This window comes from Rhodoblastus acidophilus, from assembly GCF_900187365.1.
In the GTDB taxonomy this organism is placed as follows: Bacteria; Pseudomonadota; Alphaproteobacteria; order Rhizobiales; family Beijerinckiaceae; genus Rhodoblastus; species Rhodoblastus acidophilus.
This window is the reverse complement of the sequence record NZ_FYDG01000001.1, coordinates 914,152-1,029,494: the sequence shown is the minus strand read 5'-3', so window position 1 is coordinate 1,029,494 and position 115,343 is coordinate 914,152. Positions and strand designations below refer to the sequence as shown.

The 115,343-nt window shown below is 66.3% G+C and carries 95 protein-coding genes and 1 tRNA gene (2 of these 96 only partly in view); 54 read left to right on the top strand and 42 right to left on the bottom strand.

The features are described 5' to 3' along the window. The 3 genes from cimA to CFB24_RS04355 all read left to right on the top strand — a co-directional run. A protein-coding gene (gene cimA / locus CFB24_RS04365) for a citramalate synthase (protein WP_088519304.1) crosses the window boundary here: on the top strand, positions 1–751 show its 3' end. It extends 842 nt beyond the left edge of the window; only the last 751 of its 1,593 coding nucleotides appear in the window; the start codon falls outside the window, past its left edge; its stop codon occupies positions 749–751. 298 nt (positions 752–1,049) lie between these two features. After that, positions 1,050–2,147, top strand: coding sequence for a polyphosphate kinase 2 (gene ppk2 / locus CFB24_RS04360; protein WP_425332113.1), 1,098 nt, complete (start codon positions 1,050–1,052; stop codon positions 2,145–2,147). A 136-nt stretch (positions 2,148–2,283) separates the two neighbouring features. After that, entirely contained in the window at positions 2,284–2,661 is a 378-nt protein-coding gene (locus CFB24_RS04355; RefSeq protein WP_141098348.1) for a hypothetical protein, read from the top strand. 84 nt (positions 2,662–2,745) lie between these two features. Here CFB24_RS04355 and ilvN read toward each other — a convergent pair whose 3' ends face one another. From ilvN to CFB24_RS04340, 3 genes are all read right to left on the bottom strand, one after another. Next, positions 2,746–3,297: an acetolactate synthase small subunit gene (gene ilvN / locus CFB24_RS04350; protein ID WP_088519302.1), complete on the bottom strand. Its 552-nt coding sequence runs from the start codon at positions 3,295–3,297 to the stop codon at positions 2,746–2,748. Between the two features lie 189 nt (positions 3,298–3,486). Beyond that, on the bottom strand, positions 3,487–5,247 hold the full coding sequence (locus CFB24_RS04345) for an acetolactate synthase 3 large subunit (RefSeq protein WP_088519301.1): 1,761 nt from the start codon (positions 5,245–5,247) through the stop codon (positions 3,487–3,489). 399 nt (positions 5,248–5,646) lie between these two features. Beyond that, positions 5,647–5,853, bottom strand: coding sequence for a hypothetical protein (locus CFB24_RS04340; protein ID WP_088519300.1), 207 nt, complete (start codon positions 5,851–5,853; stop codon positions 5,647–5,649). A 130-nt stretch (positions 5,854–5,983) separates the two neighbouring features. Between CFB24_RS04340 and CFB24_RS04335 the strand changes: the two genes are divergently transcribed. The 6 genes from CFB24_RS04335 (at position 5,984) to CFB24_RS04310 (ending at position 17,784) form a co-directional block, all read left to right on the top strand. Beyond that, positions 5,984–6,325, top strand: a complete 342-nt coding sequence (locus CFB24_RS04335) for a DUF4214 domain-containing protein (protein WP_088519299.1) — start codon at positions 5,984–5,986, stop codon at positions 6,323–6,325. A gap of 2 nt (positions 6,326–6,327) precedes the next feature. Next, a complete protein-coding gene (locus CFB24_RS04330; protein WP_088519298.1) occupies positions 6,328–10,458 on the top strand; it encodes a glycosyltransferase family 4 protein in 4,131 nt (1,376 codons plus the stop codon). A 228-nt stretch (positions 10,459–10,686) separates the two neighbouring features. After that, a complete protein-coding gene (locus tag CFB24_RS04325; protein WP_088519297.1) occupies positions 10,687–12,975 on the top strand; it encodes a peptidase domain-containing ABC transporter in 2,289 nt (762 codons plus the stop codon). Continuing rightward, positions 12,968–14,311: an HlyD family type I secretion periplasmic adaptor subunit gene (locus CFB24_RS04320; protein WP_244593168.1), complete on the top strand. Its 1,344-nt coding sequence runs from the start codon at positions 12,968–12,970 to the stop codon at positions 14,309–14,311. The genes CFB24_RS04325 and CFB24_RS04320 overlap by 8 nt, the downstream gene beginning before the upstream one ends. Next, positions 14,308–16,305: a tetratricopeptide repeat protein gene (locus tag CFB24_RS04315; protein WP_088519296.1), complete on the top strand. Its 1,998-nt coding sequence runs from the start codon at positions 14,308–14,310 to the stop codon at positions 16,303–16,305. Before CFB24_RS04320 ends, CFB24_RS04315 begins: the two co-directional genes overlap by 4 nt. A gap of 33 nt (positions 16,306–16,338) precedes the next feature. Then, the gene (locus tag CFB24_RS04310) at positions 16,339–17,784 is read left to right on the top strand and encodes a glycosyltransferase family protein (RefSeq protein ID WP_141098347.1); all 1,446 of its coding nucleotides are present in this window, start codon (positions 16,339–16,341) and stop codon (positions 17,782–17,784) included. A gap of 158 nt (positions 17,785–17,942) precedes the next feature. On the opposite strand, the gene CFB24_RS04305 is transcribed toward CFB24_RS04310, so the two are convergent. After that, entirely contained in the window at positions 17,943–18,362 is a 420-nt protein-coding gene (locus CFB24_RS04305; protein WP_088519294.1) for a MerR family transcriptional regulator, read from the bottom strand. A 254-nt stretch (positions 18,363–18,616) separates the two neighbouring features. On the opposite strand from CFB24_RS04305, the gene CFB24_RS04300 reads away from it, so the two are divergent. Further along, positions 18,617–23,620, top strand: coding sequence for an SEL1-like repeat protein (locus tag CFB24_RS04300; RefSeq protein WP_088519293.1), 5,004 nt, complete (start codon positions 18,617–18,619; stop codon positions 23,618–23,620). Positions 23,621–23,684: 64 nt separating this feature from the next. Here CFB24_RS04300 and murA read toward each other — a convergent pair whose 3' ends face one another. Both murA and CFB24_RS22990 read right to left on the bottom strand, forming a co-directional pair. Next, positions 23,685–24,980: a UDP-N-acetylglucosamine 1-carboxyvinyltransferase gene (gene murA / locus CFB24_RS04295; protein ID WP_088519292.1), complete on the bottom strand. Its 1,296-nt coding sequence runs from the start codon at positions 24,978–24,980 to the stop codon at positions 23,685–23,687. 56 nt (positions 24,981–25,036) lie between these two features. Next, positions 25,037–25,210 (bottom strand): hypothetical protein, encoded by a 174-nt coding sequence (locus CFB24_RS22990; RefSeq protein WP_158255195.1) that lies wholly within the window; start codon positions 25,208–25,210, stop codon positions 25,037–25,039. A 171-nt stretch (positions 25,211–25,381) separates the two neighbouring features. On the opposite strand from CFB24_RS22990, the gene CFB24_RS04285 reads away from it, so the two are divergent. Beyond that, positions 25,382–25,456, top strand: a tRNA-Thr gene (locus CFB24_RS04285). 192 nt (positions 25,457–25,648) lie between these two features. Here the strand turns inward: CFB24_RS04285 and CFB24_RS23555 are convergent. Further along, positions 25,649–25,930, bottom strand: coding sequence for a helix-turn-helix transcriptional regulator (locus CFB24_RS23555; protein WP_275936870.1), 282 nt, complete (start codon positions 25,928–25,930; stop codon positions 25,649–25,651). A 278-nt stretch (positions 25,931–26,208) separates the two neighbouring features. Here CFB24_RS23555 and CFB24_RS04275 point away from each other — a divergent pair, with 278 nt between their 5' ends. The 3 genes from CFB24_RS04275 (at position 26,209) to CFB24_RS04265 (ending at position 31,408) form a co-directional block, all read left to right on the top strand. Beyond that, a complete protein-coding gene (locus CFB24_RS04275; RefSeq protein WP_088519289.1) occupies positions 26,209–27,609 on the top strand; it encodes a class II fumarate hydratase in 1,401 nt (466 codons plus the stop codon). Between the two features lie 17 nt (positions 27,610–27,626). Then, positions 27,627–28,736: an NADH:flavin oxidoreductase/NADH oxidase gene (locus tag CFB24_RS04270; protein WP_088519288.1), complete on the top strand. Its 1,110-nt coding sequence runs from the start codon at positions 27,627–27,629 to the stop codon at positions 28,734–28,736. 137 nt (positions 28,737–28,873) lie between these two features. After that, a complete protein-coding gene (locus tag CFB24_RS04265) occupies positions 28,874–31,408 on the top strand; it encodes a sensor domain-containing protein (protein WP_158255194.1) in 2,535 nt (844 codons plus the stop codon). 168 nt (positions 31,409–31,576) lie between these two features. Here the strand turns inward: CFB24_RS04265 and CFB24_RS04260 are convergent, their stop codons facing one another. The 3 genes from CFB24_RS04260 to CFB24_RS04250 form a co-directional block, all read right to left on the bottom strand. Next, positions 31,577–32,797 carry an HNH endonuclease gene (locus CFB24_RS04260; protein ID WP_088519286.1) on the bottom strand — a complete coding sequence of 407 codons (1,221 nt, stop codon included), beginning with the start codon at positions 32,795–32,797 and terminating at the stop codon, positions 31,577–31,579. Positions 32,798–32,926: 129 nt separating this feature from the next. Further along, the gene (locus CFB24_RS04255) at positions 32,927–33,823 is read right to left on the bottom strand and encodes a LysR family transcriptional regulator (protein ID WP_088519285.1); all 897 of its coding nucleotides are present in this window, start codon (positions 33,821–33,823) and stop codon (positions 32,927–32,929) included. A gap of 30 nt (positions 33,824–33,853) precedes the next feature. Continuing rightward, positions 33,854–34,822, bottom strand: a complete 969-nt coding sequence (locus CFB24_RS04250; protein WP_088519284.1) for an L-threonylcarbamoyladenylate synthase — start codon at positions 34,820–34,822, stop codon at positions 33,854–33,856. Positions 34,823–34,944: 122 nt separating this feature from the next. On the opposite strand from CFB24_RS04250, the gene CFB24_RS04245 reads away from it, so the two are divergent. From CFB24_RS04245 to rnhA, 4 genes are all read left to right on the top strand, one after another. Further along, a complete protein-coding gene (locus CFB24_RS04245) occupies positions 34,945–35,685 on the top strand; it encodes an enoyl-CoA hydratase (RefSeq protein WP_088519283.1) in 741 nt (246 codons plus the stop codon). A gap of 8 nt (positions 35,686–35,693) precedes the next feature. Beyond that, positions 35,694–36,563, top strand: coding sequence for an SDR family oxidoreductase (locus CFB24_RS04240; protein WP_088519282.1), 870 nt, complete (start codon positions 35,694–35,696; stop codon positions 36,561–36,563). 259 nt (positions 36,564–36,822) lie between these two features. After that, positions 36,823–37,788: a homoserine kinase gene (gene thrB, locus CFB24_RS04235; RefSeq protein WP_088519281.1), complete on the top strand. Its 966-nt coding sequence runs from the start codon at positions 36,823–36,825 to the stop codon at positions 37,786–37,788. After that, positions 37,785–38,231 (top strand): ribonuclease HI, encoded by a 447-nt coding sequence (gene rnhA / locus CFB24_RS04230; protein WP_088519280.1) that lies wholly within the window; start codon positions 37,785–37,787, stop codon positions 38,229–38,231. Before thrB ends, rnhA begins: the two co-directional genes overlap by 4 nt. Positions 38,232–38,280: 49 nt before the next feature. Here the strand turns inward: rnhA and CFB24_RS04225 are convergent, their stop codons facing one another. The 3 genes from CFB24_RS04225 to CFB24_RS04215 all read right to left on the bottom strand — a co-directional run bounded on the left by CFB24_RS04225 (position 38,281) and on the right by CFB24_RS04215 (position 40,820). Then, complete coding sequence (locus CFB24_RS04225) at positions 38,281–38,859, bottom strand: hypothetical protein (protein WP_141098345.1); 579 nt, start codon at positions 38,857–38,859, stop codon at positions 38,281–38,283. A 117-nt stretch (positions 38,860–38,976) separates the two neighbouring features. Further along, entirely contained in the window at positions 38,977–40,365 is a 1,389-nt protein-coding gene (locus CFB24_RS04220) for a DEAD/DEAH box helicase (protein WP_088519278.1), read from the bottom strand. Between the two features lie 245 nt (positions 40,366–40,610). Further along, complete coding sequence (locus tag CFB24_RS04215; RefSeq protein ID WP_088519277.1) at positions 40,611–40,820, bottom strand: cold-shock protein; 210 nt, start codon at positions 40,818–40,820, stop codon at positions 40,611–40,613. 323 nt (positions 40,821–41,143) lie between these two features. On the opposite strand from CFB24_RS04215, the gene rpsU reads away from it, so the two are divergent. From rpsU to ubiA, 4 genes are all read left to right on the top strand, one after another. After that, positions 41,144–41,410 carry a 30S ribosomal protein S21 gene (rpsU, locus tag CFB24_RS04210; protein ID WP_088519276.1) on the top strand — a complete coding sequence of 89 codons (267 nt, stop codon included), beginning with the start codon at positions 41,144–41,146 and terminating at the stop codon, positions 41,408–41,410. 18 nt (positions 41,411–41,428) lie between these two features. Continuing rightward, positions 41,429–41,662: a hypothetical protein gene (locus CFB24_RS04205; RefSeq protein ID WP_088519275.1), complete on the top strand. Its 234-nt coding sequence runs from the start codon at positions 41,429–41,431 to the stop codon at positions 41,660–41,662. A gap of 119 nt (positions 41,663–41,781) precedes the next feature. Further along, positions 41,782–42,219, top strand: coding sequence for a hypothetical protein (locus CFB24_RS04200; protein ID WP_088519274.1), 438 nt, complete (start codon positions 41,782–41,784; stop codon positions 42,217–42,219). A 55-nt stretch (positions 42,220–42,274) separates the two neighbouring features. Further along, entirely contained in the window at positions 42,275–43,150 is an 876-nt protein-coding gene (gene ubiA, locus CFB24_RS04195; protein ID WP_244593166.1) for a 4-hydroxybenzoate octaprenyltransferase, read from the top strand. Positions 43,151–43,162: 12 nt separating this feature from the next. Here the strand turns inward: ubiA and CFB24_RS04190 are convergent, their stop codons facing one another. Further along, positions 43,163–43,681 (bottom strand): DUF6101 family protein, encoded by a 519-nt coding sequence (locus CFB24_RS04190; RefSeq protein ID WP_088519272.1) that lies wholly within the window; start codon positions 43,679–43,681, stop codon positions 43,163–43,165. A gap of 244 nt (positions 43,682–43,925) precedes the next feature. Here CFB24_RS04190 and CFB24_RS04185 point away from each other — a divergent pair, with 244 nt between their 5' ends. The 8 genes from CFB24_RS04185 (at position 43,926) to CFB24_RS04150 (ending at position 55,366) form a co-directional block, all read left to right on the top strand. Beyond that, entirely contained in the window at positions 43,926–44,753 is an 828-nt protein-coding gene (locus CFB24_RS04185) for a 3'(2'),5'-bisphosphate nucleotidase CysQ (protein ID WP_244593165.1), read from the top strand. Between the two features lie 23 nt (positions 44,754–44,776). Beyond that, the gene (locus CFB24_RS04180; protein ID WP_088519270.1) at positions 44,777–45,013 is read left to right on the top strand and encodes a DUF4170 domain-containing protein; all 237 of its coding nucleotides are present in this window, start codon (positions 44,777–44,779) and stop codon (positions 45,011–45,013) included. A gap of 182 nt (positions 45,014–45,195) precedes the next feature. After that, positions 45,196–46,482 carry a 3-deoxy-D-manno-octulosonic acid transferase gene (locus CFB24_RS04175; RefSeq protein WP_088519528.1) on the top strand — a complete coding sequence of 429 codons (1,287 nt, stop codon included), beginning with the start codon at positions 45,196–45,198 and terminating at the stop codon, positions 46,480–46,482. 127 nt (positions 46,483–46,609) lie between these two features. Then, positions 46,610–47,674: a tetraacyldisaccharide 4'-kinase gene (gene lpxK / locus CFB24_RS04170; RefSeq protein WP_088519269.1), complete on the top strand. Its 1,065-nt coding sequence runs from the start codon at positions 46,610–46,612 to the stop codon at positions 47,672–47,674. Between the two features lie 44 nt (positions 47,675–47,718). After that, positions 47,719–48,030 carry a TraR/DksA family transcriptional regulator gene (locus CFB24_RS04165; protein WP_088519268.1) on the top strand — a complete coding sequence of 104 codons (312 nt, stop codon included), beginning with the start codon at positions 47,719–47,721 and terminating at the stop codon, positions 48,028–48,030. 283 nt (positions 48,031–48,313) lie between these two features. Further along, positions 48,314–50,002 (top strand): methyl-accepting chemotaxis protein, encoded by a 1,689-nt coding sequence (locus CFB24_RS04160; RefSeq protein WP_088519267.1) that lies wholly within the window; start codon positions 48,314–48,316, stop codon positions 50,000–50,002. 89 nt (positions 50,003–50,091) lie between these two features. After that, positions 50,092–53,544 (top strand): chromosome segregation SMC family protein, encoded by a 3,453-nt coding sequence (locus CFB24_RS04155; RefSeq protein ID WP_088519266.1) that lies wholly within the window; start codon positions 50,092–50,094, stop codon positions 53,542–53,544. Between the two features lie 139 nt (positions 53,545–53,683). Next, on the top strand, positions 53,684–55,366 hold the full coding sequence (locus CFB24_RS04150; RefSeq protein ID WP_088519265.1) for a methyl-accepting chemotaxis protein: 1,683 nt from the start codon (positions 53,684–53,686) through the stop codon (positions 55,364–55,366). A gap of 79 nt (positions 55,367–55,445) precedes the next feature. Here CFB24_RS04150 and CFB24_RS04145 read toward each other — a convergent pair whose 3' ends face one another. The 3 genes from CFB24_RS04145 to CFB24_RS04135 all read right to left on the bottom strand — a co-directional run bounded on the left by CFB24_RS04145 (position 55,446) and on the right by CFB24_RS04135 (position 58,230). Then, entirely contained in the window at positions 55,446–56,309 is an 864-nt protein-coding gene (locus tag CFB24_RS04145) for a class I SAM-dependent methyltransferase (protein ID WP_111390724.1), read from the bottom strand. A 104-nt stretch (positions 56,310–56,413) separates the two neighbouring features. After that, positions 56,414–57,859, bottom strand: coding sequence for a metal-dependent hydrolase family protein (locus CFB24_RS04140; protein ID WP_210190736.1), 1,446 nt, complete (start codon positions 57,857–57,859; stop codon positions 56,414–56,416). Positions 57,860–57,942: 83 nt separating this feature from the next. Continuing rightward, on the bottom strand, positions 57,943–58,230 hold the full coding sequence (locus CFB24_RS04135; RefSeq protein ID WP_088519526.1) for an HNH endonuclease signature motif containing protein: 288 nt from the start codon (positions 58,228–58,230) through the stop codon (positions 57,943–57,945). A 76-nt stretch (positions 58,231–58,306) separates the two neighbouring features. Between CFB24_RS04135 and CFB24_RS04130 the strand changes: the two genes are divergently transcribed. After that, the gene (locus CFB24_RS04130; protein WP_088519263.1) at positions 58,307–58,702 is read left to right on the top strand and encodes a NifB/NifX family molybdenum-iron cluster-binding protein; all 396 of its coding nucleotides are present in this window, start codon (positions 58,307–58,309) and stop codon (positions 58,700–58,702) included. Here the strand turns inward: CFB24_RS04130 and CFB24_RS04125 are convergent. Together CFB24_RS04125 and CFB24_RS04120 are read right to left on the bottom strand one after the other, a co-directional pair. Further along, positions 58,699–59,271 carry a TMEM175 family protein gene (locus CFB24_RS04125; RefSeq protein WP_088519262.1) on the bottom strand — a complete coding sequence of 191 codons (573 nt, stop codon included), beginning with the start codon at positions 59,269–59,271 and terminating at the stop codon, positions 58,699–58,701. The genes CFB24_RS04130 and CFB24_RS04125 overlap by 4 nt on opposite strands. A 114-nt stretch (positions 59,272–59,385) precedes the next feature. After that, positions 59,386–59,814, bottom strand: a complete 429-nt coding sequence (locus CFB24_RS04120; protein ID WP_088519261.1) for a nuclear transport factor 2 family protein — start codon at positions 59,812–59,814, stop codon at positions 59,386–59,388. 363 nt (positions 59,815–60,177) lie between these two features. On the opposite strand from CFB24_RS04120, the gene CFB24_RS04115 reads away from it, so the two are divergent. From CFB24_RS04115 to CFB24_RS04095, 5 genes are all read left to right on the top strand, one after another. Beyond that, the gene (locus tag CFB24_RS04115; protein WP_088519260.1) at positions 60,178–60,558 is read left to right on the top strand and encodes an AtpZ/AtpI family protein; all 381 of its coding nucleotides are present in this window, start codon (positions 60,178–60,180) and stop codon (positions 60,556–60,558) included. A 44-nt stretch (positions 60,559–60,602) separates the two neighbouring features. Next, positions 60,603–61,364: a F0F1 ATP synthase subunit A gene (locus CFB24_RS04110; protein ID WP_088519259.1), complete on the top strand. Its 762-nt coding sequence runs from the start codon at positions 60,603–60,605 to the stop codon at positions 61,362–61,364. Between the two features lie 53 nt (positions 61,365–61,417). After that, the gene (locus CFB24_RS04105) at positions 61,418–61,648 is read left to right on the top strand and encodes a F0F1 ATP synthase subunit C (RefSeq protein ID WP_088519258.1); all 231 of its coding nucleotides are present in this window, start codon (positions 61,418–61,420) and stop codon (positions 61,646–61,648) included. Positions 61,649–61,794: 146 nt separating this feature from the next. After that, a complete protein-coding gene (locus tag CFB24_RS04100) occupies positions 61,795–62,349 on the top strand; it encodes a F0F1 ATP synthase subunit B family protein (RefSeq protein WP_088519257.1) in 555 nt (184 codons plus the stop codon). Between the two features lie 10 nt (positions 62,350–62,359). After that, complete coding sequence (locus CFB24_RS04095; protein WP_088519256.1) at positions 62,360–62,836, top strand: F0F1 ATP synthase subunit B family protein; 477 nt, start codon at positions 62,360–62,362, stop codon at positions 62,834–62,836. A gap of 58 nt (positions 62,837–62,894) precedes the next feature. Here the strand turns inward: CFB24_RS04095 and CFB24_RS04090 are convergent, their stop codons facing one another. Then, a complete protein-coding gene (locus tag CFB24_RS04090; RefSeq protein ID WP_088519255.1) occupies positions 62,895–63,131 on the bottom strand; it encodes a hypothetical protein in 237 nt (78 codons plus the stop codon). Positions 63,132–63,422: 291 nt separating this feature from the next. Here CFB24_RS04090 and CFB24_RS04085 point away from each other — a divergent pair, with 291 nt between their 5' ends. Further along, positions 63,423–65,138 (top strand): methyl-accepting chemotaxis protein, encoded by a 1,716-nt coding sequence (locus tag CFB24_RS04085; RefSeq protein ID WP_088519254.1) that lies wholly within the window; start codon positions 63,423–63,425, stop codon positions 65,136–65,138. Positions 65,139–65,255: 117 nt separating this feature from the next. Here the strand turns inward: CFB24_RS04085 and CFB24_RS04080 are convergent, their stop codons facing one another. The 3 genes from CFB24_RS04080 to CFB24_RS04070 all read right to left on the bottom strand — a co-directional run bounded on the left by CFB24_RS04080 (position 65,256) and on the right by CFB24_RS04070 (position 69,743). After that, positions 65,256–66,224 carry a sulfotransferase gene (locus tag CFB24_RS04080; protein ID WP_244593313.1) on the bottom strand — a complete coding sequence of 323 codons (969 nt, stop codon included), beginning with the start codon at positions 66,222–66,224 and terminating at the stop codon, positions 65,256–65,258. A 161-nt stretch (positions 66,225–66,385) separates the two neighbouring features. Beyond that, positions 66,386–69,142, bottom strand: coding sequence for a phosphoenolpyruvate carboxylase (gene ppc, locus CFB24_RS04075; protein WP_088519252.1), 2,757 nt, complete (start codon positions 69,140–69,142; stop codon positions 66,386–66,388). Between the two features lie 73 nt (positions 69,143–69,215). Next, positions 69,216–69,743 (bottom strand): NUDIX domain-containing protein, encoded by a 528-nt coding sequence (locus CFB24_RS04070; RefSeq protein WP_244593312.1) that lies wholly within the window; start codon positions 69,741–69,743, stop codon positions 69,216–69,218. A gap of 112 nt (positions 69,744–69,855) precedes the next feature. On the opposite strand from CFB24_RS04070, the gene mbfA reads away from it, so the two are divergent. The 4 genes from mbfA to CFB24_RS04050 all read left to right on the top strand — a co-directional run bounded on the left by mbfA (position 69,856) and on the right by CFB24_RS04050 (position 73,237). Further along, a complete protein-coding gene (gene mbfA / locus CFB24_RS04065) occupies positions 69,856–70,827 on the top strand; it encodes an iron exporter MbfA (protein ID WP_088519525.1) in 972 nt (323 codons plus the stop codon). Next, on the top strand, positions 70,827–71,741 hold the full coding sequence (locus CFB24_RS04060) for a metallophosphoesterase family protein (RefSeq protein WP_088519250.1): 915 nt from the start codon (positions 70,827–70,829) through the stop codon (positions 71,739–71,741). Before mbfA ends, CFB24_RS04060 begins: the two co-directional genes overlap by 1 nt. A gap of 109 nt (positions 71,742–71,850) precedes the next feature. Then, a complete protein-coding gene (locus CFB24_RS04055) occupies positions 71,851–72,138 on the top strand; it encodes a YARHG domain-containing protein (RefSeq protein WP_244593311.1) in 288 nt (95 codons plus the stop codon). A 283-nt stretch (positions 72,139–72,421) separates the two neighbouring features. Further along, positions 72,422–73,237, top strand: coding sequence for a ferredoxin--NADP reductase (locus tag CFB24_RS04050; protein WP_088519524.1), 816 nt, complete (start codon positions 72,422–72,424; stop codon positions 73,235–73,237). A gap of 38 nt (positions 73,238–73,275) precedes the next feature. On the opposite strand, the gene CFB24_RS04045 is transcribed toward CFB24_RS04050, so the two are convergent. After that, positions 73,276–73,683, bottom strand: a complete 408-nt coding sequence (locus tag CFB24_RS04045) for a thioredoxin domain-containing protein (protein WP_088519248.1) — start codon at positions 73,681–73,683, stop codon at positions 73,276–73,278. Positions 73,684–73,896: 213 nt separating this feature from the next. Further along, entirely contained in the window at positions 73,897–74,379 is a 483-nt protein-coding gene (locus CFB24_RS04040) for a Dps family protein (RefSeq protein WP_088519247.1), read from the bottom strand. 162 nt (positions 74,380–74,541) lie between these two features. Here CFB24_RS04040 and CFB24_RS04035 point away from each other — a divergent pair, with 162 nt between their 5' ends. The 3 genes from CFB24_RS04035 to CFB24_RS04025 all read left to right on the top strand — a co-directional run bounded on the left by CFB24_RS04035 (position 74,542) and on the right by CFB24_RS04025 (position 79,694). Then, positions 74,542–76,599, top strand: coding sequence for an ATP-dependent helicase (locus CFB24_RS04035; RefSeq protein ID WP_088519523.1), 2,058 nt, complete (start codon positions 74,542–74,544; stop codon positions 76,597–76,599). After that, positions 76,596–77,690 (top strand): DNA polymerase IV, encoded by a 1,095-nt coding sequence (gene dinB, locus CFB24_RS04030; protein ID WP_088519246.1) that lies wholly within the window; start codon positions 76,596–76,598, stop codon positions 77,688–77,690. Before CFB24_RS04035 ends, dinB begins: the two co-directional genes overlap by 4 nt. A 129-nt stretch (positions 77,691–77,819) precedes the next feature. Beyond that, on the top strand, positions 77,820–79,694 hold the full coding sequence (locus CFB24_RS04025; RefSeq protein ID WP_088519245.1) for an arylsulfatase: 1,875 nt from the start codon (positions 77,820–77,822) through the stop codon (positions 79,692–79,694). A 417-nt stretch (positions 79,695–80,111) separates the two neighbouring features. On the opposite strand, the gene cysG is transcribed toward CFB24_RS04025, so the two are convergent. Next, entirely contained in the window at positions 80,112–81,530 is a 1,419-nt protein-coding gene (gene cysG, locus CFB24_RS04020; protein WP_088519244.1) for a siroheme synthase CysG, read from the bottom strand. Position 81,531: 1 nt separating this feature from the next. Then, positions 81,532–82,569, bottom strand: a complete 1,038-nt coding sequence (locus CFB24_RS04015; protein ID WP_088519243.1) for a glycosyl transferase family protein — start codon at positions 82,567–82,569, stop codon at positions 81,532–81,534. 139 nt (positions 82,570–82,708) lie between these two features. Between CFB24_RS04015 and CFB24_RS04010 the strand changes: the two genes are divergently transcribed. Then, positions 82,709–83,632: a heme o synthase gene (locus CFB24_RS04010; RefSeq protein WP_088519522.1), complete on the top strand. Its 924-nt coding sequence runs from the start codon at positions 82,709–82,711 to the stop codon at positions 83,630–83,632. A gap of 11 nt (positions 83,633–83,643) precedes the next feature. On the opposite strand, the gene CFB24_RS04005 is transcribed toward CFB24_RS04010, so the two are convergent. The 9 genes from CFB24_RS04005 to carB form a co-directional block, all read right to left on the bottom strand. Further along, positions 83,644–84,411, bottom strand: a complete 768-nt coding sequence (locus tag CFB24_RS04005) for a GntR family transcriptional regulator (protein WP_088519521.1) — start codon at positions 84,409–84,411, stop codon at positions 83,644–83,646. Between the two features lie 121 nt (positions 84,412–84,532). Then, on the bottom strand, positions 84,533–86,905 hold the full coding sequence (locus tag CFB24_RS04000) for a glycosyltransferase family 2 protein (RefSeq protein WP_088519242.1): 2,373 nt from the start codon (positions 86,903–86,905) through the stop codon (positions 84,533–84,535). After that, complete coding sequence (locus CFB24_RS03995) at positions 86,902–89,430, bottom strand: glycosyltransferase family 2 protein (RefSeq protein WP_141098344.1); 2,529 nt, start codon at positions 89,428–89,430, stop codon at positions 86,902–86,904. Before CFB24_RS03995 ends, CFB24_RS04000 begins: the two co-directional genes overlap by 4 nt. Before the next feature lie 38 nt (positions 89,431–89,468). After that, a complete protein-coding gene (locus CFB24_RS03990; RefSeq protein WP_088519240.1) occupies positions 89,469–90,152 on the bottom strand; it encodes a class I SAM-dependent methyltransferase in 684 nt (227 codons plus the stop codon). After that, positions 90,149–91,489 (bottom strand): glycosyltransferase, encoded by a 1,341-nt coding sequence (locus CFB24_RS03985; protein WP_088519239.1) that lies wholly within the window; start codon positions 91,487–91,489, stop codon positions 90,149–90,151. Before CFB24_RS03985 ends, CFB24_RS03990 begins: the two co-directional genes overlap by 4 nt. Before the next feature lie 168 nt (positions 91,490–91,657). Beyond that, positions 91,658–92,860 carry a calcium-binding protein gene (locus CFB24_RS03980; protein WP_141098343.1) on the bottom strand — a complete coding sequence of 401 codons (1,203 nt, stop codon included), beginning with the start codon at positions 92,858–92,860 and terminating at the stop codon, positions 91,658–91,660. Positions 92,861–93,122: 262 nt separating this feature from the next. Further along, positions 93,123–93,980, bottom strand: a complete 858-nt coding sequence (locus CFB24_RS03975) for a hypothetical protein (protein ID WP_088519237.1) — start codon at positions 93,978–93,980, stop codon at positions 93,123–93,125. Positions 93,981–94,766: 786 nt separating this feature from the next. Continuing rightward, a complete protein-coding gene (gene greA, locus CFB24_RS03970) occupies positions 94,767–95,240 on the bottom strand; it encodes a transcription elongation factor GreA (RefSeq protein ID WP_088519236.1) in 474 nt (157 codons plus the stop codon). A gap of 143 nt (positions 95,241–95,383) precedes the next feature. Beyond that, positions 95,384–98,707 (bottom strand): carbamoyl-phosphate synthase large subunit, encoded by a 3,324-nt coding sequence (gene carB / locus CFB24_RS03965; protein WP_088519235.1) that lies wholly within the window; start codon positions 98,705–98,707, stop codon positions 95,384–95,386. Between the two features lie 442 nt (positions 98,708–99,149). On the opposite strand from carB, the gene CFB24_RS03960 reads away from it, so the two are divergent. Both CFB24_RS03960 and CFB24_RS03955 read left to right on the top strand, forming a co-directional pair. Beyond that, positions 99,150–99,557, top strand: a complete 408-nt coding sequence (locus tag CFB24_RS03960) for a GtrA family protein (RefSeq protein ID WP_088519234.1) — start codon at positions 99,150–99,152, stop codon at positions 99,555–99,557. Continuing rightward, positions 99,554–100,069: a TspO/MBR family protein gene (locus CFB24_RS03955; RefSeq protein WP_244593309.1), complete on the top strand. Its 516-nt coding sequence runs from the start codon at positions 99,554–99,556 to the stop codon at positions 100,067–100,069. The genes CFB24_RS03960 and CFB24_RS03955 overlap by 4 nt, the downstream gene beginning before the upstream one ends. Before the next feature lie 49 nt (positions 100,070–100,118). On the opposite strand, the gene CFB24_RS03950 is transcribed toward CFB24_RS03955, so the two are convergent. Both CFB24_RS03950 and CFB24_RS03945 read right to left on the bottom strand, forming a co-directional pair. After that, complete coding sequence (locus tag CFB24_RS03950; RefSeq protein WP_088519519.1) at positions 100,119–101,426, bottom strand: dicarboxylate/amino acid:cation symporter; 1,308 nt, start codon at positions 101,424–101,426, stop codon at positions 100,119–100,121. 95 nt (positions 101,427–101,521) lie between these two features. After that, complete coding sequence (locus CFB24_RS03945) at positions 101,522–102,118, bottom strand: TetR/AcrR family transcriptional regulator (protein WP_088519233.1); 597 nt, start codon at positions 102,116–102,118, stop codon at positions 101,522–101,524. A 109-nt stretch (positions 102,119–102,227) separates the two neighbouring features. Between CFB24_RS03945 and CFB24_RS03940 the strand changes: the two genes are divergently transcribed. The 3 genes from CFB24_RS03940 (at position 102,228) to CFB24_RS22985 (ending at position 107,139) form a co-directional block, all read left to right on the top strand. Then, positions 102,228–102,914, top strand: a complete 687-nt coding sequence (locus tag CFB24_RS03940; RefSeq protein WP_158255321.1) for a PspA/IM30 family protein — start codon at positions 102,228–102,230, stop codon at positions 102,912–102,914. A 306-nt stretch (positions 102,915–103,220) separates the two neighbouring features. Continuing rightward, positions 103,221–106,613, top strand: a complete 3,393-nt coding sequence (locus CFB24_RS03935; RefSeq protein WP_088519231.1) for an acyl-[ACP]--phospholipid O-acyltransferase — start codon at positions 103,221–103,223, stop codon at positions 106,611–106,613. A gap of 73 nt (positions 106,614–106,686) precedes the next feature. After that, positions 106,687–107,139 carry a hypothetical protein gene (locus CFB24_RS22985; protein WP_170133745.1) on the top strand — a complete coding sequence of 151 codons (453 nt, stop codon included), beginning with the start codon at positions 106,687–106,689 and terminating at the stop codon, positions 107,137–107,139. Between the two features lie 21 nt (positions 107,140–107,160). On the opposite strand, the gene CFB24_RS03925 is transcribed toward CFB24_RS22985, so the two are convergent. From CFB24_RS03925 to CFB24_RS03915, 3 genes are all read right to left on the bottom strand, one after another. After that, positions 107,161–108,177 carry a CBS domain-containing protein gene (locus CFB24_RS03925; protein WP_158255137.1) on the bottom strand — a complete coding sequence of 339 codons (1,017 nt, stop codon included), beginning with the start codon at positions 108,175–108,177 and terminating at the stop codon, positions 107,161–107,163. Positions 108,178–108,268: 91 nt separating this feature from the next. Next, a complete protein-coding gene (locus tag CFB24_RS03920) occupies positions 108,269–109,234 on the bottom strand; it encodes a nickel/cobalt transporter (protein ID WP_244593107.1) in 966 nt (321 codons plus the stop codon). After that, a complete protein-coding gene (locus CFB24_RS03915) occupies positions 109,231–109,881 on the bottom strand; it encodes a DUF1007 family protein (protein WP_338064168.1) in 651 nt (216 codons plus the stop codon). Before CFB24_RS03915 ends, CFB24_RS03920 begins: the two co-directional genes overlap by 4 nt. Positions 109,882–110,020: 139 nt before the next feature. Here CFB24_RS03915 and CFB24_RS03910 point away from each other — a divergent pair, with 139 nt between their 5' ends. The 3 genes from CFB24_RS03910 to CFB24_RS03900 all read left to right on the top strand — a co-directional run bounded on the left by CFB24_RS03910 (position 110,021) and on the right by CFB24_RS03900 (position 114,801). After that, entirely contained in the window at positions 110,021–111,148 is a 1,128-nt protein-coding gene (locus CFB24_RS03910; protein WP_088519517.1) for an efflux RND transporter periplasmic adaptor subunit, read from the top strand. 13 nt (positions 111,149–111,161) lie between these two features. After that, positions 111,162–114,230, top strand: coding sequence for a multidrug efflux RND transporter permease subunit (locus CFB24_RS03905; RefSeq protein ID WP_088519228.1), 3,069 nt, complete (start codon positions 111,162–111,164; stop codon positions 114,228–114,230). 97 nt (positions 114,231–114,327) lie between these two features. After that, positions 114,328–114,801 (top strand): ferritin-like domain-containing protein, encoded by a 474-nt coding sequence (locus tag CFB24_RS03900; protein WP_088519227.1) that lies wholly within the window; start codon positions 114,328–114,330, stop codon positions 114,799–114,801. A 36-nt stretch (positions 114,802–114,837) separates the two neighbouring features. Here CFB24_RS03900 and CFB24_RS03895 read toward each other — a convergent pair whose 3' ends face one another. Continuing rightward, positions 114,838–115,143, bottom strand: a complete 306-nt coding sequence (locus tag CFB24_RS03895; protein WP_141098342.1) for a hypothetical protein — start codon at positions 115,141–115,143, stop codon at positions 114,838–114,840. 158 nt (positions 115,144–115,301) lie between these two features. Between CFB24_RS03895 and CFB24_RS03890 the strand changes: the two genes are divergently transcribed. Then, positions 115,302–115,343, top strand: the start of a protein-coding gene (locus CFB24_RS03890; protein WP_088519225.1) for a peptide chain release factor 3. It continues 1,539 nt past the right edge of the window; 42 of the gene's 1,581 nt are visible here — the first part of the coding sequence; the start codon lies at positions 115,302–115,304; its stop codon lies beyond the right edge, outside the window.

Here is a 115,343-nt window from a genome sequence, read left to right as displayed (position 1 = left end):
TGAGCTGCTGAACCGCTCGCCGGATCGCCACGCGCCTTACGTGGGCGCGTCCGCCTTCGCCACCAAGGCGGGCATCCACGCCTCCGCCGTGTTGAAGGACCCGCGCACCTACGAGCATGTCACGCCGGAAAGCGTCGGCAACCAGCGCCGCGTGCTGGTGTCGGACCAGGCCGGCAAGTCCAACATTCTGGCCGAGCTGGAGCGTCTGGGCGTGACGGTGGCGCGCGACGACCCCAGGGTCAACCGGCTGCTCGCCACCGTGAAGGAGAAGGAGGCGCAGGGCTACGCCTATGAAGGCGCCGACGCTTCGTTCGAACTGCTGGCGCGCCGGGTTCTCGGCCATGTGCCCGCCTATTTCGAGATCGAGCGTTTCCGCGTCGATGTCGAGCGCCGCCACAATGCGCAAGGCGAACTCGAAACCTTTTCGGAAGCGACGGTGCGGGTCAATGTCGATGGCCAGAGCCTGATTTCCGCCGCCGAGGGCAACGGCCCCGTGCACGCGCTGTACCTCGCGTTGTGCAAGGATCTCGGCAAGTATCAGAAATTCATCGAGGATATCGAACTGCTGGATTTCCGCGTGCGCGTGTTCCAGGGCGGCGCCGACGCCGTCACCCGCGTGCTGGTGGAGTTCGGCGACCGCGACGGCGAGCGCTGGTCCACGGTGGGCGTCTCCGCCAATCTGATCGACGCCTCGTTCCAAGCGCTGCTCGACGCCGTCGCCTACAAATTGCTCAAGTCGGGCGCCGCCTGAGGCGGCCGGCTTAACGCGATCTTAAATGCGGCTCATGCAAGTGGAGGTTGTGGAAAAGGGATCGGGCCGCGCTCATGCGCTTACGCGAATTTTCTTTGCCGAAGAAACTGTTGCCGCGCCCAAGTCGTCGCCCGCGCCCGTCGCGGCGCGAAATCCGCGGGCGAAAATCGCCGCCGGCCCCCGCCGGACTGTAGCTGGACAGGCTTGCGCCTGATCATGGCCGGCGCAGCTTTATCACAATAATATCAGGCCATGTGAGGTCCGGGCGAGGCCCGGAGAGAGGAAACGCGTGAACGATATCGTCCCGCCGTCCGAAGCCGACCGAGACTCCACGGTCCCCGCCGACTCCGCGCCTTCGCCAACCTTTGCGCCGCCCCCCGCGCCAGCGAAAGCCGCGCCGGCCAAAGCCGCGCCGCCGGAGGCCAAATCCGCGCCCCGCGCTGGCAAGTCGGCCGAGGGCAAAAAGCACGCGCCCGAGGGCAAGGCGCCGGCCGCCGCCGCGTCCGAAGCCGCCGAGGCGCATCACCGGCTCGCGCAAATGCGCCACGATCCCGTCGCCATCCGCCGCGTCTTCGAAACCGGCGAATATCCCTACGCGCAGCACATGCGCACGGCGCCCTATGAAGAGCACATGCTGAAATTGCAGCAGGAATTGCTCAAGGCGCAGCGCTGGGTCGAGCAGGTCGGCGAGAAGATCGTCATGCTGTTCGAGGGGCGCGACGCCGCCGGCAAGGGCGGCACCATCAAGCGTTTCATGGAGCACATGAATCCGCGCACCGCCCGCGTCGTCGCGCTGCAGAAGCCGACCGAGCGCGAGCGCACGCAATGGTTCTTTCAGCGCTATATCTCGCAATTGCCGGCGGGCGGCGAACTCGTGCTGTTCGACCGCTCCTGGTACAATCGCGCCGGGGTCGAGCGCGTGATGGGCTTCTGCACCCCCACCGAATATCTCGAATTCATGCGGCAATGCCCCGAGTTCGAGCAGATGCTGGCGCGCTCCGGCGTGCGGCTGTTCAAATATTGGTTTTCGGTGTCGCGCGAGGAACAGCGCCGCCGCTTCGAGGCGCGCAAGGACGATCCGCTGAAACAGTGGAAGCTGTCGCCGATCGACCTGGCCTCGCTCGGCAAGTGGGATGAGTACACCGAGGCCAAGGAGGCGATGTTCTTCTATACGGACACCGCCGACGCGCCCTGGACGATCATAAAATCCGACGACAAGAAGCGGGCGCGGCTCAATTGCATGACGCATTTCCTGTGGTCGCTGCCTTATCCGAACAAGGATCTGTCCATTGTCCACGCCCCGGACCCGCTGATCGTCGGTTCGACCGAGCATGTCATCGGCCGCGACATGAACATCATCGACAAGACCGTTCATCCGAACTTGAAGAGGGGGTAGCCGGCATCGCATCGTGACGCTTGCGCTTTGCTGCGCTTGCGTTGAAACTGTCAAAGTTCCGTAACGTCGCCGAAACAGTCGGCGCTGACGCGATTCGCTTGCGCGGACCGACGTCCTCTAGGCAATGGAGATTCGCATGGTCAAAGTCCTCGTCAAGTTCAACGACCGGCACGTCAACGAGAACGAGATTCATTGGTTGGCCGAAAAGCTGCCGACCATCGTCGCGCCTATGTTCGACGATCCCGCCGATCCCGAAGCCCGCATTTTCGAGACCGACGTCGTGCTGCAGGTCGCGGAGGAAAAGCCCAGCGACTCGCACGCCCATGTCGAGATTCGCATCAGCGCGCAGCCGAGCGAAGCGCGCAAGCAGCGCGCCGGCCATATCGTCTACGCTTTGCGCCACGGCATCCGCCTGCTCGCGCATAGCGAGGGCCACGCGCCGAGTTTGCATGTGCTGGACGACCGCCGCCTGCTGATGGGCGTGGAATTCGTCGAACCCACGCTCGCCGCCTGAAGCGTTCCATCTCTGGGAATTCACAAGCGCAGCCGCTTCGGCTGCGCTTCTATTTTGCGCGCCCGTTTTTCGCCGGGGCGCCCGTCACATCTCCAGCGGGCCGCGCGTGATGGCGGCGACGCCGGTGCGCGAGACTTCCACCAGCCCGATCGGGCGCATCAGCTCGACGAAATCGTCGATCTTCTTCGGCGCGCCCGTCAGTTCGAAAATGAAGCTTTCGGTGGTGGCGTCGATGACGCGGGCGCGAAACGCTTCGGACAGGCGCAGCGCCTCGGTGCGGTTCTCGCCCTTGCCGCGCACCTTGATCATCGCCAGTTCGCGCTGGACGAAGGCGTTGTCGAGGGTGAGATCGGTGACGGTGTGGATCGGCACGATGCGTTCGAGTTGATGCGAGATCTGCTCGATGGTTTCGGGCGCGCCGGAGGTGACGACGGTGATGCGCGACAGTCCCTGGGCGTGGGCGACTTCGGCTACGGTCAGGCTTTCGATATTGTAGCCGCGGCCGGAAAACAGGCCGACGACGCGGGCGAGCACGCCGGGCTCGTTATCGACGAGCACCGAGAGGACGTGGGTTTCGTGGCGCTCGGTCTTGCCGGCGGAGGAGGAGTAGGGCGAAAGGGCGGCCTGGGCGTTCATGATGGGCGTTCCGTTTCTGAAATCAAAATCCTGGGCGTTGGCGTCCGCTCTCCGTGAAGGGGAGAGGGACAGGGCGAGGGGGAGAGGGGGCTTCGGCGCCCGACGCGGCGGCGGCTCGAAAGTCGAGGCCCGCGCCGGCGTCTCCCTCACCCCAACCCTCTCCCCGCATGCGGGGAGAGGGGGCTTGTTTCACACCAGCATCTTGCCCTTGTCGTCGATGACCTTGCCGATGTCTTCCTCGAAATCGGGCAGGATCATGTCGTTGTGGGCCTTGCCCGACGGGATCATCGGCAGGCAGTTCTCGGCCTTGTCCACCAGGCAGTCGAACAGCACGGCGCCGGGATGGTCGATCATCTCCTGGATCGCGGAATCGAGCTGCGCCGGGTCCGAGCAGCGGATGCCCTTCATGCCATAGGCGTCCGCCAGCTTGACGAAATCGGGCAGCGCCTCCGAATAGGAGGAGGAATAGCGCCCGCCATGCAGCAGTTCCTGCCACTGGCGCACCATGCCCATATATTCGTTGTTCAGGATGAAGATCTTGACCGGCGCCAGATATTGCTTGGCGGTCGACAGCTCCTGAATGTTCATCAGGATCGAGGCTTCGCCGGCGATGTCGATCACCAGCGCGTCGGGATGGGCCAGTTGCGTGCCGATGGCGGCGGGCAGGCCATAGCCCATGGTGCCGAGGCCGCCGGAGGTCATCCAGCGGTTCGGCTCCTCGAACTTGTAATGTTGCGCCGCCCACATCTGGTGCTGGCCCACTTCGGTGGTGATGTAGGTCTTGCGGTTCTTGGTCAGCTCATAGAGCCGCTCGACCGCGTATTGCGGCTTGATGGTGGTGGGAGACTTCTTGTAGCCGAAGCTCTTGCGCGCGCGCCATTGGTCGATCTGCGCCCACCAGGCTTTCAGCGCCTTGGGGTCGCTCTGATGCGCCTCGGCGCGCCAGAGGCGCACGATGTCTTCCAGCACATGGCCGCAATCGCCGACAATGGCCAGATCCACCATCACCGTCTTGTTGATGGAGGAGGGGTCGATGTCGATATGGATCTTTTGCGATCCCGGCGAGAAGGCGTCGAGGCGGCCGGTGATGCGGTCGTCGAAACGCGCGCCGACGCAGATCATCAGATCGCAATCGTGCATGGCGTTGTTGGCCTCGAAAGAGCCGTGCATGCCGAGCATGCCCAGCCAGTTCGGGCCGGAGCCGGGATAGGCGCCGAGGCCCATCAAGGTCGACGTGATCGGGAAATTGGTCTGCTGCACCAGTTCGCGCAGCAGGGTCGAGGCCTCCGGCCCGGCGTTGACCACGCCGCCGCCGGTATAGAGGATGGGCTTTTTCGCCTTGGCCATCATCGCCACGGCCTGCTTGATCTTGGCGAGATCGCCCTTGACCTGCGGCTGGTAGGTCTTGTGCTGGATGTTCTTCGGCGGCGTATAAGTCCCGCTGGCGAACTGCACGTCCTTGGGAATGTCGATCACCACCGGGCCGGGGCGGCCGGAGCGGGCGATGTAGAACGCCTCATGCAGGATGCGCGGCAGATCCTCGATCTTGCGCACGAGATAATTGTGCTTGGTGCAATGGCGGGTCAAACCGACCGTGTCGCATTCCTGAAACGCGTCGGAGCCGATCAGATGGGTCGGCACCTGGCCGGTGATGCACACGACCGGGATCGAATCCATCAGCGCGTCGGTGAGGCCGGTGATGGCGTTGGTGGCGCCGGGACCGGAGGTCACCAGCAGGCAGCCGACCTTGCCGGACGAGCGGGCGTAGCCTTCCGCCGCATGGGCCGCGCCCTGCTCGTGGCGGACGAGAACGTGCTGAATCTTCTTCTGCAGGAACAGAGCGTCGTAGATCGGAAGAACCGCGCCGCCGGGATAACCGAACAAATGCGTCACGCCCTGGTCCTGCAGGGCTTGCACCACCATTTCGGCGCCGGTCATGATCTTCGACATTTTCCGTTCCACCTTTTCTCGTATGGGCCTGTCGCCGCCTCGGGTCCGGTTCGCGACGCCGGAAATAAAAAAGGCCCCTTTCGGGACCCGGATCAAGCGCCAACCTCAGGTTATCCGGGTCAGACCCGGCCTGTTTCTGGCGCTTGCGATACTACGACGAGGATATTGGTCACGCGTGTCAATCTCCAGAGACCATTGTCGACTTCTCTATGACAGGCGCAATGCCTGGTCAAGAGCCTGTCCCAAAAAACGCGCGCGCGCGGCCGCATGCGGAAGCTTGACGGGATCGAAGGGCTAAATTAGTTTTCACGCGAAATATTCAACATTCTCTTCGTCTTGCTGTCAGAAAATCGCAGGCGATCAATGAAAGTTGCTGGCGGGTGATAAGTTGCAGATTTGTTACAGCCGCGAAATAAAGCACGCGTCCACCAGACGACTTTCAAATTTCTGCACTTCATCGAAGATGACGTTTAGGAATGGAAGTTTGCGATGAGCGCCGACACGCCGCGCGACGGCGCGTTCCAGTTGCTCGCCGCCGCCACGACGCGGCGTCTGCTGCAATCCATGCGGGACATTTGCGCGGAGGCAGAAGACGATCCCCTGCATGGCCCGGCTTCCTCGGAAATCGTGCTGTCGGCCTCGGCGGGGCGCAAGGCCGGGCGCAGTGTGATTTTCGCCGCCGACGCGGCGATCGCCGCGCCCGACTGGCTGGTGTTGTGCGAGACGCGCCCGGCGCGTGCGGGCCAAGGCGCTGAAGGAGGCGCTGAAGAGGGCGCCGTGTTCGGCTTCGTCCGGGCGCCTGCCGGGCGGCGGCGAGCCCCGCGAATTCGTTCGCCTCGCCTATTCCGTGCTGTTCGCGCGCGAAGCCGATTCCGCCGGTCTCGACCATTATGCGCGGCGCCTGTCCGGCGGCGCGATGACGCGGCCGGACATGGTCGCCGAGCTGCTCGCTTCGCCGGAGGCGCTGGCGCGCCCCTGGAGCTTCGCCCTGCTGCCGCTTGACGGCGAATTGAGCGCCGTGTTCGGCGCCGAAGGATTCGACGATTTGGCTCCGCCGCGCTTTCTGATCGAGGATTGACGATGGCGCGCAAGCCCAACGCTCTCGTACTCTGCTTCTTTCCCGCCTTTTCGCCGCCCTCGAGCGGCGGCGAGATGCGCTTGGGCGGGCTTTATCGCGAAGTCGCGCGCCATTACGACGTGACATTGCTGACCTCGACCGATTTCGGCGCGCGTTTCGAGGAGATTCAGCACCGTCCGGGCTTCCGCGAGCTGCGGTTTCCCAAGGATGATTTCTGGCGCAAGGCCTATGCGACGCTCGACGCCTCCGGCCTGTCGGGCGACCTGTCGCCGCTGGCCTTCGCGCTGGCGGTCAGCGATCCCGCCTGCGAATTGCGCCGCGTCGCGCGCGAACTGGCTGGCGACGCGGATGTCATCATCCACGACTTCCCCTATTCGGAGCCGATCTTCTCCGAGGGCGCGCCGGCGCCGGAAATCTACAATTCGCACAATGTCGAAGCCAGCCTGCTGTCCTCGATCGCGCGCGGCCCCGGCTTCGAGGCGGCCTGGCTGAAACTGCTGCGCATCGAACGCAATCTCATCCGTCGCGCGCAAAAAGTGTTCGCGACCAGCGCCGCCGACGCCGAGATCTTCCGCCTGCTCTATGGCGCCGCGCCGGAAAGCCTGTTTCTCTGCCCCAATGGCTATGCCGAGGAGGAGATCGCCGACATCGCCGCGCTGCGGGCTGGGGCGGCGCGCGATTCTGGCGCGCGGCCGACGCTGCTGTTCACCGGCTCGGGCCACCACCCCAATGTCGAGGCGGCGGAGAGCCTGCTGTCGTTGGCGCGCTATATGCCGGACTGCCGCTTCGTGATCGCCGGCGGCGTGTGCGGCGCGCTCGAACATTGGGCGCGCGGCGAAAATGTCGAGCTGTTCGGACCGTTCACCCCGAAGCAGAAGAAGGAGCTGCTGGCGGAGGCCGATCTTTACGTCAATCCGGTGACGCTCGGCTCCGGCACCAGCCTCAAGGCGGTCGAGGCGCTCGCCGCGCATCTGCCGATGGTTTCGACGCCGGAGGGCGTGCGCGGCCTCGATCTCACCCCCGACGAACATGCGCTGATCGCCCCGCGCGAAGATTTCGTGCTGGCGATCCGGCGCGCGCTGGCCGACGCCGACTTGCGCGCGCGCCTCGCGGCGGCCGGGCGGGATCTCGCCCGGACGCGATTCTGCTGGAGCGCGATCGCCGACCGCTTCGCCGCCGATCTTGCGGCGGAGCGCGCCGCCGATCTGGCCGATCCCGAGCCGTCGCGTCCGCTGGCGCTGGCGTTTAACGATTATTCGCTGAGCGGGCTGCAATCGGGCGGCGCCGCCCGCGTCGCCAATCTGCTCGGCGCGCTCGATTGCGACATCGTGCTGCTGACCTTCGCCGCCAGCGCGCAGGTCGTGCTGCTCGAGGGCGGCGTGCTGCAGATAGGCGCGCCCAAGAGCGCGGATCATCTGGCCTTCGAGGCCGGGGTGAACCGGGGCCAGACCATTTCGGTCAATGACGGGGTCGCGGCGCTGTTCGTCGCCGGCGCCCGCGCGCTGCGCGAGATCGCGGCCGGGCTGGCGCCGCGCGCCCAGGCGCTGATCTTCGAGCATCCGTACATGGCGCCGGCGCTCGACGAATTGCGCCGGCTGCGCCCGGATCTTCCGGTGGTCTATAGCGCGCACAATGTCGAAGCGGCGTTGAAGCGCACGCTGCTGCGCGGGCATCCGCTGGCGCGCAGCCTGGTCGGGTTCATCGCCGAACTGGAGCGGCGTCTGGTGACGCAGGCCGATCTGATCGTCTGCTGCACGGAGGCGGACCGGCGGCATTTCGCGGCCATGATCGACAAGCCGGTCGTGCTCGCCGCCAACGGCTGCCGGATCGCGCCGCTCGAACGGCCGCCAGCCATGGCCCGGGCGCAGAAGCGGGTGGGGTTCCTCGGGTCGAGCCATGGGCCGAACGTGGCTGCCGCCGATCATATCGTCTCGAAGCTCGCGCCGCTGTTTCCGCAGATTCGGTTCGAGCTGATCGGAACGGTCTGCACGGCGCTGACCGTGCGGCCGCCGGACAATGTCGTGCTGCATGGCGTCGCGCCCGAGCGCATGAAGACGTTTCTGATGCAGCAATGGGATCTGGCGCTGAACCCGCTGACCTCCGGCGGTGGCTCCAGCCTGAAACTGCCGGATTATATGGCGCACGGCCTGCCGACCCTGAACACGCCGGAGGGCGCGCGCGGCTTCGCGGTGGCCGAGCGGGGCGTCGGGCTGGTCGCGCCGCTGGCGGAATTTCCCGCGGCCCTCAGTCGCATGTTGGCCGATCCCGAGGCGCTGGCCGATCAGGGCCGGCGCGCCCGGGCCTATGCGGAGGATGAACTGTCCTGGGCCGCCGTCGCGCAAGACTACCGCGACGCGTTGCAGCCGCTGGTTCGCCCGCCCGCGCCGTCGCCGCAGCGCCGCCTGCTGGTGGTGACCTATCGCTACACCGAGCCGTCGCGCGGCGGCGCCGAGGAATATCTGATCGAGACGCTCAAGCGGCTGCGCGGGCGGTTCTCGCGCATCGACCTTGCGGCGGTCGATGTCGAGCGCATCGAGAATCGTCATCATTTCGGCTGCGAATTGACCGACGGCCCCGGCGCGGCCGGACGTCTCGGCGAATTGTTCGACAGCGCCCGCTATTTTCCCTGCGAGGAACTCAGCGAGCCGGAAATGCGCGAGCGCGCCAGCGATCTCGAGCGCGTCTGGGCCAGCGAGGAGTTTCATCTGCTCGCGCCCTTCGCCAAGACCTTCGCCGACCCGGCGTCGCCCCGGCTGTTTTCGGGCTTTTTCGGGCCTGAGGCGCATGATGGCGCGATCCGCCGCTGGACCGCGCCCGATTTCTCGTTCCTGCTGCCGCAGGACGCCCGGCTGTTTCAGTTGCGCGGCTTCGCCTCGGTCGCCAAGACGTTCTCGATGGTGCTGCTGCAGGCGCCGCGGGACGGCTCGGCGATCGTCAGCGTCAATTGCGAAACGCGGCTCTCGCCGCATTTCGACGTGCATTTCGCGCTGCCGCAAGCGCCGGACGATTGCGTGCGCATTCTGCTGTGCCGGGCGGAGGAGCATCAGGCGCCCGGCGATTACCGCCCGTTCGGCGTTCTGGTCGAGGCGGCCTGCGTGCTGTGCGGCGACCAGGACGTGTTCGCGCCGTTGACGACGCGCTGGGTCGATTTGACCCTCGAGCCGAGCGAGATGCTGCGCAGCCGGCAATTCGACGCCTGGGTCGAGGCGCTGCGCGGGGTGGCGCTGCGGCGCGAACCGGAAATCGACGCGGCCTTCGCCTCGGTGCGCGGCCCGCACGCGCCCGCCATGCAGGACTGGCTCGCCGCCCATGGCGGCGACTACGACGCCGTGCTGGTCCAGGGCGTGCCGTTCGACGTGGTTCCCAGCTCGGTGGCGACGCTGGCGGATGCGCCGGAACGGCCGCGCATCGTCACCTTGCCGCATTTTCACGGCGACGACCGCTTCTATCACTGGAAAATCTATTACGACGCCTTCGCCGCCGCCGACCGGACCTTGCTGTTCTCGTCCTCGCTGGCGCGCCGGCTGGGCGAGGCCGATAAATTCGCCGTGGTTCCCGGCGGCGGCGTGCGCGTCGAGGATCTCGGCGGCCCCGGCGTCGAGGCCGCGTTCCGCGCGGTTTGTCCGGTCGAGAATCCGTTTTTCCTCGTGCTCGGCCGCAAGACCGGCTCCAAGGGCTATCACGACGTGATCGAGGCGCATCGCCGGCTGCGCGCCGTGCGCGCCGACCTCGATCTGGTGATGGTCGGGCCTGACGACGACGGCGCGCCGGCGGAGGCGCCGGGGCTGCATGTGCTGGGGCGGCAAAGCCGCGAGGTGGCGCGCGGGGCTCTCGCCGGCTGCCTCGGCCTGATCAGCATGAGCCGCAGCGAGAGTTTCGGCATCGTGCTGTGCGAGGCGTGGCTGTTCGGCAAGCCGGTGATCGCCAACGCCAATTGCTATTCGTTCCGCGATCTCGTGCGCGATGGCGAGACGGGGCTGCTGGTGTCCGGCGTCGATGCGCTGGCTCAGGCGATGGCGCGGCTCGCCGACGATCCGCAAGCGCGGCGCCGCATGGGCGCCGCCGGATTCGTCGACGTCATGGCTCGTTATTCCTGGGAAACCTGCGCCGACGCCATTGACGCGCAATTGTAAAAGCATCCACGCAGACGGGCATGTCCTAGCGTGCGTGGGGCATCAGCGAGCAAATTTCGCGCGCTCGCGTGTATCGCGCAGACGGAATCCAATATTCCGGCCATCAATATTCACGGGGCCGCCAAATGTTTGTCGGAACATGACAATCCAGCTGCGCCTTGGCTGGCTTGCGCGTGGAGTTTTGATCCACTATAAATAGACTGTTCGCCACGGGAATTTGGGAAGCCTATGTCCAGCACCGAGAGTCTGCCTGCGACTGTCGCAGCGCGTTCGAAGGGAGCCCGTGATCAAGGCTCCCAGCCCGAGGGCTTCCCGCATGGGGATGAAAAGCACAAATCCGCGCTCGAATGTCTGTGCATGGTGGCGGCGCAACACGCCATCACGGTGACGGTCGAGGAGGTCATGCGCGACAACGCCTTGACCGATCCCGCGGTCGATTACGAGGCTCTGGTTCATTGCGCGCGCAAGGCCGGGCTGAAAGCCAAGCTGGTGCATCTCGACTGGAGCGGGCTGACGCAGATCGGCAAGGCCCTTCCCGCCATCATTCGGCTCAAGACCGGCGCGAGCCTGGTGCTGACCCGCGTCTCTTTTGATGAGAACGCCCCGCTCGGCGTGGTGCTCGAAGATCCCAACGCCGCCGAAGGCGCGGATCTGTTCGTCGATTGGCTGCGCTTTCAGGAAATCTGGACCGGCGAAGTCCTGCTGGTCCGCCGCAATTACGATTTCAAGGACGAAGAACAGCCGTTCAGCCTGAAGTTCATCTTCGCTCTGGTCCTGCGGGAACGCCGGCTCGCCCGCGACGTGGCGATTTGCGCGTTGATGCTGAGCTTTATCGCTCTGGCGCCGATCATCTATTTCTCGTTGATCGGTCAGAAGGTGATCACCTACCGGGCGATGAACACCTTCACGGTGTTGTCGATCGGCATGCTGGTGGTGATCGTCTTCGAGACGATTTTCGGCTATTTGCGCTCGTACCTGCTGGAGTTTCTGACCTCCCGGGTCGATGTGCGGCTGTCGGAATATATGTTCGATCGCCTGCTCACCCTGCCGATCGACTATTACGAGCGCCACGAAATCGGCCGCATCATGCACGACGTGCAGGAATTGTGGAAAATCCGCAATTTCCTGACTGGCCAGGTGTTTGGCACCGTGCTGGACTCGATGGTGCTGGTGTTCTTCCTGCCTGTGATGGTCTATTTCAATCCGACGCTCACCGTTGTCGTGCTGGCGTTCTGCGGGATGATCGTTTTGTGGCTGCTCGCGATGCTGCCAACCTTGCGCGATGCGACCGGCAAGGTCGTGGAGGCGCAGACGGCGCGCGGCTCGTTCCTTTACCAGACGGTCGCGGGCATGCGCACGGTGAAGTCGCTGGCTCTCGAAGGGCGCCAGCGCCGCGAATGGGACGTGCTGGTGGCCCGCGCGGCCAAGGCCATCAATCATCAGGCCAAGATCGCCGCCATCGTCCAGACCGGCGTGCGCCCCCTAGAGCGGCTGGCGGTCACCGGCAGCTACGGCTTCGGCGTCTATCTCGCGCTGTCGGACAAGGACCCCGTCCATATCAGCTCGCTGTTCGCCTTCCTCATGCTGTCGCAGCGCGTCGCGGGCCCGCTGATGCAGATGGCCCAGTTGATCACCCAGGGCGACGAGGCGCGCGCGGCGCTCGAAATCGTCAAGCGGATCCTCAACCAGCCGCGCGAGGAAGGCATTGGCGACGGCGGCGTGCGCAAGCCGCTCAGCGGCCACGTCGAATTCTCCAAGGTGCGCTTCACCTACAAGGGCGCGCTGGTGCCGGCCATCGACGGTCTGTCCTTCGAGATTCCGGTCGGCGCGACGCTGGGCGTCGTCGGGCGCTCCGGTTCGGGCAAGACGACGGTGACCCGGTTGCTGCAGCGGCTCCATGCCGAATATGAGGGGCTGATCAAGATCGACGGCGTCGACGTGCGCGAATATAACGTCGCGCATCTGCGCCGGAACCTTGGCGTGGTGCTGCAGGAAAACTTCCTGTTCCGCGGCACGATCCGCGAAAACATCATCGCCGCCAAACCCGATGCGAGCTTCGACGAAGTTGTGCGGGCGGCGCGGCTCGCCGGCGCCGAAGAATTCATCGATCGCCTGCCGCGCGGCTACGACACCTATATCTATGAAGGCTCGCCGAACCTGTCCGGCGGCCAGCGCCAGCGTCTCGCTATCGCGCGCTGCATGATCCTCGACCCGAAAATCCTGATTTTCGACGAGGCCACCAGCGCGCTCGACCCGGATTCCGAGTCGATCGTGAACGAGAATATCCGCAAGATCGCCAAGGGCCGGACCGTGATCTCGATTTCGCACCGGCTGTCGTCGCTGGTGAATTCGGACGCGATCCTGGTGCTGGAGCGCGGCAAGTTCCTCGACATGGCCCCGCATCAGACCTTGCTGGAGCGTTGCGAGATCTATCGCAATCTGTGGCTGCAGCAGAACGGCCATATCGAAGCCGCCGCGTCGAATCGTGCGGCTGGAAGGGGGACGAGCCTTGTCTAAGAACGCCCTCGCGACCGTACGGTCGTTCCAGTCCGAAATCGCCGCCATTCGAGAGGCGCCCGATCCGCTGTCGGCCCGCCTGACTTTGTACGCCGTGGTCGCCATGGTGGTGTCCATGGTGGTGGTTCTGACGGTGATGCAACTGGATCGCGTCATTTCCAGCACCGATGGCAAGATCACGCTCACCGCGCCGCGCGACGTGTTTCAGGCGCTCGACACCGCGATCATCAAGTCGATCAATGTCCGGCAGGGCGATTACGTGAAAAAGGGGCAGCTGCTCGCCACGCTCGACCCGACCTTCGCGGACGCCGACGTGCTGCAATTGAAGCAGCAGCTCGCCAGCCTCGATCCGCAAATCGTGCGCGACGAGGCGGAGCTGTCCGGCAAGACGCCGGTGTTCCCGGTGTCGTCCGATCCGACGGAACAGAAATATATCGAGCTGCAGAAGTCGCTGTATGACCAGCGCATGGCGCAATACAAGGCGCAGATCAACAGCTTCAAGGAAAAGGAAAACCAGACGCAGGCGAGCGTCGTGAAGATCCAGGGCGATATCGTCCGGATGAAGGAGCGCGTCGAGATCGCCGCCAAGGTCGAGGAGATGCGCAACAAGCTGCTGGCGAGCGGCGCCGGTTCGCTGCTCAACCAATTGTCCTCGAAAGATCAGCGCGTCGAGCAGGCCCGCACCCTGGAAAATCTCGTCAACAGCCTGAAGGAGAGCGAGGCGCAGTCCTCGTCGCTGCGCGCGGATCGCGAGGCCTTCGTCCAGCAATGGTCCACCGCGATCAGCCAGGATTTGGTCACCGCCCGCAACACCCGCGACACGGCGCGCGCGCAGTTGGAGAAGGCGCAAAAGCACCATGACCTCGTGCAGATCTTCGCGCGGGACGATTCCATCGTTCTGACCGTCGCCAAGCTGTCGGTCGGCTCGGTGCTCAAGGAGGGCGACGAGTTCATGTCCGCCATGCCGGCCAATGTTCCGGTGGAAGCGCTGGTCAGCGTCTCGACTCGCGACATCGGCTTCATTCGGGTCGGCGATCCCGCGCAATTGCGGGTGGACGCGTTCGATTTCGTGCATCACGGCTATGCCGATGGGCGCGTCAAATGGATCAGCGAAGGCGCCTTCACCACCAATGACGACACCGGCCAGCCGGCCGATCCCTACTATCGGGTCGGCATCGCCATCGAGGATTATCATTTCATCAATGTGCCCGAGAATTTCCGGCTGATGCCCGGCATGACCCTGACCGCCGACGTCAAGGTCGGCACGCGCGCGGCCGGCGAATATCTGTTCGAGGGCATGGCCCGGCGCGTCACCAGATCGATGCGCGAACCATGATGAATCCCTTGCGACGCGCGGCGAGCCAGGCGTTGAGGCTCGCCGATCAGGTCCTGGTGTCCCGGCTCAAGCAGAACGCCCAACGCGCGTTCGAGGAGGAGCACCACCAGGCTGCGGTGCGGCTGTGGCTGCGCGCTTACGAGGTTGGCGACGTCGAGAGCGCGTTCCGCATCGCCGACTGCTACGAAAAGGGTTTTGGCGTCCAGAGGAATTGGGCCGACGCCATCAACTGGCACCGGCGCGCCGCCGAGCAGGGCCATGTCGAGGCTCAGTTCCGGCTGGGACGCGCGCTGCTGGACGGCGCCAAGGCGCCGCTGCCGGAATATTGGCGGCGCACGACCCGCGACGCCGATACGGCCGCCCGCGTGTCGGAAGCGCTTTACGGCGCCGGCGGGCGTCACGCCGCCAGCCCCGACGAGGCGCTCGACTGGCTGCGGAAGGCGGCCGAAGCCGGTCTGGCGCAAGCGCACGCCCTGCTGGGCGTGATTAACGTTCTCGGCAAAATCACGCCGCAGGATTACGCCCGGGGCCTATGGCATTTCGAACGCGGCGCGGAGGGCGGCGACGCCTCCGCGCAATTCGGGCTCGCCGACATTCTCTACCGCGGTCTGGCCGGCGAGGCCGATCGCGCGCGCGGCGCCGATTGGTATGAGAAGGCCGCCGATCAAGGCCATTCCAGCGCGCAGGTCGCCATGGCGACGATCTATCGCGATGGGGCCGGCCGCGACGCCGATCCCGAGCGGGCGGCCCATTACATGGGGCTGGCGGCGGAGGGCGGCGAACCTTATGCGCAATTCGAATACGCGATGATGCTGCAGCGCGGCGAAGGCGTCGTGAGCGATCGCTCCCGCGCCGAGACCTTCCTGCGCAAATCGGCCAAACGCGATCATTTCCCGGCCGTGCTCGCGCTGGCCGATTTCTACAGCCATGGCGGCGCGGTCGAGCCGGATTGGCGCGAAGCGGCGCGCTGGCGGCTTCGGGCGGCGGAACTGGGCGACGTCAACGCCATGTTCATCTACGGCCGTCACGCCGCCAACGGCCTGGGCATGCCGGTCAACCTCAACGAGGCGGCGCGCTGGTTCCTCAAGGCCGCCGAGCAGGGCCACGCCACGGCCGCGTTCAATGTCGCCGTGTTCTACCAGCATGGCCAGGGCGTCGAACAGGATCTGAGCCAGGCGCTGCGCTGGTGCGAATATGCGGCGGAGCAGGGGCTGCGCGAGGCCAAGGTGAAACTGGCCGAGCTGCATCTGGCCGGGGCGGGCGGCGAACGCAACGCGCCGAGGGCGGTTGAGTTGCTGAAGGAGGCTTCCGACGCGGGCGACGGATACGCCAAGACCCAGCTGGCGCTGATCTATTTGGAAGGCCGCGACGTCTTCAAGGATTCGCGCAAGGCCGAGAGGCTGCTGCTGGATGCGCTGGACGCCGGCTATGTCGCGGCGTCCCTGCAGCTCGGGCACCTCTATTCCGGCTATTACGATCCGGCGCGGGTCAATCCCCAGGACGCGTTCAGCCATTATCTGGTCGCGGCGCAGGCCGGCAATCCGATCGCGCAGCACCTGGTCGGCAATCAATTGCTCGGCCGCAAGGAACCGGCGGCGGCCCGCGAGGGCGCGCACTGGCTGCGCAATGCGGCGGAGGCCGGTCTCGCCGCCGCGCAATTCCAGCTGGGCGTGGTCTATTGCCAGGGCGAGGCGGTGGAAAAGGACCTTGCGGAAGCGGTGCGCTGGTATGAACAGGCCGCCGGGCAGGGCCACGCCCTCGCCCTTTACAATCTCGGCGTAATGATTTTGAAGGGGCTGGGCGTGGAAGCCGACCCCGAAAAGGGCATGGATTTGATCAAACGCGCCGAGGCGCAAGGCGCGCTCGGGGCTCCCAAGGCTCCGGCGGCCAAATCGAGCGGCGGTTCCGGCCCGGACGCCGCCGTTCAGTCCGGTCAGGCGCCTGCCCGGGCTGAGAGCAACCCGACGCTCACTGCGGTCAAGCCTGTCGGTTGAGAAAATCGCTCAGGCGAAGGTGAGGTGTGCGGCGTGGGGCGTGAAACAGGACCTTGGCGGATCGGCCTGCAGTTGAGCCGGTGCGCGCGGCGGCTATTATGCGCGGGCGTGAACCCGCGCGATATTTTCTTCAAGCCTTGCGATTCCCTCTCCACCGACCGCAGACCCCTGTTGGCGGTCAGCGTCGGCATCTGGCTGATGCGGCCCGATCTGCAGGCGGCGTTCGATCTCGAAACGGTCGAGGACCGCACCCGCTATCTCGCCTGGCAGGTCGATCACGGCGTCCAGGAATATGCGGCGTTGCGCGAGGCTTTCGCCCGGCCGGACGTGCGCGGCCTCTATCTCGGCGCGGCGGGGGCGCCGCCGCCCGCCGAGTCTCCCGCGCCGGCGACGGGCGGCGTCAATGTGGTCGGCCATCTGCACGCGCGGCTCGGCGTCGGCGAGGACGTGCGCTGCGCCGCGGCGGCCTTGACCGCCGCCGCCATTCCCCATGTGCTGATGGACGCGCCGGTGGGGAGCGACATCGGCAGCGAGCCGCACGCCTTCGCCGCCGCGACCGTGTCGGCGCCGTTGCACGCCACCAATCTGCTGTTCATGTCGGCCTGGGAGACGTTCCGCTATTTCTGCGTCAACGGCTCGGCGCTGTGGCGCGGCCGCAGGACCATTTGCGTCTGGCCGTGGGAATTGCCCAACTGGCCGGAGCCGCTCGATTTCTGCATGCTGCTCGCCGACGAAATCTGGGCGATCAGCTCGTTCGTGCGCAGCGCCTTCGAATTGCGCGCGCCGGTTCCGGTCGTCGCCATGCCCTCCGCCGTGGTGGCGCAGGCGCGGCCCGATCGCGCCGCCTATGGCTTGCCCGAAGGCGCCTTCGTCTTCGTCTGCTTCTTCGACGGCAATTCGTCCTTCGCCCGCAAGAATCCCGGCGCTGTCATCGCCGCTTTTCGCGCGGCCTTCCCGACGACGGACTTTTCGGTCCGGCTGGTCGTCAAGGCCATGCGCGCCGGAGGCTCCTCCCAGGCATGGCGCAAGCTGCAGGCCGACGCCGAGGACGACCCGCGCATCGCCTTCGTCGATGAGGAATGGAGCCGCGACGAGGTGCTCGGCCTGATCGCCAGTTGCGACGCCCTGGTGTCGCTGCACCGCGCCGAGGGGTTCGGGCGGCCGATCGCCGAAGCCCTGCTGCTGCGTCGTTCCGTGGTGGCGACCAAATGGTCGGGCAATCTCGATTTTCGCGACAGGGGCCGGCAGTTTCTGGTGGACGCGGCGCTGCGGCGCGTGCCCGTAGGCGCCTACTCCTGGGGCGAGGGACAGGTGTGGGCGGAGCCGGTTTCGGCCGCGGCCGTCGAGGCGATGCGCGCGGTGGCGCGGCTGGGATCGGAGCCTGCGCCGCCGGCCGGCGACCTGTTCGACCCCGACATTGTCGGCGCCCGTTATCGCACCCGGCTTGAAGCGCTTGGGGTTCTGCATCGCTTGCGCTGAATCGCGGTCGCCCGCGCGCGTCAACCGGGAAGGGATCGCGCCGGACGCCCGCACAATTCGCCAATCAATAAATTCAGATGATTGCTTTACTCAAAAAAACCCGCCCATGAGCTCCTCCCCAGGGCGGGCGCATTGCGCGCGCACGAAATCCTGTGCTCTCAGGCGGCGTTGTTGGCCAGTTTCTGATGCACGGCGCGCAATTCCGCGATCGCCTGGTCGAGATCCGCGCGGCGTTCTTCAAGATGACGCAGTTGCGACAGAACCATCTTCTCGTCGAGGGCGAAATCCCCGGTCTTGGGACCGCGTTCTTGTTCGGCTTCGAGCAGGTCGGCGATTTCCGTGAGGGTGAAGCCGAGATGCTTGCCCTTCAGGATCATCTGCAGACGCACCTTCTGGGCGCCATCATAGAAACGCGCGCCGCCGCGGCGGATCGGCTGCAGAAGGCCGCGCTGCTCGTAAAAGCGGAGAGCGCGAAGGGTGACGCCGTAGAGGCGCGAAACCTCGCCAATAGTGAGCATTTCCGGGCTGTTGGCATCGGCCTCGAAGGTTGGACTATGGAGCAGGGCGCTGGCGTTCATTGACGGGTCCTCTTGGTTCTTTTCGAATCGCTACGCGCTACACGTCAAGGTTGTAGCGTAGGCTTATGCCGGTTGCAATCCCCTTTGGTAAGCAAAATCCAAATTCTCCCGGAATTACTGGGTTAACGGCTTGTTTACCCTAAACGAAGAAAGTTGCGCACGAGGGATGTGGATGGGTGACGCAACGTGAGTCGCCGGGCCTCGCCGCGTCCTCCCAAAGCGTCCCGGATTTCCGGAGAAATCAGGTCTGTAGGATGAGCAAGGCGGCGCCCTGGAGCATAAAAGGGGTCGATTTCGACGCCCGCGAAGCGGCGAAGGAGGCCGCGCGCCGGGACGGGCTCTCGCTCGGCGAATGGTTGAATCGCGCCATCGCCGAACATGCCGTCGAGACCGGGGCGGACGGCGAGGATTTCAACGCCGACGAACGTCTGGAGGCGGTGGCGGCGCAACTGGCGCGGCTGAGCCGCGAGGCGGAAACCGACGGCGGCCGGACCCTGCCCGACGGCGACGGGAATCAGCGCCTCGGCGGCGAGGGCCGCGCTGCGGCCGACGCGCGGCCGCCGGCCCCGGAAGGCTGGCGCCCGGAGCGCTGGGACGAGGAGCCGGAGCCTCGCCGCGCCGCCGCGGTCCGCGCGCGGCCGGCGCGCGACCGCCGTCAGAGCGAAAAGACGGCGTCGGGCGGGCGCGAAACCGCCGCCCGTCACGAGACGATTGACGCCGAGGCGCTGCTGGAAAAGGCCGTCGCCGCCTTTGAAAGCCGGGCTGAGCGCGCCGAGCGCGCTCTCGCGCAGGTCGCCGAGCGCATCGGCGGCGCCGAGAGCGAACGCGCCAAAATGCTCGCGCAAGTCGAAAGCCGGCTGTCCCAGCTGGAGACGCACTTGCGCGCCGAGACCCGCCTCGATGTGGAGCCGCTGCGCGGCGCCCTCGGGCGGCTGGAGACCCGCCTCGACGATCTCGCCAAGCGCGAGCCCGAGCCGCGCGACGAAGAAACCCTGCGTAACCTGGATTGTAAATTGTCCAATCTCCTCTCCCGCGTCGAACGCGCCGAATCCGCCCCCGCCGCCGAGCGCGACGAGAATTTCTCCCGGCTGGAAACAAGGTTTGACGCGCTGCTCGCGCGTCTCGACCGTTCTGCTTCCCGCCAAGACGCTGGCGGCCGCCCGCCGGGTTCGCCGGCGCCGGGACGCGTCTCCGACATGCGGCGCGCCATCGAGGAAATCTCCGCGCACCAGCGCGCGCTCGATTCCAGGTCGGCGCATGCGCAATCGTCGGCGCTGGGGCGGGCTTCGGCGCGCCCGCAGCTGGCGGCGATTGCCTCCGTCGCGCCCAAACCTTCCGCGGCGTCCCAGCCCACGGCGGCGCTCGACGCCCGCTTCGAGGCGCTGGCGCAAAAACTCGACAGCATCGCGCAGTTGAACGCCGCGCCAGCCGACGCCGGCCGCATCGACCGCCTGCAGACCGGCATCGAATCGCTGTCCGCCCGCATCGAGGACATGCGGCGCGATTTCTCGGCCTTGCGCGACGCGCCGCGCGAAACCGTCGCGCCCGCCATCGAGAAGGCCTTGCGCGACCTCGCCGCGCGCGTGGATGCGCTGGCGGCGGCGCAGCCCGTCGCGGCGATGACGGAGGTCGCCGGCCTGCGCGGCGAAATTTCCAGCCTCACCCGTTCGCTCGGCGATCTCGCGCCGCGCGGCGCCGTCGCGGCGCTGGAAAACGCCCTGCGCGATCTGTCGAGCCGGGTCGACGCCAACCGCTCGACGCTGGAGCGCGTCGCCGAAACGCGCGGCGCGGCCGCCTCGCCGGAGTTGAGCCGCCAGCTCGCCGACATCGCGCGCGGCCTGAGCGACGTCGCCCCGCGCGGCGCGGTCGCCGGGATCGAGACCGCGATGCGCGACTTGTCGGGCCGCGTCGATTCGGCGCGCGAAATCATGGCGCGCGCCAGCGAGAGCCATCTCGAAGCCGCGCCGGAATTCGAGGCGCTGCGTCGGCAACTGGCCAAGATCGACGCCAGCCTGGGCGATGTGGCGCCGCGCGGCGCCGTCGCCGCGCTGGAAAGCGCGATGCGCGAATTGTCCAACCGCGTCGATTCGGCGCGCGAGATCATGGCGCGCGCCAGCGAAAGGCAGCTCGAAGCCGCGCCGAATGTCGACGCGTTGAACCAGCGTCTGGCCGAAATCGGCGCGCGGTTGAGCGATGTGGCGCCGCGCGCGGCGGTGGACGGCGTCGGAACCGCCGTGCGCGACCTCGCCGAGCGCATCGAAACGACGCGGGAGATCATGGCCCGCGCCGCCGAGCGGCGCATCGACTTCACCCCGGATTTCGAGGCGCTGAAACGGCAGATGGCCGGGGTCGTCGCCGTGCTGGGCGATGTGGCGCCGCGCGAGGCGGTCGTCGGCGTGGAAACCGCCGTGCGCGACCTCGCCGGACGCGTCGATTCGGCGCGCGACCTGATGGAGCGCGCCAGCGCGCGCGTGCTGGAGCAGGCCCCCGACGTTCAGGCGCTGGACCGCCGGCTGGCGGATATTGACGCGGCGCTCGGCGAGGTCGCCCCGCGCGACGCGGTGTTCGAGCTGGGATCGGCCATGCGCGACCTCACCGCGCGGGTCGAGAACGCCCGCGCCTTGATGGAGCGCGCGCCGCTGGGCGCCAGCGTCGATGAAATCGAGACGCTGGGCCAGCAGGTTGCGGCCATGAGCCGCGCGCTGGACGATGTCGCGCCGCGCAGCCAGATCGCCGCGCTCGATCTCGCGGTGCGCGAGCTGGGCGCGCGTCTCGAGCGTTCGCGCGACGAAGGCCTGCGCGACGCCGTGCTGGAGCCGATCGAAACCCTCGCCGCCGACATGCGCCGGGCGCTGGCCGAAATCGGCGCCTCCGCCAATATCGACGGCGTGGTCCGGCAGATGCGCGCGCTGGAGGACAAGATCGACGACCTCCGTCGCAACGGCGCCGACCGGGGCGACTATCTCAAGGCCGTCGACCAGTCGGACGCGCTGCGCGGCGCCATCGCCGAGGCGCTGGAGCACATGGCGCCGGTCGAGCGCATGGAGAAGCAGGTGGCGGCGCTGACCGAGCGCCTGCAGGATCTGTCGCGCCAGTCGAGCGAAGCCAGCCGCGCCCATGAAACCGGCCTGGCGCAAAACGAAGCCAACTGGCGCGACATCGGCTCGCGCCTCGACAATCTCGCTCTGCGCATCGACCGCGCCGCCGATCATGCGCCGCTGGCGCAGGAGGAGAGCCGGTTCGATGAGCTGACGCGCCGTCTCGACTTCATGCAGCAGGCGCTGGCCGAACGGATCGACATCGCGGTCGAGACGCGCGGCGGCCCCCAGGCCCCCGAAGGGCTGGAGCCGCTGTTGCGGGCGCTGGCCGAAAAGCTCGAAAGCGCCATGGCGCCGCAGGCGGATTCCCGCGCCATCGAAGCGCTGGAGCGCCAGATGGCGCGGGTGAGCGAACGGCTGGAGCTGGGCGCCGCCCATGGCGCGATGCAGTTGCAGCAGGCGCTCGCCGATCTTGCGGCGCGGCTCGACCAGGGGCGCGCGCAGGACCGCGAAACCGTGCGCGAGGTGACCCGCGACACCCTGCGCGAGGCGCTGTCGCAATTGCCGGCCGCCGATCCGCGCGCCGAACAGGCCGCCCGCGACATCGCCGAATTGCGCGAAAAGCACGCCCATTCCGACCGCCGCGCCCAGCAGACGCTGTCGGCGGTCCATGAGACGCTGGAAAAGGTCGTCGACCGGCTGGCGCTGCTCGAGGAGGATGTTCACGAGGCCCGCGCCGGGGCGCCGGCGCAGCCGCCGGCCGAGCCGCAGCCGCGCGCCGCGCAGGCCGAAGCCGCGCCGCCTGTGGCGGCCCCGCGCGCGCCGAAGACAGAGGCCGCGTCCGCCGCGCCGCGCCTCGACGGGGGCGCGGATTCGCTGGATTTCGATCCCGATTCCTTCCTGGTGGAGCCGGGCGCCGGCCGTCCCGTCGCCGCTTCCACCGCCGCCGGGCGCCCGTCGGCGGCGTCCGACCGGGCCTACGAGCAGGGCGCCGCCGTGATCAAGCTCTCGCGCGACGACGAGGCGGCGCTGCTGTCGGGCTCGCAGCAGACCAGCGTCAATTACATCGAGGTCGCGCGCCGGGCGCTGGCCGCCCGCGCGGCGGCCGACGCGCGCGACAAGGCTGAAGGGCAGGGCGCGAGCCCGAGCTTGAGCCTCGCGGCCGAACGGGCGAAGGAAAAGTTCATGCGCCCGCTGGCGTCGGGCGAAAAAAGCTCCGGCGTCGCGCGCAAGGGGCTGGCCATCGCCGGGGCCGCAGCCGTGCTCGCGGTCGGCGTCCAGCTGTTTCGCGTCGCCATGGCGCCCGACGCCCCGCCGATGGAGATGGCCGCGCCGGCCAAACCCGTCGCCGTCGAAGCTGCGCCTTCGGCGCCTTCGGCGGCCGCGCCCACGCCTGTCGCGCCCGCTTCGGCCCCCGCTGCGGCGCCCGAGCCGGCCCCGGCGCAGGCCGCGCCCGTCACGCCGTCGCCCGTCGCCCCGCCCGCCGGCGGCAAGCCCCAACGCGGCGCGTCCTTGATCGACCCGCTCGCCGTCGGCACGACCCTTCCGCGCAACGCCGACATGGCTTCGATCCAGGCCGGCGCGCAAATCGCCAGCCTGAAGGAGCTGGCGGACAAGGGCGACGCCGCCGCGCAATTCGATCTGGGCGCGCGTTACGCCGACGGGCGCGGCTTCGACCGCGACGCCGTGGCGGCGCGGCTCTGGTTCGAAAAGGCCGCCGCCCAAGGCCAGCCGCAGGCCGAATATCGGTTGGGCGTGATCTTCGAAAAGGGGGTGGGCGTGCCGCGCGACGTGCGGATGGCGCGCGATTATTACCAAAAGGCCGCCAACCAGGGTCATGTGCGCGCCATGCACAACCTCGCCGTGATCGAGGCCGAGGGCGTGGAAGGCAAGCCCGACTATGCCGCCGCCGCGCAATGGTTCCGCCGCGCCGCCGAATACGGCGTGCGCGACAGCCAGTTCAACCTGGCCATTCTCTACGCGCGCGGCATGGGCGTCGCCCAGAACATGGCGCAGTCCTACGTCTGGTTCAACGCCGCCGCGAGCCAGGGCGATTCCGACGCCGCGCGCAAGCGCGACGAAGTGGCCGCGCGGCTCGGCGCCGACGAATTGGCGACGGCGAAGAAGCAGGCGGGGGCGTTTCGCGCCCGCGCCGTCGACCCCGCGGTGAACGAATCGCCGGTCGCGGCGGGGCGGCCGCAGGCTCCGACGCGGACTTGACCGCTGAAACGAAACGGGCGCCGATCTGGCGCCCGTTGCATTTCCATGGTGGCGGGGGCCGCGTTCAGCCCCCGACGGAAATCCGCTCGATCTCGGCGCCGCACAGGCTGAGCTTGCGCTCCAGCGCCTCGAAACCGCGATCGAGATGATAGACGCGCTGGATCATGGTCTCGCCCTCGGCGGCGAGCGCCGCGATCACCAGCGACGCGGAGGCGCGCAGATCTGTCGCCATCACCGGGGCGCCCTTGAGCGCGGGCACGCCCTCGACAATGGCGCTGTCGCCCTCCAGCCGGATATGGGCGCCGAACCGCGCCAGTTCCTGCACGTGCATGAACCGGTTTTCGAAAATGGTCTCGGTGATGCGCGACACGCCCTTGGCCCGCGTCATCAGCGCCATGAACTGCGCCTGCAGATCGGTGGGGAAGGCGGGGAAGGGCGCGGTGGCCACGTCCAGCGGCAGGATCGGCCCGCCATTGCGCGCCACGCGCACGCCCTCGTCGTTCGATTCGATTTGGACGCCGCATTGCGCCAGCGCGTCGAGCGCCGCCTGAAAATCCTGCGCCCGGGCGCCGTCGAGAAACACCTCGCCGCCGGTCATGGCCGCCGCCATCGCATAGGTTCCGGCCTCGATGCGGTCGGGCAGCACGCGGTGCTTGGCGCCGTTGAGCCGGGCGACGCCGACGATCTCGATGGTGGACTGGCCGGCGCCGCTGATCTTGGCGCCCATCTTGTTGAGCAGTTCGGCGAGATCGACCACTTCCGGTTCGCGCGCCGCATTGTGCAGCACGGTGGTTCCCTCCGCCAGCGCGGCGGCCATCAGCGCGACATGGGTGCCGCCGACCGTCACTTTGGGAAAGGTGATCTCGGCGCCGCGCAAGCCTTTGGGCGCCTTGGCGACGGCATAGCCGCCCTCGATCTCGATTTCGCCGCCGAGCCGCTCCAGCGCCATCAGCAGCAGATCGACCGGACGGGTTCCGATGGCGCAGCCGCCGGGCAGGGAGACGCGCGCCTGGCCGCTGCGGGCCAGCAGGGGCGCGATCACCCAGAACGAGGCGCGCATGCGCGAAACCAGTTCGTAGGGGGCGGTGGTGTCGACGATTTCGCGCGCGGTCATGTGCACGGTCTGGCCGGCCTCACGGCCTTCGCCGTGGCGGCGCCCGTCAATGGAATAATCGACGCCCTGATTCGAAAGGATGCGGACCAGCAGGCTGACGTCGGCGAGACGGGGCAGGTTTTCCAGCGTGACGGTGCGATCGGTGAGCAGCGAGGCGATCATCAGCGGCAGCGCCGCGTTTTTGGCGCCGGAAATCGGAATGGTCCCGTTCAGTGTCTTGCCGCCGACAATACGTATGCGATCCATCCGTCCTCGCTTCTCGCGCTCCGATAGCGCCTCAAACTTATGCGTCAGGGCAGGCTCTATAGCCCCGAATCGCCGGCAGGGCCAGAATTTCCGCCGGGCCGGGCGCGGCCGCGCGCCTGCGCCTTGCGGCGCTTGAGGTTTTCGCGGAGGGCTTCGGCGAGTCGCTGTTTTTCGGCGGCCTTGCGGTCGGCGGGGGCGGATGCGGGCGCGGGGGTGTCGGTCGTGGACATGGCGGTTGGCTTCATTGGCCGGAAAAGCCTGTGTTTCATAGAAGCGCGGGGCGCGGCCGTCCAGTCCGGATCAAGGAAATGCAAGAAAAGCGAACGGGGCGCTTGCCATCGGGCTTTTGCTGTGGCAGAAACCGCCCACTTCGGAACGCCACGGCGTCGCCGGACAAGCAAGCTGCAGTAGCTCAGTGGTAGAGCACTCCCTTGGTAAGGGAGAGGTCGAGAGTTCAATCCTCTCTTGCAGCACCATTCTACCTCAAAAGTTCAGACCGTATATCTTCGGGTCCGCGCGCAAGCCTCGGGTTACGTGTGCATTGTCTCGCCCTCACGTTCTCAAGCGATGGGGACGTCTTGGCTACGACTCAGGCGTGGCGAGGGGCGCGGGCGGCGTCCGCGCCGGTCGAGGCGCGGCGATGCGGTTTGGGGCCGACAGGCCGCGCGTCAATGTTTGAAACGCGATCCCGAGGGGGTGGAGGCTCTCGCCGCGTGGGCGCCGCGCGCTTTGGGGGCGTCAGGATCCCAGCCGACCGCCCAAGGCTCGAAGAAATAGGCCACGCCGACGTTCAGGCTGTGGCAAATGTTCAGCATGATCAACGGGTCGATGCGGCGGAAGCCCGATTCGAAATCCGACAGCGTTTGCTCCGCCACGCCGATCCGCCGCGCGAGCGCCGCGCGATCCAGTCCCCTGCGCGATCTTTGATACGAAACGCGTGAGCCAATCATTCGATCAATGACAGATGTGTTCAACATTGCGATAGCCCCAACATTGGGTTGCGCGGCTAAGACATGCGATCTGCGGTCGTGGCGCCGAGCGTGACGACGCTGAGCCAGCTGACCTAAGCTAAACAAACATTTAAAGCTTATCAACAGGGAAATGATCGGCGCAGGTGCGCGCGGCGGCCTGGCGCCCCGCTCCGGCGCGGGGAGGGCGTTTCGCGCGCCCGGCGGGAACATGCGGCGCGATTGACGGTCATACCCATGACGCATGCGGAGGACAGTCCATGGCTGAATTTCGGATCGAACAGGACGCGCTCGGCCAGATCGCCGTTCCCGCCGAACAATTGTGGGGCGCGCAAACCCAGCGGGCGCTGGAGCATTTCGCCATCGGCCGCGAAAAATTTCCGCCGGAAATGACCGAAGCCTATGCGCTGCTCAAGAAAGCCTGCGCCCGCGCCAATGCGGCGCTCGGGCGGCTCGACGAAGCGCGCGCCCGGCTGATCGAATCCGCCTGCGACGAGATCCTGTCCGGCGCGCATGCGGCGCAGTTTCCGCTGCCGGTCTGGATCAGCGGCAGCGGCACCCAGTTCAACATGAACGTCAACGAAGTCATCTCCAACCTGTGCTGCCGCGCCTCAGGAACGCCGCTCGGCGGCAAGGCGCCGGTTCATCCCAACGACCACGCCAACCTGTCGCAATCCTCCAACGACACGTTTCCGGCGGCGACGCATATCGCAGCCGTGCTCGGCGTCACCCGCCGTCTCACCCCGGCGCTGGAGACGCTGCGCGACGCGCTCGCCGCCCGCGCGCGCGATTGGGCGGATATCGTCAAGATCGGCCGCACCCATTTGCAGGATGCGACGCCGTTGACGCTGGGGCAGGAATGGTCGGGCTTCGCCGCCTTGCTCGACGACAACCTCGAACGGATCGGCGACGCGCTCAAGGGGACGTTCCGGCTGACGACCGGCGGGACCGCCGTGGGCACCGGCGTCAACGCGCCGCCGGGCTTCGCCGAGGCCGCGACCATGGAGATCGTGGCGCTGACCAGCCATCCTTTTGTCGTCGCGCCCAATAAATTCGCCGCGCAGGGCAGCCATGACGCGCTGGTCGCGCTGTCGGGCGCGCTGCGCGTGCTGGCGGGTTCGCTCAAGAAAATCGCCGACGACATTCGCTTTCTGGCCTGCGGGCCGCGCGCGGGCATCGCCGAGCTGATCCTGCCGGCGAACGAGCCGGGCTCCTCGATCATGCCCGGCAAGGTCAACCCGACGCAGGTCGAGGCCCTGACCATGATCGCGCTGCAGGTGAGCGCCAACGATGTCGCCATCGGCATGGGCGGCGCGGGCGGGCGGCTGCAGATGAACGCGTACAAGCCGCTGATCGCCCATAACCTGCTGCAATCCATCGGGCTGCTGGCCGACGGCTGCGCCTGCTTCCGCCGGCATCTGGTCGAAGGCGTGCGCCCCAACGCGGCGCGCATCGCGGAAAATGTCGAGCGGTCGCTGGCGCTGGCGACGGCGCTCGTGCCCATCCTCGGCTATGACAAGGCCTCCACGCTGGCGCATCACGCCGCCGCCAACGATCTCAGCCTGCGCGAGGCCGCGCTTGCGCTCGACTTTGTTTCGGCGGAAGATTTCGACCGTCTGGTCGATCCGCGTAAGATGCTGGGTCCCGACCGCCGAGATTGAGAAGGGAGACGACGCTCTTGACCAGGACACGTCTGTTCGCGCCGCTTTCGCTGGAAGGCGCGCGCTTGTCCAACCGCATCGTCATCGCGCCCATGTGCCAGTATTCGGCGGAAGGCGGCTGCATGACCGACTGGCACCTCGCCCATTACGGCCAGCTCGCCTTCTCGGGCGCCGGCCTGCTCACCATCGAGGCCACGGCGGTCGCGCCGGAGGGCCGCATCACCTATGCCGACGTCGGCCTTTACAGCGACGCGAGCGAATCCGCTTTCGCGCGCGTTCTGGACATGATCCGGCGCCATTCGGACATTCCCGTCGCCGTGCAACTCGCCCATGCCGGCCGCAAAGCTTCCTGCGAAGTTCCCTGGCGCGGCGGCGCCCAGATCGCGCCGGAATCGCCCCAAGGCTGGCGGACGGTCGCGCCCTCCGCGCGGCCTCTCGCCGCATCGGAGGCGGCGCCGCTGGCCCTGACGCCGGAGGGCATGGTCCAAATCCGCGACGCCTTCGTCGCCTCGGCCCGCCGCGCCGCGCGCCTGGGCCTCGACGCCATCCAGCTTCATGGCGCCCATGGCTATCTGCTGCACCAGTTCCTGTCGCCGCTCGCCAACCGGCGCGACGACGATTACGGCGGATCGCTGGAAAACCGGATGCGGTTTCCCCTGGAGGTGTTCGACGCCGTGCGTGAAACCTTTCCGGCCGGCAAGCCCGTGACCATGCGCGTGTCCGGCACGGACTGGATCGACGGCGGCTGGACCATCGAGGAGACCTGCGCCTTCGCGCAGGCGCTGGAGCGGCGGGGCTGCGCCGCCATTCATGTGTCGAGCGGCGGCCTCGCGCCGGCGGCGATTCCGGCCGGGCCGAACTATCAGGTTCCGTTGGCGGCCAAGGTCAAGGCCGCCGTCGGGATTCCGGTCGTCGCGGTCGGCCTGATCACGGACTTCGATCAGGCCGAGCGGATTCTCTCGGAGGGGTCGGCCGATCTGATCGCCCTGGCGCGCGCGCTGCTCTACGACCCGCGCTGGCCCTGGCATGCGGCCGCGCATTTCGGCGAACAGGTCGCGGCGCCGCCGCAATATCTGCGCGCCGCGCCGCATGGCGCGCGGGATTTGTTCGTTCCGCCAGGGGATTAAGCATAAGTCTTCAGGGATTGTTATGCGAACGGCGGCACGATGCCAAAAGCAACCGTCAGGCCATCACGGCCTGTCTCTGCTTCATGTCAGAAGCTCCATCCGGCGCCCGCCCAACCGGCGTCCTGCTCGAGTCTGGCATGCCCCTGTCGCTGTTCCGTGGTCTCCTCAGAATGTTCCGGCCGGCGCCGCCGGTCGAGCGCGGCGACGGAAACGACGCCGCATTGCGCATCCTGTTCGACAATGCGGCCGCCGGCATCGCCGAAGTGGATCTGGCCACGCTCCGCTTCGTCCGGGTCAACCGCCGCTTCGCGGAGATGATGCGCCGGTCCGCCGCCGAGCTGATGTCGCTGGGGCCGCCCGATCTCGTTCATCCCGAGGATCGGCAATGGGTCGACCGCGAATGGCTCGTGGCGATGCAATCGACGGGACATTGGGACTCGACGGTCCGGCATATCGGCCCGAACGGCGAAATCATCTGGGTGCGGCTCGGCGTCTCGCTGTGGCGACGCGACGCCGTCGGCCGTCCCGCCAGCTGCATCGCCGTGTTGCAAGATGTGTCCGACGCCGTCGAGAAGGCGGACCGGCTGCGCGAAAGCGAGGAATTGCTGCTGTTGGGCCAGCAGATCGCCCGCATCGGCAGCTTCACCCGCGACATCGCCACCGGGGAGATCGTCTGTGGCGAGCAATTGCTGGATATGCTCGGCTACCCGCCGGGCGAGCGGAAAATTTCCACGCAAAGCTGGCTGAATTCGCTGCATCCGGAAGACCGTCCGCGCATTGTCGCGGCGATCGAGCAGGCGGTCGCCGCCCGCGCGCCCGACATCGCCTTCGGCTACCGTTTCCTGCGGCCGAGCGACGGCGTCCAGCGCCATCTTGAAATGCGGGCGCGCTATGAATTCAACGCGCAGGGCGAGCCGGTTCGCTCCGTCGGCGTCGTGATGGACACGACCGAGCAGAAGATCGTCGAGGATAACTTGCGCCAAAGCGAGACGCTGCGACGGCTTGGCATGATGGCGGGCGGCATCGGCGCCTTTCGCCGCGACATCCCCGGCGGCGCCATCCATTGCGCGGGGGAAACCCGCGCCTTGCACGGGTTGCCGATGGAAGGGCCGATTTCCACCGAGGACTGGCTGGCCACCCTGCTGCCGGAGGACGCCGCCCGGATGATGGACGAGATCGAGCGGACCCTGAGGCGTCGAGAGCCGGAATTCTCGTCGCATTATCGTTATCGCCGCACGCCGGGCGGCCAGATTCGCCACATGGAGGTCCGCTCCGCTCACGCTTTTGACGGGCAGGGACGGCCGGTGAGCGCGACCGGCGTCGTGATCGACGTCAGCGAGCGCATCGAGGCCGAGCAGCAACTCGCCCACGCCGCCCGCCACGACGCGCTGACCAACCTGCCCAACCGCGTGCTGTTCCGCGACCGCATGGACCACGCGCTGGCCCGCGCGCGGCGCGGCGAGAAATTCGCGCTGCTCTGTCTCGATCTCGACCGCTTCAAGGAGGTCAACGACACGCTGGGCCATCCGGTCGGCGACAGCCTGCTGGTCGATGTGGCGCAGCGGCTGCGCGCGCAATTGCGCGACACCGACACGCTGGCGCGGCTCGGCGGCGACGAATTCGCCATCATTCAGACCGGCCTGATCACGCCGAACGATTCGGTCGTGCTGGCGCGTCGGCTGATCGAGCGGGTGTCCGAGCCCTACGCCATCGACGGGCATCAACTCGTGGTGGGGGTGAGCGTGGGCATCGCCATCGCGCCCGAGGATGGCGCGCAATACGAGGATCTGTTCAAGGCCGCCGACATGGCGCTCTATCGCGCCAAGGCCGACGGGCGCGGCGGCTGGCGCTGGTTCGAGCCGGAGATGAACGCGCGCATGCAGATGCGCCGCGCCGTCGAAGTGGATCTGCGCCAGGCGCTGGAGCGTGACGAATTCGAATTGCACTACCAGCCGATCGTCGACACGGCGACGCGGCGCATCCGCAGTTTTGAGGCGCTGATCCGCTGGCGCCACCACGAGCGCGGGCTGATCTCGCCCGACGCCTTCATTCCGCTGGCCGAGGAAATCGGCCTGATCGCGCCGATCGGCGCCTGGGTGTTGCGCGAGGCCTGCGCCCGCGCCGCGCAATGGCCGGAGCCGATCGGCGTCTCCGTGAATATTTCGCCGGTGCAGTTCGCCGGCCGCAAATTGCTCGAAACCGTGGAAATGGCGCTGGTGATGAGCGGCCTCGCGCCGGAACGGCTGGAGATCGAGATCACGGAGACGGCGGTGTTGCAGAACTCCGACACGACGCTGGGCGTTCTGCGCGACCTGAAAAAACTCGGTTTGCGCATCTCCATGGACGATTTCGGCGCCGGCTATTCCTCGCTGTCGTCGTTGCAGAGTTTTCCGTTCGACAAGGTGAAGATCGACCGCGCCTTCACGCGCGGGCTGGAGCAGTCGCGCAAGAGCGACGCCATCATCACGGCGGTCACCAATCTGTGCAGCGGGCTGGACATGTGCGCCACGGCGGAGGGGGTGGAGACCGAAAGCCAGTTCGAGGCGCTGCGCCGGCGCGGCTGCCAGGAGGCGCAGGGCTATCTGTTCGGCCGGCCCTGCATGGCCGAGGAGGTGCCCGCCCTGATCGCGCAGCTCGGCTATTGCGCGACCCTGCCGCAGGCGGCGGAGTAGAAGCTGTCGGCTCATTGCCGTCGATTCCAACGAGGCTCGCGACCGTCCCATGTTTATCCGAAGGAGTCTAACAAGCGTTTTTCGCAATGACTGCCGCAGCGCTGTCAACAGTCGTTGTAGGCAATTTGAACCTGTATTCTGAAAGAACAAGATGTAGTGGCGCGGGACTCAGTGGCGCTCGTCGTTGCGGGGTTCCACCGGGAGTACGTCCAGCGTCGCGGCCAGTACCTGGCTGATGTGGATGAGAGCCAATTGGCGCGCCGCCGGCTCGTCGAGGCCGGTGACGTGCTTCCACCAGGGCGTCGCCCGGTCTGCGAACAATTCCTTCAACCTTGCGAGGTGCTCAGCGGTAAGCGGCTGATCCGGCACTCCGCCGCAGTTGGCCCAGGCGAAGTTCAGGCTGTCGCGGGCCACCCGATCACGTTCGGCGCTGCGGTGAGCGCTCAAGGCCGGACCAAAGACGGCGCCAAACGCCTCTTGTCGCTTCTCGATATCGTCGCGCTTGTAGTCATAAATATCTCGAACATCTGCGGCGCCGAAGTCGAGGCGCACCGCGACATCCAAGGTATCGCCGGTGCGAGGATCGAGGGCGTAGCTGGCCTTCATGCGTTTGCCGGCATAGCCACGGCCAAGGCAGACCACGGCGCGGTGGATGCCGAAATATTCCACGTAACCCAGGATCAAGCCGGTACTGGGGTTGGCGTCGATGGCGACGCAATGCAGTGGCGTCGCCGGCGGCCGGCAGTCGATCAGGTCATCTGCATAATAGTAGCCGAAACAGGGTTCGGCATCGACTTCGCGTAAGTAGGCCAGGGCATCGCCGCATCTGTCGATAGGAAGGCTGGCATCGTGCGCCAGCGCCAAGGCGCTTTTCACGAGGGATCGACCGGACACTGGACCGCCGAATTCGAGATCAATCTTCACGACGCCCTGTGCGTAGGTCCGTTGGACCTCGGCGCCGGCCAAGGCCGACTCCACGTCCACCTTGGGATATTTGCGCTTTATACTTTCGAGCACTTCGCGCACCACGGCGATCGACCCGGCCTTGACCTGGATGGTTTCTCCGTTCGGGGTCGGCGTGCGCTTGATCTCCGGGCGGGACATTTCCAGCTGGCCGCCGGAGTTTAATAGAAAGTTCTCTCCTGCGGTGGTGGTGATCGCCATGCGCAGGGTCCGTCCGCGTTGGCGCTTTACGCCGAAGTGGAGGGCTAGCGGCCGCAACTGCTTTTCAAGCGCCGCATCCCAGGTCTGGCCCGAGCGGTGATTGCAGACATCGTGCAGTAAACCGCGAACTGTCTGGCGCCCGCCGATCGCGCCAGGGAGAATGTGTTCCTCGGAGTCTTCGGCAGGCGCGATCTTCTGCCCGCAAATGGCGCAAATCGGTTGCATGCGTCGCCGTGGCTCATGTCCAGATAAAGGTAGTGTGTCGAAAGCTGGCAAGCAAGTTACTGGCGCATCTTCGCCGATCTCGGTCGTCCCCGCCGCTCCTTCAGCGGCGCACGGCCCGACCGTCCCCGCTCACTCCGCCTTACCCCCGCTCAGCAGCGTCTTGCGCTTGCTGAGTTGCGCGCCGGCGTGATCCATGAAGGCGCGCACGCGGGCGGCGTGGCGCAGGTCGGGGTGGGTCAGCAGCCAGAGATCGGCGCCGCGTCCGTTCATCGGCTCGTCCAGGCACACGATGTCCGAATGCTGGTCGCCGACGAATCGCGGCAGGAAGCCGATTCCCAACCCCTCGCCGATGCAGCGGGCGAGGCCGACCACGGTGTTGGCGCGCATGGCGATGCGGTTGCGCGGGATGCTCTTTTCGATCCAGTCCAGCACTTCGACGCCGCCGAAATGTTCGTTGAAGCCGATATAGGCGTGGCCCTCGTCGGCGGGGTCGACATCCGGCTTGTACAGCGCGCGGGCGACATAGCGGCCCCACACCGAGGCGCCGATCCGCCGCCCGACCAGGGTTTCGGGCGGGGCGTAGGTCGAGCGCACGGCGATGTCGGCGTCGCGGCGCGACAGGTTGAGCGGCTGGTTCATCACGAGCACGTCGAGATGAATGTCGGGATACGCCTTGCGGAAGCTGGCCAGCACCGGGGCGAGCAGATAGCTGAACAGGGCGTCGTTGGTGGTGACGCGCAGCAAACCGGACGGTTTTTCGTCGCGGCCGGCGATGCGGCGCTCGAAATCGGTGACGTCGCGGCCCATGCGCTCGGCCAGCGCGATCATTTCCTGCCCGGCGGCGGTGGCGGAATAGCCATTGCGCGAGCGCTCGAACAGTTTCGCGCCGATGGCCGCCTCAAGCGCGCCAAGCCGGCGGAACACCGTCGAGTGGTTCAGGTTCAGGGCCGCCGCCGCTCCCACCAGGGAGCCGGATTCGGCGATGCCCCTCACGAGCCGGAAATCGTCCCAAGAAATCTGGTTCATGGCCGCAGCGTAAGGATATTTAGACAGTTTTCAAGGGCGCGGCGCGGCGGCGCGGGCGAGACGGTCGTTGATCGCCTCGCCCAGGCCGGAGCCGGGAATCGGCGCCACCGCGATTCGCCGCGCGCCGCTGGCGTCGAGCGTCCGCAAGCCGCTGAAAAGATTGGCGGCGGCTTCGGCGAGATCGCCCGAGGGCGACAGGTCGAAAATCGGCGCGGGGCCGGAAAAACGTCCGCCGAAATCCAGCCCGGCCTCTCCGGGCTGCAACGTTTCCGCATTGAGGCGCACGCCGGCCGCCGGCGCGTAATGCGAGGCGAGCAGGCCCGGCGCCATTGGCCGGTTCTGTTGCGACGGCGCCCCGGCGAGGGCGACGCCGAGAATCGCCTCGATCTTTTCGCGGGCGAGTCCGCCGGGACGCAGCAGGCGCGGGGTTTCATCGAGCAGCGCGACAATGGTCGATTCGACGCCCACCGCGCAGGCGCCGTCGTCCACTACCGCGTCGATGCGCCCGGCGAGATCGGCCAGCACATGATCCGCATTGGCCGGGCTGACATGGCCGGAGCGATTGGCCGAGGGCGCCGCGATGGGCCTGCCGGCGGCGGCGATGATGTCGCGCGCGAAAGATTGCGCGGGCAGGCGCAGGCCGAGGCTGGGCAGGCCGGCGCGGGCGAGGTCGCACACGCTCGACGTCGCCGCCAGCGGCAGCACCAGGGTGAGCGGCCCCGGCCAGAACGCTTCCGCCAGCTGTTCCGCCTGCCGCGAAAACACGCCCTCGCGCCGCGCCTGCTCGACGCTCGCGACATGGGCGATCAGCGGGTTGAAGCGCGGCCGCCCCTTGGCCTCGTAAATGCCTGTGACCGCGCGCGGATTGGCGGCGTCGGCGCCGAGGCCGTAAACCGTCTCGGTCGGGAAGGCGACGAGCCCGCCCGCCCGCAGGATTTCGGCGGCGCGCGCCGCGCCCGCCGCATCGGCGGCGAGCCGCAGCGTTGTTGGCTGTGTCATGGCTTATCCCAAGCGTTCCTTGACGGATCGGCCGAAATAGTTCAACTATGAACCAATATCCCGGCGAACAAAGATGGCGCAAATTACATCGGACCGGGCTGCTGACAAGCAGGGGGGAGGACATGGACGTCGAAACATCCTGTGACGCGGGCGTGCTGGAGCTGACCCTCAACCGTCCCGCCAAGAAAAACGCGCTGACCGAAGCCATGTATCAGGCTCTGGTCGAGGGGCTTTCGCGCGCCGAAGCCGATGAGTCCGTCGGGGCGGTGTTGATCCGGGGCGAGGGCGGGGTGTTCTCCGCTGGCAACGACATTGGCGATTTCATCGCCGCCGTGCAGACCGGGCGCGGGCTGGCCGCCGCCGATTTCGTGCGCAAGCTCGCCACGTTTCCCAAGCCGCTGGTGGCGGCGGTGGATGGGCTGGCTGTCGGCGTGGGCTGCACGCTGCTGCTGCATTGCGATCTGGTTTACGCTTCGCCCGAGGCGCGGTTTTCGCTGCCCTTCGTCGATCTTGGCCTGCCGCCGGAAGCCGGATCGTCGCTGCTGCTGCCGCGCCGCGTCGGCCTGGCCCGCGCCAGCGCGTGGCTGCTGCTGGCCGAATCGTTCGACGCTCAGGAGGCCAAGGACGCCGGTCTGGTCAACGCCGTGGTCGCCGCGCCCGATCTCCCGGCTTTCGCGCGCGAAAAAACGCGCAAGCTGGCGGCCAAGCCGCGCGCCGCGTTGATGGAGTCGCGGCGGCTGTTGCGCGGAGATCCGTCCGAACTGGCCGCGCATATGGAGGAGGAATTCTCCGCCTTCATGAGCGCGCTGCATTCGCCGCAGACGCAGGCGATTTTCGCCGCCTTCCTCGCCAAGAGCAAATAGGATTTCCCATGACCTCTCTTGCGAACAAAACCCTGTTCATCACCGGGGCCTCGCGCGGCATCGGCCTCGCCATCGCGCTGCGGGCCGCGCGCGACGGCGCCAATGTCGCCATCGCCGCCAAAACCACCGAGCCGCATCCCAAACTGCCGGGCACGATTTTTTCCGCCGCGCAGGAGATCGAGGCCGCCGGCGGCAAGGCGCTGCCGCTGGCCGTGGACGTGCGCGACGAGGCGCAGGTGGCCGCCGCCTTGGCGCGGACGGCCGAAACGTTCGGCGGCCTCGACATTGTCGTCAACAACGCTTCGGCGATCGCTCTGGGCGACAGCCAGACCATCGACATGAAGCGGTTCGACCTCATGCACCAGATCAACGCGCGCGGCTCCTACATGACCGCCAAGCTCGCCGTCCCCTATCTGGAAAAGGCCGAAAACCCGCACATTCTCATGCTGTCGCCGCCGCTCGACATGAAGGAGAAGTGGTTCGCGGCGCACACCGCCTATTCCATGGCCAAATTCGGCATGAGCCTCGCCGTGCTCGGCCTCGCCGGCGAGTTGCGGGGCAGGGGAATCGCCGTGAACGCGCTATGGCCGCGCACCACCATCGCCACGGCGGCGGTCAACAATCTGCTCGGCGGCGCGCAACTGATGCGCGCCTCGCGCAAGCCGGAGATCATGGGCGACGCGGCCCATGCGATCTTCGTTTCGCCCAGCTGGGAGACCACCGGCCAGTTCTTCATCGACGACGTGCTGCTGGCCTCGCGCGGCGTGACCGATTTCGACGCCTATCGCATGGACCCGGCCTCGCCGCTCGCGCCGGATTTTTTCGTGCCGGACTATACGCCCGTTCCCGAGGGGGTGAGCTTGAAGCCTGTGGGGTGACGGGCGTTTTGCGCGCGGGCGACGCGCGTCCCCTCTCCCCGCTAGCGGGGAGAGGGACAGGGTGAGGGGCTGGGGCGTTGGCTTTCGCGTCATCAGGAAAGCCAATGTCTTCCTGATGATGTTGAGAATCGCGCCTCAATCGGCGTCTCCCCCTCACCCCAACCCTCTCCCCGCTCGCGGGGAGAGGGAGACGGCGTTTGACGGCCCGCCCCCGCCGCTTTAACAGGGATCAAAATCGCGGAACACTAGAGTCGGGGCCATGGCCGTTTACACCGATGTCACGGACGAGGCCCTTTACGCCTTTCTCAGCCCTTACAATCTCGGCGCCGTCCTGTCCTTCAAGGGCATCGCCGAGGGCGTCGAGAACTCCAACTATCTGCTGCATTGCGAGCGCGGCTATTTCATCCTCACCCTCTACGAAAAGCGGGTGAATCCGGCCGACCTGCCGTTTTTTCTCGGCCTGATGCAGCATCTGGCGGCGCAGGGCCTGACTTGTCCGCTGCCGGTCAAGCGGCCCGACGGCGGCGCGCTGGGCGAACTCGCGGGCCGTCCGGCGGCGCTGGTGACTTTTCTTGACGGCGTGTCCACCCGCAAGCCCGAGGCGCATCATTGTCTTGAGACCGGCCGCGCTCTGGCCCGCCTGCATCTGGCGGGCCAGGGATTCGACCTGCGCCGCGACAACGCCCTGGCGCTGCGAAACTGGCGCCCGCTGTTCGAGCAATCGCGCGCAAAAGCCGATACGGTCGCGCCCGGCCTCGCCGGCGAGATCGCGCAGGAACTCGACGCGCTGGAGCGGAACTGGCCGCAGGATCTTCCGCGCGGAATCATCCATGCGGATCTGTTTCCCGACAATGTGTTTTTTATCGGCAAAAACCTGTCGGGGCTGATCGACTTCTATTTCGCCTGCGAGGACGCGTTGGCCTACGATCTGGCGATTTGCCTGAACGCCTGGTGCTTCGAGCCCGACGGCGCCTTCAACGCCACCAAGGGCCGGGCGTTGCTGCACGGCTATCAAAGCGTCCGCCCCCTGAGCGACGGGGAGCGCGCCGCCCTGCCGGTTCTTTCGCGCGGCGCCGCCATGCGCTTCCTGCTGACAAGGCTCTATGACTGGCTGAACGTGCCGCCCGGCGCGCTGGTGCGGCCGAAAAATCCGTTGGACTATCTGTCGCGGCTGCGATTTCACGGCGCCATCGCCGCGGCCTCCGAATATGGGCTGGACGCGTGACCAAGCGCGTCGCGATCTGGACCGACGGCGCCTGTTCCGGCAATCCCGGACCCGGCGGCTGGGGCGCCATCCTCACGTTTAACGGCGCGGAAAAGGAATTTTCTGGCGGCGAACCGCAGACCACCAACAATCGGATGGAGCTGCTCGCGGCCATTTCGGCGCTGGAGGCGCTGACGCGGCCCTGCGCCGTCGATCTGCACACCGATTCGCAATATGTGCGGCAGGGCGTGACCGGCTGGGTGCATAACTGGAAGCGCAACGGCTGGCGCACCGCCGACAAGAAGCCGGTGAAAAACGACGATTTGTGGAAGCGGCTCGACGAGGCCGCCAATCGCCACGAGGTCGAATGGCATTGGGTCAAGGGCCACGCCGGCGACCCGATGAACGAGCGCGCCGACGCGCTGGCGCGGGCGGGCATGGCGCCGTTCCTCAGGAAAAGATGAGTTGTGCGCCGTTGGGGCCCTCATGCCCACGAAGATGAGGCTCGATTATTCAATTCTTTTGGAAAAGTAAGGCCTCTGCCTGTTTTATTGTATTAACAGCGGACAGATACGAAGGTTTGTCGTTCTGTTTCGCGTAATAATCCAGGTAGGCCTCCAAGTCGTCAGCCGTGATCGCCCGGCCATTTTGCAGGCTTGCATCGCCGTGGGGACCGCCCGTCACGCGCAAGTCTGAAAGGGTTTGCGCAAGGTCGTACGCTGCTTGCATACCAGGCTCAGTCAAATGTCCTTGGCTGTCCGATTGGTTTCCGACCTGATCACCATTGCTGTTGTAATAGAGGCCGTCTTTGATCGTGATGCCCGTCGCTTTCTGAATCAATTCAATATCTGCAGATGTCAGATAGGAAAGCGTGTTGACAACGCCGCCGCCCGCCAGAACGGCGTCCAGAGTGGCTCTGGAGCTTCCGAAATAGCCCGAACTGATTTGCTGCTGTGTCGGGCGGTTTGAGCCGGACGCCGCTTCGGATGCGGCCGCGTTCATTTCAAAAGATTGGCGATCATCAGAGGCGTTTCTGGTTGACGATGAAAGGAACTGGAGCGGGTTTTGGTATCCAAAGCTAGAAATTTTCATTTTTTCACAGCCATATAAGAGAAAACCAAAAGTATTTTCTTTTTATAAGCTTGTGCGAAGATGTTTGGAGACCAGTCAAAGAGAAAAAGGCCGCCCGTCGCCGGGCGGCCTTTGATTTTAGCGGCGGACCTGCTTGCCGTCGCGTTGCGGCCGGCCCTCGCCGGCGGCGCGCGGCGGACGGCGCTGTTCGCCTTCGCGACGCGGCGCTTGTCTTTGTCCTGCTGGCGGCGCCTGTCTTTGTCCTGCTGGCGGCGCCTGGCGTTGGCCGCCCGGCGGCTGCTGCCTTTGGCCCGCGGGCGCCCCGCGATTGGGGTTGGGACGGCCGCCGCGCGGCGCCGGCTTTTTCACGACGGGCGCGGCTTCCTCCGGCGCGCCGGGATTGAGGCGCATGTCGGTGGCGGGAATCGTCTGCTTGGTCAGCTTTTCGATGGCGCGCAACAGATCGCGCTCCTCCGAATCGCACAGCGAAATCGCCTGGCCCTCGGCGCCGGCGCGCGCGGTGCGGCCGATGCGGTGGACATAGGATTCCGGCACTTCCGGCAGTTCGTAGTTCACGACATGGCTGACGGCGTCGACGTCGATGCCGCGCGCGGCGATATCGGTCGCCACCAGCACCGCCACTTTGCCGTTCTTGAACCCGTCGAGGGCGCGCAGGCGCTGGTTCTGGCTTTTATTGCCGTGGATCGCCTCCGCCGTCAGCCCGGCTTCGGCCAGGGTCGCCGCCACGCGGTCGGCGCCGCGCTTGGTGCGGGTGAAGACGATGGAGCGGTGGAAATCCGGGCTTTGCAGCAGATCGACCAGGATTTCGCGCTTGCGCTTGGCCTCGACGTGGATGACGCGCTGGGCGACGCGATCCGCCGTCTTGGCCACGGGGGTCACCGAGACCTTTTCCGGCATATGCAGCATTTCGCCGGCCAGCTTGGCGATCTCCGTCGGCATGGTGGCCGAGAAGAACAGGGTTTGCCGCGCTTTCGGCAGTTTCGAGAAGATCTTGCGGATCGGCACGAGGAAGCCGAGGTCGAGCATGTGGTCGGCTTCGTCCAGCACCACGGCGCTGGTTCCGTCGAGCCGCAGATTGCCCTGCTGCATGTGGTCGAGCAGGCGGCCGGGGGTGGCGACCAGCACATCAAGCCCGCGAGTCAGCGCCTGCACCTGGGCGCCAAAACCGACGCCGCCGAAAATGGTGGCGACGCGCAGGCCGGCGAAGCGGCCGTAGGCTCTAAAGCTGTCGCCGATCTGGGCGGCGAGCTCGCGGGTCGGCGCCAGCACCAGCACGCGGGTCTGCTTAGGGCGGGGATGTTCGGGATTGGCGAGCAACCGCGTGATCAGCGGCGTGGCGAAAGCGCAGGTCTTGCCTGTGCCGGTCTGGGCGATCCCGAGGAGGTCGCGGCCTTCGAGCAGCAGCGGGATGGCTTGGGCCTGAATGGGGGTGGGAGTCTCGTAGCCCTCGGTCTTAAGGGCGCGCAAAACGGTCTCGGCGAGACCGAGATCGGAAAAATTGGTCAATGTGTTGCTTTCATCAAGGCCGCGTCGCGGCCGGCGAAGGCGGCCCCGCACGAACGGGCCGGCTTCAGGGGGGAAGATTTGACCGGGCGACGCGTTTCGCGTCCCATGCGCCGGCCAAACTTACGCCCCGGCGCGCGGCTCAGGGCCGGCGCGAGGCGATGACATGACCGGCGGCGTGTCCCGCCGGTCGGCGTCCCTTCGCCCGTCCGTTTATCCGGCGCCGGGCTTAAGGGATGCGATGGGAATCAGGCGAGCTTGAGGTTCTCAGCCGAGGATTTGCCGGAGCGGCGATCAGCCACCACTTCGTAAGTGACCTTCTGGCCGTCGTTGAGGCTCGTGAGGCCGGAGCGTTCAACCGCAGAAATATGGACGAACACGTCCGGGCCGCCGGCGTCCGGCGCGATGAAGCCATAGCCCTTGGTGGCGTTGAACCATTTGACTGTTCCGGAATTCATTTTTCTGTCCTGCAAGCATGACGCGGCGCACGTGTGCGCTGCCGGGTGCGTATCGATGTCGTGGAGATCATAAACGGCGCGCACAAACCTTATAGGCTTATTTTCGGCGCCAGCCCAGCGGCCAAAACTCGATATGATGCAGATATCCGAGAATCGTGTCCGAAACAAGGCCGGCTTTCCATGCTGGTCAATCGCGTCACTATGGCCTATAGCAGCGCCGGGCCGGTCGATGGTCGAGCGCGGAATATCCCGCGCCTTTTCCTTCATGCCTTCACGCGATCGCCTCTTTGGGGCGCGCTCCTCTTTTCAGGATTGGACATAACTTGCAGGTTCTCGTCCGCGACAACAATGTCGAGCAGGCGTTGCGCGTTCTCAAGAAGAAGATGCAGCGCGAAGGCGTGTTTCGCGAAATGAAGCAGCGCCGTGCGTACGAGAAGCCCTCCGAACGGCGCGCGCGCGAGGCGACCGAGGCCATCCGCCGCGCGCGGAAACTGGCGCGCAAGAAAGCGCAGCAGGAAGGGTTGCTGCCCCGGCCGAAACGCAAGCAGCCCGAACAGCGGACGCCCCGCGTGGCGGCGCCTGCGCTATAACAGCGGAGACAGGGACAAATGTCGCGCAAATCCGGGTCCAAAAAAGCCGGCTCCAAGAGCGAATATGTGCTGTTCGACGTCATCTACGAAGATGGCGCGCAGCGGTCGAACCGGCGGGTTCCCCGAGAACTGCTGGAAGGGCTCGACGGCGACGAACCGGCGCGCGCCTTTCTGGAGGCGCAGGATCGCGAGATCGCCGAACGGTCCGGCGCGGCCATGGCCGCGATCAAGACGGTGCGGCGCTCGGCGTGACGCCTCCGGGGCGCTGCGCCTCGGAAAAGCCCGATTTTGCGCTTCTTGCTTGCCGGCGCCGGGATGAGCTAGATTGCGCGGCGACGCCGCCAGGCGGCTCGGCGCAAGATGGAAAACTCATGGTCAGGCTGAATTACGCCCTTGGGCGACTCGCAATCTTCGCTTTGGGATCGGTCGTCCTGACGGCCGCCGCGCAGGCCGATTGCAACCAGGACATCGCCGCTTTCGGCCAGAAGCGCAACGCCGCGATCCAGAAGCTCAACGCCATTTCCAAGGCGCATGGCGGCAAGCTCGATCCGGTCGAGGCCTGTCCGGCGCTGCGCAGCCTCAATGCGGTCGAGGGCGAGATGGGCGCCTACCTTGTCAAGAACAAGGACTGGTGCAACATCCCCGACGATTTCCTCAACCAGTTCAAGGCCGGCACGGCGAAGACCGGCGGCATGGCCAGCCAGGCCTGCGCGCTGGCCGCCAAGGTCAAGCAGATGCAGCAGAATGGCGGCGGTCTCGGCGCCGCCGCAGCGCCGCCGCCGGTGAAATTGCCGGCGGGGCCGTTGTAAGATGGCGAGCGCGGCCTTTCTCCCCGATTCGAGTTCTCACGGATTCTGGGGACGTTTGCCGGCGTCGTGGGCGCCCTATGTGAAACTGGCGCGGCTCGACCGTCCCGTCGGCTGGCGATTGCTGCTGGCGCCCTGCCTGTCCTCGACCTGCCTCGCCGCCATCAATCATGCGGAAAAGCCCCATTTCGGCCTGATGGCGCTGTTCGCCATCGGCTCCATCGCCATGCGCGGCGCCGGTTCGACCCTCAACGACTTCATCGACCGCGACATCGACGCCAAAGTGGAGCGCACCCGCGATCGCCCGCTGGCCTCAGGCCAGGTCACCCCGCGCGCGGTGCTGCTGTTCCTGCTGGCGCAATGCCTGATCGGGCTGTGCGTGCTGCTGTCGCTCAACACGTATTCCATCGTGCTGGGCTTTGTGTCGCTGCTGCCGGTGGCGGTCTATCCGTTCATGAAGCGGATCACCTCCTGGCCGCAGGCGGTGCTCGGCCTGGCGTTTTCCTGGGGCGCGCTGATCGGCTGGTCGGCGGTGGCGGGCGAACTGGCCGCTCCGGCGTTCTGGCTCTATGCGTCGAGCATCCTCTGGACCATCGGCTACGACACGATCTATGCGGTGATGGACAAGAAATACGACGTGGAGGCGGGGGTGAAGTCCACCGCTTTGCTGTTCGGCGAGCATCTGGTTCCGTGCGTCGCGCTGCTCTATTTCGGCGCGGCGCTGTTCGCCGAAATCGCGCTGCTCACGGCGGGCGCTGGGGTGGTTGCGCATCTGGGCATGGTGGCCTTCGCCGCGCATCTGGTCTGGCAATTGCGGCGCGTGGACCTCAACGACGAGGCGATGGCGCTCAAACTGTTCCGGTCGAACGGGACCGCAGGTTTCCTGCTGGTCGCCGGCCTGCTGGCGGAGAACGCGCTGTTCTACTTCGTGTGAGCGCAGCTCCTTTTATTCGTAGCAGATGATCTCGCGCTCGTCGCGGTGAACCACATGCCGCCGGGTCTTCGGCGGCTTGCGCAAGGCCGAGATGCGCGAGCGCCGGTCCCGCAGCGGCCAGCCGCGCCGCCGCTGGCGGGTCAGGCCGAGCACCAGTTCGCCGAGACGGCCGTCGACCGCGACGCAGCCGGCGTCGGCGTCCAGCGCCAGTCGGGGCAGGTGAAAGAATTTCGCCCAGCCGCGCCATTCGGCCACCAGCGATTCCGGGTCGCGGTCCTCGGCCAATGTCACGCTCAATTCGGGATCGGCGTGGTCGAGCGCGACGCGGTAATAAGGGCCGCGCGCGCCCTCGACCACCTGCAACGAAACGCCGCGATAGGCGCGCACCGGCAGCGCCAGCCGCATGCGAATGCCCAGGAGGCAGCGGTCGATCCGGATCGTGTCCGCGCCGAGCGTGACGCGGCGCTGGCCGCCGTCGGCGCGCGGATCCGCGGCGAGCATGCCGAGAAGGGGAGAAGCGAGCTGGGACATGAGACACTCCGCGGACAGAACCGTTCTGTCGGCAATCTCAGGCGCCCGCCGCCTCCGCCGGGCTAAAAAAATCCGGCGAATTTTATTCAATTCCGGCTGCCGCGCGGCAGGGCGAACAACAGCCGAAGACATTGCTGAAAATTGTTCGTATCTGCGCAGCAAAGGCGAAAACTCTTGCGTGGGCCGGCGCGCGCCTTTACATCGGGAAAGCCTGCAACATCGAGCCCGAGACGTCTTTCCGACTTTGGTCCAGACTTTAGACCCCGCCGCAGATCCTGCCGCCCTGGCGCCGCACGTCGAAGCTGTTCTGCGCGACGCCGGACGCATCGCCCTCAGCTATTTCCGCCCCGGCCGCGCCACCGTCGCCGAGGTGACCCACAAGCAAGGCGGCAGCCCGGTCACCTCGGCCGACTTGCGCGTCGACGCCTTCCTGAAGGAACATCTGGCGCGGCTGGCGCCGGACTTCGGCTGGCTGTCGGAGGAAACCGCCGACACGCCCCAACGCCTCGGCCGCGAGTGCGTTTTCATCGTCGATCCGATCGACGGCACCCGCGGTTTCGCCGCCGGCGATCCCTGTTTCGCCATTTGCGCCGCCGTCGTCGTGGCGGGGCTTCCCGCGCTCGGCGTCGTCCATGCGCCGGCGCTCGACCAGACCTTTGTCGCGCGCCGGGGCGGCGGCGCGACCTGCAACGGCGCGCCGATCTCGGTTTCGTCGCGGCGCGAGCTGGCCGGCGCGCGGCTGGCGGCGCCTGACGTCATGGCCGCCGATCTCCGGCGCGCGGGCCTCGTCTTCGAGGAAAAGCCGCGCCTGCCCTCGCTGGCGATGCGGCTGTTGCGCGTGGCCGAAGGGGCGCTCGACGGCGCGCTCGCCAACAAGAACGCCTGCGACTGGGACATTGCGGCGGCCGACGTCATACTGAGGGAAGCCGGCGGCGTGCTCACCGATTTCGCGGGACAGGCGCCGCGCTATAATCGCGCCGATCCGACGCATCCGGCGCTGGCGGCGGCTCCGCCCGGCCTCCAGGACGACCTGATCGCGGCGGCGCGCGGGGGGAAAAGCTCAAACCGATAAAATCTGCCACGGAAGGAACGCGCATGTCTCACGAAGTCGAACCCAAGCAATTGCTCCATCTGGTCTTCGGCGGCGAGTTGACCGATCTCGCCACCACCGAGTTCAAGGATCTCAAGCAGATCGATCTCGTCGGAATGTACCCGGATTTCGCCAGCGCCAAGGCCGCCTGGAGAGCCAAGGCGCAGGCGACGGTGGACAATGCGCAGATGCGCTATTTCATCGTCCACCTGCATCGCGTGCTCGATCCTTCGGACGGCTGAACGCTTGCCCGCTTTTCGCCACAACTGGCGTCTAAAGCCCGCGCACTCGCCTTTCACAGGGGTTTGCGCTAGACGTTGACGTAACGTCCGGTCGCGGCTCATGAAAAAGCGCGCGCGATCCAGCAATTCATGAATGGCCCGGTCGAAGACCGTCGGGCGAGCGGGAGATGGAAACAGAAGCGATGAAGACGCAAATGTTTCTGCCCGTCTATCGCGCCGCCGCTCAATCGCTCGCGCCGTTCAGCGGCCTGTTCCTGCGCCGGCGGGCGCAGCGCGGCAAGGAAGAACTCGCGCGGCTCGGCGAGCGGCGCGGGCAAGCCGGGCTGGCGCGGCCGGACGGCCGGCTGGCCTGGCTGCACGGCGCAAGCGTCGGCGAGGGCCTGGCCCTGCTGCCGCTGGTGGACCGGCTGATCGGCAAAGGCTTTCATGTGCTGGTGACCACCGGCACCGTCGCCTCCGCCCGTATTCTGGCGCAGCGGCTGCCCTCGGGCGCCTTCCATCAATATGCGCCGCTCGACGCGCCCCGCTTCATCGAGCGTTTTCTCGACCATTGGCGGCCCGACCTGTTCCTGCTGGCGGAATCGGAAATCTGGCCGAACATGATCTGCGCCGTTCATGCGCGTGCCATCCCCATCGCCTCCGTCAATGCGCGGCTGTCGCCGCGCTCGTTCGCCCGCTGGCGGCTGGCTCCGAGTTTTATTTCGGCGCTGTTGAGCCGCATCGACATTTGCCTCGCCCAGAGCGAGGACGACGCCGGCCGCCTGCTGCAGCTCGGCGCGCCGCGCGTCGTCGCCGCCGGAAATCTCAAATATGACGTCGAGGCGCCGCCCGCAGATCCTGACCGTCTCCGCGCTCTGTTCACGGGGCTCGGGCCGCGTCCGGTGTGGATCGCCGCCTCGACCCATGCGGGCGAGGAGGCGCTGGCGCTTTCCGCGCACAAGCGGCTGGTGCGTCAGTTGCCCGATCTGCTGACCATTGTCGCGCCGCGCCACGCCATCCGCGGCGACGAGATCACCGCGCTGGCGCGCGCCGCCGGCCTTGAGACGGCGCAGCGGTCGCGCGGGGAGGCGCCGGGCGCGTCCACCCAGGTCTATGTCGCGGATACGATGGGCGAACTCGGCCTGTTCTATCGGCTGGCCAATGTGATCTTCGTCGGCAAGTCGCTGGTGGGGCAGGGCGGGCAGAACCCGATCGAACCGGCGAAGCTCGGTTCGGCCATTCTCCATGGCCCCCATGTCGGCAATTTCATCGACGTTTACGCCGCCCTGGATCAGGGCGGCGGCGCTTTCGTGGTCAACGACGCCGACGATCTGGCGGGCCGGCTGGCCTTCCTGTTCAGCAATCCCAGGGATTTGCGCCAGGCGGCTGAGGCGTCGCGGGAATCGGTGGCCGCCATGGGCGGCGCGGCGGACCGGGTGATGCGCGCGCTCGAACCCTATGTCGCCGCGATGATCGTCTCGGGGCAGTAAGCCCGGCGACGCCGGGCCGCGCCAGGTCTCCTCCCGATCCGGACGCGATATAATTTTTTACGGCCCTGCATTCCTTTGCCGCCCGGGCGGGTTTAAGCTGAAAGAATGAAGCTTCGTGGGAGGAGCGATGCGCGCGCCGGATTTCTGGTGGTCTGCACAGCCCGGTCCTTTTCAACGCCTGGTCCGCGCGCTTCTTGCGCCGATCGCGGCGCTTTATGGCCGTTTTGCGGTGCGCGCCATGAACCGTGGCGGCGCGAGGGTCAACGCGCCCGTGGTTTGCGTCGGCAATTTCGTCGTCGGCGGCGCCGGCAAGACGCCCACCGCCCTGGCGATGGCCAAATGGCTGAAACGCGCCGGCGAAACCCCGGCTTTCCTCACCCGCGGCTATGGCGGCGCCCTTTCGGCCGATGGCGGCGCGCATCTGGTTGACCGCCGCCGTCACGGCGCGGCCGAAACCGGCGATGAGCCGTTGCTGTTGGCCCGCGTCGCCTCGACCGTGGTGGCGCGCGACCGGCCGAGCGGCGCGCTGCTGGCGCTGGCCGGCGGCGCCAGCCTGATCGTGATGGACGACGGCTTGCAGAATCCCAGCCTCACGCGCGATTTCACCCTCGCGGTGATCGACGGCGCCGTGGGATTCGGCAATGGCCGCCTGATTCCGGCCGGGCCGCTGCGGGCGCCGCTGGCGCTGCAACTGGAGCGCACCGACGCCGGGCTGGTCATCGGCGAGGGCAAGGCCGGCGACGCCGCCGCGCGCATTTTGCGCGACGCCGGCAAGCCCGTGTTCCACGGCCGGTTAGCCCCCGACGCCAACGCCGCGCTGCGCATGCTCGGCGCCAAGGTGGTGGCTTTCGCCGGAATCGGCCGGCCCGGCAAATTCTTCGATTCGCTGGAGGCGTGCGGCGCGCGCATCGTGTCGCGCCAGGCCTTTCCCGACCATCATCTGTATCGCCCGGCCGAGATCGCCGCGCTGCAGCGCCGCGCGGCCGCGCAGGACGCGCTGCTGGTGACCACCGAGAAGGACATGGTGAAGATCGCGCCGTTCATGCAGGGCTTGTGGCAGGATCTGCCCCAGCCCGAGGCGCTGCCGGTGACTCTGGTGGTGGAGGAGGCGGAGGCGCTGCGCGCTCTGGTGCTCGACGCCGTGTCGCGGGCGCGGCGGGGGCAATTGGGCGACCGGTCCGCCTGCGCCTGACGGCGGCGCGGCGTGTCCGGCGCTGAAGGGGGAGGGCTTGCAAAATGTACGAGGAGATCGCCAGCAGGCTCGAACGTCGGCTCGCCGAACTGACCGGCCATATCGCCGAAATCGACGATGAAATGCGCAGCGCCTTGCCCGCCGATTGGGAGGAGCAGGCGACCGAGCTTGAGGGCCAGGACGCGCTGCGCGGCGTCGAAAAGCAGAAGTTGCAGGAAATTCAGCAGATTCGCGCCGCCTTGCAGCGCATCGCCGAGGGACGTTACGGCGTGTGCGTCAAATGCGGCGAGGCGATCGACCCGAAACGGTTGCAAGCCCTGCCGACGGCGATTTCGTGCCGGGCCTGCGCGGGCTGAGTCTTTCTTTTTCGGGCGCACGCATGGCGTGAATTTTTGGCGCGCGTGAACGCCTCGTCATTATTCGTCCTCTCGCCGGAACTATCGGGCGGGCGCCGCCGGCGCGACGTATCGCCAGAGGTCTCAAGATCTTGGCTCAAGAGCTCGGCTCAAGATCTTGCCGCAAGACCGTGTCTAAACGATCGTTCGCAGGGCGCGGGCGGGCGAAATTCTTGCGCGCCGTTTCAATATTTTTCAACTTTTGCGTGCATTTTACCAGGCGCTTCTTTGAAAGGTTTCGCCAATGAGCCTCAGTCGATTGACCTTGCGCGTGAGATTAACGCTGGTCATCTTGCTCAGCACGATCAGCGTCATCCTCGCGATCGCCTTTGGTCTCGTCAACTTGCGCATGCAGATGATGGAAGACCGGCGGACGATGATCGACGCCGCCCTCGACCAAGCCGTCGCCATCGGCCGCAGCGCCATGGCCAAGGCCGGCGGTCCGACCAGCGAGGCGGGGCGCAAGGCCTTCCTGGACGTGATGGCGGCGGCGCGCTTCGGCGACGCCCGCGATCTCTCCTATATTTTCGTCCACTCGCTGGAAGGCGTCACGCTGGTGCATGTCGATCCCAAAAAGATCGGCGTCAACCGTCTCAGGGACAGCGGGCCCGCCGACGCCGCCCTGATCCGGGAGCAGATCGAACTGGTGTCGGGGCCTGAGGGGCGCGGCGTCCTTTATTATACCCAGGTCAAGCCCGGCCAGACCCAGCCGCTGCCGAAAATGTCGCTGCTGCGCAAGATCGACGATCTCGGAATCCTCGTCGGCACGGGCATTTATATCGACGACGTCGATGCGGTGTTCTGGAGCCGGACGGCGTGGGCCGCCGCCTTTCTCGCCGTTCTGCTCGGTCTGATGATCGCGCTGTGCTTCGCCATCGGCCGCTCGATCACCGCGCCCATGGCCGCCTTGCGGGTCTCGATGGACAATCTGGCCAAGGGCGACACGTCGATCGTCATCGCCGGCCAGGACTGCAACACCGAAATCGGCGCCTTCGCGCGCGCGCTGGAAAAATTCCGCAGCGACGCCATCGAGCGCCAGAACGAGTTGGCGCGCGAAAAGGAGCTTGACCAGAAGCGCGTCGCCCGCGCCCAGCACGTCGACCAGCTCGCCGAACGCTTCGACGCCGACGTCACCAGCCTGCTCGGCGCGGTCGAGGGCAAGGTGCAGGAGTTCCTCGGCGCGTCGCGGTCGCTCGAAGCCTCCGCCGAGCAAAGCAACGAGCGGATCGCCACCGTCGCTTCGGCGTCCGAGCAATCCTCGGTCAATGTGCGCGCAGCCGCCGCCGCCACGGAGCAGCTGTCCGCCAGCATCACCGAGATCGGCGGGCAGGTCAAAACCTCCTCCGCCATGACCAGCAATGCGCTGCAGCGGGCGCACAAGACCAACGAGCAGATCGCCGGGCTCGCCGCCGCGACCGCCCGCATCGGCGAAGTCGTCGAGCTGATTTCCGGCATCGCCGCGCAAACCAACCTGCTCGCGCTCAACGCCACCATCGAGGCCGCGCGCGCGGGCGAAGCCGGCCGCGGCTTCGCGGTGGTGGCCTCGGAGGTGAAGGCGCTCGCCAGCCAGACCGCAAAGGCCACCGAGGAGATTTCCAGCCAGATCTCCGCCATCCAGTCCGAAACCGACAGCGCCGTCGCCGCCATCGCCGACATCACCAAGGTGATCGAGGATGTCGACCATGTCAGCATGTCGATCGCGGAATCAACGGGACAGCAGGCCTTGGCCACCCAGGAAATCGCGCGCAGCTCGACCGAAGCCGCCCATGGCGCCGGCGAGGTGACGCAGAATGTCTGCGCCGTGGCCGACGCCGTGCAGCGGACGCTGCAAACCTCGGCCGAACTCGGCGAGGGCGCGTCGATGTTGCAGCAGGAAGCGGCCAAGCTGAAAAAGTCGGTGCAGGATTTCCTGTCAGGAGTGCGCGCCGCCTGAACCGGTGCGCCCTTTTCCCCAACTTTGACGCGCGAGATCCTTGATTCCGCCTGCCGCTTGGCGCCTTGTTCCCAACTGGAACAGGGTTCATGAAATTCGACAAGCTTCGCCTCGTCGGCTTCAAAAGTTTTGTTGAGCCGACCGACTTCGCGATCCAACCGGGCCTGACGGGCGTGGTGGGGCCGAACGGTTGCGGCAAGTCGAACCTGGTCGAGGCGCTGCGCTGGGTGATGGGCGAAAACGCCTACAAGCAGATGCGCGCCTCCAGCATGGACGACGTCATCTTCTCCGGCTCCGGCGCGCGGCCCGCCCGCAATCACGCCGAAGTCATGCTGGTGCTCGACAACAGCGCCCGCACCGCCCCCGCCGCCTTCAACGATTGCGACGTCCTCGAAATCACCCGCCGCATCGAGCGCGAGCAGGGCTCGACCTACAAGCTCAACGGCCGCGAGGTGCGCGCCCGCGACGTGCAATTGCTGTTCGCCGACGCCTCGTCCGGCGCGCGCTCGCCGGCCCTGGTGCGGCAAGGCCAGATCGGCGAGATCATTTCCGCCAAGCCGCAGGCGCGCCGCCGCATCCTTGAGGAGGCCGCCGGCATTGGCGGCCTGCATTCCCGCCGCCACGAGGCGGAATTGCGGCTGAAGGGGGCGGAGGAAAACCTGCTGCGTCTCGAGGACGTGATGGGGCAGATCGGAGCGCAGACCGAATCCCTGCGCCGGCAGGCGCGGCAGGCGGCGCGCTACCGGGCCTTGGCGGCGGAAATCCGCAAGCACGAGGCGCTGGTCGCGCTGATCGCCTTGCGCGGGGCGACCCAGGAGGCCGAGGAGACCAAGGCCGCCGTCGAAGCCAATGTGCTGGATCTGGCCGAGGCCACCCGCGTCCAGGCCGAAGCCGCCCGCCTTCAGGCCCTCGCGGCGCTGGAGGCGCCCAAGGCGCGCGACGCCGAATCGCAGGCCGGCGCGGCCCTGCAACGCCTGGTGTTGGCCCGCGAGGCGCTGGAGGGCGAGGAAAAGCGCGCGCAATCCCGCAAGATCGAGCTGGAGCGGCGGTTCGTCCAGCTGTCCAACGACATGCGCCGGGAGACCCACAATTTCGACGACGCCGCCGCCGCGCTGGAGCGGCTGCGGGCCGAGGAGGAGGATCTGTCCGGCCTGGGCGAGGACGAGGCCGATCTCGCCGAGGAGGCGCGGGGCAAATGCGAGGCCGCCGAGGCCAAGCTGAAGCTGTCGGAAGCCGCGCTCGAGGCCGCGCAAAACGCTTTCGCCGGCGTCGAGGCCCAGCGCAACGCCCTGGCGGAATCGGCCCGGCGCGAGGAGCAGGCGCTGGTCCGCTACGAGGCCGAGTTGAGCCGGCTGGTCGAGGACATCGCGGCTTTGCGCGACAGCGCCGGCGAGGACGCCGAACTCGCCGAAGTTCTCGCCGAGGCCGAACGGCTGATGGACGAGGCCGCCCAGGCCGAGGAGGACGCCCTCGCCGCCGAAAGCGCGCTGGCGCTGGCGCGCGACCAGGAGACTTTTCTGCGCAACCCGCTTGCCGACGCCGAGCGCAAGGCGCAGGCGCTGGAGACGGAAGCGCGCACGCTGGCCAATCTGCTGCGCTCCGAACACGGCGCCTGGCCGGCGGTGATCGAAGAGATCGTCGTCGAAAAAGGCTTCGAGGGCGCGTTGGGCGCCGCGCTGGGCGAGGATTTGCAAGCGTCCACGGACGACGAGGCGCCCGCCTTCTGGGCGCATTCGTTCGGCATTGGCGATCCCGCTTTGCCGGACGAGGCGATCGCGCTGGCGGACAAAGTGCAGGCGCCCGCCGTGTTGGCGCGCCGCCTCGCCCAGATCGGCGTCGTCCCGCGCGAAAAGGGGCGGTTGCTGCAAAGCCGGTTGAAACCGGGGCAGCGGCTGGTGTCGGTCGAGGGCGATTTATGGCGCTGGGACGGGTTGGTCCGCGCCGCCGAGGCGCCCACCGCCGCCGCGCGTCGGTTGAGCGAGAAGAACCGGCTCGACGATCTGGAAATCGAGGCCAAGGCGGCGCGCGAAACCCTGTTCGGATTGCGCGAGCGCATGGAGGCGGCGGAAACGGCCGTGGCCGAGGCGGTCGAGGCCGACCAGCGCGCCCGCGTCGCCGCGCGTCTGGCGCAGAAGAACCTGTCCGACGCGCGCGCGGCCGCCAACGCCGCCGAACGGCGTCAGGGTCAGGCCTTGTCGCGGCTGTCGAGCCTGGAGGACGCCCGCCGCCGCGCCCAGGATCTGCGCGACGACGCGCAGGAGCGGTTGGCCGGCGCCCGCGAGGCCTTTGAAGATCTGCCCGAGCCGGCCACGCTGCTGGGCGAGCGCGACGCCGCCCGCGCCGCCAATGCGCTCGACCGCGCCGAAGCGGCGGAGGCCAGCGCCGCGCTGCAAGCGTTCGCCCGCGAGGCGGAAACCCGCGTCCGTCGCCGTGAGGCCATTGAAAAGGAAAAGAAATCCTGGGCCGACCGCAAGGCGCGCTCGCTGGCGCAAAAGGAGGAGATTCAGGACCGCCTCGCCGAGACGCAGGAGGAGATGGACCGGCTCGCCGACGCGCCCGATGAGTTTTTGTCGCAGCGCCGCGCGCTGACGTCAGGCATTGAGGAGGCGGAACAGAAACTCAAGGACGCCGCCGACGCCCGCGCCCTCGCCGAAACCGCGCAGGCCGAGGCCGACCGCGCCGCCCGCGCCGCGCTGGACGCCATGAGCGCCGCCCGCGAAAACCGGGCGCGGCTGGAGGCGCAGGCCGAGGCCGCCCAGCAGCGGCTGGCCTTCCTCACCCAGAACATTCTGCAGGAATTGCAATGCGCGCCGCATGCGCTGCGGGAAATGGCCGGCGTCGCCGAAGTGGAGGAAACCGCCGATATCGAGCCGGTGCAGCAGAAGCTGGCGCATTTGAAGGCGGATCGGGAACGGTTGGGCGGGGTCAATCTGCGCGCCGAGGAGGAGCTGGCGGCGGTGGAGACCGAGCACCAGAAGCTGGCGCAGGAACAGGCCGACCTCACCGAGGCCGTCCGCAAGTTGCGCGCGGCCATTGGCGCGCTCAACAAGGAGGGCCGCGAACGCCTGCTCGACGCCTTCCAGAAGGTGGACGGGCATTTCCGGGCGCTGTTTACGGTGCTGTTCGGCGGCGGATCGGCGGAATTGCAGCTGGTGGAGTCCGAAGACCCGCTGGAGGCCGGCCTCGAAATCATGGCCAAGCCCCCGGGCAAAAAACCGGCCACCATGTCGCTGCTGTCGGGCGGCGAGCAGGCGCTGACCGCCATGTCGCTGATTTTCGCGGTCTTCCTCACCAATCCCTCGCCCATCTGCGTGCTCGACGAAGTCGACGCGCCGCTCGACGACGCCAATGTCGAACGGTTCTGCGATCTGCTGGAGGACATGCGCGGCAAGACCGACACGCGCTTCATCGCCATCACCCACAATCCCATCACCATGGCGCGGATGGACCGGCTGTTCGGCGTCACCCAGTCGGAGCGCGGCGTGTCGCAACTGGTGTCGGTCGAACTGGCGCAGGCGGAGCGGCTGCTGGAGGCGGGTTGAAAGCGATTCGCGTTCCGCCGGCGCGTCGGGCGCCGCCCAAAAGCCCGCAATCGGCGGAAAAATCAAACACCTATATTCGAAAGTTTGAGACAAGATCCGCGTTTTAGCCTGCCCGCAGTTCGGGAAGGTCCCTGCCGCCATGATCAAGCTGAATTCGATTTCAACCCGCATCGCGGCGCTTGTCGCGCTGGCTTTTGTCTGCATCGCCGGCGGGGGCGTGTTCTCTTACGCCAATTTGCGCGCGAACCTGCTGGAGCAGAAGGAGCTGCAGCTGAAAAGCCAGGTGGAGATGGCGAAATCGCTGATCGATTCGATCCGGCAGCGGGCGGAAAAGGGCGAGTTTTCCGAGGACGCCGCCAAAGCCAAGGCCATTGAGGCGCTCCGTCCCGTGCGTTACGGCGGCGACAATTATTTCTTCGTCGATCGCACCGATGGCGTGAACGTGCTGCTGCCCTTCGCGCCCAACCGCGAGGGCGTCAGCCGGATCGACGCGAAGGACGCCAACGGCGTGACCTTCGTGCGCGAATTCATCCGTCACGCACGGGAAGGGGGCGGCCTCACCACTTATTCGTGGATCAAGCCGGGCGAGTCCGCGCCCAGCCTGAAACTCTCCTATACGACGCTGGCCGGCTGGGATTGGTCGGTCGGCACGGGCTTTCACGTCCACGACATCGAGGAGTCGCTCGCCGCCAGTTCGCGCCAGCTGATTTTTGCGATCGCCGCCGCCCTGGCCGGGCTGGCCATTGTCGCCTTCCTGGTCCAGCGCAGCGTCAGCCAGCCGCTCAAGGCGCTCACGCATTCGATGGAGCTGTTGCGGCGCGGCGAACTCGACGCCGCCATCATGGGCGACGAGCGCGGCGACGAAATCGGCCAGATCGCCCGCGCTGTGCGGGATTTCCGCGATCTGTTGCGCGAACGGCTGGCGCGCGACGCCGCCGCCGAGCGCGACCGCCGCGCCGAATCCGACCGCGTGCGCCGGGAGACGCTGAGTCAGCTCGCCGGCGAGTTCGAGGCCAAGGTGGGCGGCGCCGCCGGCGCCATCGACAGCCAGGCGGCAAAATTCGAAAAAGTGTCGCGCGATCTCAAAAACCTGTCCGGCGCGACCCGCGACCAGGCCGCCGCCAATGCGCAGGCCGGGCGCGCCGTGCAGGAAAATATCCAGGCGGCCTCGGCCGCGGCGGAGGAATTGTCCGCCTCGATTCGCGAAATTCTCTCGCAGGTGTCGCGCGCCGCCGAATTTTCCAACATCGCCGTCGCCGAATCGGCGCGGGCCAAAGAGACGATGCAGGCGTTGAGCGAGTCATCGCGGCAGGTCGGCGACGTCGTGGCGCTGATCGAGGACATCGCCAACAAGACCAATCTGCTGGCGCTGAACGCCACCATCGAGGCCGCGCGCGCCGGCGAGGCTGGCAAGGGATTCGGCGTGGTGGCGCTGGAGGTCAAGACATTGGCCGATTCCACCAAAAAAGCCATCGACGACATCACCGGGCGCATCGAGGCGATCCGGCGCGGGGCCGAGGCCTCGATGGATTCCAGCCGGACGGTCGAGGAGACCATCGGCCGCATCGATTCGAGCGCCTCGGCGATCGCGGCCACCATGGATCAGCAAAGCTCCGCCGTGGACCAGATCGCCCAGGCCATCGACGGCACATTGAAGCGGGTCGACCAATTGACCCGCAGCATGACGGCGCTGGAGCAGCAGGCGCAAGCCGCCGACGGCAAGTCCGAGGAGGTCGCCGCCTCCGCGCGCGACATGCGCGGCCGCGCGGCCGATCTGCACGACCAGTTGGGGCAGTTGAGCCGGGCGCTGCGCGCGGGCTGAGGCCCGCTGCGCCCGCGCCTTGCGCGCAAGGGGCCTCGCCGCCGCCGACCGCCGAGAGAAGCCGACACGCGGCGGCGGGTCAAAAACCCGTGGAGACCGCGCGATCGTTGAAGATCATCCCAATTCCCATCCAGGACGGATGATGGGAAACCTCGATGATCGGACGGTCCATCCGATATTCGAGCTTGAGTTCATTCCAGGTCCGCCGGATGCCGCCGTTCAGCCCGTCATATTCCGCGCCATCGATGTCGTGGAAGGCGGCGACGCCTGCATGTCTCCCGACGTTGAGCCAATCGATTCGGCTGCCGTCGTAGCCATGATCGGCGTCTATGAACGCCAAGTCAAAATGTCGCCCGATAAAATCGCCGCTTGTCTTCGGAATCTGTAAATCGAGCGGAAGCACGGAAGATAAATAGTCATAATCGAAGAGGCTGTCGCAGATATCGATAAGAGTGTAGCGAAGGTTTTTGTTGAGGCGATAAAAATAGGCGGCGGAGATGTAAGCTGTTCCACCGTGGAAAACGCCGACTTCAGCAACGGTTTCTGGCCGGAATTTTCCCGCGATCATCAGGTAATCCACCAGCTCTGTCGGGATTTGCACGATCCCATAGGAGGTTGAATTGATAAATCTGGTGAACGGAGACAGCGCCTGCCAATCCTGGTAGGCGATGCCAATCTGGCAGACGCAATCGAGCAGAAACCTGCGATCATGAATTTCCGCGTCGGAAGCGGCGAGAATGCGCGCGAGGCCGTCGCGACCCTTCTGGATTTCATGCTTCTGAGCAGGCGATAATTCCAATTCTTTCACTGCAATCACCTCAGTATCAATTGAATGGTCAACGTGTCGGAAATTACGGGCATGTCTCTTTAATCGTCTGCCAATTCCAAACATCGCCTCCTCCAGGAAATGACGATGGCGCTTCGAAAATTCGTTCAAATCCAATAAATGACCTTACAGGTCAAAGACGAAGATAACTTTGATTCCAATCAATCCATGTCTTTTCACAGCTTGATCTTAACTATTATAAAGGCCGGAGGTGACGCGCCTTACAGGGCGATGTTCTTGTAAATACTGCCGTCCTTCATCACCATAAGCAGCGACGTCTCCGGCCGCTCGAGCAGACTGAGATCGGCCAGCGGATCGCCGTCGATCAGCAGCAGGTCGGCCAGCGCGCCCTCCTTCACCACGCCCAGCCGCCCTTCATAGGGGCTGCGCAGGCCGGACAGCGCTAGCAGCGCGGCGTTGCCCGAGGTCGCCATTTTCAGAATTTGCGGGGCGGAAAACCAGCGCAGCAGGCGAGTCAGATGCGCGCCCTGCCGCGCGGCGGCGGCCGGGTCGAACAGGATGTCCGCCCCCCAGGCCGTGCGGACGCCGTGCTTGATCGCGAGCCGGTAGGCGCTGTCCGTGCCCCGAAACATCGCCAGCTCCTTGCGGCGCGCCGCCGACCCTTCCGGAAACGGGCTGGGGGCGATGTCGAGGAACGGCTGCAGGCTCCACCAGATGTCCTTTTCCGCCAGCAGCGCCACCGTGGCCTCGTCGAGCAACTGGCCATGCTCGACGCAACGCGCCCCGGCCTCGACCGCCTGACGCACCGCGCGCGGCGCATAGGCGTGGACCGTCGCATAGGTCCCCCAGTTTTCCGCCGCCTCGACGCCGGCGCGCATTTCCTCGGGCGTGAACTGGGTGACGTCGAGCGGATCGAACGGCGAGGCCACCCCGCCGCCCGCCATCAGCTTGATCTGCGAGGCGCCGAGCGCCAGTTGCTCGCGGGCGCGCTTGCGCACGGTCGCGGGGTCGTCGGCGATGGCGGAGGCGCCGGCGCGCTCGCTGAAACTATAGTCGCCGGGGCGCGCGGGCAGGTCGTTGGGCAGGCGGAAATCGCCGTGGCCGCCGCTTTGCGAGATGAAGGCGCCGGACGGCCAGATGCGCGGGCCGGTCGCCAGCCCGGCGTCGATTCCGCGTTTCAGCCCGAACACGGGGCCGCCGAGATCGCGCACGCTGGTGAAGCCGCGCAGCAGCATGTCCTGCGCCGCCTTGACCGCCGCGACATGGACGAAGCCGATGTCCGACGTGAGCAGGGCCATCTGCGGCAGGGTGGCGAACATGAGATGGGTGTGGGCGTCGATCAGGCCGGGCATCAGCGTTTTGCCCCGGCCAGGCACGCGCAGCGGAGTCGTTTCGCCCGCGGCGAGCGGCTCGGGCGAAATGGTCTCGATGAGATTGCCGGACACCAGCACGTCGCAGGGCTCCGACAGCGCGTCGGATTCGCCGTCGAAAACGCGCACCTGTTCGAACAGGATTTTTTCGGCGGGCGCCGGGGATTCGACGCCGGCGGGCGGCGGCGCGGCGGGGGCGGGACCGGGGGCGCCGGCCGCGACCCAGCGCCGCGACAGCGCCGCCTCGGCGCGGCGGCTAAATGCGCCCAGGCGCCGGTCGCAGCATCGGCAGCCGACATCGGGGACGATATGCTGGTACTTCAGGCCTGCCCGCACCCGCTCGCCTCCCTGCGTCGTCCCGCGACGCGCTGGCGGGACGCTGGGGAAACGATAACGCTCGCTTCAAGGTTCCGCAGATCTCAACGGCGGCGGCGGGCGCGACTCGTTTGCGTGCGGGTGTGGAAATCGGGCGGCTTGTTGGCGATCCAGCGCAGGAACAGGGCGATGTCCGGCTGGGCGCGCAGGGCGTCCAGCGCGGCGTAGCGGTCGCGCAGCTCGCGCTCGGACAGGGTCGCATGGATCTTGCGATGGCAGATCGGGTGCAGCCGCACGGTTTCGCGGCCGCCAAACGTCTTCGGCACGAGATGATGCGCCTCGGTTTTCGCGCCGAGCGGCCGGCCGCACAGGGCGCAACTTGTCTCCGTCATCTGGCGCAGATTATGCTCCGCCGCCGCGATCGCCCAGGCCCCCCGCCGATTGAGACAAGAAAGAAAGCAAGACGCCATGAAAGTCGCTATCGCCACAAAGGATTTCGCGGAAGTGAGCGGCCACGCCGGGCAGGCGCGGCAATGGCTGGTGTACGATCTCGCCCGCCACGCGCCGGGCGCGCCGCTGCCGGCGCCGGCGCGGGTCACGCTGACCAAGGAGCAGACGCCGCATTACATCGAGGATGAAAACGCCCCGCATCCGCTCGACGGCGTGGAGATGATGATCGCCGGCAGCGCCGGCGACGGTTTTGTTCGTCACATGAAGAAGCGCGGCGCCGACGTCATCCTGACCGGAGAACCCGATCCGGCGACGGCGCTGACCAAACTGATCGCGGGAGAGGATTTGCCGGACCAGAAATTCGACATCACCACCAGCCTCTGCAAGCTGCGGGATTTCTTCTCAAGGCATTAGTCGAGCGCGCGGACGATGCGGCGGTCGGGAATCAGCCAGATCGCCGCCACCGTAATATAGAAGGCCCCGGCGAGCCAGGGTCGCCAAAAAGCGGCGGCGATCCCCGCGAAATAGAGCGCCATGGAAACCTTGCCCTTGAGATCGTCGCCGATCGCCGCGTGCAGCTTTGAACCCGCCTCCTGCGCGCGCAAAAGCACCCGCCCCAGCACGAGATAGGCCGTGGCGCAGGCGAGCAGGTCGGCGCCATAGAGCGCCATCGGCGCCGACGCGAATTCGGTGTCCGCCGCCCAGGCCGTGGCGAAGGGCAGCAGCGACAGGCAGAACAGCAGGACAAGATTCGCCCAGAGCACCGCGCCGTCGATCGATTCGACCAGGTAAAACAGATGATGGTGATTGTTCCAGTAGATCGCCACATAGGTGAAGCTGACGGCATAGGCGAGGAAGGTCGGCCAGAGTCCGACCAGCGCGCCGAATTCCTCTCCGTGCGGCGGTTTCAACTCCAGAACCATGATGGTGATGATGATGGCGATCACCCCGTCGGAAAACGCCTTCAGCCGCTCGCTCGACATGGCCCCTCCTTTTCGTCGGCGTCACGCCGCGCGCCGCCGCCGAGGCTTTTGGGCAGCGGCAAGCTCAAGTCAGGAGGGAACGCGGAGCCTCCGGCGTCCGGTTCCTTCGGCGCTTCAGTCGCCCGCCAGTTTTTCGTGCCAGCTGGTGTCGATATATTCGTAAAGTTCGGTGATCTTGAAATCGCGGAACTTGATGAGATTGCCGACCATGATGTCGAGCCGCGCCGCCGTGCCGCGATGGCGCAGGCTGTTGCGGCGGCGAATGCCGATTGTGTCGCCCTCGACGAGAATGTTGAGCATCCGGCCGTCGGTCTGCTCGATGTCGCCGTCGATCCGCGCCAGCGCGGCGCGAATCGCCGGCTTGCCGACGTAGAGGCCGCTGTACGGATAGGCGGGGACCCGCCCGATGATGTGAAAGACGGCGTCCTCGTGGAAAAAGCCGAGAAATGTGTCGAGATCGAATCGGGTGGCGTAGGCCTGGCCGACCAGATCGCGAATCGCGGCGCGCGGATCCTCGCCGAGGAAATCGTTTTCGTGGCGCATGATGGACGGCTTGACCTCGCTTGAGCATCCCTTCGGCCGGTTTATACGGCTTGCGCGTCCCCGGGTCGAGGCGGCGCGCCGGGGTTGTTGCGGCGCCTGCGCTAGACCTTTGGTCCCCTTTGCGGGCGAATGAGCATATTTCCGTTTAAAATCAAAGTGCTAACAATGATGATGAAATCCCCGGCTTATCTTGACAGCGGAAAGTCGCGTCAATATGGTGCGCCCGGTTCAAGAAGGGCGGGGCGTTGGCGTCCCGGCGTCCGGTTCCATCGGACGGCGCTTCAAACGACCTCCTGCTTGTCGAGGCGGCCGTCGGCGCGCCTTATCCATCCAACCGATCTTCGCGGATCGACCGGGGGCGTCATGCAGAACGGGTCCGACGACGCCGATGACATGAAGGCGCGGCTTGCGAAATTGGCGAGCGACCTTCAGGCGAAGCGCGAGGCGGAGATCGCCGAGGAGCGCAGCCGCTCCGATCCCGGCCCCGACAAGAGCCTCGGGCGTGCGATGAGTCTCGGCTTTCGCGTGCTCACGGAATTCGTCGTGGCCACGGTCATTGGCGCGCTGATCGGGTGGCGCCTGGACGTCTGGCTGGGAACAGCCCCGTGGCTGCTGATCCTGTTTCTGGGATTCGGCCTGGCTGCGGGGTTCAACAATGTCTACAAGCTGGCGGCCCCGCCAGCTTCACGCGCCGGCGAGAGCCGTCGCGGCAATGAACCGGACGGCGACCAGCCGCCGCAATAATTCGGACGGCGGGTTTCGCCCGCGACAAGAGTGAAGGACGGAACATGTCGGAAGCCGGCGCACCCGCGGTCGATCCCATCCACCAGTTTCATATCAAGGTGCTGCAGCCCTTCGATATTTTCGGGGTTGACGCCTCCTTCACCAATTCCGCGCTGTTCATGGCGATCGGCGCGCTGGCGGTGTTCTTCATCATGCTGATCGGCACCAGCGGCCGCAAGATCGTCCCGACCCGGCTGCAGGCCACCGCCGAGATGGCTTACGAGTTCGTCGCCGACATGGTGCGCTCGGTCTGCGGCGAAAGCGGCATGAAGTTCTTCCCGCTGGTGTTCAGCCTGTTCATGTTCGTGCTGGCCTGCAACCTGATCGGCCTGTGGCCCTACACTTATGAGGTGATGGCGCAGATCATCATCACCGCCGGCCTGGCGTTCTCGATCATCCTGCTGACGATCCTTTACGGCATCTACAAGCACGGCTTCCATTGGTTCGGCCTGTTCAAGCCGTCGGGCGTGATGCCGGCGCTGCTGCCGTTCATCATCGTGATCGAAATCCTGTCGTTCATCTCCCGTCCGGTTTCGCTCTCGGTTCGTCTGTTCGCCAACATGCTGGCCGGCCATATCATGCTGGTCGTGTTCGGCGGCTTCTGCGTCATGCTGCTCGGCGCCGGCTATTCCTATCTCGCGCCGCTGCCGCTGCTCGGCATCACCGTGCTGACCGCTTTCGAATTGCTGGTCTCGGTGCTGCAAGCTTACGTTTTCGCTGTTCTCACTTGCGTCTACATCAATGACGCGCTTCACCCGGGCCACTGATAATTTTATCTCAACAACAAATAGTCGCCCACAATATAAAATGGAGTCTTATGATGGGTTCTGAAGCAGCTAGACTTATCGGCGCCGGCCTCGCGGCGATCGGCGTTGGCGCGGCCGCGATCGGCGTCGGCGCGATCTGGGGCAACTTCCTGTCGGGCGCGCTGCGCAACCCGTCCGCCTCCGACGGCCAGTTCGGCCGCGTGTTCATCGGCACGGCGCTCGCCGAAGGTCTGGGCATCTTCGCCTTCCTGATCGCGCTGATCCTGCTGTTCGTCGCGAAGTAATCGTTTCGCGCCTCGGCTTCACGGCCGGGGCGCGTCTTTGCTGAAGGGCGTTCTGGCGCGCTTCAGTTTGGTGTTTGCGCGTTTTCGTTCGCGGGCTGGCCTCGCCTCCGCATGAAAGCGCTCCTCAAGACGACCAAGGAACGTCCATGGCCACGCAAGGCGCTGAAGGGCACGCCGCCGGAACCGAGGTTCCCGCCGGTCCCGCCCACGAAGATGTGTTCCCGCCCTTCGATTCGACCTATTTCGCGCCTCAGCTGATCTGGCTGGCGCTGATCTTCGGCACGCTCTATCTGCTGATGTCGAAGGTCGCCCTGCCGCGCGTCGCCGGCATTTTCTCGACCCGCAAGCAGGCCATCGCCGACGACCTCGCCGCCGCCCGCAAGGCGCAGGAGGCCGCCGCCGCCGCCGCCGCCGCGCATGAGAAGACTCTGGCCGGGGCCAAGGCCAAGGCCCAGGCCCTCGGCCAGCAGGCCCATGCGGAGGCCGCCGCCGCCGCCGACGCCAGCCGCGGCAAGCTCGAAGCCGAACTCGGCGCCAAGCTGACCGAGGCCGAGACCAAGATCGCCGAGACAAAGACCGCCGCCATGGCAAATGTCGACGCCATCGCGGTGGAAGTGGCCCACGCCATTCTGCAGCGCATCACCGGCCGCGCCGCCGACCCCAAGGCGGTCGTCGACGCCGTCGCCGCCGCGAAAGCCTGAGGAGGACATCATGGAATTTGATGCTGAATTCTATTTCCTGCTCGGCGCGGTCCTTCTTATCCTGTATTTCGCCTATCTCGGCGTGCACAAGATGATCGGCCGCGGACTGGACTCGCACATCGACCGGATCAAGAACGAACTCGACGAAGCCTCCCGGCTGCGCGCCGAGGCTCAGGCCCTGTTCGATAGCTTCGCCGGCAAGACGGCGCAGGCTGAGCAGCAGGCGGCCTCCATCGTCGCGCAGGCGAAGGCGGAAGCCGAGACCCTGGCCAACGAAGCGCAGGTTCGTCTGGAAGACTATATCGCCCGCCGCAAGAAGCAGGCTGACGAGAAGATCGCGCAGGCCGAGGCCCAGGCGATCGCCGACGTCCGCTCCGCGGCGACCGACGCCGCCATCAAGGCCGCCGAGACCGTGCTGAAGGCGTCCGCCGACCAGGCCGCCTTCGTCGATCAGGGCATCGCCAGCATCAAGACGCTGGTGAACTGAGCGTCTTCACATTGTTTGCGGGAAGGCCGGGGCTGCGCTCCGGCCTTTTTGTTTGGCGTCAGCACTCGCGTTCGCGGCGCGTCACGACGTCGCCGTCGCGGCGATAATGCCGCATCACGCGAACGGTGCAGCCGTCGTCGTCCTCATATTCGCGGACCAGCCGGTCGGCCGGCCGCTGGGCGCCGGTGTCGATGCCGACCCCGCCCGGCCCGATGTAAACGCCCTGCGCAAAGGCGCCGAAAAAGCTGAGCGGGGTCGCGACGGCTGCGACCGCTATCCGTTGGAATGCCCTCATCGCCAGACTCCCTTTGAGGATGTTTGAACCGCCGAGGCGCGGCGCGGTTCCACCTTGGAGGGGATGACCCTAGGATGCTTGCGCCGCAAAGTCGCAGTTGCGCGGAATCCGGCGCGCGTTTCCATATTGTTAACCGGTGCTGACGCATTGGTTTAAAAGAAGTTTGGCGCGCAGAGTTCCACTGGAGCCTTCGCGTCGACGAAGCGCGACGATTCTGGCGCGCTCTGCACTGCTCCGACGCGGCCATGAGGGCGGTCGTCGGACGAGTCCCAAAGCTGCTGGAACGCCCTCATGCGCGCGGTTATCGCCAATCTCAGTATTTTCTCCAAGATTTCTCTGGGCGTCGCCGGCATGCTTGTGCTGCTCGCGGCGGCCTCGGCCTGGACCTACGCTTCGATGTCCCGGCTTGACGGGCTGTTCGCCGACTATCGCGGCAAGGCGGAGCTGATGGCGCGCGCCGAGAAACTGTCCCAGGACATGAGCGCCTACGGCCTGATCGCCCAGACCTATGCGCGCACCGGCGACGACGCCCTGATGGACAAGGCGTCGGAAATCGGCGGCGTGGTCAATGACGACGTGGCGACGCTGCGCAAGGATTTCGTCAGCGCCGCCAGCATCGCGCTGCTCGATCGCGCCGACCAGAAAAACCAGGAGCTGGCGCAGCAGGTGTCGCATGTGTTCGAGGTGCGCGCCACGCTGGCCGAGGCGCGTCAGGGCGGGGCCGCCGACGACCAGTCCATGGCCCGCGCGCTCGAAGGATACGCGGCGGAAATCACCCGGCAGAGCGAGGCGCTCAGCGCCGACGCTTCGGCGCTCGTCACCGCCTTGCGCGCCGATCAGGCCGCCATCACCGACAGCACCGCCGCGCTCTTGAGCGACAGCATCCGCAACCTGCTGTTGGCCACGGCGCTGGCGCTGGGCGGCGGTCTGGCGATGGCGTATGGCGTCGCGGGGGCCATTTCCCGTCCGATCATCGCCATGACCGGCGTGATGGATCTGTTGGCGCATGGCGAGAGCGTCGGGGCGATTCCCTTTGCGGATCGCAAGGACGAAGTGGGGAAGATGGCGCGCGCCGTCGCCGTGTTCCAGACCAATCTCGAGGAGAACGGCCGGCTGCGCCAGGAGAATCTCGCGCGGGAGGAGCAGGCGCGGCAGGCCCAGCGCGCGCAGGCGCTGGCGCTCGGCGACCATTTCGAGGCGACGGTCGGCGGCGTCATCGCCCGCATCGGCGGCGCCGCGCAACAGTTGCAGGAATCGGTCGAGGCGATGTTGCAGGCGACCGAGGAAAGCGCGGCGCAGGCCACTTCGGTCACCTCCGGCGCCCAGGCGGCGGCGGCCAAGGTGCAGGCGATGGCGGCGGCGGCCGAACAATTGAGCGCGTCGACCGCGGAAATCGCGCAGCAATTCTCCCAGACCCAGACCGCTTCCGCCGCCGCCGCGCAGGAGGCGGATCAGAGCAAGGCGCAGATCGAGGCGATGAGCGTCGCCGCCGACGAAATCGGCGACATCACGCGCCTCATCAGCGAGATCGCCCAGCAGACCAACATGCTGGCCCTCAACGCGACCATCGAGGCGGCGCGCGCAGGCGAGGCCGGGCGCGGCTTCGCGGTGGTGGCGCAGGAGGTGAAGGCGCTGGCGACCCAGACCGCCAACGCCATCGAATCGATCAGCGCGCAAATGCACGAGGTGCAGCGGGCGACCCAGACCGCCTCGCGCTCGATGTGCGCCATCGCCGAGACCACCGACAACGCCAATCGCCTGGCGGCGAGCATCTCCGGCGTGGTGGAGCAGCAAAACGCGGCGACGCAGGAAATCGCCGCCAATGCGTCGCAAACCTCGCTCGACGTCGACGCCATCGCCGGCAATATCGCCAGGGTGGAGCAGGCGACGACGCTCTCGCGCGACGCCTGCGAGCGCTTGCTGGCGGCGTCCGGCGCCCTGTCGGAGCAGACCGAGCACCTCGGTCGGGAAATGCAGTCCGTGCTGCAGCACCTTCGCGCGGCGTGAGGCTTTCGCACACTGCGTAAGCCTTTTCGCGCGGGGCGGCGTCAGCCGGCGTCGCTGGCGCGCCGGCGCCGCAACAGGTCGGCCTGCAGAGAGTTGAGCAGGGCGATGGAGGGCGCGTCAGCCGCGATGCAGCAACTTGTCTTTCGCCGTCGTCAGCCAGCCCCAGGCTTCGGCCAGCTTATGTCCCTGCGCCGAAAACTCGCGTCGCCGGATGGTCTTGGCGAGAGCCTCCAACCTGCGCCGGTTTTCGCCAGCCAGGGCGCCCGCCATCAGCTCGCCGAAACGAACGGGATCGACGGGCGCCGCGCGAGACTTGTCGTAGAAATCGACGTTCAATCGCGCCGCCTCCTCGGCCCGGGCGCTATCGACATCGACGCCGGCAGGCTGAACGAGGGTTTCGACCGCCTTCACAATCATGCGCCAGTCGTCTTTCATCGCGTCATAGGAAACGATCTGGAATGGAATTTGAAGCTCGTCGCAAACGGCGAGGACGGATTCGTAGAACTGAACATAGCCGTCGAGAATATTCTTGTAGTGCGTGACGTCCACCGCAGTGTCGCGCCAATGCGCGCGGTGAACGCTGTGCGCATAAGACTCGAAATCCCGATAGATGATCAGAACACGCAGTCCGGGAAACAGCTCATGAAGGCGCCGCACATCGTCGCCGTCATAGCGAATTTCCTTGAATCCCCAGATCGTGTTCGCGTCAGATCCGGGAAGACGCGCCGTAAAGGCGCGCGTGAGGGTTTCACCCATCATCCCGACGATCTCGGAGTGGGAAAACGGCGTTCCCCAAGCCAGAAAACTGTCTTCAACACCGGTTTTAGTCAGGATCTTGTCGGCGTTCTCGGCCGCGCCGTGCTGCTCGAAACCTTCGAGCGCGCGCGCCAGGGAGGCGATGACGCCATCATGCTCGCCGAATATATACAAATTCCGGCAGCAATTGAGCACGCGCTGGACGTAGGTGCTGCCGGAGCGGCCTCGCGACAGGATGACCAGCGGCCCGTTTTGTGACGCTGAGGCGTTTGCGCCGTTGACGCTGGTCTCATGGCCATCGTCACATGATCGCGACGCGCAGGATAGCATATTCATGGCTGCTAAAATCTCGGCTTAATTTCACGGCAATCGGGAACAGTGAAACCACGCCCTCCTTTTTTGGTAATGACCAAAGGATGACGTTGGCTGCACCACAACGACGCAGCGTCACAATATTATTATATTTAGCCGAGCATGAGCGCCAGTGATTTTCAGCCGGTGTTGCGCAGTCCCGCCGCGATGCCGTTGATCGCCACGAGAATGCCGATGCGCACCTTGCGATCGTGGTCGCCGGCGCGCCAGCGCCGCAACAGGTCGGCCTGGAGATAGTTGAGCGGGGCGATATAGGGGAATCGGTGCGCGATCGAGCGCGCCAAAGCGGGATTGTCGGCGAGGCGGCCCTGGTCGCCGGTGATCGCGTCGAGCGCGCGGAACGTCCGCTCCGCCTCGGCCTCGATGGCGACGAAGATTTTATCGCCAAGGGCGCGGTCGGGGACGAGGTCGCGATAGCGCTGGGCGATGGAGAAATCCGCCTTGGCCAGCACCATGTCCATGTTGGACAGCAGCGTGCGGAAAAACGGCCATTCCGCGTGCATCCGCCGCAACAGATCCGGGGCGCCGCCGGACGCGAGGAATTGCTCGACCGCCGCGCCGAACCCATACCAGCCGGGCAGGGCGACCCGGCTCTGGCCCCAGGAAAAACTCCAGGGAATGGCGCGAAGATCCTCGATCCGGCGCGTCGCCTTGCGCGAGGCCGGGCGCGAGCCGATGTTCAGCTCCGCGATTTCGGCGATGGGGGTGGCGGCGTAGAAATAATCGACGAAGCCGGGCGTGTCGTAAACCAGCGCGCGATAGGCGCGCATCGAGGCTTCGGAAAGCGTCGCGGCGGTGTCCAGAAATTCGGCCGGGGGACGCTGGCCGTCGGCGAGCAGGGTGGCTTCGAGATCCGCCGCCATCAGCGTTTCCAGATTGCGCCGGCCGATTTCGGGATTGGCGTATTTGGCGTTGATGACCTCGCCCTGTTCGGTGAGGCGGATCTGGCCGCGCACCGTGCCCGGCGGCTGCGCCAGAATGGCCTGATAGGACGGGCCGCCGCCGCGCCCCACCGCGCCGCCGCGTCCATGAAACAGCCGCAGACGCATGCCGTCGAGCGAATCGAACAGGGCGGCCAGCGCGGTGGAGGCGCGGTAAAGCTCCCAATTGGAGGTGAGATAGCCGCCGTCCTTGTTGGAATCGGAATAGCCGAGCATCACGTCCTGCACGCCGCCGGAGCGCCGCATCAGGTCGGCGATCCCCGGCAGGGCGTAGAATTCGCGCATGATCTGTTCGGCGGCGCGCAAATCCTCGATGGTTTCGAACAAAGGGGTGACGATCAGGCCGAGGATGGCCTGTTCGCTGTCGTGCAGCGACCCGCGCAAGAGACCGCATTCCTTTTGCAGCAGCATCAGCTCCAAAAGGTCGCTCACGCTTTCGGTATGGCTGATGATGGCGTGGCGAATCACGCAGGGGCCGAGTTTTTCCCGCCACGCGCGCGCGGTCTCCAGCACCGCCAGTTCGGCGACGCAGTCGGGCGAATAGGTTCGGTCGGGCGCGCGCAGCGGGCGCGGGTCGGCCAGCAGGCGCAGCAGCAGGTCGATTTTCGCCGGCTCGGACAGGCCGCGATAGTCCGGCTCGATCCGCACGGCGGCGAGCAATTCGGCCAGCGTGGCCTCATGCCGGTCGGAGGACTGGCGCAGATCGGTGGTGGCCATGTGGAAGCCGAACACGTCCACGGCGCGGATCAGCGCGGCGAGCCGCCCGGCCGCCAGAGCCTTGCCGTGGTGGGCGTTGAGCGATTCGCGCACGATAAACAGATCGGCGCGGAACTCCTCCGCCCGGGCGTAGGGTTCGCCGTGCGCCGCCGCATGGCGCATCGCCTCGGCGCCGGCGAGGGCGCGCAGCGTGCCGGCGAGCCGCGCGTAAACGCCGATCAGGGCCTGCCGGTAAAACTCGTCCTCGCGATGCGGGTTGGGGTCGCCCGCCCGCGCCGCCAGCGCCTTCAATTCGTCCGAGCAGGGGGTGACGAGATCGGAGATCGACAATTCGCCGCCGAGCCGGTGCACCTCGACGAGGTAATGCCGCAGCACCGTCTCGCAATGCAGGCGCAGGGTGTCGGCCAAAGTGTCGGCGCGCACATTGGGATTGCCGTCGCGGTCGCCGCCGATCCAGTTGCCCATGCGGAAGAACGAGGGCGCGGGCGCGCCGAGGCGGCGGTCGAGTTCGGCGTAGAGCTTGGGAATCTGCTTGAGGAAGGTCGAGCGGTAATAGAGCAGCGCGTTCTCGATCTCGTCATGGACGGTGAGGCTGGCGGTGCGGATGATGCGCGTCTGCCACAATTGGGTGACGCGGGCGGCGAGCAGCGCCTCGTTTTCGGCCAGCTCCTCGTCGCCGCATCGGAATTCGCGCTGGCGCAGCAGTTCGGCGATGTCGCGTTCGGCGTCGAGGGTCGAGCGGCGCTGCACCTCGGTCGGATGCGCGGTCAGAACCGGCGAGACATAGGCCCCGGCGAGCGCCGCCCCGACGGCCGTCTCCGTCACCCCCGCCGCCTTGAGCCGCGCGAAGGCGTGGTCGAGTCCGCCCGGCTGCGCCTCCCCGGCATGGGCGGCGCGGCGGCGCAGAAAGTGGCGGTCCTCGGCGATATTGGCGAGATGGGAGAAATAGGTGAAGGCGCGCACCACCTTCACCGCCTCGTCATTGGTCAGGCCGCGCAACAGCGCGTCGAGATCGGCCGAAGCCACGGCGCGGCCGCGCGTCTCCGCCACCGACAGCCTGCGAATCCGCTCGATGCGGCGGAAAATCTCTTCGCCCTCCTGCTGGCGCACGGTTTCGCCGAGAATCTGCCCGAGCAGGCGGATGTCGGCGAACAGCGGCGCCAGTTTGGCGCTTTCGGCTTCGCTTTCGGCGGCGGTTTCGAGGAACTCTCCGTTCATGGTCGCTCCGCATCAGAAGCCGCATCGGCGCGCGGCGGCCCCATCATACGAAAGTCGGAGGCGTCGGCAAGCCTCACCAATGCAGCGACGGCGGCGCGAGGCCCAGGGCTTCCTGAATATGCGCGCGGGTGGCGGGCGTCGTGTCCTCCGGCAGGGCGTCGAGCGGAAAGAATCCACATTCGGCGATCTCCCAGTCCGGCGGACGCGGCCGCGCCTGCCGCGCCGGGACGACATAGAACACCACATGGTCGCGCGGGGAGTGCCGGGGATTGTAGTAGAAGCCGACCAGGCGCGCCGGCCCGGTCGTGACCAGCCCGCCTTCCTCGTCGAGTTCGCGCTCCAGCGAGCGCAGCGCGGTTTCGCGCGGCTCGACGCCGCCGCCCGGCAGGCAGAACCCCGGCGAATAGGTGTGGCGCACCAGGAAGACGCGATTGCGGTCGTCGAGCGCCATGCCGCGCACGCCCAGGGTTTTCGCGCGCAGCAGCAGCCCGGCGCCCTGCTGGCCGAAGCGGACCAGGCGTTGCCAGAAACGACGCCAGCGCGTCCGGCGGTCCTCCCGTCTGGACGCTTGAGCCTGAACCGTCTCTCGCCTAATCTCCACCCATGTCATCCGGCGCGTCCTCAATCCTGCGTAACCGCTCGATCATGCGGGCGAATTCCTGCTAAATTACGAATCGCGTGATGAGGCGCGCGGCGAGGAGAGGGACTTGGCTCTGAAGAAATTTGCTGACCTTACGGAACGCGAAATCCTGGCGATCGCCATCGCGTCCGAAGAAGAGGACAGCCGAATCTACCTTTCCTTCTCCGAGGAACTGGCCGACCGCTATCCCGCGACGTCAAAAGTTTTTGTCGAGATGGCCGAGGAGGAAGACGGCCATCGCCGGCAATTGCTGGAAATCTATCAGGCGCGCTTTGGCCGCAACCTGCCGCCGATCCGCCGTGAGGACGTCGGCGGCTATTACAGCCGCCGCCCGACCTGGCTGCTGAAGAACCTGCCGCTCGACATGATCCGCAGCCAGGCCGAGGCGATGGAGAAGGACGCCCAGCGCTTCTACATCCAGGCGGCGGAGGCGGCCAAGGACGTCGGCGTGCGCAAGCTGCTCGGCGATCTCGCTCTGGTCGAGCGCAGCCATGGCGAGAAGGCCAACGCCCTGTCGGAAGCCATTTTGACGGAAAGCGCCCGCGAGGAAGAGGGGCGCACCGCGCACAGGTTCTTTGTGCTGCAATATGTGCAGCCGGGTCTGGCCGGGCTGATGGACGGCTCGGTCTCCACGCTGGCGCCGCTGTTCGCCGCCGCCTTCGCCACCCACAGCAATTTCTCGACCTTTCTGGTGGGCCTCGCCGCCTCGCTCGGCGCGGGCATTTCCATGGGATTCGCCGAGGCTTTGTCCGACGACGGCTCGATCACCGGGCGCGGCGCGCCGATCATTCGCGGCGCGGTGTGCGGGTTCATGACCACGCTCGGCGGCCTCGGCCATTCGCTGCCCTATCTCGTGCCGGATTCCTGGCCCAACGCCTTCTGGACCGCCACGGCGATTGCGGCGGCGGTGGTTTTCGTCGAACTCTGGGCGATCGCCTATATCCGGGCGCGCTACATGGACACGCCCTTCCTCAAGGCGGTGGCGCAGATCGTGGTGGGCGGGGTCGTGGTCCTGCTCACCGGCATTTTGATTGGCGGCGCATAATGAGTTTTTTCCGGCTCGCCCATCTTTCCGACCCGCATATCGGCCCGCTGCCGCGCCCGAAATGGCGCGAGCTGCTCGGCAAGCGCGCCACCGGCTACATCAACTGGCGGCGCGGGCGGCATCGGGCGCATGACATGGACGCGCTGGCGGCGCTGGTCGCCGATTTGCGCGCGCAAAAACCCGATCACGTCGCCCTGACCGGCGATGTCTGCAACATCGGCCTTCCCGCGGAATTTCAGTTCGCCGCGCAATGGATGCGCACCCTGGGCGAACCCGACGAGGTCAGCCTCGCGCCGGGCAATCACGACGCCTATTTGCGCGCGTCCGTCGGCCTGATGGTGCGGGAATGGCGGCCCTGGATCAGCGGCGACGCGCCGGGGACCGGCTTTCCCTTCCTGCGCCGGCGCGAAGGCGTCGCCGTCATCGGCCTGTGCTCGGGCGTGCCGACCCTGCCGTTCGTCGCCGCCGGCAAGCTCGGCGCGGCGCAATTGCAGCGGCTGGAGCAGATGCTCGACGCGACCCGCGACGACATGCGCGTCGTGCTGCTGCACCATCCGCCGGTGGACGGCGGCGGCTCCATCCGCAACCTCCAGGACCACCGCGATTTCGCCACGGTTCTGGCGCGCCAGGGCGCCGAACTGGTGCTGCACGGCCACGCCCACAGCATTTCCCGAAAAGTGATGGCCGGCCCGGACGGCCCGATCCCCGTGCTGGGCATCGGCTCGGCCTCGTCCATCGGCCGCAATCCCAGGCGGCGCGCCGCCTATTATCTGATCGACCTCGATGTGAACGCGCGGCGTCTGCACATTTCCGCGAGACAGTTGGGCGCCGACGGGCAGTTCCACTCCATCGCCACCCAGCAATGGGCCGAGCGCCCCGGCGGGAAGGGGGCGCCGGTCGCCCTTTGGTTGTAGGGCGCGCCTTTGCGGCTGAATTGATGTGCGACAAGGCGCCGGGCGGCGCCGGGGCTAGGCTGTTGGGCGCGGGACCGCGCGTCGGTCTCTCCGGGGCATGGAGGGCGTGATGGGAACGGTCCGTCATTGTGTTCTTGTGGCGGCGCTGGCGGCTTCGCCCGCGATGGTCGCGCCCTCGGCCGCCTTGGCCCAGGCGCCGGACCCCGCCTATATGTCCTGCGGCGAACTCTGGCATGCGCGCAACAAGATCTATGCGCGCAACGGCTATTGCTTCAAAAGCGCGCGAGCCATCGCCGTGTTCGGCGAGGGCTGCTTCCCGCCCTATGGCCAGTTGGGCGGCTGGGAAAAGGACCGCGTCGACGAGCTTCAGATGTGGGAGGCCCGCAAGGGCTGCTGATCGGGCGCAGCGCCGGGGCAGGCGGATTTCTTAACCGAAAGCAAATTGGGCGCCGGTTATGTTTGTCCCAGATCAAACTTTTGCTCGGGTTCGGCTTGCAATCGGGCGCGCCTCGCTATACGTGAAAAGTCTAGGTTTTTCGTCGGCATTTCATCCGGCGACCGGGCCGATGCGGAAGCGCCTCACCGTGATTGCGGTTATTTCCGGGCTTGGTTCAATGCTTTAGCGCGGTCGGACGCGGCGGGCGCCGGCGGACCGCCGTTGTTATGGAGACGACATGACGATGACCAATGCCGAAGCGGCCGCCGCGCCGAAGAAGAAGGCGGGCGGCGCCTTCAATCGCGAGACCGTGCTGGAAGTGCAGCACTATACCGATCGTCTGTTCCGCTTTCGCACCACGCGCGACTCCGCCTTCCGTTTCATCAACGGCCAGTTCGCCATGATGGGCCTGGAAGTGGACGGCAAGCCGTTGCTGCGCGCCTATTCCATGGCCAGCGCCAATTATGAGGACGATCTGGAGTTTTTCTCGATCAAGGTGCCCGATGGGCCGCTGACCTCGCATCTGGCTCATCTCAAGGTCGGCGACCAGGTTCTGGTCGGACGCAAGCCCACGGGCACGCTGGTGCAGTCGAACCTGTTGCCGGGCAAGCGCCTCTACATGTTCTCGACCGGCACGGGCATCGCGCCTTTTTCCAGCATTATCAAAGATCCCGAGGTTTACGACCTCTACGACCACCTGATCCTGATCCATGGCTGCCGTGAGGTCGCCGAGTTGAAATATGGCCTCGATATTGTCGAGGCCGCCCGCAACAACGAATTCTTCGGCGAGATCGTGCAGGAGAAATTGCTGCATTATCCGACGGTGACGCGCGAGCCTTACCACTATCAGGGCCGATGCACCGACCTGATCGAATCGGGCAAGCTGTTCGCCGATCTGGGCCAGCCCGCGCTCAATCCCGACGACGACCGCGTGATGATCTGCGGCAATCCCGGCCTGTTGCGCGACCTCGTGCAGATGCTCGAAGCGCGCGGCTTCCGCGAGGGGTCGGGCGGCGACCCGGCCTCTTATGTGATCGAAAAGGCGTTCGCCGAAAGCTGACGCGCGCCCGACGCGTCGCCCTGGCGGCGCGTCGGGGTTCAGTCGTCGTGCATCCAGAATTCCGACATGGCGCCGGGATGCGCGGCCGGCGCGGTCTTGCCGGCCAGGAAATCGGGCCATTCCGCATCGGTCAAACCCGCGCCGCAGCGTCCGTCCAGCTTGACCAGGGGGGTGCGGATCAGGTCGTGATCGGCGCTCATGGCCACCAGCGCGCCTTGCGCGTGCATGGCGCCGGGGTTGACGGCGCCCGACAGCACGCGCGGCGCCTGAGGGTCGAACCATTCCGCCACCGGCTTGTTGCCGAAATAGGGACGCAGCAGCGCCGGCGTCCAGGTTTCCGCGGCGATATCGCGGATTTCCAGCGCATAGCCATGGTCGGCAAGGGCCTGCTGACAGCGAATATCGGCGGCTTCGCGCGGTTTTACATAAAAGGTGATGGTCTGCATGTGACGGACTCCCGAAGTTTCGCGGGAAAAATCATGCGAGCTCTACGCCGTCTACTATATTCCACAATATATCATGCAGTATGTTCATGACAGAGTTTTGAATGTGATCGCGTGGTTTCGGCTCGCTCGCCGCCGAGTTCGACAAAACATTCAACAAAATGGGCGATTGAAAGTTCCCCCGGCCGGAACCGGGGGAACAATTTGCCAGTCGTCTCACTCCTCGAGGAGGCTGCGCAGCATCCAGGCGGTTTTTTCGTGGACGTCGATGCGCTGGGTGAGCAGGTCGGCGGAGGGCTGGTCGTTGGCGTCGTTGACCAGCGGGAACAGGTCGCGGGCGGTGCGGGCGGTCGCTTCCTGCGCCTCAACCAGATGCTGGATCATGTCGGTGGCCTTCGGCACGCCCTCGACCTCCTTGATCGAGGCGAGCTTGACGAATTCCTTGTAGGTGCCCGGCGCCGGCAGGCCCAAAGCGCGGATGCGTTCGGCGATCAGGTCGAGCGCATTCCACTGTTCCGTATATTGCTGCATGAACATCACATGCAGCGTGTTGAACATCGGACCTTTCACGTTCCAGTGAAAATTGTGGGTCATCAAGTAGAGCGTGTAGGAATCCGCCAAAAGATGCGACAGGCCCGCCGCAATTTTCTTGCGCACGTCTTCGGGGATGCCGATGTTGATCGTGGTGTGTTTGCTCATTTCTGCCTCATGAAAAATGTGCTCGAATATGGCCGGACCGACTCTGGTGTTATGAGCGCGACCGCCGGGGAAAGCTAACAGAAACGCCGCCGCTTTTTGATCGGTTTTTTCGATCCCTCATCGCCGATTTGGTTCCTGCGCGTGTTCGTTTTATGTTCAGGCGTGCAGACCAGCGATTCGCTCGCGCGGGAGGGCGCGCCCTATCTCGCCAAACTCAACGACGCCCAGCGCCGCGCCGCTGAATTCGGCGCGGAGCGGCCGTTGCTGGTCATCGCCGGCGCCGGTTCAGGCAAGACCAACACGCTGGCGCATCGGGTGGCGCATCTGATCGTCAAGGGCGCCGATCCCCGCCGCATCCTGCTGATGACCTTTTCGCGCCGGGCGTCCACCGAAATGCGGGAGCGCGTGCGGCGCATCTGCAAGGAGGCGCTGGGGCGACGCGCCGACGTGCTGGCCGACGCCCTGACCTGGGCCGGCACCTTTCACAGCATTGGCGCCCGTCTGTTGCGCGAACAGGCCGTGACGATCGGGCTGGACCCCGATTTCACCATTCACGACCGCGAGGATTCGGCCGATCTGCTCAATCTCGTGCGCCACGATCTCGGCTTGTCCAAGACGGAAAAACGCTTTCCCGGCAAGGGGACCTGCCTCGCCATTTATTCGCGCGCGGTCAATTCCGAGGCGCCGCTGGACCAGGTTTTGGGGAAGGCGTTTCCGTGGTGCGCGGGCTGGGCCGACGCGCTGAAAAAGCTGTTCGCCGCCTATGTCGAGGCCAAGCAGGCGCAGAACGTGCTCGATTACGACGATCTGTTGCTGTACTGGGCGCAAATGATGCAGGAGTCCGCGCTGGCGGCGGAGCTGGGCGGGCGCTTCGATCATGTGCTGGTCGATGAATACCAGGACACCAATCGTCTCCAGGCCAGCATCTTGCTGGGCCTGAAACCGGATGGGCGCGGGCTGACGGCGGTGGGCGACGACGCCCAGTCGATCTACGCCTTTCGCGCCGCCGAAGTGCGCAACATTCTGGATTTTCCGGCAAAATTCACGCCGCCCGCCGAGATCGTGACGCTGGAGCGCAATTACCGCTCGACGCAGCCGATTCTGGAGGCCGCCAACGGCGTCATCGCGCGGGCGCAGGAGCGTTTCACCAAAAACCTTTGGACCGAGCGGACATCAGCCGAACGTCCCGCTTTGGTGGTGGTGCGCGAGGAGGCCGATCAGGCCAATTTCGTCGCCGAAAAAGTGTTGGAGGCGCGCGAAACCGGGATGCGGCTGAAGGATCAGGCGGTGCTGTTCCGCGCCGCGCACCATTCCGGGCCGCTGGAAGTGGAGTTGACCCGCCGCAACATTCCGTTTGTGAAATTCGGCGGCCTGAAATTCCTCGACAGCGCCCATGTGAAGGATGTTTTGGCCTTCCTGCGTTTCGCGCAAAACCCGCGCGACCGCATTTCCGGCTTCCGGCTGCTGCAATTGTTGCCGGGCGTGGGGCCCGCCGCGGCGCGGAAGATCCTCGACAGGATCGCGGCGGACTCCGCGCCGTTCGATGCGCTGGCCGCCCTGCCGGCGCCCGCCAAGACCGGCGCGCATTGGGGGGGGCTGGTGGAGATTTTGCGCGCGCCCTCGGGCTGGCCGTCCGACCTCGCGCGGGCGAAAACCTGGTATGAGCCGCATCTGGACCGGCTGCACGAGGATTCCGTCACGCGAAAAATCGACCTCGCGCAATTGGAGGTTATCGCCGCCAACTATCCGTCGCGCGAAAAATTCCTCACCGAACTCACGCTCGACCCGCCCGACGCCACCAGCGCGGAGGCCGGCCCGCCGCTGCGCGACGAGGATTATCTCATCCTCTCCACCATCCATTCCGCCAAGGGGCAGGAATGGAAAAGCGTGTTCGTGCTCAATGTGGTGGACGGCTGCATCCCCTCCGATCTCGCCACGGGAACGCGGGCGGAGATCGAGGAGGAGCGGCGGCTGCTCTATGTCGCCATGACCCGGGCGAAAGATCATTTGCGGCTGATCACGCCGCAGCGGTTTTTCACCCACGGCCAGCACAGCCGGGGCGACCGTCACGTTTACGCCGCGCGCAGCCGGTTCATTCCCACGGAAATGCTGGGGAGTTTCGACACGATCGGCTGGCCGGCGGTCCGCGCCGACGAGACTGGCCCGGCGCTGCAAACGCCTGTGGACTTGCGCGCGCGGATGCGCGGCATGTGGAAATGACCGCGCCGGAGCGCATTCGGAAAATTATTCACATCGACATGGACGCCTTTTTTGCGTCGGTCGAGCAGCGCGACCATCCGGATTTGCGCGGCAAGCCGGTGGCGGTGGGCCATGGCCGGGCGCGCGGCGTGGTGGCGGCGGCGAGTTACGAGGCCCGCGCCTTTGGCGTGCATTCCGCGCTGCCGTCGGTGACGGCGCAGCGCAAATGTCCCGATTTGATCTTCATGCCGCCGCGCTTCGACGTTTACCGCGCGGTGTCGCTGCAAATTCGCGAGATTTTTGCGCGGCATACGCCGTTGATCGAACCATTGTCGCTTGATGAGGCCTATCTCGACCTGACCGATTATTTGCAGGACGGCGAGACGGCGACGGAGACGGCCGAAAAAATCCGCGCCGCCATTTTCGCCGAGACCGGGCTGACCGCTTCGGCGGGCGTGTCCTACAACAAGTTTCTGGCCAAAATGGCCTCCGACCAGCGCAAGCCCAACGGGCTGTTCGTGATCACGCCGAAACAGGGGCCGGGTTTCGTCGCGGCGCTGCCGGTTCGCAAATTCCATGGCGTCGGGCCGGCGACCGCCGACAAGATGAAGCGGTTGGGGATCGAGACCGGCGCCGACCTGCGCAGCTGCACGCCGGAGTTTTTGGCGCATCATTTCGGCAAGGCCGGCGCGTTCTATTGGGCCATCGCGCGGGGCGAGGATTTGCGGCCGGTCAAGCCGAACCGCGAGCGGAAAAGCATTGGCGCGGAAAACACGTTCTTGCAGGATATTTTCGCGCCGGAGGCCATGCGCGAGAAGATCGCGCCCATCGTGACCAAAGTTTTCGCGGCCTGCGAGCGGCTGCATCTGTTCGGCCGCACCGTGACCGTCAAAGTCAAATATGCCGATTTCCAGCAGGTGACGCGCGCGCATACGGAAGGCGCGCCGGTCGAATCGGCGCCGGAATTGTCGCGGCGGGCGGAAGCGCTGTTGGCCCCGCTGTTTCCGTCGGACAAGGGCGTGCGGCTGCTCGGCGTCACCGTTTCGGGATTTGACGAGCCGGGAAAAGCGATGGAGCAGCTCGGCTTTCCGTTCGGGCGCGAGGGCAAGTAGGCCATTTCGCGCTAACTATTAATTTAACTGATCGACTTAGTAGGATTATGCCTGTAAGCTGACGCTCGTGTGTGAAAGGCGGGGCGGCGCGCGCCGGCCAGCGCCTTCGCGGAGCAAACGAGGGCTTTCATGAACCAAAGAAAACTGTTGAAGACGGCGACCCTGGCGGCGTTGCTGACCTCCTGCGCGGCCGGCGCGCTTCAGGCGCAGACGGCGCAACCCTATCAGGGCGTGGTCGGCCGGATGCTCGCGGATTCCAAGGAATGGTGGCCGGCGCCGACGCAGGCGCCCGCCGGCGCGCCGAACGTGATCTGGATTCTCCTCGACGATGTCGGCTATGGCGCGTCAAACGCGTTTGGCGGGCTGGTCGAAACCCCCACGCTCGAATCCCTGGCCAACAACGGCCTGCGCTACACCAATTTCCACACCACTGCGATTTGCGCGCCGACCCGCTCGGCGCTGCTGACCGGCCGCAACAGCGCCTCGGTTCACGTTTCCGGCTTCAGCCACACCGTGCTGTCGGCCGGCTTCCCCGGATGGGACGGCCGGCTGCCCGCCACCGCCGGCACCATCGCCGAAATCCTGCGCGACAACGGCTACAATACGTTCGCGGTCGGCAAATATGGCGTGACCCCCGATGAGGAGGCCACCGACGCCGGTCCGTTCGACCATTGGCCCACCGGCAAGGGTTTTGACCATTTCTTCGGCTTCCTCGGCTCGCAGACCGATCAATACAAACCCGATCTGGTCGAGGATCAGGCCCATGTCCGCCCCGATGGCCGCCATCTTTCCGCGCAGATTACGGACAAGGCGATTTCTTACATCGACCGCCAGAAGAAGGTCGCGCCGAACAAACCGTTCTTCCTGTATTACGCGCCCGGCGCCACCCATGCGCCGCATCAGGTCGACGCCTCCTGGAGCGACAAGTACAAGGGCAAGTTCGACGCGGGCTGGGACGCCTATCGCGAGGAAGTGTTCCAGCGCCAGAAGAAACTCGGCGTGATCCCCGCCAACGCCGTCCTGCCGGATCGCAACCCCGCCATCAAGCCGTGGGACTCGCTGCCGCCCGAAGAAAAGAAGCTTTACGCACGCTTCATGGAAGTCTACGCGGGATATCTCGCCTATACCGACTATGAAATCAGCCGTCTGGTCAACCATTTGAAGGAAACCGGCCAGCTCGACAACACGCTGATCTTCATTTCCGTCGGCGACAACGGCGCCAGCAAGGAAGGCACGCTCAACGGCGACATCGACCGCTCCCTGGTGACGGCGCCGCTGCCGGAGAAGGACAATATCGCCCATAATCTGGGCAAGATCGGCGAAATCGGCACGCCGGCCGCCGTCGAGGGCAATTACCCGCTCGGCTGGGCGCAGGCCGCCGATACGCCGTTCAAGCAATGGAAGCAGGACGCCAACGCCGAAGGCGGCACGCATAATCCGCTGATCGTTTACTGGCCGAAGGGCATCAAGGACAAGGGCGGCATTCGTCCGCAATACAGCCATGTCATCGACGTTCTGCCGACCACGCTCGACCTGATCGGCGTCAAGCCGCCCGAGGAAATCCGCAGCGTCAAGCAACAGCCGGTCGAGGGCGTCTCCTTCGCGGATTCGATCGACAACGCCAACGCGGCCTGGCATCACAACGAGCAATATTATTACATCTTCGGGTCGCGCGCGATCTACAAGGACGGCTGGAAGGCGGGACTCGCCTATCCCAGCAGCTTTATTACCGGCATCGCCAAGGCCAACGAGGCTTTCGACGAAAACGCGTGGGAACTTTATAACCTGAACGACGACCCCACCGAGCGCATCGATCTGGCCAAGAAGAATCCGGAAAAACTCGCCGAGCTGAAGGCCGAGTTTGAAGCGCAGGCCAAGGCGCACAATCTCTATCCCTTGATCACCTGGGACGACGTGCTCAAGGGCCGCATTCACGCCGGGAAAGACAAGAAATCCTTTGCCGAGAGGGTCAAGGACATCACCAAGGCGGGCGATAGCCAGTAGTTTGTGCGAACTGCGGCCCGAGTTTTTCGCTCGGGCCGTTTGCTTTGGGCGCGGTATTTTTATGGTTTTGTTGTTTTTGCGGTTTGGCCGCGGATTTCGGTAAAACTCAACCGGAAGTTGAAACGGATTGGCGCGAAACGCGCGAAAAGGCCCAAATTCCTGCGAAAAACGTGCAAGATTCTGGAAAAAACCGTGTGTTTTCGTCGCTACAGCTTGCAGGTTGCGAAAGCGGGGTGGTCTCAACAGGGGCGTCTCGCCGTTGCCGGCGATGCTGATTGTTTCTTGTAAAACAATTAGATGTGCCTGCTGTTCGCGCGCCCCTGATGGTTTCACGTGAAAACAAAAAGGGAACATTCGCGCCAGGCCGGCGCGTCGCCCAACTTTCTTGTTTTCACTTTCGGCGCGGCGGCCGCCGCGTCAGGCGGTTGGTCCTGACGGCGGCGTCGGCGCATACCAATTCAGCTTGTCGCGCAGCTTCACCACATGGCCGACGATGATGATGGTCGGACCCTTCAGGCCCGCCTCCACCGCCTTGGCCGCCAGATCCGAAATCGTGCCGGTCACGGTGATCTGACTGGGGCGCGTGCCGTTTTCGATCACGGCGGCGGGCAGGGCGGGATCGGCGCCGCGCCTCACGAATTCCTTCATCAGGAAGTCGAGATGCGTCAGCCCCATATAGACCGCCACGGTCTGGTTGGGCCGCAGCAGCGTGGACCAGTCGAGCTCGATCGGGCCGTCCTTGCCGTGGCCGGTGACGAACACGCAGGATTGCGCGTAATCCCGGTGCGTCAGGGGGATGCCGGCATAGGACGAGCAGCCGGCGGCGGCGGTGACGCCCGGCACGACCTGGAACGGAATCTTGTGATCGGCGAGCTTGTCGATCTCCTCGCCGCCGCGCCCGAAAATGAAGGGGTCGCCGCCCTTGAGCCGCAGCACGCGCTTGCCCTGGCTGGCGAGCTTCACCATCAGCTCGCCGATCTCCTCCTGCGGCAGCGCGTGATGCGAGCGCCGCTTGCCCACATAGATGCGCTCGGCGTCGCGGCGCACCCGCTCGAGAATGGTGGGTTCGACCAGCCGGTCGTAAAGAACCACATCGGCCTTCTGCATCAGCCGGAAGGCGCGGAACGTCAGCAGGTCGGGATCGCCGGGGCCGGCGCCGACCAGATAGACCTCGCCCCTGACCTCGGCGTCGGGCGTCGAGCCGTCCGGGCGGACGCGCCAGATTTCATGATCGAGCACGGCGCGGGCGCCGTTCTCGTCGCCGGCCAGCGCCATTTCCACCGCCGGCCCCTCATAAAACCGTTCCCAGAACCGCAGCCGCGCCGAATGGCTCGACAATTTGTCCCCCAGCGCGGCGCGGCCTTCTCCGGCCAGCGACGCCAGCCGGCCATAGGCGGCGGGGATCAGGGTTTCGAGCCGCGCCTTCAACATGCGCCCGAGCAGCGGCGCCTCGCCGCCGGTCGAAATGGCGACGATCAGCGGCGAGCGGTCGAGCACGGACGGGTTGATGAAATCGCTGAGCTTGGGGCGATCGGCGACATTGACCAGCGCCCCGGCCTGGCGCGCCCGCGCCAGCAGCGCGGCGTCCGGCTCCTCGTCGCCGTCCGGCGCGAAATAGCACAGCGCGCAGCCGGCGAAGGCGTCGGCGCGCGCGAGGTCGCCGCGCGCGAACCGGCCGTCGAGGACGAGAAATTCGGCGCAAGGCTGGTCCGCGAACAGCACGACTTCGGCGCCGGCGGAAAGCAGGGCGCCGACGCGGCGCGCGGCGATGGGGCCGTTGCCGACGACGGCGACGCGCCGCCCGGCGAGGGTCAGAAAGAGAGGCTGACGGTCCATTTTATCGCGTGATCCATGCGTCCCGGTCGCGGGCGCTCCAGAATTGCTCGGCAAGCGCCTGCGCGGCGGCCTGATCCGCCGCCGCGCCGCAGGTTTTCAGCGCCAGCGCCATCGTGCCGGCGACCGCGGCTTCGGCGTAGGCGTCTCGGGTCTCGCCGCGCCAGACGGCGACGAGGCGTTTGAGGTCCATGTCCTCGTCCGGCGTCTGCCGGGGCTCCTCGATCAGGGGCTCCCAGCGCTCCTCGAAGGCGACGCCCTCGCGCAGGCCGAGCGTCTCGCAGGGTTTGCCCGGACGCCGTTCGATTTCGCCGCCTTCGCCGCGAAACACGATCATGTCGCGCTCGCCGAGCAGCGCGGCGGCGCCGCGATGGGTCGCCATATAGTTGGGATGGAAAATGCCTTGCAGCAGGCAGGGCGCGGCGAAGGGATTGATCATGCGCGCGATCGTATGGACCGGCGAGCGCAACCCGAGGATCGGCTTGAACCCCATCATCCGCGCCAGCGGCGGGCTGATCGCGGCGAGGTCGAGATAGGCGAAGTTTTTCTGCGACAGCGCCGCGCTCGCCTCGGCAAGGTCGCGCGCCGGCGTGACGCCGAGGGCGCGCAAAACTTCGCCGGTGTAGAGCCGGCCGGCCGTGTGGCCGTCGAAGCCGTGCATGAACACTTTGCGCCCCGACTGCGCCAGCGCGAGAGCGGCGAGCAGGAACCAGGGCAGCTGCCGCTTCTTGCCGGCGTAGGAGGAAAAGTCGATGTCGGCGGCGGGGCCGCCCTGCGGCAGGGTTTTCCGCACGGCGCGGACGAAGCCGGCGATTTCCTCGGGGCTTTCCTCCTTCACGCGCAGCAGCATCAGAAAGGCGCCGAGCTGCTCGGGCAGCACGTCCCCGGCGAGGATCATGGCCATGGCCTGTTCGGCCTCCTCGACGGTGAGCGGGCGCGACAGATTGCGGCCCCGGCCGAGGATGGCGATGAAGCGGGCGAAAGGGTGCGGCGCCAAGGGCGAGAAGGCGGGCGAAGGGGCTTGGGAAGTGGCTTGGGACATGGGCGTTCCGGGCTTTCGCCCCTCATAGCATGAGCGCGCCGCGCAGCGAAACACTTGCGCGATCCGACGAGAGGAACGTCCGTTCGACTCGAAGGTTATCGCTTTGTTCATCGAATTGGTCGTTGGGAGCGCATTCGCCATGAAGCCAGCCGTTGGGGCCACGAACGCAGCCGGGCCGCGCGTGGGAAAAGTCCGCGCGCTTGATCGTGTGCTGTTGTTGAAGCCGCGCGTGATGTCGCTGGTGGTGCTGACCGGCGCGGTCGGCTATCTGCTCGCCCCCGGGCCTTTCGACGCGCTGAATTTCCTCGCGGCGATCTGCGCCATGGCTGGGGCGGCCGGCGCCTGCGGCGCGCTCAACATGTGGTGGGACGCCGACATCGACGCGCAGATGGCCCGCACGGCGGCCCGGCCAATCCCGCGCGGCGCGGTGGCGCCGCGAGAGGCGCTGGTCCTCGGCCTGGCGTTGGCGCTGCTGTCGATTGTCGCCATGACGGCGCGGGTCAACGCCCTTTCCGGCGCCTTGCTGGCGCTGACCGTCGTCATCTACATCCCCTTTTACACCATGGGCCTGAAACGGCGCACGCCGATGAACATCGTCTGGGGCGGCGCGGCGGGCGCGCTGCCGCCGGCGATCGGCTGGGCGGCGGCCGGGGGCGAGTTGGGGCTCGCGCCCGTGGCTTTGTTCCTGCTGATTTTCTTCTGGACGCCGCCGCATTTCTGGGCGCTGGCGCTGCGCCGCAGCGGCGATTACGCGCGAGTCGGCGTGCCGATGCTGCCCAACGTCGCCGGCCCCGGGCGAACCTGCCGGCAGATCGTGATCTACAGTCTGGCGCTGGCGGCGGCGTCCTTCCTGCCGCTGGTCATCGCCAAGCTCGGCGCGCTCTACGCGCTGGCCGCCGCCGGTCTCAACGCCGTCTTCCTTTGGAAGTCGCTAAGACTTTACGGCCTGCGCGACGGCCCCGTTCTCGCGCGCGACAAGGCCGCGCTGAACCTGTTCGGCTATTCCGTCGGCTATCTGTTCGCCCTGTTCGCGATCATGCTGCTGCACGCGCTGGTTTTCTGACGCCGCTCCCGTCAGTTGCGCGCGCAGGGCTCCAACGTCAGCCGATAGGTGTAGCAATCGCCGCGGAACGTGCTCTCGACATATTCCACCATCTGGCCCGAGGTCGCCTGGGTCCGGCGTTTGATCAGCAGGCAGGGTTGCGGCGAGTCGAAGCCGAAAGCGACGTTTTCGTCGTCGCTGCTCAACACCGCCTCAATGCTCTGCTCGGATTCGCCGAGCCGGACGCCGCACACCTTGGCGAGATGGTGGTAGGCCGCGCCCTCCACGTTCCAGTCGGCCATTTCGGGCGCCAGCGTGAGGTCGAACCACGCGATTTCGCGCGAAAGCGGCGCGCCGTCGCCGAGCCGAAGCCTTACAAGCCTCAGGAAATGGGCGGTGGACGGCCGGTTGAACACCGAGGCGATCACCCGGTCGCGCACGATGTCGCGCGACAGCAGGCGCGTGGAGGGCTCAAGACCCAGTTCGCGCATTTCATCGGTGAACCCCTTGAGCCGGCCCGTCCGCTGCGCGGCGCGCTGCGGGGCCTTGGCCACCGCGCCGCTGCGCCGGCTGGTGCTGAGCAGGTCGTCCTTGCGCAGCTCCTCGTAAAACCGGCGTACGGTGGTGCGGCTGAGATCGAGCCGCTCCGCCAGCATGCGCTCCGCCGGCAGGCTCTGGCCTTCCTCGATCTCGCCGGTTTCCAGCATCTTGTTGAAGGCGCGCGCCATCTGCTTGTAGACGGGTTCGGCCAGACCGCGGTCCGGCGCAAGCGATTCGATCAGTCGTTCACTGGAGATCATGATGTTCAATGGTCTTCCGCCGTTCAAGCCAAGCCGCAAAGCGCTTCGATAATGTCAACATCATGGCGCTGTTGACGCTGAACGGAAGATGAATGGGCGCTTTTCGCCTCCTTTCAGAGGATTAGAAGCCGAGCGGCACGGCGCGCCGGTGCGGCAGGCCCGGTTGGCGCGGCGCAGCCGGCCGGGGCGGCCACGCGAGCGCGCTGAAGGGAATGGGATCGAGCGACAGCAGCGGGCTGTAGGATGGATCGGCCAGCAGGCCCTCGCCCCAGGCGGAGCGCAGGTTGCGCAATTCGCGCTGCATGCGCTGCGACTTGTCCGGCGCCTCGTCCTTGCCGCGCGAGGCGGATTCGCGGTGCATCAGCTTGGCGTGGGGCGTCTGCACCACGCGCAGCCCCTGCGACCGCAATTTCAGGCAATAATCGACATCGTTGAAGTTGATCGGGAAGTTCAGCGCGTCGAAGCCGCCGGCGGCGTCGAACAGCTGTTTGTCCGTCAGCAGGCAGGCGGCCGTCGCCGCGCTGCATTCATGGGCGGCGAGCAGCATGTCGGCGTAGCCGGGATCGCCGTCGATGCGATCGTTGAAAGCGTGGGTCGCGGCGAGGCGCGGTCCCAGCACCACGCCGCCATGTTGGACGACGCCGCTCGGCCACAGCAATTGCGCGCCGACCGCGCCGACGTCGGGCTCGGCGATGCGGCCGAGCATGTCCTCCAGCCAGCCCTTGTGCAGCGCCTCGACGTCATTGTTGAGCAGCAGCAGGTATTGGCCGGTCGCGACCGCGGCGCCGGCGTTGATGACGCCGGAAAAGTTGAAGGCGCCGGAGACGCGGAACACCCGCAGGCCCCGCGCGGCGATCTCCTCGAAATAATCCAGCGTCTCGCGCTGGCCCGATTCATTGTCGAGCACGATGATCTCGTGCGGCCCGAGATCGGCGGTGGCGAACAGCGAGTCGATGCAGGGGCGCAGCAGATCGACCCGGTCGCGGGTGGGAATCAGGATCGAGACCTTGCCGGGCGCCGGCGGTCGCGCCAGTTTGAGCCGCGGGAAGGCGAAGCCGAGGGCGGGCTCGATCCGCGCCGGCGCCTTGCGCGCGTCGAAATGGGCCTTGGCCGCCTGCATCAGCGCCGGCCCCATGGCGCGGGCGTCGAAGCGCGGCAGACGCGCCAGGAAGCCGGGAATATGCACGGGCGTCGCTGCGAGCGGAAAGGACTGGCGCGGCCCGCGCGCCCGGCGCCGGTCGAAGGCGAAATTGCACAGGCGGAACAGGGAATCGACGCCGGCCTGCAAGGCTGCGCGCAGAAAATCACGCCGCGCAGCGAAAAACAGGGCGCCTGCGCCCTGTTCGAGCAGGCGTTCATAGTCGAAGGCCGGCAGCGCGACCGGCCATTCGCCCTCCTCGCCGGCGCTCAGGGTGAAATCCGCATAGGCCCAGGGCGCGGCGGGAAAAGCCTTGAGCGCGGCGGCGAAGGCCGCCAGCGCGCCGGGGTCTAACAGGGTTCCGCCCAGGGCGAAGACGAATGTGTCGCAGCCGCTGGCGTCCTGATCGAGAAACTGCCCCAGCGCCGCCGGGTCGAACTGCGCCGCCCCGGCGCCGTCGAGCACGGCGGCGAGCCAGTCGCATCCTTTCTGCGCTTCGAGCGTCTCCAGGCTTTCCTGCGCGCCGGCCTCGCCGATCAGCACCACGGCGACGGGCGTCGGCTCCGGCTCGCGCGGGGGCTGCGCCGCGAACCGCCGCCGCCATTCGCCGATCACGGTGAACGGCAGGGATTGCGGCATGATCTCGTCGAAGAATTCCGCGCGCAGCCGCTGCGATTCGAGATCGGCTCCGCTGCGGATGAAATTGGCGAGGCCGTCGGCGAAGGCGGCGAAAAACACCGGGCTGCCCGGAAGCTCCTGCCCGTTGTCGTCGATCACGCGCGCCTGATGCGCGCGGCCGTCGGCGAAATGCTCGGGTAGGAACAGGTCGAAGGCGCGCCGAGGCCGGGCCTTGGGGCCGTCGTCGATGTGAACCCAGCTCGACGCGCGGGCTTCCGCCACCACCTGACCCTCCACCAGGGCGCGAACCCGGCCCTCCGCGACCCCGGCGCCGAGCCAGCCATTGAGACGCAAGCCGCCGAGCCAGCGCGCCTCGCCTTCCTGGCCCGCCTCCTGCGCGATGAGAAAGGGGGCGTCGAGGCAGGCGAGCGCCGTCTCGCCATTGGCCAGACGCAGTTCAAGCCGCCGCGCCTGAGCCAGCGCGCCCGGCGGAAGCGAGAACACGAATCCGTGGCAGCCGTCCGACGCGCCGCCGTTCTCGCCGGCGCCGGCCTGCGGCTGGCCCGCGAGATGGGCGTCGTAAAGGACGGCGCGCGCCAGCCCGACCGGGCGTCCGTCGACCAGCAGGTCGACCGCCAGGCGGCGCAGCGGATGGGCTGAATCGAACGCATGGCCGCCAATCCGGTTCTCCGACAGGAGGACAAGAGACGCGTGGATGGTGTGCGTGGCGTCGCTCATGCGCTTTCGTTCCTTGCGCGCGCTTCGGAGTCCATGGCGCGGCGCGCGGCGAGCCAGTCCGCCACGCGCTCGGCCGTCTTGCGGTCGCACAGGCGCGGATCGAGCGCAAGCTCCGCGCTATGGAAGGGCAGGGCGCCCGAGGACCAGTCGAAACTGGCGCGCGGCAGGCGGCAGGCCGCCGCCAGCGCGTCCAACCGGCCGAAATGGCGGGTCCGCGACCCCGACATCAGTTCCGTGACGCCGTGAGCGGCGACGAGATCGGGCAATTGGGCCTCCTCAACCGGGCCGGTCACCAGCACATTGCCCGGCGCCATGGCGGCGAAATCGTCGAGGCAGGCGCCGAACACGACCAGCAGCGCCGGGTCGCCGCGCCGGCGCAGCGCATGCGCCAGGGACAGCGCCAGCGCGTCGGCGCCGGCCTCGGGCTGCGGCGACAGCAGGCCGAGCACGCGCCCGCCCTCCACCTGCGGCGTGAAGGCGGCGACATCCGGCGGCGACAGCACCCGCGCCTGCGGAAACAGTCGGCGCGCCACATAGGCGGTCATTTGGTCGAGCGGGCGCAAGGTCGCGCCGGCGCCGGCGGCTTCCTGCCAAAAACGCAGGCGCTGCGCCGTGTCCGGGCAGTCCGATAGCGCATGGGCGCAGGCGGGGCAGGGTTGCGCGTCCGCAAGATGCTGGCAGGTTCGCTCTGGTCGAGGCGGTCGCGCGAACCATTCCAACCCGGCGATGGCCAGCTCCAGCTCGCCGAGACGCGGCAGCATGGCGAGGAGCGGCGCGGGCAGGGCGTGCGAGAAAAATAGCGTGATCCCGGTCAGGCGCAGGCGCACCAGCCATTTGCCGAGCGCGTCGAAACCGCGCGGCTCGCTCAGGTCGAATTCGAGCGATTGCGGGCTGACCCCCGCGGGGCCGCGCAGCGTCGCAAGCCGCTGTTGCGGATCGTAGCGACAGATCAGCGGCGCCGGCGCGTCGGCGGCGAAACCGGCCGCCTCGGCTTCAGCGTCCGCCGCGTCGGCGCCCAGGGCGGCGACGATCAAACGGAACGGCCGGAGTGGCGCGTCGAGCCGCTCCAGCGCCGCGCGCGCGCGATTGAGCGGATCGGCGCGCAGGAAGGCGGCGCATTCCGCCTCGTGCCCGGGAAAACGGCTGCGCAGCGCCTGCATGTTGCGCACCACCAGCCGGCGTTTTTCCGCGCCGAACGACAGCGAGCCGGCGTGGCCGACATAGACGCCGGCGGCGCAGACGGTGCGAAAACCCTTCTCGCGCGCTCGCAGGCAGAATTCGACGTCCTCGTAATAGCCGCGTCCGTAAACTTCCGGCAGCGGTCCCACCGCATCGAGGCAGGCGCGGGTGATGTAGAGGCAGAAGCCGATTCCATTGGGCAAGTCGATCAACAGGTCGCCATTGGCCTGCCGCGCCAGAGCGTCGAGCCGCGCGACCTCGCGCTCGCCGGGCAGCGGGCTGCAGGCGTTGGGGATGGGAAAGCTGCAGGTTTCGCCATTGTTCGACAGCGGCGTCAGCGCACCGACGTCCGGCGCGGCGCGCGACAGCGCCGCGAGGCGCGCGAAAACGCCGCGCGGGGGCAAGGCGTCGGCGTTGAGTAGAATGACGTCGCCGCCGTCGCAGATCGACAAGGCGCGATTGACCGAAGCGGCGAAGCCCAGGTTTTCGGGGTTGCGGATCAGCTCCAGCCGCCCCGAGGCGGCGTTGATGTCGAGCCAGCCGCTGAGGGCGGCGTTCGGACTTGCGTCGTCGACCACCACCACCCGCCCGCCGACCTCGTCGAGTTGCGCCATGGCCGCCGTCAGGCAGGCGCGGGTCGCGGCGAAATCCTCATAGACGGGAACGATCACCCACAGGCGGGCGCTTTGCGTCGCGCGCGCGGCAGCCGGGGCCTCTGGCGCCGCCGCCCAGCTGGCGACGTGCCGGCCGCGACATCGAAGCGTGACGCCGGCGAGGCCCTCCGGGTCCAGGCTCAGGTCCACGGCCTCCACCCCCTCCAGTCGCAAAGGATGCTGCGGCGCCGGCGTCAAGAGGGTCGTCGTGCAGGGATCGCGCCGCTCCAGAAGGTCCGGCGCCTCGCCGGCGCGCCACGCCGCCCAGCCGGTCAGACGTCCGGCGATGGTCTGCAGGCGCAGAATCGCCGGCGTCCCTTCGGCGAAGACCTCGGCGAGGGCGAGCCGCAACAGGTCGAGCCCGCAGGCGGGGTCGTCGATCGCCGCGCGCGCCGCGATCAGTTTCTCGTCGCGATGGCCCCATTGCAGCACGAAGCGCAGCACGGCGCGGTGGGTCGGGTCGAGGTCGAGGGCGCGGACGAGGTCGGCCCGGGCGAGCGCCTCTAGCCCGGCGCCGCGCGCCGACTCGGAGCGCAGCAGGAAATCGAGCGCGTCTGCCGCGCCGAGGCGACAGCGCCTGTCAGCGAAACGGAACGCGCTGGCGAAGTCGCCGCGCCGCAATCGTTCCGCCGCCAATCGGGCCAGCGCCTCGTCGTGGCCGCCGCGGTCGATGAGCAGGGGCTCGCCGTTCACGTCCGTCTCTCGCTGCGCGGGCAGGCCAGCAGGGTCGGCTAGCGCTGCCAGGGCTGCTGGATCCCTTGAGGCGGCGGGGCGCTGCCCCCCTGGCTCAGGGTCAGGAAGGGCTCGAGCATCGAGCCGGCGAACAGGTGCGACAGCCAGTCCCAGGATGCGCCCGGGGTGAGCAGCAAGCCCCAGATGTCGAAATATTTGCCCTCGATCACCCGCACTTCGGAGAAGCCTGCGTTCATGGCGACCCGGCCGAGCCGCTGCGCCGTAAAGCCGGTGTTGTGGGCCATGTAATGCGCGCCATTGGCGATCATTTCGCTATGGCCGAACAGCATGTCGATGGGGCGGATGGCGCCGGCCGGAGACTGGTAGGCCACGGCCTCGGCGCCTTCGGCGAGGATGAAGCGGGCGATGGCCAGCAGGCTGGGGCAGGTGACCAGCGCGAAACCGCCCGGTTTGATGACCCGGCGGAACTCCCGAAAGGCGGGAATGACCTCGTGCGCGTGCAGATGCTCGATCGCATGAGAAGAATACACCACATCCACGGCCGCGTCGCGGATCAACGCCCGCATGTCAACGATGGAGCCGATGACGTCGGGTTCGTTGGCCGGAACGATGTCGAGCCGGATCTCCGACCAATCCTGCGGCGTGAAGATTTGGGGAATTCTGCCCGAATTGCGGGGACCCGAGCCGGCGTTCAGGATGATTTTCTTCAATGCGTCATTCATCCTACGTCCTCTTGATTTGCGCTTGAGGCGCCGCGGCTGCGCCGGACGATGAAGGGGGCCGGGCGTTTTTCCGGCGATTCGGGGGCGTCGGCCGCGTCGGTGGGCGCTTCCGGATCAGGCGCCGGAACGGGAAGCCCGAGAATGTCCATGGCCTGACGCAGGCAATCCTTCTTGGCGTAGCGCGCCAGCGCCGTCTCGCGCGCGGCCGCGCCCAGCGCCGCATAGTCGGACGGCGCGGCCAGAACGCGCGAGACTCTTTCGGCGAGGCCCGCGGGTTCGTGAAACGGCGTGAGCAGGCCGTTGACCCCATCGTCGATCGCCTCGCGCACCGGCGGCGTATCGGAGCCGATCACGACGCACCCCAGCGCCATCGCCTCGATCATCGACCAGGACAGCACGAATGGAACCGTGAAATAGACGTGAACGGTGGTGGTCTGAAGCAGCTGAACGAAGCGGTCGTAGGGTTGCGGCGGCAGGAAATGCACGCGCGACAGGTCGAGCCTGTCGGCCACCTCGTCGAGATAGATCGACTTCCAGCTCTTGCCTTGTTCGGGAGCCGCGCCATAGGAGACATCGTCGCCGCCGATGATGACGGCCTGGGCGTTCGGCCGCGCCGCCAGAATGTCCGGCAGCGCGCGCATGAACACATGATAGCCGCGCATCGGCTCGAGGTTGCGGGCGACGAAGGTCACGATCTCGTCGCCGCGATGCAGCACGCGCCCGCCCGGGAGTTCGAACTGCGCATTGGCGTCCGGCATTAGACGCGCGTCGTCCACGCCCTCATGGACGACGTGAATCTTGGGGTGGAATTCCGAGGGATAGGTCTGCTTTTGCCATGAGGTCGGCGACAAGCCGAGATCGGCGTCCACCAGAGACAGCAGCGTCGCGGCGTTCTTGCAATGGATCGCGACGATGCCGTCGACCCCGAATTGCGGATCGTCGGGATCGAAGTGAATGTCCTGGCCCTCGGGGCGGTAGTAGAATTCGCAGTAGATCGCGATTTTGGCCTTGGGAAAGAACGGCCGCAACGGCAGCGTCTCGCCCCAGCCGCAATGACCGACGATCAGGTCGGGGGTGAAACCCTTGGCTTGCAATTCGCTCAGGGCGAAAAGAACCTGCGTGGCGCGACGGCCTTCTACGTCGAGGCGACGGGCGAAGGGATGCGTTTGCGAGACATTGAAGAACGGCATCCTGTAGCGCAGTAGTTCCACGCCGGGGAGGTCCTGCGCCGTTTCGGACCCGATGGCGACGACGCGATGGTCGGGAGATTTGGCCAGCTCTCCCGCCAGTCCACGGAACTGGGCGGGAAAATTGTTGTGAACAAATAAGATCTGCATCCTGCTCATCTCGCGAGGGCCGTGGGCCACGGTCCTGGCCGCGTTCTTGATTAGAGCAATTCGCCGGAAAAGAAACAGAGGTCTTCGGCGACAGTTAACCTGGCGAGGTTCAAATGAAAACGCCGCGCGACAAGCGCGCGGCGCGGAGCGCTGGGACAGCGGCCGGTCTTACTTGAAGCCGCTCGAGATGGTCTCATGCGAGACGATATTGAGCTTCGCGCCCGAATACGTCAGCGTATGACCGTCGGTGAAGGTCAAGGTCGTGGCGCCGCCCGCGATGGTGGACGTCGAAGCCACGCCGCCGTTCGAGGCGTTCGAGACGATGTCGATCGTCGTGTCCGCGCCGCCGACGATGGTCGAATTGGCGCTGCTCCAGTAGAAGATCGTGTCGTGGCCCGTGCCGCCGACAATGCTCGAATTGCCGGAAGCGACGCCGATCGTATCCGAGCCGGAGCCCAGCGTGATCGTGTCGTGGCCAGAGCCGGTCCAGGCGGTGAGCGTGCCGCTGCCGCCATGGATCGAGTTGTTGCCCTGGGCGAGACCGACATAGACGTCGCCGATACCCGCGTTGATCGTGTCGGACGAGCCTGCGAACCGGCCCGCCCAGACGGTCGTCTGGCCGCCGCCGGCGTGCAGCGTGTCGTTCACCGTGTCGATCACGCTGCGGCCGCCGCCGAAAACGGTGTCATTGCCGGAGCCCGTCCAGATCGTGTTGACGCCGGTCTGATAGACAGAGCCCTTGGTCGGATCGTTGATGTTGCGGATGTCGTCGGTGTTGTAGCCGATGATGAGGTTGTCGCCGGCCCAGGCGCCGAGTTGGTCCGAACCGGAGCCCGCGACCAGCGTATCGGCGGAATTCGACCAGCCGCCGCCCCAGAGAAATTCCGTGCCGCTGCCTGCGTGCATCTCGCTGTGGCCGCCGCCCCAAAGCGTATCGTCGCCGGCGCCGCCCCAGATGGTGTTCTGCACCGCCGAGCCGGTGGTGGACCCAATGGCCGTGCCGTAGAGCACGTTGTGGCCGTCGGCGACGCCGAGAATCTGGCCGGCGCCCGATCCGGCCACAATCGTGTCATAGGAATAGGCGGCCGACGAAGACGTGTCGCCGCCGTAATAGCCGCTACCCGATCCGGCTTGGATTAAGGTGCGGCCGGCCGTTCCGCCGTAAATGTTGTTAAAGCCAGAACCGCCGGTGATCGTCTCCCTGGATCCAGGGCCGCCGACCACCACGAAGCTGCCCGCGCCGAGCGAGATGCTTTCGCCGGTGTTGCCGCCACCGATGATCGTGTCCATCAGCGGACCATTGTTTTCGATCGTCAGCTTGTCGGCATATTCGCCAATCGCAATGACATTGCCGCCAGAGGCGTCCGTCACGGAAATGGGCGATCCGTTCGGATCGTTGGCGATGAACAAGTGCCCCGGCGACGTCAAGCTCGCTGCGCCGCCGTCCTCATCCAAAACGAGCGACGTCCCCTTGCCCGACGCCGGCTGAAGGCCGTTAGCGGCCAGAGCCTGTTCGATCAGGCTCTGTGTGAAACCATTTAAGGTCTGACCTAAGTAGGTCTCAAGACTTGATTTGTTAAGGTTATATGTAAAGGTCACAGCCGTCCCCGCTTTTATCTATCTTTGCTCAAACTCACGCGACGGCGTTCGCCATCGCGCGGAAAACTTTCAGTTTCGACTCGGGCGGCCGCGCCGCCGGAGCCCAGTTTGCGACCGAGACGTCGCCGACCGCGGCCGGAGACAATTCGACGCGCAGACCGACCAGGGGGTCGGCGCCCGCTGCGCTGACGATCTCGATCTCGCGGCCCCGCCGACTCACCACGGGCGCCCCCAAAAACAGGGCGCTGGCCACGATCTCGAAATTCTCCGCAGCGGCGCCCGACAAACGCAGCCGCAAGCCCGCGAGCGGAAGCGCGCGGCTCCGTGTTCCGACGAAAGTTCCAGGCCCCGCCCAGTCCATCCAGCGCGGAGGATTGGTGGCGAGAAGCGGTTGCAGGTCGAGCGAGACGCCATTCGGGAAAGCGCCGCGAACTTCCAAGCCTTCGATCGGCGCCGGCGCGTCAGGCCCCCCAATCCAGGCGCCAAGCGCCGTCTGCAGGTCGCCGCGCCGCGCAACATGCGCGAGCAAGCAGGGGGCGCCCTGTTCGGAAGCTGGGGCGACCTGCGCGTCCACCGGCGCGGCCTGATCGCCGCTCAACGGCTCGATCCGAAACGACGCTTCAAGTGGGTCGCCGGCGGCCCTGGCCACGATTTTGACCAAAAGCTGACCCGGTTGTTCCGCGCGTACGATCGCGAAATCGCCCGGAGCGGACAGAAATCCAGAGACGACGCCGGGCGTGGAGATCACTTCCAGGAAAGGCGCGCTCGTCGGCATCGGCTTGACGATGGCGAAAGGAGAAGGACCGTGCGCTGAACCCGTCGCATAGCGCAAAAGGATCAGACCACGATTGACCGTGATCGCCGTCTCTTGCTCTTGCGTCGCCTGCGTCAATACAACCTCCTGGTAGATGATTACAACCAACGGTATGGTTGCGGTTACGGGCTTTTACCAGTCGTTATCCTTTACCTCCCGTAAACCTTTACCATTCGTAAGTCTTTCCCTTTCGTAACATTAGCTCCGCCGGTTTGCCAAACGAAAAATTGCTGCACATGCGAGATTGCGCCGAATGGGCATTGACAAAGCGACGTGACATTATGAACGCGTGATTTGCCGTTTGCGTCGCTTACGCTTGAAAGCGAAGCAATATCAATATAATGATGCAAAAAGTTCGGGCCGGTCTTGCGCGACGCTTCCGGAATTGCGAGGGCGCCTCCGCTAAGGCGTGACTTGATTTTAAGCAAGTCTGCTGCGGCTTGTGTAAATCGTAGGCAATACAACCTGAAAGTGTATTTTTGGGCTCCCGTGAGTAACACGGGCAGCGCGCTAACACTCGATAGAATAGACGAAAGATGGAGGATTGGCCTGGTGCGGACGACGGCGTGTCGGCAAGGAATTGCAACCGGAAGGGGTTGCCAGGGGTGGCTCCGACTGGGGCGGCGAGCGTGGCGCTGATGCGAGTCGGTTGTTCAAGGTCTATAAAAAACAACGAGTTGTTGAATAAGCTGTCAGGATTCGAAATGCACGGGTATGGTTGCGCTTAAGCTTGTCGGCGGCCCTAAAATCAGGCAAGTCGCGCAAATTCGTGGAAAAATCCCGCGCGAGCGCAAAATGCGTGTTGTTGCGGAGCGGGTGAGCCGCTCCGGCCGGTTGTACGTGCGAACGGAAATACGGCGGGAATCAGATGAACTCGACCTTGAGGATTTCGTAGCTCTTGCCGCCGCCGGGCGTGTTCACTTCCACGGTGTCGCCGACCTTTTTGCCGATCAGCGCCCGCGAAATCGGCGAGGAAATGGAGATGCGGCCGGATTTCACGTCGGCTTCCGTGTCGCCGACGATCTGGTAGCGCTTCTCTTCCTCGGTGTCTTCGTCGATCAGGGTCAGGGTCGCGCCGAACTTCACCCGGTCGCCAGACAGTTTGCTGACGTCGATCACGTCGGCGCGGGCGATCTTGTCCTCGAGTTCGGCGATGCGCCCCTCGTTGAGCGACTGCGATTCCTTGGCCGCATGATATTCAGCGTTTTCGGACAGGTCGCCGTGGGACCGCGCTTCCGAAATAGCTTCGACGATGCGCGGACGCTCAACCTGCTGGCGATGCTTCAATTCCGCTTCCAGCGCGGCGAAGCCGGCGGCGGTCATGGGCAGCTTTTCCATCCTAATGTCTTTCTTTTCAGTCGGTTCCGTGGACGGAGCCGGCAAGGGCCAAACGCGCGACGCGCCCCGATGGGGCGCGTCGGCTTCAAGCGAAGAGGGCGGATATGATCCTTCATTCGCTGGGGAAGGTCAACTCCGGGCCTTTAGATGAAATAGTCCTGCAACGCCCGCACTTCCAGGTCTCCGGCGCGATAGGCTCGCACGCCCTCCGCCGCGGCCAGCGCGCCCGCGAGCGTCGTGTAATAAGGCGCCTTGTGCAGCAGCGCGGCGCGGCGCAGCGAGCGCGAGTCCGCGAGCGCCTGCGCCCCTTCGGTTGTGTTGAACACCAGCTGGACGCCGCCGTTCTTGATGGCGTCGACCACATGCGGGCGTCCCTCGGACACCTTGTTGATGCGCTGCGCCGGGATCCCCTGCTCATTGAGGAAGCGCGCGGTGCCTCCGGTCGCCAGCACCTTGAAGCCCAGGCTCGCCAGCAGCTTGACGGCGTCGAGCACGCGCACCTTGTCGGTTTCGCGCACCGAGACGAACAGCGCGCCGGAGGTCGGCACTTTGGCGCCGGCGCCGAGCTGGCTCTTGGCGAAGGCCACGTCGAACGAGCGATCGAGGCCGATCACCTCGCCGGTCGAGCGCATTTCCGGGCCGAGCACGGTGTCGACGCCCGGGAAGCGCGCGAAGGGGAACACCGCTTCCTTCACGCCGACATGCCCGCCCTTCCAAGGCTTCAGCTCGAACGACGCCAGGGCCTCGCCGGCCATCACGCGCGAGGCGATTTTCGCGATGGGCAGGCCGATCACCTTGGCGACGAAAGGCACGGTGCGCGAGGCGCGCGGATTGACTTCGAGCACGTAGATCTCGCCGTCCTTCAGCGCATATTGCACGTTCATCAAGCCGCCGACATTGAGGGCCAAGGCCAGTTTGCCGGTCTGTTCCTTGAGCTTGGCGATCATCTCCGCGCCCAGCGAGCGCGGCGGCAGCGAACAGGCGGAATCGCCGGAGTGGATGCCGGCTTCCTCGATATGCTCCATCACGCCGGCGACGAACACGTCGGTTCCGTCCGACAGGCAATCGACGTCCACTTCCACCGCATCGACCAGATAGCGGTCGAACAGCAGCGGATTTTTGCCCAGCACCATATTGATCTGGCCGGTCTTGTCGTTCGGGTAGCGCGACTTCACGTCGGAGGGCACCAGGCCGGGCAGCGTGCCGAGCAGATAGTCGTCGAGGTCGCCCTGGTCGCGGATGATCGCCATGGCGCGGCCGCCGAGCACATAGGAGGGGCGAACCACCAGAGGCAGGCCAAGGTCGCCGGCGACGATGCGCGCCTGCTCCACCGAATAGGCGATGCCGTTCTTGGGCTGCTTCAGGCCGAGCTTGTCGAGCAGACGCTTGAACTGGTCGCGGTCCTCGGCGAGGTCAATCGACTCCACGGAGGTGCCGAGGATCGGAATGTCAGCCTCTTCCAGCGTCTTGGCGAGTTTCAGCGGCGTCTGGCCGCCGAACTGCACGATCACGCCATGCAGCGTGCCGTTTTCCTGCTCCTTGGCGAGGATTTCCAGCACGTCCTCGCGGGTCAGCGGCTCGAAATAGAGGCGGTCCGACGTGTCGTAATCTGTCGAGACCGTCTCGGGATTGCAGTTGATCATGATGGTTTCATAGCCGGCGTCGCTGAGGGCGAAACAGGCGTGACAACAGCAATAGTCGAACTCGATGCCCTGGCCGATGCGGTTGGGGCCGCCGCCGAGGATCACGACCTTCTTGCGGTCGCTCGGCCGCGCCTCGCAGGCGGGCTGGCCGCCAAACGGCGCCTCGTAGGTGGAATACATATAGGCGGTGGGCGAGAAGAATTCCGCCGCGCAAGTGTCGATGCGCTTGTAGACCGGGCGAACGTCGAGCGAGCGGCGCAACGCCGCGATCTCGCTTTCACTCTGCCCTGTCAGCGAGGCTAGGCGCAGGTCGGAGAAGCCGGCCGCCTTCAAAGTGCGGAAATTATCGGCGTCTTTGGGCAGGCCGAAGGTCTTGACCTTCTTTTCCAGGTCGATGATTTCGTCGATGCGGGCGAGGAACCAGGGATCGACCTTGCAGGCGTCGTGAATGTCCTGCTGGCTCATGCCCATGCGCAAAGCCTGGCCAATCACCAGAATGCGGTCGGGCGTCGGCGTGCCGAGCGCGCCGCGCAGCACGTTCATGTCATCGCCCTTGCCGATGCCGTCGATCTCGTACTCGTCGAGGCCCGACAGGCCGGTCTCCAGCGAGCGCAGCGCCTTCTGCAGCGATTCCGCGAAGGTGCGGCCAATGGCCATGACCTCGCCGACCGACTTCATCGCCGTGGTCAGCACCGGTTCGGCGCCGGGAAATTTCTCGAAGGCGAAGCGCGGAATCTTGGTGACCACATAATCGATGGCCGGCTCGAACGACGCCGGGGTGGCGCCGCCGGTGATGTCGTTGGCGATTTCGTCCAACGTGTAGCCGACGGCGAGCTTGGCGGCGACCTTGGCGATGGGGAAGCCGGTGGCCTTGGAGGCCAGCGCCGAGGAGCGCGACACGCGCGGGTTCATTTCGATCACGATCATCCGGCCATTGGCCGGATTGATGGCGAACTGCACGTTGGAGCCGCCGGTCTCGACGCCGATCTCGCGCAAAACCGCCAGCGAGGCGTCGCGCATGATCTGGTATTCCTTATCCGTCAGGGTCAGCGCCGGAGCGACGGTGATGGAATCGCCGGTGTGAACGCCCATCGGGTCGAGGTTTTCGATGGAGCAAATGATGATGCAGTTGTCCGCCTTGTCGCGGACCACCTCCATCTCATATTCCTTCCAGCCGAGAACGCTTTCCTCGATCAGCACCTCGTTGGTGGGCGAGGCGTCGATGCCGCGCTCCACGATGTCGATGAATTCCGCCTTGTTGTAAGCGATGCCGCCGCCGGTGCCGCCGAGCGTGAAGGAGGGGCGGATGATGGCGGGCAGGCCGATATCCTCCAGCGCCTCCAGCGCCTGGGCCAGCGTCTTGATATGATGCGAGCGCGGCGTATCCAGACCGATCTTGGTCATCGCCTCGCGGAACCTCTCGCGGTCCTCGGCCTTGTCGATGGCCTCCGCGGTGGCGCCGATCATTTCGATGCCGAATTTTTCGAGCACGCCCATTTTCTTGAGCGACAGCGCGCAGTTGAGCGCGGTCTGCCCGCCCATGGTCGGCAGGAGCGCGAAGCCGCCGGGAACGGCGTAGCGCTCCTTCTCGATGATCTTCGCGACGATTTCCGGCGTGATCGGCTCGACATAGGTGCGGTCGGCCAAATCCGGGTCGGTCATGATGGTCGCCGGATTGGAGTTCACCAGCACGATCCGGAAGCCCTCGGCCTTGAGAGCCTTGCAGGCCTGCGTGCCGGAATAATCGAATTCGCAGGCTTGCCCGATGACGATCGGCCCCGCGCCGATGATCATGATCGTCTGGATGTCTGTGCGCTTCGGCATGGCTGCTCTTTGTTATGTCGGGCGGAGCCCGGCTTGTCGTTGTTCGGAGGCGCCAGGTTCGGCGCGGCCGCATAAAAAAAGGCCGCGTTCCGGCCCATTGAGCCGGCGCGCGTCCTCCGCCGTGTGTCCCTGCGGGACGGGGGCTGCGCCCGGCCCGGGGCCGCTGTCGCAGCCCCTCTTTTGACGCTTCTGTTAAACGAGTTTTTTTCGGCTGTGAACCCCACTTGCGCCGATTACGCGGGGATTGCATAGAGGTGGCGACATTTTCATCGCGCCGTGATAAGCAGCACAGCCAGCATCGCCGGCCCCCAGGCCGCCCCGCCGATCGATTGCGGCGCCTTCGCGTCTGTCGCCCGCAAACGCAGGTCCCGAACCGCCAGAAGATGGAAGCCGAGATGAGAAGCCGCGCCGCCTGTTTCGCTCCGTTCCGGCCGCGCTGACGATGCTGCGGCGTCAGTTCTCCTCGTTCGTGCTGGTCGGCGGCGTCGCCACGGTCCTGCATTACTCGGTCATGATCGGCCTGAAGGAACTGGCCCATGCGCCGGTGATCCCTGCGACCCTAACCGGCTATGTCGCCGGCGGTCTGCTGAATTATGCGCTCAACCGCCGCCATACGTTCGCCACCGACCGGAGCCATGCGCAAGCGGGCTGGCGCTTCGCCGTGGTCGCCGTCGGCGGCTTCAGCCTGACCTGGGCGCTGATGGCCCTGCTGACCGGCGCCCTGGCGATTCCTTATATACTGGCGCAGATGTTCACCACCGGCGTCGTTCTGATTTACAATTTCATCGCGCATCGGCTGTGGACGTTTCGCGCCACGCGTCCGATTGCGCCACAAAGGAGTTCGCCATGAGCGAGATACCCATGAGCGAGGCGCGCGCCCTTCCACAACCGGCCATGAAGCCGGGACGCGCCGGCGTGATCGCCGCCGGACTGGTGTTTCTTGACTCGGTTCTCGGCCAGCTCGCAACCCTTCCCAATCTGGCGCCCTGGTACGAGACGCTGCACAAGCCCGGGTTCAACCCGCCGAACGCCGTGTTCGGCCCGGTCTGGACCGTGCTTTACTGCCTGATGGCGCTGGCCTTCTGGCGCATTCTCATCGCCCCGCGCCAGCCCGGCCACAGGCTCGCTATTGGCCTGTTTCTCGGCCAGTTGCTGTTCACCGTGCTGTGGTCGTTCGCTTTCTTCGCCGGGCAAAGCCCGCTGCTGGGGCTGGTCGTGGTGATCCCGCAATGGCTGCTGGTGATCGCGACGGGGGCGGCGTTCTGGCGGTTCGATCGGATGGCCGGCCTGTGCTTCGTTCCGCTGGCGCTGTGGGTCGGCTTCGCCGGCGTGCTTAATTTCGTAATCTGGCGAATGAATTAAGTAATATAAACAAGCCCTCCGGGACGCCGGAGGGCTTGTTTTCCTTGTCTCAGGCGATGATCGGGGCCGCCTTGCCCGAAAGCGCCGCCTTCAGCTTGCCGCGATCCAGTTCGCCCTCCCAGGCTGCCACCACCACCGTGGCCACGCCATTGCCGATGATATTGGTCAGCGCGCGGTTCTCCGACATGAACTTGTCGATGGAGAAGACGATGGCCATGCCCGGCACGAGGCGCGGATCGACGGCGGCCAGCGTCGCCGCCAGCGTGATGAAGCCGGCGCCGGTGATGCCCGACGCGCCCTTAGAGGTCAGCATCGCCACCAGCACGATGGTCAACTGGTGCGTCAGGTCGAGATGTACGCCGAGCGCCTGCGCGATGAACAGGGTCGCCAGCGTCATGTAGATATTGGTGCCGTCGAGGTTGAAGCTGTAACCGGTCGGCACCACAAGCCCCACGACGGAACGGGAGCAGCCCGCGCGCTCCAGCTTGGCCATGAGTTGGGGCAGGGCGCTCTCGGACGAGGAGGTGCCCAGCACGATCAGGAGTTCGTCCTTGATATAAGCCAGGAATCTGAAGATGTTGAACCCGGCGACCGCCGCGATGGTCCCGAGCACCACGGAGATGAACAGGGCGGAGGTGAGATAGAACGAGCCGACCAGCGAGGCGAGGCTGCCGAGCGACGTCGCGCCATATTTGCCGACCGTATAGGCCATGGCGCCGAATGCGCCGAAAGGCGCGGCCTTCATCACAATGTTGATGACCCCGAACACGGCCTGCGCCGACGTGTCGATCAGCGAGCGCAATTGCGCGCCGCGTTCGCCCAGCGCCAGCAGCGCGAAGCCCATAAGGATCGAGAACAGCAGCACCTGCAGGATGTCGCCCCGGGCGAAGGCGCCGATCACCGAATCGGGAATGATGTCGAGCAGGAATTCCACCGTGCCGCGATGGACGCTGGCGTATTTCTCGACCGCCGCGGCGTCGGGCGCTTTGCCCGTGAAGCCCGCGCCTGGCTGGAAATAATTGCCGACGACGAGGCCGATCACGAGGGCGAAGGTGGAGACGATCTCAAAATAGATCAGCGCCTTGACGCCGACGCGTCCGACCTTGCTGGCGTCCTGGATGTGCGCGATGCCGGAGGAGACGGTGCAGAAGATGATCGGCGCGATCACCATCTTGATCAGCTTGATGAAACCGTCGCCGAGCGCCTTGACGCCTTCCGATGTGGAGAAGGCGGGGAAGAAAATGCCGGCCACGACGCCCAGCGCGATCGCGAACAGCACCTGGACATAAAGCAGCCTGTAGAAAGGGATCTTCTTTTTTGGTGTCCCCGGCGGCCCTTTCTCCGCTGGCGCCTGCATCTCCGCCATAACCCTGCTCCATTTGCGTCATTTTGTCGCTTCGGCGCTTATGCGCGGGAGTGCGCCGCACAAGCAAGGCCTTTGATAAAATTTCGTTAAGTCCGCTCGGCGCCCGCGCAGAGCATGCGCACCATCTCGGCGATCTGCGCCTCCAGCGCGTCATAGGGCACGGCGACCAGCATTTCCGCGATGCCGAGCAAAACGACGCCATGAACGGCGGAAAACCATGTGCGCGCAAGCACCTGGCGTTGCTCGTCGCTCTTGTGCGGGGCGATCCGCCGCAGCGGTTCGGCGAGATGCAGGAACAGCCCGAGCTGGGTTCGCGCGTGCCAGTCGGGCAGGGGCTTGTCTTCGACAAAACGATGGTCGAACAGGGCGCGCCACAAAGCCTGATTGTCGCGGGCGAAGCGGCAATAGGCCAGGGCGATGGCCACGAGACGCTCGGCGGGATCGTCGTTGGTGGCCGCCGCCGACAGCGCCGCGTCGAGCCGGCGCAACGTGCGCGCGGAAACCAGCAGCATCAATTCGTCGAGGTCGCCGACCAGATTGTAGAGACCGCCCAGCGAAACGCCGACGGCGGCGGCCAGTTCCCGCGCCTTGAGGGCGTCATGCCCCGAGGCGGCGATGGTCGCTTCCGCGGTCTCGATCAGGCGTTCGCGCTGCTGGCCGCGGCGGTCTTCGGCTTTAGTCATTCATTAACCTTGTTGCGTGGTATTATGAACGCCGTTCAAAATTATGCTTGAACAGCGTTCATCGCTGCGCTACAGCTGCCTGAACAATGTTCATAGCACGGGAACGGCAATGTTCAAGACGCTCGTCACTCTGTTTCGCGGTCGGGGCTTTCATGCGGAAGAGACGGGGTCCAATGCTGACGCCTTGACCCTTCTCGACCAGCAAATCCGCGATTTCGCCGCGGCGCTGGCGCAGGCCAGAAAGGCGGCCGCGCTGGCCGCCAGCGAGCAGCGGGCGGAACGGCGGCGCCTCGCCACTTTGGAAGCCGAGATCGCCGGCCTCGAAGCCCGCGCCTGCGCCGCATTGAGCCGGGATCGCGACGATCTCGCGCTGGAGACCGCCGGCCTGCTGGCCGATCTGGAAGCTGATCGCGACGCCAGCCGCCGCGCCTGCGCGCTTTACGAAGGCGAATTCGCCAAGATGCGCGCCCGCCTGCGCCGGTTCGAAAGCCGGATCGCGGAGTTGCAACGCGGACGCGCGCTGGCGCGGGCCAAGGATTCGCTCGGGCGGTTGCGCCGCGACGCCAAGAGCGACCATCCCCTGCGCGCCGGTTTCGCCGAGGCGGAAGCGACTCTCGCCCGCCTGATCGACCGCAATCTTCTGGCTCATGACGCCGAGGCGGCGCGCGCTGAACTGAACGCCGAGGGCCGCCCAAAGAAAAGCGCGGAAAAGGTCGCCGAAGCCGGTTGCGGCCTCCGCCTGCGCCCGACCTCCGAGGATGTGTTCGCCCGGTTGCGCGCGAAAATCGCCGCCTGAGTCGGTGCGCCCGTCCCGTTCGCCTCCCATCGCGTAAAAGCCGCGCCGGCCTTGGTCACAGCCGGCGCGGCGGGGAGGCTCGCCGGCCACCTTGAACCAAAGTCCTATCTCGGCATGGGCGTCTTCATGCTGTTACAGTCCTGCTTGTCGCCGACGGCGGGGAAGTCGGGACGACCGAACGCGTCCTGATGAACGCCGGCGCACAATCCCCGGACGGGAGACTCCCTGGGGCGTCCTCCCTGCGACATTACGTCAACGGATAATTTCCGCGTTTTGCCGCACTTTACGCGGCTTCGGGAGGACCAGATGTTCGCCTTGTTGACCGGCCGCAAATTCGCGCCCCTGTTCTGGACGCAGTTTCTTTCCGCCTTCAACGACAATTTCCTGAAGAACGCGCTGGTCTTCCTCATCATGTTCAAGATGGCGGGCGCGGGCGATGCTTCGGGCGCGCAATCCCTGGTGACGCTCGCGGGCGGCCTGTTCATCCTGCCGTTCTTCCTGCTCTCGGGCCTGGGCGGCCAATTGGCCGACCGCTTCGACAAAGCCCGGATCGCGCAGCGGCTGAAGCTGACCGAAATGCTCGCCGCCGCGCTGGCCGTCGCCGGCTTCTCGCTGCAATCCATTCCGCTGCTGTTCGCGGCGCTCGGGCTGTTCGGGTGCATTTCCGCCCTGTTCGGGCCGATCAAATACGGCATCCTGCCCGACCATCTGCACAAGAGCGAACTGCCGGTCGGCAACGCCCTGATCGAGGGCGCGACTTTTGTGGCCATCCTGCTTGGCACGCTCGCCGGCGGTTTCGCCTCCCGGGGCGGCGGCGATCCCGCGAATTTCGCGATCGCCATGCTTGGCATCGCCGCCGCCTGCTACATCGCCAGCCTGTTCATACCGAAAACCGGCGAGGCCGCGCCCAATCTGAAGGTCGAGAAGAACATCTTCCGTTCGACCGGGCATCTGATCTCGGGCCTGTGGGGCGACAGCCGCCTGTGGCGGGTGGGCGTGATGGTCAGCCTGTTCTGGATGTTCGGCGCCATCGCCCTGTCCCTGTTGCCGCCGCTGGTGAAGATGCAGCTCGGCGGCGACGAGATGGCCGTCTCCTATTATCTCGCGGCCTTCGCTGTGGCGGTCGCGCTCGGCTCGGGCCTCGGCGCCTTCCTCTGCGCCGGCCGCATCGTACTGCTGCCAGCGCCGGTCGCGGCTTTGGCCATGGGCTTTTCCTCGCTCGAACTGGCGCTGGCCCTGCGCGGCGTCGCGCCGATCGCGCCGGACGGCGATTTCTTCGGCCATGCCCTGGCGTGGCGCGTAGGCGTCGATCTGTGCGGCCTGGCTTTCGCCGGCGGCGTGCTGGCGGTGCCGAGTTTTTCCGCCGCCCAGGCCTGGGCCGACCCGGACAAGAGGGCGCGGGTGGTCGCCGCCGTCAATGTGCTCAACGCCGCCTTCATGGTTCTCGGCGCCGTGGCGGTCGCGGCGTTGCAGGCGGCGGGTCTTGGCTTTTCCGGCCTGTTTGCGCTAATGGGCGCAGCCTGTGCTGTTTCGGCCATCTGGATGTTCAAGACCTTGCCGACCAATCCCCTCAGCGACCTGCTCTCCATTGTGTTTCGCGCCTTCTATCGCCTGGAGGTGGTGGGGCGCGAAAATTTGGCCAAGGCGGGGCCGAACTGTATCGTGGCGTTGAACCATGTCAGTTTTCTCGATGCGCCGCTCGCCTTCTCCCTGCTTGACGGCAAGGCGGTGTTCGCCATCGATTCGCAGATCGCAAAGGTGTGGTGGATCAAGCCGTTCCTGCGCTTCGCCCGCACCTATGCGCTTGATCCGACAAAGCCTTTGGCGACACGCGGCCTGATTCAGGAGGTGCGCGACGGCGCCAGCATGGTGATCTTCCCCGAAGGACGGCTCACCGTCACGGGGTCGCTGATGAAGGTCTATGACGGCGCCGGCATGATCGCGGAGAAATCCGGCGTGAAAGTCGTTCCGGTGCGCCTCGACGGACTGGAGAGCACGGCCTTTTCCCGGCTGTCGCGCGAGCAGGCGCCGCGGCGCTGGCTCCGGAAAGTGCGAGTCACCGTGCTGGAGCCGGTCGAGCTGAAGGTTGACGAAAAGTTACGCGGCAAGGCGCGGCGAATGGCCGCAGGCGCGGCGCTGTATCAGGTGATGTCCGATCTGGTCTTCCGCACCACGGACAGCCGCAAGACCATTTTCGAATCCGTGGTCGACGCCGCGCAGAAATTCGGCATGGGCCGGGTGGCGGTGGAGGACCCGGTCAGCGGCGCGCTGACCTATCGCAAGCTGCTGATCGGCGCCCGTGTCGTCGGCGAGAAGCTCGACGGCTTCGCCGAGCCCGGCGCGCCGCTCGGGCTGATGCTGCCCAATTCCAATGCGGCGGCTTTGGCCGTGCTCGGCCTGAGTTCGGCCAACCATCCCCCGGCCATGATCAATTTCACCGCCGGTCCGGCCAATATTCTCGCCGCCTGCGCGGCGGCCAAGGTGACGCGCATCGTCACCTCGCGCGGCTTCATCGAAAAAGCCAATCTGCAGCCTTTGGTCGACAGGGTCGGCGAGAAGGTCGAGTTCATCTATCTTGAAGACGTCAAGGCGACGGTTTCAGCGCTCGACAAGCTGCGCGGCGCGCTCCGGGCCGGGACGCCGATCCACGCCAGCGACCCGGAAAAATGCGCCGCCATCCTGTTCACGTCAGGCTCGGAAGGCGCGCCCAAAGGGGTGATGCTGTCGCACAAGAACATCCTGTGCAATGTGGCCCAGGCGGCGGCGCGCATCGATTTCGGCCCGCAGGACCGCGCCTTCAACATCCTGCCGGTGTTCCATTCCTTCGGCCTGACGGCGGGCATGCTGCTGCCGCTGGTGTCGGGCGTGCAGCTCTACCTCTATCCCTCGCCGCTGCACTACCGCATCATCCCGGAACTGGTTTACGCCTGCAACGCCACCATCCTGTTCGGCACGGACACGCTGCTCGCCGGTTACGCCCGCTCCGCCCACCCCTACGATTTCCGTTCGCTGCGCTATGTGATCGCCGGCGCGGAGCCGGTGAAGGAGGCGACGCGCAAGGCCTATGACGAGAAGTTCGGCCTGCGGATTCTGGAAGGCTACGGCGTCACCGAATGCGCGCCGGTGCTCGGCCTGAACACGCCCATGTTCAACAAGTTCGGCACGGTCGGCCGGTTGCTGCCGGGCATCGAGGCCCGGCTGGAGCCGGTGCCGGGGATCGCCGAAGGCGGACGCCTGCATGTGCGCGGCCCCAATATCATGATGGGCTATCTGCGCGCAGAAGATCCCGGCGTGATGGAGCCGCCCCGGGACGGCTGGCACGACACCGGCGATATCGTGACCATCGACGACCAGGGTTTCGTCGCCATCAAGGGCCGCGCCAAGCGCTTCGCCAAGATCGGCGGCGAGATGATCTCGCTGGCGGCGGTCGAGGCCCTGGCGAGCGCCTTCTGGCCCGATTCGAAACTGGCCGTGGTGACGCAGCCCGACCCGCGGAAGGGCGAGAAGCTGATTCTGTTCACCGAGGCGGCCAACGCCAACCGCAGCGATTTCATTCCCTTCGCCAAGGGCATGGGCGCGACCGAACTGATGCTGCCGGCGCAGGTGGTGGTGGTCGAAGCCATTCCCCTGCTCGGTTCGGGCAAGATCGACTATCCCGCGGTGGACCGAATGGCGGCGGAAATGGCCGCGGCCGCGTAAGCTTGCCGCCAAGTTCATGTTGAGTTCAGGTCTGAAGGGCGTAAGTTCGGCCGCGAAAAGAGGAGTGAGCGCCATGGCGTCAACTTTCATCAAGATCGCGGCGGCCTCGGCCGTAGCGGCTTCAGCTCTAGCCTTCGCCAGTTCCGCTTCGGCGGGCGGCGGCTTTGCGGGCGTCGGCGGAGGCGGAGGCGGCGGTGGCGGCGGCTTCGTGGGCGGCGGCGGCTTTGCGGGCGGCGGCGGTGGAGGCTTCGCGGGTCGCGGCGGCGGTGGCGGCGGTTTCGCTGGCGTCGGCGGGGGGCCCCGTGGCGGAGGCTATTACGGCGGCGGCGGTAATTACGGCGGTTGGCATGGCCATCATGGCGGCTGGCGGCATGGCGGCTGGGGTTACCGCCCCTATTGGGGCTGGGACGCGCCGGTCTACGCCTATCCGTCCTACGGCTACGAGGAAGAAGACTGCGTGCTCAGGCGCAAGCGCGTCTATACGCCCTATGGTTGGCGCGTCCGCACCTACCGCGTGTGTTATTGATTTAAAAAAGGTCGCGGGGGATCATCCCTCGCGGCCCCAGACCAGCGACAGTTCGGCGTCGCCCGGAAACCCGTCCGGGAAGGTGGCGATCCGCGCGGAAAGCGCATAGCCGAGCGGCTTCAGCTCCTTCTCCCAGCGCAGGAAGAAATCGGCGGCCTTGCCGCGCAAGCTCGCCGGCCAGTCCGGCGAGGGCAGGTTGATGGTGCGGCCGCCATCGGTGCAGAGCGCGGCGGGGAAGGTCAGGGCGACGCAACTCGCTTCGCCGTTGCGCGCCGCCTCTACCGCTTGCGACAGCAGGCTCGTCATTTCCGCATTGGTGAATTTGGCGCGCAGCATGTGCTTGACCGCCTCATCGCGTTTGGCTTTGGCCTGGCGGGCGACATCCGCTTTCATCTCCACTTTGTGGCGCTCGAAATCGCCGACGAGTTTCTTCAGTTCGGCGGCGCTGGCCACGCCCTCGATGTGCGGCGCGTCGGCTGGCGGCGGCGCGGGCGGCAGGCCCGCCGCCTCAATAGCCTCCTCGAATTCGTCCGGGGTCGGCAGCGGCCGCGCCTTCGGGCGGTCCGGCGCGAAAAAACGCAACAGGCTGGCGCGGGTGATGACGCCGGCCACCTTGCCGTCGCGAACCGCCACGAGACGGCGGATGCGATGCCGCGCCAGCAGTTCGGCGGCCTCGATCAGGCTGGCGTCCTCGTCGATGCAGATCGCGGGCGAGGCCATGATGCGCTTGACCTGGCCGGCCTCGCGCTCCAGCGCTTCGAGATAGGCGCCGGACATCTCCTGACCCTCGGAAATGTACCGCACCCAGGCGTCGCGCTGCCGGGCGCGCTCCGCCTCGTCGCCATAGCGGAAATCGGTCTCGCTCACCACGCCGACCGGCCGGTTCTCGGCGTCGACCACCGGCAGGCCGCTGACCCGCAGCTGGATCATGATTTCGGCGGCGTGGCGGGCGGAATCCTCCGGCCTCACCGAGACGGCCGGCGATTTCATCGCGTCGCGAACTCGTTTGCCCTCGAAACTGGCGTGGATCGCGTTCATTGCCGGCCTCCTTCCACAATGGCGCGAAGCTCGCGCCTGCATGCGACATTTATACCTTTGATCCGACGGGCGCTATTCACCTGACATCGGGTCAGCCGCCCGACGCCCAAAGCCCCAGCAGCAGCGAAAGGCCGAGCAGCAGCACCGCCAGCGCCGCCAGCGCCTCAAGGCCCCGCGCGAACAGTTCCGCGCGCCGCGTGCGGGCGCCGAGCAGCCGCGTCATGCCGGATTTGAACAGAACGGCGGCGGCGGCGAGGCCCGCGGTGGTTAACGCCGTTCCCATGGCCATGGCGAGCGTCGCCCAGACGCCGACCGGGAAGGCGTGCAGCGCCGAGGAAAACACCAGCGCCAGGATCGCGCCGGAACAGGGGCGCGATCCCGCCGCCAGCACGGTGGCCGCGCCCTGCCGCCATGAGAAATCCTGGCCCAGCCGTTTCGGATCGGGCGCGACGCAATGCGGGCAATCGGCAGGGTGGGGGCCTTTGCCGTCGTCGCATGTGAAGCGCGAGCTGACCGGCGGCGGCGGCCGCAGCGCCGCGACAAAGGCCGCGCCCTTGCGCCACAGCAGCCAGCCGCCGAAGCCGGCGATGGCCGCGAAGGCGGCTTTTTCGATCCAGCCCATGGCGGCGGTCATGCTCTGCGCCGTCGCGCCCAGCAGCAGCGTGGCGACGCCCACCAGCGCGATGGCGACGAGCCCCTGCCAGCCGGCGGCGAGGAAGGACAGGACGACCCCGCGCTTCATCGCCCGCTCGTTGGCCAGCATGTAGGAGGAGATCACCGCCTTGCCATGGCCGGGGCCGGCCGCATGGAACACGCCATAAACGAAGGCGGCGCCCGCCAGCGACGCCAGGGCGGACGGGTTCTGCGCCGCCGCCTCGACCCCGCCGCGCAACAGCTGGTAGAATTCCGCCTGCTGGCGCAGCAGCCACAGGCCGAACCGGCCGACCTCGCCGACCGATCCCTCGTTGACGCCGAGCGAAAACGGATTTTTCCGCGCGACATCGGCCAGCGCGGGGCTGGCGGCCAGCAGGGCGGCGATCCCGGCGAGCCGCCTCACGGGCAGGCCACCAGCGTGCGCGTCGCCAGCTTGACGCCGAAATCCTGCCCAGGCGCCAGGCCGGACAAATAACTTTCGCTGAGCTTGCCCTGGTCGGACGCGGTGAGCGGCTCCGGCTTGATCGTGGTCATGGAGCAGCCGGCGGGCGCGTCCTTCAGGATCACCGGGTCGTGTTTCTCCAGCTCGATATCCACGAAATAGGTGGGGTCATAGACCATGAAAGTAAAAGGCTTTTTGGGAGAGACCGGAGTTTTCAGCGGCAGGGTGAAGCGCAGCGTGACGATCCTGTTGGCGTCGGCCTCCAGCCCGTAATCCCGGGGCTCGCCGAATTCGTGATAATGCGGGCCGGTCTTGGCGGCGGTGAAATACTGGAACTCCGCCAGCGATTCGACATTGGTCTTGGCCAGCGGGGCCAGCTCCTCGCGCGTCGGCGGCTGGCCGTCCTTGCCCAGGCCCTGCACGGCGAAGGCGGAATACATTTCGTCGAAGGTCCAGATGTGGCGGATCGCGGCGATCTCGCCTTGCGGATCGAACAGCAGTTCCTCGCGCGCGGCGATCCAGACATGGGGATGCGCCGCCGCCGGGGCCACAAGGCCCGCCAGCATCGGCGCGAACACGAGACCTGTCGTCAAAAGCCGTGGCGTCACGATTCGCGCTCCCTTCACCAAGCTTCAACAATAGCCAAACTCAGGCGAAAGCGAGGCGGCGTCCAGCGGCGGAAACGCATTGCCAGCGCGCGCACATCTCCTTACATACGCGCTAGCCTTGCGGATTCAAATGGAAGCCATGCGCGCAAAATCTTTCACCATCACCTTCGTCGTGCTGGCCGTCGTGATCGGCGGGCTGTCTTACGTGCAGTTCAAGGTCAAGCCGGCGATGATCGCCGGCTTCATGTCGGCGCCGCGCCCGGTCAACGGCGTGTCGGTTGAGGAGGCGCGCCCGGAGAGCTGGACGCCGCGCCTTGCCGCCATCGGCACGTTCAAGTCGGTGCCGGGCATCGACGCCGCCGGGCAGTTGGCGGGGATCATCGCCGAGGTGGCGGTCAAAAACGGCCAGGATGTGCGCCAGGGCGATCTGCTGTTCCGGATCGACGACGCCAGCGAGCAGGCCGACCTGAAATCCAACGCCGCCACGCTGAAAAACGCCGAAATCGCCTATCAGCGCCAGCAGTCGCTGACGGCGCGCGGCGTCGCCTCCCAGTCCAATCTCGACGCGGCGGTCGCGGCCCGCGACACCGCCGCCGCGGCGGTCGAGCGCGCCAAGGTCATCATCGCCCAGAAAACCATCACCGCGCCCTTTTCGGGCCGGGTCGGCATCCGCAAGGTCGACGTCGGCCAATATGTCGCCGCCGGCGCCGCCCTGATCAGCCTGCAGCAGCTCGATCCGATCTATATCGACTTTCAGGCGCCCGAGCAGTTTTTTGGCGATCTGGCGCTGGGCCAGACGGTCACGGCGCAGGTCGATCTGCTCGGCGGAATCAAGGTGTCCGGCAAGATCGTCAATCTCGACGCCCGCGTCGACCGCGACACCCGCACGCTGCTGGTGCGGGCGGAAATGGCCAATCCCGACAAGAAAATTCTGCCGGGCATGTTCGCCAATGTCGATGTCGAAGCCGGCAAGTCGCGCGATTCCGTGACCCTGCCGCGCACGGCGATCTCCTATTCGCTTTATGGCGACTCGGTTTACGTCGTGGCGCCTGACGACGCGCAAAAGGGATTTGACGGGCCGCTGCACGCCGAGCGGCGCTTCGTGCGGCTCGGCGAAACGCGCGGCGAGCGCGTCGCGCTGCAGGAGGGCGTCAAGTCCGGCGAAAAGGTGGTCACGCAGGGCCAGATCAAGCTGCAGCCGAATGCGGCGGTGAAAATCGAGCCCGATACGGGCCTGCCGCCGCAAAATCCGCGACCGTTGCAATAAGGGGCGCTGACACATGGGCGCCTTCACCGATCTTTTCATCCGCCGCCCGGTGCTGGCGAGCGTGGTCAGCCTGCTGATCCTGCTGGTCGGCGCGCAGGCCGGCTTCCAGATGCAGATTCGGCAATATCCGAACCTGTCCTCGGCCACCATCACCATCACCACCAGCTATCCCGGCGCCAACGCCGACGTGGTCAAGGGATTCATCACCACCCCGATCGAGCAGGCGGTGGCCAGCGCCGAGGGCGTCGACACCATGGTGTCGAACTCGCAGCAGAACACCTCGCTGATCACGCTCAACCTGCGCCTCAACGCCAACGCCGACCGCGCCGTCACCGACGTGCTGGCCAAGGTGAACCAGGTCAAGTACCTGCTGCCGCGCGAGGCGCTGGATCCCGTCGTGGTCAAACAAGCCGGCGAAAGCACGGCGCTGATGTACATGTCGTTCAATTCGGCCGATCTCACCGGGCCGCAGATCACCGATTACCTGTCGCGCGTGGTTCAGCCCGCCTTGCAGACCATTGACGGCGTCGCCAGCGCGCAAATTCTCGGCGGCCAGAATTTCGCCATGCGCGTCTGGCTCGATCCCGACAAGATGGCGGCGCGCGGGGTCACCGCCGCCGATATCCGCGCCGCGCTCACCGCCAACAATTTCACCTCGGCCGCCGGCCAGATCAAGGCGGACTACACCCAGACCTCCATCGACGCGCTGACCTCGCTCGACAACGCCAGGGCGTTCGCCCAGCTCACCGTGCTCAATCGCGGCGACGCGCTGGTGCGGCTCGGCGATGTCGCGCGCATCGAACTGGGGCCGGAGAGCGTCGATTCCTCCGCCGTGTTCGACGGCCTCAAGGCGGTGTTCATCGGCATTTACGGCACGCCCACCGCCAACCCCCTGAGCGTCATCGCCGATGTGCGCAAAGCCTTTCCCAATCTGCAGGCCGGCCTGCCGGCGGGCTTGAAGGCCGCTGTCGCCTATGACGCCACCGAATTCATCCGCGCTTCGATCCATGAGGTGCAGAAAACCCTGATCGAAGCCGTCCTGATCGTCGTCTGCGTCATTTTCCTGTTCCTGGGCGACATCCGCTCGACGGTGATTCCGCTCATCACCATTCCGCTGTCGCTGATCGGCGTGATGTTCATCATGCTGGTGATGGGCTATTCCATCAACCTGCTGACCCTGCTCGCCTTCGTGCTGGCCATCGGCCTGGTGGTGGACGACGCCATCGTGGTGGTGGAGAACATTTACCGGCACATCGAGGAGGGCATGACGCCCATCGACGCCGCGCTGAAAGGCGCCCGTGAGATCGCGCTGCCGGTCATCGCCATGACCATCACGCTGGCGGCGGTCTATGCGCCCATCGGCTTCGTCGGCGGCCTGTCGGGCGCCTTGTTCAAGGAATTCGCCTTCACCTTGGCCGGCTCCGTGGTGGTCTCGGGCTTCATCGCGCTCACGCTGTCGCCGATGATGTGCTCGCGGCTGTTGCGGCCGCATCGCGGCGACAGCGGCAAAAAGGGGCTGGCGGAACGGCTCGACGCCGTCTTCGAAAAGCTGCGCGTGCTCTACGAGGGCCGGCTGCACCGGGCGCTCGACAATCGGCCGGTCGTTCTGCTGTTGCTGGTGGGGGCGCTGGCGCTCACCGGCGTGTTCTACGCGTCCACCCCGCGCGAACTGGCGCCCGAGGAGGACCAGGGCTTCCTGCTGACCATTGTCAAAACGCCGCAATCGGCCAATCTCGACTATATGGAGCAGGTCACCGGCAATCTGAAGCGGGTGCTCGACACCGTGCCGGAAAAGGACCATGTCTTCGCCATCAACGGCTCGCAGGGCGTGTCGCAGGGCATCGCGGGCATGATCCTGAAACCCTGGGGCGACCGCGAGCGCGGTCAGAAGCAGGTGCTGCAGGGGCTGGGGCCGAAACTCGCGGAAATCCCCGGCGGACAGGTGGTGGCCTTTGCGTTGCCCTCGCTGCCGGGCAGCACCGGGGGAACGCCGGTTCAGTTCGTGATCCGCACGGCGGGCGACTTCCAGACCCTGTCCGGCGTGCTCGACCGCATGCAGGATGAGGCGCGCAAGAGCGGCCTGTTCATCTTCACCGACGGCGATCTGAAATTCAACACGCCGCAACTGGAAGTAAAGATCGACGCCTCAAAAGCCAATGCGCTCGGCATTTCCATGCAGGACATCGGCGCGACGCTCGCGACCTTCCTCGGCGGCAATTATGTCAACCGCTTCAGCCTTTACGGCCGCTCCTACGAGGTGATCCCGCAGGCCCCGCGCGACTTCCGCCTGAGCGCGGAATGGCTGACGCGCTACCAGTTGCGCACGGCTTCGGGCGCGCTCACCCCGCTCTCGACCGTGGTGCAGATCACCGAGAAAATTCAGCCCAACGCGCTGACCTCTTTCCAGCAAATGAATTCCGCCACCCTCTCGGGCGTGCCGTTCCCCGGCCGCACCCTGGGCGAGACGCTCGACTTCCTGAAAGCCAAGGCCGGCGAAACCTTCCCCGAAGGCTACACCTACGATTTCCTTGGCGAGAGCCGGCAATATGTGCAGGAGGGCGACACGCTGGCGCTGGCCTTCGCCTTCTCGCTGATCGTGATTTACCTCGTGCTGGCCGCGCAATTCGAAAGCTTCCGCGATCCCGTCATCATCCTGATCGCGCTGCCGACTTCGATGTTCGGCGCGCTGATGCCGCTCAACGTGCTCGGCTTCTTCGGCGCGGCCTCGATCAACATCTACACCCAGATCGGGCTGATGACGCTGATCGGGCTGATTTCCAAGCACGGCATCCTCATGGTGGATTTCGCCAACAATATGCAGCGTACGCAGGGCCTGTCGCCGCGCGCGGCCATCGAGCATGCGGCCGGCGTGCGCCTGCGCCCGATCCTGATGACCACGGCGGCGATGGTGATCGGCGTGATCCCGCTGATCACCGCCGCCGGCGCCGGCGCCAAGAGCCGCGCCGCCATCGGCATCGTCATCGCCGCCGGCATGAGCATCGGCACCTTGTTCACGTTGTTCGTCACGCCCACGGTCTATTCTCTGCTGGCGCGCGACCATCGCAAGGAGAAATTCGACTGAGGCGGCGTCCGCGCCGCCTATTTCGGCATCACGCCCAATAGTTGTGCTTGTTCAACCTTCGTCCGCGCCGTAGATCCTTTAGGAAAAGGAGAGCCACATGCAGTCGGTCGAGGAATTTCTGGCTTACGCCGTCCGTCTTGAACAGGAAGCGGCCGAGCGTTTCGGCGAATTGGCCGACGCGATGCAGTCCGCCGGCAATGGCGAGGTCGGCAAGCTGTTCCGCCGGCTGTCGGACTATTCCCGCCTGCATCTCGGCGACGCCAAGGCGCGCGCCGGCTACCGCGACATTCCCGATCTCGCCCCGATGGACTATCAGTGGCCGGATTTCGAAAGCCCGGAAAAGGCTGCGCTGTGGGCCGCCGACCCGATGATCTGCAAGGGCGAGGCGCTGGAGATCGCGCTGGCCGCCGAACAGGCCGGCCGCGATTTCTACAAGACTGTGCTCGACACGACCGACGACCCTGAGATCAAGGCGCTCGCCGCCGAATTCGTCGCCGAGGAAGGCGAGCACGTCGCCGAATTGCAGAAATGGATCGCCGCCCACCAGGCCGGCCAGAAGACGCCGGCCTGACCTTTAAAGGCAGTCGGTCGCGCCGGGCGTGTGCGGCTAGAGTTGGCGAATGGCGCCGGGCGCGACGCGCATGAGCGCGTCGAGGATGCGTATGCGAGGCGAGGCGCCATAGAGTTCGGCGATCATCTTGCGGTAATCCTCGCCGCGCCATCGCTCCGCCGCCGCGCGATCGGGCCAAATGTAGACGCCGCCGCCTTCGCCGGTTTCGGCGTCGAAATAGTAATATTTCTCAATCAGGTCGGGGTTGTCGGCCCAGCGCGCCGCCGTTGTCTCGTAGAGCGCCGCTGCGGATGCGCGGGTCGCGCCTTCGGGCAGATCGAACAGCACAAGTTCAACAATCATCTGAGCCTCCATTCCGGCGTGGGCGATCTTGATCCACGGGGCCAGCGGTCCGGCGCTCGCGAATTCCTGCGCGATCCATGTTGACATTCGACCCCGGGTCGTTCAGCCCTCGGGAGAATATAAGCAGTCAGGTAAGAGTTGGACTCGCCGTTTTGACCATGCCTTCCAAAGACCACGTCGCCCGGCGGCGCACATTCGCC

Excerpts from the sequence above, each read along its gene's own strand:
- CFB24_RS04355 (WP_141098348.1), top strand. The coding sequence starts at position 2,284 with ATGGTCAAAGTCCTCGTCAAGTTCAACGACCGGCACGTCAACGAGAAC.
- ilvN (WP_088519302.1), bottom strand. The coding sequence starts at position 3,297 with ATGAACGCCCAGGCCGCCCTTTCGCCCTACTCCTCCTCCGCCGGCAAG.
- CFB24_RS04345 (WP_088519301.1), bottom strand. The coding sequence starts at position 5,247 with ATGTCGAAGATCATGACCGGCGCCGAAATGGTGGTGCAAGCCCTGCAG.
- CFB24_RS04340 (WP_088519300.1), bottom strand. The coding sequence starts at position 5,853 with ATGCAGGGGATCGTCTTCTGCCTCCGCGCAAATGTCCCGCATGGATTG.
- CFB24_RS04330 (WP_088519298.1), top strand. The coding sequence starts at position 6,328 with ATGGCGCGCAAGCCCAACGCTCTCGTACTCTGCTTCTTTCCCGCCTTT.
- CFB24_RS04325 (WP_088519297.1), top strand. The coding sequence starts at position 10,687 with ATGTCCAGCACCGAGAGTCTGCCTGCGACTGTCGCAGCGCGTTCGAAG.
- CFB24_RS04315 (WP_088519296.1), top strand. The coding sequence starts at position 14,308 with ATGATGAATCCCTTGCGACGCGCGGCGAGCCAGGCGTTGAGGCTCGCC.
- CFB24_RS04305 (WP_088519294.1), bottom strand. The coding sequence starts at position 18,362 with ATGAACGCCAGCGCCCTGCTCCATAGTCCAACCTTCGAGGCCGATGCC.
- CFB24_RS04300 (WP_088519293.1), top strand. The coding sequence starts at position 18,617 with ATGAGCAAGGCGGCGCCCTGGAGCATAAAAGGGGTCGATTTCGACGCC.
- murA (WP_088519292.1), bottom strand. The coding sequence starts at position 24,980 with ATGGATCGCATACGTATTGTCGGCGGCAAGACACTGAACGGGACCATT.
- CFB24_RS22990 (WP_158255195.1), bottom strand. The coding sequence starts at position 25,210 with ATGTCCACGACCGACACCCCCGCGCCCGCATCCGCCCCCGCCGACCGC.
- CFB24_RS23555 (WP_275936870.1), bottom strand. The coding sequence starts at position 25,930 with ATGATTGGCTCACGCGTTTCGTATCAAAGATCGCGCAGGGGACTGGAT.
- CFB24_RS04275 (WP_088519289.1), top strand. The coding sequence starts at position 26,209 with ATGGCTGAATTTCGGATCGAACAGGACGCGCTCGGCCAGATCGCCGTT.
- CFB24_RS04265 (WP_158255194.1), top strand. The coding sequence starts at position 28,874 with ATGCCCCTGTCGCTGTTCCGTGGTCTCCTCAGAATGTTCCGGCCGGCG.
- CFB24_RS04260 (WP_088519286.1), bottom strand. The coding sequence starts at position 32,797 with ATGCAACCGATTTGCGCCATTTGCGGGCAGAAGATCGCGCCTGCCGAA.
- CFB24_RS04255 (WP_088519285.1), bottom strand. The coding sequence starts at position 33,823 with ATGAACCAGATTTCTTGGGACGATTTCCGGCTCGTGAGGGGCATCGCC.
- CFB24_RS04250 (WP_088519284.1), bottom strand. The coding sequence starts at position 34,822 with ATGACACAGCCAACAACGCTGCGGCTCGCCGCCGATGCGGCGGGCGCG.
- CFB24_RS04245 (WP_088519283.1), top strand. The coding sequence starts at position 34,945 with ATGGACGTCGAAACATCCTGTGACGCGGGCGTGCTGGAGCTGACCCTC.
- CFB24_RS04240 (WP_088519282.1), top strand. The coding sequence starts at position 35,694 with ATGACCTCTCTTGCGAACAAAACCCTGTTCATCACCGGGGCCTCGCGC.
- thrB (WP_088519281.1), top strand. The coding sequence starts at position 36,823 with ATGGCCGTTTACACCGATGTCACGGACGAGGCCCTTTACGCCTTTCTC.
- CFB24_RS04225 (WP_141098345.1), bottom strand. The coding sequence starts at position 38,859 with ATGAAAATTTCTAGCTTTGGATACCAAAACCCGCTCCAGTTCCTTTCA.
- CFB24_RS04215 (WP_088519277.1), bottom strand. The coding sequence starts at position 40,820 with ATGAATTCCGGAACAGTCAAATGGTTCAACGCCACCAAGGGCTATGGC.
- CFB24_RS04205 (WP_088519275.1), top strand. The coding sequence starts at position 41,429 with ATGTCGCGCAAATCCGGGTCCAAAAAAGCCGGCTCCAAGAGCGAATAT.
- CFB24_RS04200 (WP_088519274.1), top strand. The coding sequence starts at position 41,782 with ATGGTCAGGCTGAATTACGCCCTTGGGCGACTCGCAATCTTCGCTTTG.
- CFB24_RS04190 (WP_088519272.1), bottom strand. The coding sequence starts at position 43,681 with ATGTCCCAGCTCGCTTCTCCCCTTCTCGGCATGCTCGCCGCGGATCCG.
- CFB24_RS04180 (WP_088519270.1), top strand. The coding sequence starts at position 44,777 with ATGTCTCACGAAGTCGAACCCAAGCAATTGCTCCATCTGGTCTTCGGC.
- CFB24_RS04175 (WP_088519528.1), top strand. The coding sequence starts at position 45,196 with ATGAAGACGCAAATGTTTCTGCCCGTCTATCGCGCCGCCGCTCAATCG.
- lpxK (WP_088519269.1), top strand. The coding sequence starts at position 46,610 with ATGCGCGCGCCGGATTTCTGGTGGTCTGCACAGCCCGGTCCTTTTCAA.
- CFB24_RS04165 (WP_088519268.1), top strand. The coding sequence starts at position 47,719 with ATGTACGAGGAGATCGCCAGCAGGCTCGAACGTCGGCTCGCCGAACTG.
- CFB24_RS04160 (WP_088519267.1), top strand. The coding sequence starts at position 48,314 with ATGAGCCTCAGTCGATTGACCTTGCGCGTGAGATTAACGCTGGTCATC.
- CFB24_RS04155 (WP_088519266.1), top strand. The coding sequence starts at position 50,092 with ATGAAATTCGACAAGCTTCGCCTCGTCGGCTTCAAAAGTTTTGTTGAG.
- CFB24_RS04150 (WP_088519265.1), top strand. The coding sequence starts at position 53,684 with ATGATCAAGCTGAATTCGATTTCAACCCGCATCGCGGCGCTTGTCGCG.
- CFB24_RS04135 (WP_088519526.1), bottom strand. The coding sequence starts at position 58,230 with ATGACGGAGACAAGTTGCGCCCTGTGCGGCCGGCCGCTCGGCGCGAAA.
- CFB24_RS04130 (WP_088519263.1), top strand. The coding sequence starts at position 58,307 with ATGAAAGTCGCTATCGCCACAAAGGATTTCGCGGAAGTGAGCGGCCAC.
- CFB24_RS04125 (WP_088519262.1), bottom strand. The coding sequence starts at position 59,271 with ATGTCGAGCGAGCGGCTGAAGGCGTTTTCCGACGGGGTGATCGCCATC.
- CFB24_RS04120 (WP_088519261.1), bottom strand. The coding sequence starts at position 59,814 with ATGCGCCACGAAAACGATTTCCTCGGCGAGGATCCGCGCGCCGCGATT.
- CFB24_RS04115 (WP_088519260.1), top strand. The coding sequence starts at position 60,178 with ATGCAGAACGGGTCCGACGACGCCGATGACATGAAGGCGCGGCTTGCG.
- CFB24_RS04110 (WP_088519259.1), top strand. The coding sequence starts at position 60,603 with ATGTCGGAAGCCGGCGCACCCGCGGTCGATCCCATCCACCAGTTTCAT.
- CFB24_RS04105 (WP_088519258.1), top strand. The coding sequence starts at position 61,418 with ATGGGTTCTGAAGCAGCTAGACTTATCGGCGCCGGCCTCGCGGCGATC.
- CFB24_RS04100 (WP_088519257.1), top strand. The coding sequence starts at position 61,795 with ATGGCCACGCAAGGCGCTGAAGGGCACGCCGCCGGAACCGAGGTTCCC.
- CFB24_RS04095 (WP_088519256.1), top strand. The coding sequence starts at position 62,360 with ATGGAATTTGATGCTGAATTCTATTTCCTGCTCGGCGCGGTCCTTCTT.
- CFB24_RS04090 (WP_088519255.1), bottom strand. The coding sequence starts at position 63,131 with ATGAGGGCATTCCAACGGATAGCGGTCGCAGCCGTCGCGACCCCGCTC.
- CFB24_RS04085 (WP_088519254.1), top strand. The coding sequence starts at position 63,423 with ATGCGCGCGGTTATCGCCAATCTCAGTATTTTCTCCAAGATTTCTCTG.
- CFB24_RS04080 (WP_244593313.1), bottom strand. The coding sequence starts at position 66,224 with ATGCTATCCTGCGCGTCGCGATCATGTGACGATGGCCATGAGACCAGC.
- ppc (WP_088519252.1), bottom strand. The coding sequence starts at position 69,142 with ATGAACGGAGAGTTCCTCGAAACCGCCGCCGAAAGCGAAGCCGAAAGC.
- CFB24_RS04060 (WP_088519250.1), top strand. The coding sequence starts at position 70,827 with ATGAGTTTTTTCCGGCTCGCCCATCTTTCCGACCCGCATATCGGCCCG.
- CFB24_RS04055 (WP_244593311.1), top strand. The coding sequence starts at position 71,851 with ATGGGAACGGTCCGTCATTGTGTTCTTGTGGCGGCGCTGGCGGCTTCG.
- CFB24_RS04050 (WP_088519524.1), top strand. The coding sequence starts at position 72,422 with ATGACCAATGCCGAAGCGGCCGCCGCGCCGAAGAAGAAGGCGGGCGGC.
- CFB24_RS04045 (WP_088519248.1), bottom strand. The coding sequence starts at position 73,683 with ATGCAGACCATCACCTTTTATGTAAAACCGCGCGAAGCCGCCGATATT.
- CFB24_RS04040 (WP_088519247.1), bottom strand. The coding sequence starts at position 74,379 with ATGAGCAAACACACCACGATCAACATCGGCATCCCCGAAGACGTGCGC.
- dinB (WP_088519246.1), top strand. The coding sequence starts at position 76,596 with ATGACCGCGCCGGAGCGCATTCGGAAAATTATTCACATCGACATGGAC.
- CFB24_RS04025 (WP_088519245.1), top strand. The coding sequence starts at position 77,820 with ATGAACCAAAGAAAACTGTTGAAGACGGCGACCCTGGCGGCGTTGCTG.
- cysG (WP_088519244.1), bottom strand. The coding sequence starts at position 81,530 with ATGGACCGTCAGCCTCTCTTTCTGACCCTCGCCGGGCGGCGCGTCGCC.
- CFB24_RS04015 (WP_088519243.1), bottom strand. The coding sequence starts at position 82,569 with ATGTCCCAAGCCACTTCCCAAGCCCCTTCGCCCGCCTTCTCGCCCTTG.
- CFB24_RS04010 (WP_088519522.1), top strand. The coding sequence starts at position 82,709 with ATGAAGCCAGCCGTTGGGGCCACGAACGCAGCCGGGCCGCGCGTGGGA.
- CFB24_RS04005 (WP_088519521.1), bottom strand. The coding sequence starts at position 84,411 with ATGATCTCCAGTGAACGACTGATCGAATCGCTTGCGCCGGACCGCGGT.
- CFB24_RS04000 (WP_088519242.1), bottom strand. The coding sequence starts at position 86,905 with ATGAGCGACGCCACGCACACCATCCACGCGTCTCTTGTCCTCCTGTCG.
- CFB24_RS03990 (WP_088519240.1), bottom strand. The coding sequence starts at position 90,152 with ATGAATGACGCATTGAAGAAAATCATCCTGAACGCCGGCTCGGGTCCC.
- CFB24_RS03985 (WP_088519239.1), bottom strand. The coding sequence starts at position 91,489 with ATGCAGATCTTATTTGTTCACAACAATTTTCCCGCCCAGTTCCGTGGA.
- greA (WP_088519236.1), bottom strand. The coding sequence starts at position 95,240 with ATGGAAAAGCTGCCCATGACCGCCGCCGGCTTCGCCGCGCTGGAAGCG.
- carB (WP_088519235.1), bottom strand. The coding sequence starts at position 98,707 with ATGCCGAAGCGCACAGACATCCAGACGATCATGATCATCGGCGCGGGG.
- CFB24_RS03960 (WP_088519234.1), top strand. The coding sequence starts at position 99,150 with ATGCTGCGGCGTCAGTTCTCCTCGTTCGTGCTGGTCGGCGGCGTCGCC.
- CFB24_RS03955 (WP_244593309.1), top strand. The coding sequence starts at position 99,554 with ATGAGCGAGATACCCATGAGCGAGGCGCGCGCCCTTCCACAACCGGCC.
- CFB24_RS03950 (WP_088519519.1), bottom strand. The coding sequence starts at position 101,426 with ATGCAGGCGCCAGCGGAGAAAGGGCCGCCGGGGACACCAAAAAAGAAG.
- CFB24_RS03945 (WP_088519233.1), bottom strand. The coding sequence starts at position 102,118 with ATGACTAAAGCCGAAGACCGCCGCGGCCAGCAGCGCGAACGCCTGATC.
- CFB24_RS03940 (WP_158255321.1), top strand. The coding sequence starts at position 102,228 with ATGTTCAAGACGCTCGTCACTCTGTTTCGCGGTCGGGGCTTTCATGCG.
- CFB24_RS03935 (WP_088519231.1), top strand. The coding sequence starts at position 103,221 with ATGTTCGCCTTGTTGACCGGCCGCAAATTCGCGCCCCTGTTCTGGACG.
- CFB24_RS22985 (WP_170133745.1), top strand. The coding sequence starts at position 106,687 with ATGGCGTCAACTTTCATCAAGATCGCGGCGGCCTCGGCCGTAGCGGCT.
- CFB24_RS03925 (WP_158255137.1), bottom strand. The coding sequence starts at position 108,177 with ATGAACGCGATCCACGCCAGTTTCGAGGGCAAACGAGTTCGCGACGCG.
- CFB24_RS03910 (WP_088519517.1), top strand. The coding sequence starts at position 110,021 with ATGCGCGCAAAATCTTTCACCATCACCTTCGTCGTGCTGGCCGTCGTG.
- CFB24_RS03905 (WP_088519228.1), top strand. The coding sequence starts at position 111,162 with ATGGGCGCCTTCACCGATCTTTTCATCCGCCGCCCGGTGCTGGCGAGC.
- CFB24_RS03900 (WP_088519227.1), top strand. The coding sequence starts at position 114,328 with ATGCAGTCGGTCGAGGAATTTCTGGCTTACGCCGTCCGTCTTGAACAG.
- CFB24_RS03895 (WP_141098342.1), bottom strand. The coding sequence starts at position 115,143 with ATGATTGTTGAACTTGTGCTGTTCGATCTGCCCGAAGGCGCGACCCGC.